Origin of the sequence: Nocardioides pini (assembly GCF_026712185.1) — a bacterium.
GTDB lineage: Bacteria > Actinomycetota > Actinomycetes > Propionibacteriales > Nocardioidaceae > Nocardioides > Nocardioides pini.
This window is the reverse complement of record NZ_JAPPUX010000005.1, coordinates 174,262-288,612: the sequence shown is the minus strand read 5'-3', so window position 1 is coordinate 288,612 and position 114,351 is coordinate 174,262. Positions and strand designations below refer to the sequence as shown.

The window sequence follows — 114,351 nt, the reverse complement described above, 5'->3', positions numbered from 1 at the left end:
CTCCCTCGACGCCCTGGCCGGACCGGAGCTCGACCCGCGTCAGGTCGACCCACTGGTGCGGGAGTTCTACGAGCACACCACCCGGTTCGCCCTCGACATCGTGCCGCAGTGGCGGCTGTGGGTCCGGCCCGGCTACCTGCTCTACCGCACCCTCGTGGCACGCCCGCTCGGACAGGCCAGCCTCCCGATGAACCAACGAGAGGCCCAACGCGGGATCCACAGTCGGATCGACACCGTCACGGGCGTCGACGGCGTGGTGTCCGTGCGCGGCTGGGTTCGGTCGTTCGCCGACAACGACGAGCCGATCATGCTCGGGATCTACACCACCTACACCCACGACGACACCGGTTACGTCAGCGTCGGCTTCCCCGTCCCCGAGGGCAGCTTCACCGCCACTCTGCGTCCGAAGGCACGACCCGACCGTGGTCTGTCGCTGACCAGCCGGGCGCACGACGGCCAGGCCGGGCACTACCTGACCTACATCGACACGGCGGCAGACGAGCTGACCGCGCTCGCCATGCACGGCTTCGAGGAGCAGCTCGACGTCCACGTCGACGACGGGACGCTGCGCGCTGAGCACGCGTTCTGGATCTTCGGCTTCCCGTTCCTGACCCTGCATTACCGGATCACGCGCAAGCCCACCGCCTGAGCACGCCTGCCGCTCTAGGCGAGGAGTGAACCTGTGAGCGTGTTGGCAACACCATCAGGTCTCTCCTGTCCGTGGCGGGGGGATCCTGTCCCGGATCGACCCCGATGAGCGGTCGGTGAGGACGTCTTGCGACTCTCCGCCAATGAGCCCGGGACTGCATCGAGGTACCGCGCGGGATGTCTAGACATGAACGGCTGACCTGCCCACCGAGGCATACGCTCGAGGTGCTTGGAGGTGGTTGCCGTGGATCCGTTCGTGATCGGTATCGCGTTGATCGTCCTGTTCCTCGCCTGGGCGGGATGGAAGTTGCGCGGCAGGGACAACCCCAAGGGTCCTGAACTCAGGGGTGAGAGTGACCGCCGCACGACGAGGGCTGGGTGGGGCTGAGTGCGGCCATTCCTCGGACGTCGCAGATGACCAACAACTGTCCGCTGGAGGCTCCGCTGGCCCGTGGTCGATCGCACCGCCAAGATCCCGATGTCCAGGTGCGGCGCCAACAGGCGGCGATCTGTGGCCCGCGCATCACCCGAACCCCACGTCCTGATCGGTCTCGGAAGGCGCAGGATCCGGCAACCGCGTCATCCGGAACCCGACCACGACCCCGGCGAGCGCAGCGAGGAGCGCGACGAGCAGGGCGACCTGGAGGGCGAGGTCCCGGGCATCGTCGTTGATGCCGAGGACCTCGTCCTGAACGTCCTCGGGCTGGCCGGCGAGGAGCTCCCCGAGCTGCGCGTCGCTCATCACCTGCGCGTCCTCCTCGAGGACCGTGGCGACCCGCTCCTGGTCGTCCGGTGGCAGCACACTGCTCGACTCGGCCATGTTCGTGAAGGAGACGGACAGGGTGGCGAGCATGATCGCGCCGGCGAAGGCGAGGCCGAACGACAGCCCGAACGATCCGGTCGCCGACGTGACACCCGCGCCCTCGCCGACCCGCTCCTCGGAGAGGGGCGACAGGGCGTAGTTGTTCAGCTGGGAGGCGAGCAGGCCCAGCCCGGCGCCCGCGAGCATGAGCGGGACGACCAGGTGCCACCCGTTGTCCGCCCGGGGCACGAGGAGGATGAGGCCGATGACCGACGCGGCGAGCAGGACGAACCCTGCGAGGACGATGCTGCTCGCCCTCCGCCGGCCGGCTCGCTTCCCGGCGAGCAGCGCGACGGCGAACATCGTGAGCGACAGCGGAGCGAGCGTGATGCCCGCCTGGAGCGCGTTGTAGCCCCAGACGAGCTGCAGGAAGATCGGCAGCGCGATGAGCATCCCGCCCAGCGCGACCTGCTGGAGGAAGATCTGGGTCACCCCGGTGCTGAACAGCCTGGACGAGAAGAGGCCGGGATCCAGCAGCGCGGCCCGGCCCTCGCGCTTGCGGCGGCGCAGCCAGGCCACCAGGCCAGCCATCGCCGCGGCGCCGATCGCGAGGAGCGCGACGACGTACTCGCCGCCCTCCTGCCACGCGAGGACGCCGAGGACGAGTCCGCCCATGCCGACCACCGAGAGGAACGCACCGGTGAGGTCGACCGACCGGTCCCCGGTGTACGGCACGTCGCGGATGCCGCGGCTCCCCAGGAGCACGACCCCGATGATGAGCCCTTCCAGGAGGAACCCGACGCGCCACGAGAGCAGGGTGGTGACGAAGCCGCCGATCAGGGGACCGATCGCGGCGGCGATCGCGCCTGACGCGCCGACGAGGGCGAACACCTTGGCGCGGGTCTTGCCCTCGAAGTTGCCGTGGATCAGCGACTGCATCGCCGGGAGGTAGAGGGACGCACCGAGCCCGCCGAGCACCGCCCAGAAGACGATGATCGCTGCCAGGCCCTGCGCGACGACCATCGCGAGCGCCCCCACGGCGTAGAACACCATGCCGAGCACGAACGCCCGCTTGCGCCCGAACAGGTCGCCGATCTTGCTGCTGATCAGGATGAAGGCGGCGGAGACGAGGGCCTCGATCGCCACCGCCGACTGGACGCCGCTCACGGTGGTGTCGAGGTCCTCGACGACGGCCGAGATCGACACGTTCATGAAGGACGTGTCGATGACGAAGACGAACATGGCCGCCGCCAGCAGGATGCCCTGGACAGGGGTGCCGTCGGTGGCGTCGGAGTCGTCCGCAGGAGCCATGGGTCACCACGCCGTCGGTGCCGTGGCGACGTCCGAGCATCGCCGGGGGGAGGTCAGTCGCACCCATCGTGGATCGGACACGCACCTCCCGGCATCACCCGTGGCGAAGGACCACGGGCTAGGTCTAGAACAGCTAGGCGCTCTCGGGCGGCAGGTGCTTCTTCATCAGTCGCCGGACGCGCTTCTGCTTGCGGTCGGGGATCATCGACCGCATCTCCTCGAGCTTGCCGAAGCAGAGCAGCCGGTCCTCCCCCTCGAGCACGGTCTTGTTGCGCGGGTTGGGGATGACGTGCGGCCCGCGGTGGAGGGTGAGAACCGTGATGTCGCGCTCGTCGAGGCCGGAGTCGCCGAGCTTCTTGCCGACCATGTCGGAGCCGCCGTGGACCACGATCTCGGCGACGCCGTAGCCGGTCGAGACGGTCAGCCGCTGGCGTACGTCGATGTCGGGGAAGGCGACCTGGTTGTCGATGTAGTCGATGATCGCGCCGGCGACGTCGAGCTTGGTCGCGCTCTCGATGCCCTCGAGGCCGGGCGAGGAGTTCACCTCCATGACCTGCGGGCCACGACGGCCCTCGAGCATGTCGACGCCGGCCACCCGCAGACCCATGATCTGCGCCGACCGGACGGCCACCCGCTCGAACTCCTCGTCCAGCTCGACCGCCTCGACGCTGCCGCCGCGGTGCACGTTGGAGCGGAACTCGTCGCCCTGCGCGACCCGTCGCATCGCTGCCACGACGCGGTCGCCGACGACGAGGGCGCGGATGTCGCGGCCCTTGCTCTCCTTGACGAAGCGCTGGATCAGCACGTTCTGCCGGGTGCTCTGGAGCGTCTCGATGATCGCCTCGGCGACCTTGATCGTCGGGGCGAGGATCACTCCGATCCCCTGGGTGCCCTCGAGCAGCTTGATCACGACCGGCGCCCCGCCGACGCGCTCGATCGCGGGGATCACGTCGGCGCGGTCGCGCACGAAGGTCGTCGCCGGCATCGGGATCTCGTGGCGCGACAGGATCTGCGTCGCGCGCAGCTTGTCGCGGCTGTTGGCGATGCCATAGCTGGTGTTGGGCGTGTAGACGTCCATCTGCTCGAACTGCCGCACGACCGCGGTGCCGAAGTAGGTGATCGAGTTGCCGATGCGCGGCAGCACGGCGTCGTACGTCGACAGCTGCTTGCCGCGGAAGAGCAGGTCGGGCTCGTCGCCCGAGAGGTCGATGCCGAAGCGGAGCGTGTTGAGCACCTTCACGTCGTGGCCACGGTCCAGGGCGGCGGTCCGGAGCCGCTGCGTGCTGTAGGACCGCGGGGCCCGGGACAGGATGGCGAGCTTCATGGGACGTCATCCAACCACCTGCGCGACGCGCGCCACCTGCCAAGATGGCCCCGTGGACCCCGCCCCCGAGCCGACCGATCCCGAGAAGGTCGTCGTCGGCTGGCGCGAGTGGGTGGCGCTGCCCCAAGCCGACGTTCCGTGGGTGAAGGCCAAGATCGACACGGGCGCGCGGTCGTCGTCGATCCACGCCTTCGACCTCGAGGTGGTCGAGCGCGACGGCCACGAGTGGGTGCGCTTCTCGATCCACCCGTGGCAGCGCTCCGACGAGGACCACGTCGAGCTCAGCCTGCCGGTGCTCGACATGCGCGAGGTGCGCTCCAGCAACGGCCAGGTCGAGAAGAGGTACGCCGTCGCGCTCGACGTGACGCTCGCCGGCCGCACGATCACGACCGTGATGACGCTGAGCAACCGGGACGAGATGGGCTTCCGGATGCTCATCGGGCGCGAGGCGCTCGAGCGGGGCTTCCTCGTCGACGCGTCGCTGTCGTACGCCGGCGGCAAGCCGCGCCGCGCCGTGCGCCGCAAGAACTGGGGCAAGTAGCGCCGTCAGCGCACGCGGACGTCGGGACCGGGCCGGGACATCTGTCCGATGCCGCCGGGACACCGGGCACCGGAGGCTCGTGCCATGACCTCACTCACCACGCCCCAGTCCCCGTCCACCGACGTCACGCCCCGCGCCACCGACGTACTCCGACCGAGCCGGAGGCGGCGTGCCGCCCTCGCGGTGGTCGGTGTCTTCAACTGCGCCCTCCCGGTGATGTTCACCCTCAACATCACCCGCATGCTCGCGACGGGTGAGCTGGCCGACCACCGGTTCCACCAGCTCACCGGCCAGGGCGAGATCCTCTTCGCCCTGTGGCTGTGGCCGATCCTGGCGATGCTGCGAGCGGGCTGGCACGGGCGACGTCCCGGCTCGTGGGCGGGCTACCTGCACCTCGCCCTCATGGCGAGCGGCGTCGTCTGTGCCGCCCTCGCCCCCGGTGGCGGTGCGCCCCTCCTGGTCGGTCTCATCACGATCACCGGCGCCCTGCTCTGGGTGACGCTCCCGCAGCGGCCGCTGGTGCGCAGCCGGGTCGGGATCGACCCGTTGCTGGCTCCGCTCGCCCTGGTCGGCAGCGCGCTGCTCCTGCCGTACGCCATCGACCAGGTCGCGCTCCAGAACGCCGCCACGACCGGCCACCACGCCCACAACCCGCACTTCTTCGACCAGGCCTGGATCGCCGTCACGATGTCGGTGGTGGCCGTGGCTGCCGCCGCGGTGCCGGCGGTCCGCGGGCTCGTGCGCTGGTTCGCCGGCTCGCTTGTGGTCCTCGGCGCCGCGGGACTCGCGCTGGGCGAGGCCGCACTGCTCTTCTCCGGCTTCCTGGCCCTCGGCGTCGTGGTCGCCCTCGCCGACGTGGTCACCCGACGCCGGCTCGCCGCGAACTGAACCCGCCCGGTGCTCGCCCGACCTACACTCCGGCACGTGCCGGAGAACTCGCGCCCCGAGGGTGGCATCCGCCGCCCCGGGGCGCGGCCCCGCCGCCCGGTCCGGCTCGGGCCCCTCCTGGCCGCGCTGGTCGGGGTGACCGCCGCCCTGGGAGCCGTCGTGGTCCTGCTGGCCGACGGCACGTGGGGACTGCCCGCGACCAGACAGCTCCCCGTGGACGCCACCGTCGGCGTCACCTTCTCGGTGATGGCGGCCGTGGTGCTGACCTCACGCAGCCTCCGCGCCGGGTCCCGCGCGCTGGCGTGGACCCTCATGACCGCCGGCGTCTGCTCGGGCGCGGCCGCCCTCTCCACCGCGCTGGCGGCCGGAGCCACCGGCGACTCGGCCCTCGCGGGCCTCGCCGTCCAGGTGCAGGGCTGCATCTGGGTGCCCGGCTTCGTGCCGCTCCTCACGCTCGTGCCGCTGTTCTACCCCGACGGCCTGCTCCCGGGTCGGACCTGGCGGCTGGCGTCGTACGCATCGGTGCTCGGCATCGCCCTCCTCACCGTCGGCGTCGGGCTCTACCCCGAGCCGTTCCACGGGCGCACCACGCTCGAGAAGCCGTGGACCGACCTCGCCGCGGCCCAGGTCCTCGTCCCGGTGGCCGCGGTCCTCCTGGTCCCGGCAACCCTGGTGGCCATGACCTCGCTGGTGCTGCGGCTGCGACGCTCGCGCGGGCTCGCCCGACGACAGCTCGTGGTCCTGCTCTGGGCCGCCGCCGTGCTCATCCTCACCACGGCGGCGCAGGGTGTGCTCCCGACGCCGGCCGACGTGGTCGCCCAGGCCTGCGCCGCCGGTCTGCTGGCCGTCGCGATCGGTGTCGCGGTCACCCGGCACGGGCTCTACGACCTCGACACGGCGGTGGCCCGCGCGCTGGTGGCCGCCAGCCTCGCGGTCTGCCTGGCCGGGGCCTACCTCACGCTCTTCACGCTGCTGGAGTCGCTGCTCCGCGACCGGTCGGCCCTGAGCGCGGCCCTGGCCGCCGGCCTCACCGGCGCCGTGATCCAGCCGCTGGCGCGACGCCTGCGGACCGGCGTGGACCGGATGTACTACGGCGACCGCGCCGAGCCGTTCACGGTGACCTCCTCGCTCGCCGCACGGCTGACCGCCACCGGGCTCGACGTGGCGGAGGTGCCGCAGGTCGTCTGCGACACGGTCGTCGAGGCGCTGCGCCTGCCCGGTGCGCGGGTGCGGCTCGCGCTCGACGGCGGGCCCGGCCCCGTGGCCTCCTCCGGGACCACCGACGCCAGCCCCGTCGCCACCTTCGCGATGGTCCACCGCGGCGAGGTCGTCGCCGAGCTCGACGTCTGGCCCCGCGCAGGCGAACGCGTGCTGCACGAGCGCGACGACGTGGTGCTCCGCGGCCTCGCCGACCAGGTCGCGCCGGCAGTCGCGGCGCTACGGCTCCATCAGCAGCTCCAGCGCGGCCGGGAGGACCTGGTCGCTGCGCGCGAGAGCCAGCGTCTGCAGCTCCGTCGCGACCTGCACGACGGGCTGGGCGCGACGCTGGCCGGGCTGCGGCTCCAGATCGAGACCGCGCGCGACCTCTCGGACGAGCCCGGCGTCACGCGGCTGCTCGGGTCAGCCGGCGACGGCGTGGCCCAGGCCGTCGCCGAGGTGCGGGCGATCACCGACGGCCTCCGTCCGTCTGCGCTCGACGACCTCGGCCTGGCCGGTGCGCTGGCCGCGCTCGCCGAGCGGGTGCGTGCGCCCGGGCTCGAGGTCGAGGTCGACCTCGCACCGGACGTCACCGCCGACCCCGCAGTCGAGGTGGCGCTGCACCGCATCGCCGCCGAGGCCCTCGCCAACGTCGTACGACATGCCGGGGCGAGCCGCGTCAGCCTGCAGGTGCGCGACGGACAGCGCCTCGTCGAGCTCGTCGTCGCCGACGACGGTGCCGGCCTTGCCGGTGCCGACGCGCGATCGGCCGGGTCGGGGCTGGGGCTCGCCTCGATGCGGCAGCGCGCCGAGGAGGTCGGCGGGAACCTGGAGGTGTCCTCGACCCCGGCCGGCACGACCGTCCACGCCCTGCTCCCCCACGCCGTCGGAGGACTGCGATGACCACCGTCCTGCTCGTCGACGACCACCCCCTCTTCCTCGACGGCGTCCGCGCCGCGCTGTCCGGCAGACCTGACATCGAGGTCGTGGGGGAGGCGCACGACCGGCGCGGCGCCGTCGAGCAGGCCGCGAGCCTGCGGCCCGACGTGGTGCTGATGGACCTCAACCTGCCCGACGGGTCCGGCATCGACGCGACGCGGGAGATCCTCGCCGCCGCGCCCGGGACCGGCGTCCTGGTGATCACCATGTCGGCCGACGACGACGCGGTGGTCGCGGCGATGCGGGCGGGCGCACGGGGCTACGTCGTCAAGGGAGCCGGCCGCGCCGACCTCCTCCAGGCCGTGACGACCGTGGCCGCAGGCGGGGCCGTCTTCAGTCCGACGGTCGCGGCCCGGCTCGGCACCTACTTCGACGGTCTCGCGGCGCAGCCCGGCCGGGAGATGTTCCCCCAGCTCAGCCAGCGCGAGCGCGAGGTGCTTGACCTCGTCGCCCGCGGTTACGACAACCGGCGGGTCGCGCGCGAGCTGTTCCTCTCCGAGAAGACGGTGCGCAACCACGTCTCCGCCCTGCTCGGCAAGCTCGGCGTCGCCGACCGCTCGGAGGCGATCACCCGCGCGCGCCGAGCAGGGCTGGGACAGGAGCCCGGCTGAGGAGGTCGCCCCCGGCGCGGGCCCGCCCTGCGTTCACAGGGGACGCACAAGGTCAGCCCACGGCCCCGACAGGTGGGGCGTCGAGCATCGACGCCACGAGCCGCTGAGCGCGGCACCACCGACCGAAAGGCCGCACCTCCATGCGACTGCTCCCCGTCCGCCAGGCCGTCGCCGGGACCCTGGCCGCCGTCCTCCTCGCGGGGTGCGGCGCGTCCGTGGCCGGCACGTCCGGCTCGTCGACCTCGGGCAGCACGCCCGCCTCGACCGCGTCCACCGTCTGGGGCACGACCGTCGAGGACGTGCTCGACGAGGACGTCACGGTCGAGACCGGCGACACCGACTACGACGAGGCCGACGCGACTGCCGTCACCCTGTCCGGCACGACCGCCGGCTCCGACAGTGACGCCGTCACCGTCGCGGACGGCACCGTCACCGTCTCGGCCGCGGGCACGTACGTCCTGAGCGGTGAGCTCACCGGGCAGGTGGTCGTCGACAGCGCCGGCGAGGGCGTCGTACGCCTCGTGCTCGACGACGCGACGATCACCTCCGAGACCACCGCGGCGATCGACGTCGTCGACGCGGAGTCGGTCGTGGTCGTCCTCGCCGACGGCAGCACCAACGCCCTCACCGACGCGGCGACGTACGACGACACGTCGGAGGACGCGCCCACCGGGACCCTCTACTCCACGGCCGACCTGACCATCGGCGGCACCGGGTCGCTGACGGTCACCGGCAACAGCAACAACGGCATCGTCGGCAAGGACGGCGTGGTCATCAGCGGCGGCACCATCGACGTCACGTCGGTCGACGACGGCATCGTCGGCAAGGACTACCTCGTCCTCACCGACGGCACCGTCACCGTCGACGCCACCGGCGACACCTTCAGGTCCGACAACACCGAGGACGCCGGCGCCGGCTTCGTGCTCATCGAGGGCGGCGATCTCACCGTCACCTCGCAGGACGACGGCATCAAGGGCGTGCAGGTGCTCATCAGCGGCGGCACGGTCGACGTGGCCGGCTCCGAGGAGGCGCTCGAGGGATCCCTCGTCGTCATCGACGACGGCGACGTCGAGCTCCACTCCGCCGACGACGGCGTCAACGCCGCCTCCTCCGACGACAGCGCCTCGACCGACGGCCAGCCCGGGCAGACGGGCGGCGACATGGCGGCGGACGACTCGGTCGCCCTGTACGTCAACGGGGGCACGCTCGAGGTGTGGGCCAGCGGCGACGGCCTCGACTCCAACGGCAACGCCACCATCACCGGCGGCGAGATCACCGTCTACGGCCCGACCACCGACGGCAACGGCGCGCTCGACGTCAACGGCACCTTCGACGTCAGCGGCGGCACCCTGCTCGCCACCGGCAGCGCCGGGATGATGGTCGCCCCGTCGACCGACTCCGCCCAGGGCTGGATCGCCACCGCCCTCGACACCACCGCCGCGGCCGGGTCGGAGGTCGTCGTGACCGACGCCGACGGCGCCGAGGTGGCGACCTGCACGCCCCGGAAGGACTTCGCCTCCGTCGTCCTCTCCTCCGCCGACATCAGCCAGGGCGAGACCTACACCGTCACCGTCGACGGCACCGCGACCACCGTCACCGCGGGCGATGCGCCCGCTGGAGGCCAGATGGGCGCGCCCGGCGGACCCATGGGCTGACGCCCGCCTCCCGACCCTCCAACCCCCTCACGAAGGACACGCACATGACCGAGAGCTCCCTGCCCACCCCGCCCGCCACCGGCGACGCGACCGCACCGGCGTACGACGCCACGACCCCCGCCCGGCGCACCTGGCGCGACCGCCTCCCCCGCCGACTCCCCTCGGGCCGCCGCGCGGTCGCCGCGGGCGCGGTCGTGGCGGGCCTCGCGGTCGGCGGCGCCGGCTTCGGGGTGGGCTACGCCGTCGGCGACGACGGCGCGACCGACACCGCCACGACCCGGACCGGCCCCGGCTGGGGCGAGCGCGGTGACGGCCGCGGCCCGATGGGCGACCTGGACGGCGACGGCCAGGTGCCCGGCGGCGAGATGGGCGGCGAGATGGGCGGCCAGCCGGGAGGCCCTCCCGGTGACCTGACGCAGGGCCAGGGCGGCACGACCGACCAGGCTCCGGACTTCGACGGCGACGGCCAGCCCGACACCGACAGCGGCACCGACGGGTCCGACAGCGACACCACCTCGCTGAGCAGCTGACGACCCGATCCGCTCGCCCCGGCCCCTCCTCCCCCCGTGAGGCGGCCGGGGCGAGCCTGCGTCGTCCGGCATCCGCACTACCCTGACGGTCGTGACCCCACGTGCCGCGACACCCGTGAGCGAGGCCTAGTGCCCCGCGAGTCGTTCGCCATCGGCGGCGTGCGGATCCGCTCCGGCTCGGTGCGGGCCCTCGAGCTGCCGATCACCCGTCTGGTCACCGGCGCCGACGTGACGCTGCCGGTGCGGGTGGTCCACGGGCGCGAGGACGGCCCGCGGATCTGGATCGACGCCGCGATCCACGGCGACGAGGTGGCCGGTGTCGAGGTGGTGCGCCAGGTGATGGCCGGCCTCGACCCCAAGACGTTCCGCGGCACCCTCGTCGCGGTGCCGATCGTCAACGTCCTCGGCTTCATGAACGGCGACCGCTACCTCCCCGACCGCCGCGACCTCAACCGTTCCTTCCCGGGCTCGGCGCGCGGGTCGCTCGCCAGCCGGATCGCCCACCTCTTCATGCGCGAGATCGTCGCCGGCTGCGAGGTCGGCATCGACCTGCACACCGGATCCGACCGCCGCAGCAACCTGCCGCAGGTGCGCGCCGACCTCGACGACCCCCGCACGCGCGAGCTGGCCGCGGCCTTCGGCGCGCCGGTGATGCTGCACGCCCGCATCCGCGACGGGTCGCTGCGCCACGCCGCCGGCGAGCACGGCGCGAAGGTGCTGCTCTACGAGGCGGGCGAGCCGCTGCGCTTCGACACGTACGCCGTCGAGGCTGGCGTGGTCGGCGTACGCCGCGTGCTGGCGGCGCTCGGCATGACCGATCCCGTCGACGAGGCCCCGGTCGAGCCGAGCCTGGAGTGCCGCTCCAGCGGATGGGTCCGCGCCCGCCGGACGGGCATCCTGCACCTCGACGCCCACCTCGGCCAGAAGGTCAGCGACGGCGAGCGGCTCGGCACCCTCTTCGACTCGTTCGGCAAGACGCTGCGCGCCGTCTACTCCAACCGCGACGGCATCGTGATCGGCCGCACCGAGGCCCCGCTGGTCAACTCCGGTGACGCCGTGGTGCACATCGCGAGCTGAGCGTCTGGTTGAGTGCGGGGGTGTCCGCCTTCGACGTCACCGCCTTCCGTGCCGGGTTCCCCTCGCTCGACTCCGGCATCGCCCACTTCGACAACCCGGGCGGGACCCAGACCCCGCGCGTCGTCGGTGACGCGATCGCCCGGACGCTGACGGGTCCGCTGTCCCAGCGCGGCTCCGCCCTGGTCAGCCAGCGCAACGCCGAGGACGCGGTCGCCGGCTACCGCTCCGCCGTCGCCGACCTCGTGGGCGGCGACCCGGGCGGCGTGGTCCACGGCCGCAGCGCCACCGCACTGACGTACGACGTCTCCCGCACGCTGGCGCGCAGGTGGGCGCCCGGCGACGAGATCGTCCTCTGCGAGCTCGACCACGACTCCAACGTGCGCCCCTGGATCCAGGCCGCCGAGCGCGCCGGCGTCACCGTGCGGTGGCTGCGGCTCGACCCGGCGACCGGTGAGCTCGACCTGTCCTCGCTCGGGGAGATCACCTCGCGGACCCGCCTCGTGGCGCTCACCGCCGCCTCCAACCTGCTCGGCACGCGGCCCCCGGTCGCGACCGTCGCGGCGCGGGCGCACGAGGTCGGCGCGCTCGTCCACGTCGACGCGGTCCACCACACCGCGCACGCCGCGCCCGACCTCACGGCCATGGGTGCCGACTTCCTGGTGCTCTCGGCCTACAAGTTCTTCGGCCCCCACTGCGGCTCGCTGGTCGCCGACCCCGCCCTGCTCGAGACCCTGCGGCCCGACAAGCTGCTGCCGTCGACCGACGTGGTGCCGGAGCGCTTCGAGCTCGGCACGCTGCCGTACGAGCTGATGGCCGGCGTCACCGCGGCCATCGACCTGATCGCGTCCCTCGGGTCGGGCACCACGAGGCGCGAGCGGCTGGTCTCGGCGGCTGCGCGGATCGCCGAGCACGAGCTGCGGCTCCGGACGCGCATCGAGGAGGGGCTCGCGGCGCTCGGCGACCGCGTCACGCTCCACTCGCGTGCGGCCGACCGGACCTCGACGCTCTTCCTGACCCTGCGCGACCGCTCGCCGGTGGACGTCTTCGAGCACCTCGCCAAGCGCGACGTGCTCGTGCCGGCCGGGACGTTCTACGCGCACGAGACCTTCCGCGCGCTCGGTCTCTCCGTCGACTCGGGCTTGAGAATCGGGCTGGCCGCCTACAACGACGACGCCGACGTGGACCGGCTGCTCGACGGGTTGGCGGAGGCCCTCGGCTGACCGTGCGTCAGTCGACCCGGTGACCGCCGTCGACCTGCTCGGAGAACTCCTCCGCCCCGGCGCCCGACTCGTGGGCGCGTGAGTCGAGGTCGTCGGTGTCCACCGTGTCGCCGACCGTGGCGTTGCCCTCGGGCTCGGCGTCCAGCGCGCGCTGCCGGTCGGCGTCGCTGACCCGTTCGCCCGCCCCGGGGAACACCGACTCCTCGGGGTGCTCGGCGTAGGGGTCGGGCTCCGCGTGCTCGTCGCTCGTCATGCCCTCGACCGTACGCCGCGGGCGTACGTCGTGGTCCGCCCGCAGGGGTGGCGACCCCTGCGGGCGGCGGGCGTCAGTCCTCGCGCGCGGGCGGGCGCCCGGGCTGCACCAGCTCGACCCGCGAGCCGGGCGGCAGCGCCTGGACCAGCCGCAGCTGCGCGAGCGACGGGTGCTCGTCGAGGAGCTTGGCGCCGTTGGCCAGCGAACGGAGCGCCGCGGTCTCGGCGCGCGCCGCCTCGAGCTGCGCCTGCGCGCGGTGACGGCCCACGACGAGCTCGGCGTACGCCGCCCGCAGGTCGGCCGGCAGCACGACGTCCTTGACGACGACGTCGACGAGCCGGATGCCGACCTCGGCCGCGGCGGACGCCGCCCGGTCGCGGACGCCGTCGGCGAGCCGGGTCCGGGGCGCCCGGACGAGGGCCTCGGCCTCCTGCTCGGCCAGCACGTCGCGCAGGCCGAGCTGGACGGCGAGGTAGACCGCGCCGACGGGGTCGCGGACGAGCTCGGTGAACGCGACCGGGTCGGCCACCGTCCAGCGGAAGACGGCCGACACCTTGGCGGTCACGCCGTCCGCGGTGAGCACCTCCTGCACCGGGACCAGGTCGATCCGCTCGCGCAGGTCGACGACCTGGTGCTCGGCGCGCCGGCGTACGACGTGCCGGCCGGGGCCGAGGACGACGGTGGCCTCGCCGTCGCGGCGCTCGAGGAGGGCCTCCCAGGGCTGCACCGTGCAGGTGGGCAGGAGCAGGAGCTTGAGGGTCATGAGATCAAGGGACATGGGCGAAACCTCCTTCGCGGAGCGCGGTGGTGGATGGATGGGATGTCGGCTCGGGGATGTCGGCTCGGTGATGTCGGCTCGGTGATGTCCTGGGGTGGTGGCCGGTGACCACGTCGACGGGCGGGGACCGGAGCCGTCGTGCTGACCGGCTCCGCCTCAGGGCCCGACGGCGCGACCCGTCACCGGCCACCACCCGTGAGAGGAAGTGAGAGTCGAACTCACTGGAGTGGACAGCTCCGATGCCAGTGCCGTGGAGGGCAGTGCGGCGAGGTACGACGCGCGGTACGGGACCCGGAACTCCGGCCCCGCCGCTGATCTCGCCGTGGACGAGGTTAGGCGCCGGGCACCCCGCACCGCACCCGCTTTTCCGTCGGTCCCGCCGCGCCGTCGGTGCCTGCGGCCAGAATGGGCGGATGCCGCACTGGGTGCTCCACGTCGACATGGACCAGTTCCTCGTCGCCGTCGAGCTGCTGCGCCGCCCGGAGCTGGTCGGGCTGCCCGTGGTGGTCGGCGGGCGGGGTGACCCGACCGAGCGGGCGGTCGTGTCGACGGCGTCCTACGAGGCCCGCGCGCACGGCGTCCGCAGCGGGCTGGCGCTCAAGCTGGCCAAGCGACGCTCGCCCGACGCGGTGTTCCTGCCGGTCGACTTCCCGGTCTACGAGGAGGCGTCCGCGCGGGTGATGGAGACGCTGCGGGCGACCCCGGGCGCGGTCGTCGAGGTGCTCGGGTGGGACGAGGCGTTCGTCGGCGTCGAGACCGACGACCCGGTCGCCACGGCCCGGCAGGTGCAGGCGGCGGTGCTCGAGGCGACCGCGCTCCACTGCTCGGTCGGGATCGGCGACACGCTGGTCCGGGCCAAGATCGCCACCGACTTCGGCAAGCCGCAGGGCGTCTTCCGGCTCACGCGCGACAACTGGATGGAGGTCATGGGCGAGCGGCCGACGACCGCCCTGTGGGGCGTCGGCACGAAGATCTCCCGGCGGCTCGACACCATCGGCATCCGCACCGTGGCCGACCTCGCGGCTGCCGAGGAGGAGGCGCTCGTCGACGCCTTCGGGCCGACCAACGGCCCGCACCTGGGGCGGCTCGGCCGCGGCGGCGGACGCGCACGGCCCGACGACACCCCCTGGGTGGCGCGCGCCCACGGCCGCGAGACGACCTACCAGGCCGACCTGCTGACCCACGACGAGGTGCGCGCCGCGCTCCGCGAGCTGGCCGAGCGGGTCGTCGACGACGTCCGCAAGGAGGGCCGCGCGGTGCAGCGGGTGCACCTCAAGATCCGCTTCGCGCCGTTCTTCACCTTCACCCGGGTCCGCAAGCTGCCCGAGGCGACGTACGACGTGGACGTGATCGCGGGGACGGCCCACGACCTCTACCTCGCGCTCGACGACGACCGGCCGGTGCGGCTGCTCGGGGTGCGCGGCGAGATGGTCCCGCCCGAGGGCGGCTACTGACCCCTGCCCGGACTCGCGGGGTCACCGGACAGCGGCCGACTCCGCTTTCAGCCGCCGAGCAGCGAGAGCCCCGCGGCGAGGGCGAAGCCGGCGACGGTCGCCAGGCCGGCCCAGTCCCTCGCCTTGTCCTTCGCCTCGGGCACCATCGAGTCGATCAGCATCGTGAGCAGCGCGCCCGCGGCGAACCCGTCGACGAACGCCTGCGCGTCGCTGGTCACCGTGTCGGCGAGCGCCGTGCCGCCGAGGGTCGCCAGGGTGCAGCACACGGCGACGACGGTCCACAGGAGGACGACCGCGCGCCGGGACCGGCCCGCGGACCGCATGTCGGCGGCCGAGCCGATCGCCTCGGGCAGGTTGGAGGCGAAGATCGCGACGACCAGCGCGGCGCTGACGCCCTCCCCCGACGCGATCCCGATGCCGAGCACGGCCTGCTCGGGGATGCCGTCGAGGAACGCCCCGACGGCCAGGGGTGCCCCCGCCGACGACCCGCCCCCGCGTCCGCCCCACCTCTCCACGAGCCGGTCGGCGACGAAGTAGGTCAGCCCGCCGAGCGCCAGGCCGGCGGCGACGGCGTACCCGCTGCCGATCCGCAGGCCCTCCTCGGCCAGCTCGAACGAGACGCTCGCGATCAGCGCGCCGGCACCGAAGCCGAGCACCAGCCCGACGACCGTGCGCGGCCACGGGCGCACGAGCGCGAGGACCGCGCCGACCACCAGGGAGCTGGCGGCCAGCGCGCCCCACCCGAGCGCCTCGACCACGTCAGTCCACGCCGGCCATGAGTCGGTGGATCGGCTTCGACGCGAGCATCACCACGGCGCCGGTGACGACCGACGCGAGGCCGATCCAGATGAAGAACGGCGCCTCGTCGCTCGGGTCGTAGTAGCCGGCCAAGGTGCCGGCCAGTGCCGTGCCGAGCGCGATCGAGAGGAAGTAGAGCGCGACCATCTGCGTCAGGTACTTCCTCGGCCCCAGCTTGGTCGTGGCGCTCAGGCCGACCGGGGAGATGAGCAGCTCGGCCACGGTGAAGAGGAGCAGGATGCCGACCAGCCCGATCAGCGGGGCGGCGTCCGCGCCGGGCGGCATCAGCAGGAAGGCGAAGAACGCCACGCCCATGAGCACCGTGCCGGCCCCGAACTTGATCGGGGTGATCGGCTGGCGGTCGCCGAGCTTGGTCCACAGCGCGGCGAAGGCACCGGCCAGGACGATGATGAACACGGGGTTGATGCTGTTGACCCACGGGATCGGCATCTCCCAGCCGAACAGGTCGCGGTCGAGCCGCTTGTCGGCGTAGAGCGTCACGACGGTGAACTGCTGCTGGTAGAGCGACCAGAACACGACGTTGCAGACGAACAGCGGGATGAAGGCGAAGATGCGGCTGCGCTCCGCGCCGTGGACGTCCTTGTCGGTCAGGATCCGCGCGAAGTAGGCGATCGCCGCGAGCAGGCTGATGCCGATGACGATGTTGGCCAGCCGGTCGGCGGTGATCACCTCGAGCCACACCAGCACGCCGACCAGGGCGAGCGCGACGACGGCCCCGACGACGTACGCCACGCGCCGGTCCGCCGGCAGCGGGTTGGCGACGTGGTGGGTCTCCTCCGGCAGGTTCTTCCGGCCGATGGCGTACTGCGTGAGGCCGATCGCCATGCCGACCGCGGCCGCGGCGAAGCCCCAGTGGAAGCCGGCCTCCTTCTGCAGCAGGCCGGTCAGGAGCGGGCCGAGCAGCGCGCCGATGTTGATGCCCATGTAGAACAGCGAGAAGCCCGCGTCGCGGCGCGGGTCGTGCTCGTCGTAGAGCGACCCGACCAGCGAGGTCGCGTTGGCCTTCACGCCACCGGAGCCGAGGGCGATCAGGACCAGGCCGAGCCCGACGCCGGCGAGGTCCGGCACCACCGCCAGGGCGACGTGGCCCGCCATCACGCAGATGGCGGCGTAGAAGAGGGTCCGCTCGGGACCGATCATCCGGTCGGCGAGCCACGCACCCAGGATCGTCGAGAGGTAGACCGCACCGCCGTAGGCCCCGACGATGCCGGTCGCCACGGCCTCGTCGATGCCGAGGCCGCCGTCTGCGGCGGAGTAGTAGAGGTAGAGCAGCAGGATGCCCTGCATGCCGTAGAAGCTGAACCGCTCCCACAGCTCCACCCCGAACAGGTTGGCCAGCACCCGGGGCTGGCCGAAGAACCCCGTGTCGGAGCGGCTGGGTGCGCCGCTGCCCTGCGTGTCCTGTCGTGTGTCACTCACCTCTCCACGGTGCCACCGTCCCCCGGGTGTGTCAGCACCCGGGGTCCGGAGGGGTGAGCCGGCTCACCACGAGCGGCTACTCCGTGGCGATCGCGTCGAGCACCTTCATCCGCGAGGCGCGTACCGCCGGGACGATGGCGGCCAGGACGCCGAAGACGACGGCGATGACGAGGAACACCACCAGCGAGCCGAGGGGTAGCGACAGCACGGTGAGGTCCTCCGACAACGACTGGCGCAGCGCGATCCCGATGAGGAGTCCGACGGCCAGTCCGAGGACCGCGCCCAGCACCGCGATGGCGATCGACTCCAGCATGATCATCCGGCGCAGGCGTCGCCGCGAGAGCCCGACCGCCCGCAGCAGGCCCACCTCGCGGGTCCGCTCGATCACGCTGAGGCCGAGGGTGTTGACGATGCCGATGACCGCGATGATCACCGCCAGCGCCAGCAGGCCGTAGATCAGGAACAGCAGCTGGTTGACCTGCTGCTTGATCAGCTCGGAGAAGCCCTCCTTGTCCTGCACGGTCACGATCGGCAGGTCCTCGACCACCTCGTCGAGCGCGTCGTGCACCTCGTCGACGTCGGCGCCCTCGGCGACGTTGATGCTCAGCGTGCTGTCGTTGCGGCGTAGGCCGGCGTCCTCCAGCACGCTGATCGGCAGCGTGACGCCGCTGGTGATCGGGGTGTCCTCGAAGATGCCGACGACCTCCAGGTCGACGGTCTGCCCGCCGGGGAACGCCACCGGCAGCGTCGTGCCGACGTCGGCGTCGAGGTCACCGGCCGTCGACTCGCTGAGGATGGCCTGGTCGCCCGTCATCTGCTGCGTGCCGCGTCGCATGTCGAGCTCGTAGATGTCGGCGAACGCGTCGTCGACGCCCGCCACGAAGGTCTGGTCCTGCTTGACCAGCGCCACGGAGCCCTGCATCCGCGAGACCGTGCCGACGCCGTCGACCTCGGCCATCTCGTCGCCCACCTTGGTCGGGAAGCCCTGGAAGCTCGGCGACTGCACGAGGAAGTCGCTGCGGAACTCGCGGTCGACGAGCTCGTCGTTCGTCGCGCTCAGCGAGGACGCGAGCACGCCGACCGCCGAGACCACGGCCAGGCCGATCATCAGCGCCGAGGCCGTGGCGCCCGTGCGCCGCGGGTTGCGGAGCGCGTTCTCGCCGGCGAGCTTGCCGGTGGTGCCGAAGAGCTTGGCGAACACGGCCCGCGACGCCACCAGGACCGGACGCCCGAGCACCGGCGCCATGACGGCGACGGTGATGACCCAGATGACCGCGCCGGCACCGATCCACGCCGGGTCCGCCCCGGGCGCGCCGACCAGGCCGGCGCCCATCAGTGCCGCACCGACCAGCAGCGCGATCGTGCCGAGTACGAGCCGGCGACGGCCGAGCGCCTTCTCCTGCACCGTCAGGTCGTCACGCAGGGCGGCGACCGGCGGCACCTTGGCGGCGCGTCGGGCCGGCACGAAGGCCGCAACCATCGTGACGGAGATGCCGACGACGTAGGCGGCGATGATCGTGGTGGGCGTCAGCACCAGGACGTCGCCGGCGATGTCGAGCCCCTGCGAGCGGAACACGGCGGCGAGGCCGCGCGACAGGCCGAGCCCGACGAGGAGCCCGAGGGTCGAGCCCAGCAGCGCCATCAGGAACGCCTCGATGAGGACGGAGCGGGTCACCTGGCGACGGCTCGCTCCGAGGGCGCGCAGCAGCGCCGACTCGCGCACGCGCTGCGAGACGAGGATCGAGAAGGTGTTGAAGATGATGAAGGCGCCCACGACGATCGCGATCACCGCGAAGGCGATCAGGAAGTAGCCGATGACGTCGAGGAACTGGCCGATCTGCTCGTCGGACTCGTCGATGACCTCCTGGCCCGTGACGGCGGTGAAGCCGTCGGGCAGGACGGTCTTGGCGGCGTCGGCGAGCTCGGTCTGGCTGACTCCCTCGGCGGCCGTGAGGGACACGGTCGTGTAGGCGTCCTGTCCGTCGAGGAAGACGTCCTGCGCCTGGCTGGTCTCGAGCAGCGCGAGCGTGGCGCCCGCGGTGCCGCCGCCGTTGAAGTTGGACGTGCCGACGAGCTCGAACGTCTGCCGCAGCTCGCCGACCGGCAGCAGGAGGGTGACCTCGTCGCCCAGCTCGTAGCCGCCGCGCTCGGCGGACGAGACGTCGAGGTTGATCTGGCCCGGCTCGTCGGGCCACTCGCCCGACTCCAGGAGCAGGATCGGGTCACCGGCGACGTTGACGCTGTCGTAGTAGTTGAACACCAGCGTGGGGGCGCCCGTGCCGCCGACGAGCTTGCCGTCCTCGCCGAGGAGGTAGGCGCCCACGCCGTCGACCGAGCCGTCGGCCGCGGCCACCTCGGGGAGCTCGGCGAGCCGCTCGACGACCGCCGGCTTCACCAGCTTGGTCGTGCCGGCGCCGGAGGCCTGGAACGACACCTCGCCCTCGGTGCGCACGAGGGCGTCGGACGTGGACCCCTCGATGATGTTGTCGAAGGTCGACCCGAGGCCGTGGCTGAAGGTCAGGACGCCGGCGAGGAAGCCGATGCCGAGCACGATGGCGAGCGTGCTCATCACCAGGCGGACCTTGCGGGCCACCAGGTTGCGCCAGGTGAGTCGGAGCACCGCTCAGCCCGCCTTGCGCGCAGCGGCGTCGGACAGGGCGCCCATCCGCTCGAGGATCGCGTCACGGTCGGGACGGCGCAGCTCGTCGACGACCTTTCCGTCGGCGAGGAAGAGGACCCGGTCGCTGTAGGAGGCCGCGACGGGGTCGTGGGTGACCATGACGACCGTCTGGCCGAACTCGTCGACGCTGCGGCGCAGGAAGCCCAGCACCTCCGCGGAGCTGGTGGAGTCGAGGTTGCCGGTGGGCTCGTCGGCGAAGACGATCGACGGCCGGCTGACGAGGGCGCGCGCACAGGCGACCCGCTGCTGCTGGCCGCCCGACATCTCGCTCGGGCGGTGGCCCAGTCGGGGCCGGAGGCCGACGGCGTCGATGACCTGGTCGAACCACCCCTGGTCGGCCTTCTTCCCGGCCAGGTCGAGCGGCAGGAGGATGTTCTCCTTCGCCGTCAGGGTGGGCACCAGGTTGAAGGCCTGGAAGACGAAGCCGATGCGGTCGCGGCGCAGGTTGGTCAGCGCCTTGTCCTTGAGCTTGCCGAGCGACGTGCCGTCGACGACGGCCTCGCCCGAGGTGGGGGTGTCGAGCGCCGCCAGGCAGTGCATCAACGTGGACTTGCCGGAACCCGACGGACCCATGATGGCGGTGAACTCGCCCTTCATCAGGTCGACGGTCACCCCGTCGAGGGCCCGGACCTCGGCCTCCTCGGTGCCGTAGACCTTCACCAGGTCGTGTGCGCTTGCCGCGACGCCCTGCGGCGCCCCTCCCGTGGGCTGCTCAGTCATGAGGAGGAGTCTGGCAGGGGCCTCCGACGGACTGCCATGGGATAACACCCGCAGCCGACCCTGACATCTGTCAGGGGTGGACCCGGGGTCGGGACCGGGGGCCTAGGTTGTCCCGCGTGGGAGACGTCGTCGCGGGGCTGCTCACCGGCCTCTCCCTGATCGTGGCGATCGGCGCCCAGAACGCGTTCGTGCTCAGGCAGGGCCTGCGGCGCAGCCACGTCGGGCTGGTCGTCGCGATCTGTGCGCTGTCCGACGTCGTGCTGATCCTGGCCGGCGTCGCCGGCATCGGCGTCCTCGTCGACCGCGCGCCCTGGGCGGTCGAGGTCGTCCGCTGGCTCGGCGTCGCGTTCCTGACGGTCTACGGAGTGCTGTCGCTGCTGCGCGCCCGACGCCCGCAGGCGCTCGACGCTGAGGGCGGAGCGGTCGAGGCGCGGCGCGGGGTGGCCGCTCGCGCGGTCGCCCTGACCTGGCTCAACCCGCACGTCTACCTCGACACCGTGCTCCTGCTCGGGTCGATCGCCGGGACCCACGGGACGCCGGGGCGGTGGTGGTTCGCGCTCGGTGCGTGCGTGGCGAGCATCGCGTGGTTCGCCGGCCTCGGGTACGGCGCCCGGCTGGTCGCCCCGCGCCTGGCCAGCCCCCGTGCGTGGCAGGTGCTCGACGTGCTCGTCGGCCTGGTGATGCTGGCGATCGCCGGACGCCTCGCGCTCGGCGCCTGAGCCCGCCGGCGTACGCACGACGCGAGGCGAGCGCGCGTCAGGAGTCCTGGGGCGCCCGGGTCATCTCAGCGGCCTCGCGGGCGACGGCCTCGTCGTGCCGGGCGTGGAGGCGGTCGCGGACCTCCGACGGCTCGTAGTGGCGGCGCACCCGCTCGTCGCGGGCGACGGCGGCGCCGGTGGCCACGCCGGCCAGGATCCCGGCGAGTCCGATCCACTTCCACACGCGCATGGCCCGAGCCTAGCCGGGCGGGCGGATCGTGCAGACTGCGCGCATGACCCTGAGCCTCGACCAGGCGGTGGACCTCACTCGCAGCGGCGACATCTGGTTGTTCCGCGGTCGCCGGGCGCCGGACCGGGCGATCCGCGCGGTCACCAACTCGCCCGTCAACCACGTCGGGATGGCGGTCGTCGTCGACGACCTGCCGCCGCTGATCTTCCACGCCGAGCTCGGCAAGAAGCAGGTGGACATGTGGACCGGCGCCCACCACCGCGGCGTGCAGCTGCACGACCTGCGCGAGGCCGTCGGGCGGTGGCAGGGCGAGTACGACCAGGACGCCTGGGTCCGCCAGCTCGACCCGCAGATCGGCCAGGCCGAGGAGGACGGGATGCTGCGCACGGTCGCGCGGCTCGACGGGGTCTCGTTCCCGAGCCTGACCCGGCTGGGCGCCCGCTGGCTGCGGGGGCGCGACGCCTACGTCCCGCGGCGCAAGCGTGGTCAGCGCGTCACGCCCGAGGCGGCGTTCTGCGCCGAGATCGTGGCCAGCTGCTACATCGAGATGGGCATCCTGCGCGACGACCGGCGGGCGACCTGGTACGACCCGGGCAAGTTCTGGAGCGGCGACTACCTGCCGATCTCGCCGGGCTGGACGCTCGGCAAGGAGGTCGCGGTCAGTCGCTGAGGTCGAGTGCGCACGCGGTAGTGGTCGCCGCGGGGTCGCGCACTCGACTCACCTGACCGACCGCGCCAGCCGCTCGGCCACCACCGCCACCGCCGCCCGGAGCTCCGGGCCGCCCACCACCGTGAACGGGAGCGGCACGTGCGCGAGCCACTCACCGGCGTACGCCTCGGGGTTGCTCGTGCTGCCCACCAGCTCGCACCGGCCGTCGGGGAGCTCGCGCAGGTCGCCCAGCGTGGGCCGGATCCACGGGCGCGCCTCGGCCAGCGGGACGTCGAAGACGAGGTGGGTCTCGTGCTCCCATCCCTTGCCGAGGTTGGCCTCGAGCGCGGCGGCGGGGTCGAGGTCGGCCGGCACGTCGAAGGTGCCCGCGAGCTGCTCCACCCCGGTGATCCGGTCGATGCGGAAGGTGCGCAGGGCGTCCGCGTGGTGCGAGTGGCACAGCAGGTACCACCGGCCGTAGCGCACCACCACCGACCACGGGTCGACCTCGAACGTGCGCGCGTTGCCGGCTGCCGTGCGGTAGCCGATGCGCACCTGCTGCTGGGCCGCGACCGCGGCGACCAGGCCGCTCGTGACCTCCGGGTCGGGCCGCACGGACGAGCGCTCGGGCACGGTGCGCGCCGTCTCCCGCACCGCCGCCGCCTGCCGCGCGACGTTGGTCGGCAGCACCCGGAGGATCTTGCCGAGCGCGGAGCCCACCGGGTCGTCGGGGTCGGCGACGGCGTGGTGGGAGTCGAGCGCCGCCATCACCAGGCCGAGCGCCTCGGTCGCCGAGAAGACGAGCGGCGGCAGGCGGAGGCCGCGCCCGAGCGTGTAGCCGCCGTACGGCCCGCGGGTGGACTCGACCGGGATGTCGGCCTCCCGCAGGATCGCGACGTAGCGCCGCGCGGCGCGCTCGGTGACGCCGAGGCGCTCGGCCAGCTCCGCGGCGGTGACGCCCGGCCGGGCCTGGATGACGTCCAGGGCCCGCAGGGCCCGCGCGGTCGGACTGATCTCGCTCACCACGCCATCGTCGCACCGGTTCCGGTCGTGGAGCGTCCGGAATGGCACCTAACGTGGGCCGCGAGGGTCGAACGACACCGAGATCGAGGAGAACTCATGGACATCGTGCTCATCGCCGGACTCTGGCTCGACGGCTCGGCCTGGGACGACGTGGTGCCCGAGCTCGAGCGGCTCGGCCACCGGGGCATCCCGGTGACGCTGCCCGGCCAGGGCGACGGCGCCGCCTCCGCGTCGTACGACGACCAGGCGGACGCAGTCGTCGCCGCGGTCGACGCGGCCGACGGGTCGCCGCTCGTCGTGGGCCACTCCGCCGCCTCGACGCTCGCGTGGGTCGCGGCCGACCGGCGCCCGGACGCCGTGACCGGGGTGGTGCTGATCGGCGGCTTCCCGACCACCGGCGGCAACGCCTACGCCGACTTCTTCGAGGCCGACGGCGAGGCCGTGCCCTTCCCGGGCTGGGAGCCGTTCGCCGGGCCGGACTCCGACGACATGTCGCCCGAGCTCAAGGCGGAGGTGGCCGCGTCCACCCACCCGGTGCCCGTCGGCGTCACCAAGGGCACCGTCACGTGGACCGACGACCGCCGCCACGGCGTGCCGCTCACGCTGGTGTGCCCGGAGTTCAGCCCCGCCCAGGCGCAGGATTGGATCGACTCCGGCGACGTGCCCGAGCTGGCCGACGCCACGGCGCTGCAGCTCGTCGACATCGAGTCCGGGCACTGGCCGATGTTCACCCAGCCGGCTGCCCTGGCCGGGCTGCTCGACGCGGCGACGAGGCGCTGACCCGAGCACTCACCTCGGCCACCCAGACGAGAGCCCCCGGGGGGTCCTCAGTCGAGGAGCTCCTCGGGCGCGGCCGCCATGGTCGGGATGTCGGCCGGCGCGCGGTCGGGCGGCTTGACGGCCTCCAGCGGCGTCGAGGGCGTCAGGGGCGTGACCGGCAGGACGACGTAGCCGCTGGGCACGCCGGAGGCGAGGTCGACGTCGAGGTCGGCGAGCTCGGCCGGGGCGACGCCCAGCATCACGGCGACGGACAGGGCGTTCTCGGGTCGGGCCTCGGGGTCCTTCTCGAGCAGGCTCGCGACGACCTCGCGCAGGTCCTCGGGCACGTCGTCGCCCAGCGGCGGCGGGGGCTCGTTGACGTGGCACATCGCCGTCGCGATCGGGGTGCCGCGGTCGAAGGGCCGCTTGCCGGTGAGCATCTCGTGGGCGACGACGCCGAGGGCGTAGAGGTCGCTGGCACCGGTGGCGGGCTGCCCGATGGCCTGCTCCGGGCTGATGTAGTTGGGGGTGCCGAGCATCTCGCCGACCCGGGTGTGGCCGATGGTGTCGATCGCGCGGGCGATGCCGAAGTCGGTCAGCTTCACCAGCCCGTCCTCGCGGACGAGGATGTTGGCGGGCTTCACGTCACGGTGGACGACGCCGGCCTCGTGGGCGGTGCCGAGGGCGAGCGCGGCCTGTCCGAGGATCGAGCGGACGGGCTCGGGCTGCATCGCGCCCTGCTCGCGGATGATCGCCGACAGGGGCAGGCCCTGGACGAGCTCCATCACGAGGTAGGTGAGGTGGTCGTCCTCGCCGTAGTCGAAGACGGTGGTGATGTTGGCGTGCAGGAGCGCCGCCGAGTGGAGCGCCTCGTCGCGGAACCGCTCCGCGAAGATCTGCTCGTTGTCGGGGTCGGCACGCATGACCTTGACCGCGACCTCGCGCTTGAGCACGTCGTCGAGGCCCCGCCACACGTCGGCCATGCCGCCGGAGGCGATGCGGTCCTGCAGGACGTAGCGGTCTCCGAGGCGGAGTCCTTCCACGAGCCTGTGCATCGGGCGTTGCCCCACTTCTCTCGAAACCGGTGCGCAGGAGCGCACCAGCGACAGAGATTACTCCGACTTCCACGCGATCCGGTCTTTTCCGGGGCGAGGCCCACCCGGGTGGGTGAACCCCTTGACAACGTACAACCAAACGGTTGTATATTGATCCCGTGAACGAGACGGACGAGGACCGGGCGGACGCCTGGTTCCACGCGCTCTCCGACCGCACCCGCCGCGACATCCTCCGGCGCGTGCTGGCCGGCGAGCACTCGGTCTCGTCGCTGGCGCGCAGCTATGACATGAGCTTCGCCGCCGTCCAGAAGCACGTCGCGGTGCTGGAGCGGGCGGGCCTGCTGACCAAGCGTCGGCAGGGTCGCGAGGCCCTGGCCAGCGGCGACGTGGAGGCCGTGCGCGCGGTGGGCGCGATGCTCAGCGAGCTCGAGGGACTCTGGCGCGGCCGGATCTCCCGGATGGACGAGCTGTTCGCCCGCGACCAGCAGCAGCACGACCGCCCCGAACCGACCCCGAGAAGGGACTGAAGCCATGCCTGTCACCGATGTCCAGCACGACCTCGACGCCCTCACGCTGACCATCACCGCCGACTTCGCCGCGCCCGTCGAGCGCGTGTGGGAGGTGTACGCCGACCCGCGCCAGCTGGAGCGTGTGTGGGGGCCGCCGACCCACCCCGCCACCTTCGTCGACCACGACCTCGTGCCCGGTGGTCGGATGACCTACTACATGACCAGCCCCGAGGGCGAGAAGTACTACGCCTACTGGGACGTCGCCGCCGTCGACCGGCCGACGAGCTTCACCTTCACGGACGGGTTCGCCGTCGACGAGACCTTCGCCGCCGACACCGAGATGCCGGAGTCGTCGAACGTCTACTCGTTCACCCCCACCGACGACGGGACCCGCGCGACGTTCGTGGCGACGTACGCCTCGGCCGAGGCACTCGAGAGGGTGCTCGCGATGGGCGTCGTCGAGGGCGCCACCGCCTCCATCAACCAGATCGACGACCTGCTCGCCGCGCCCGCGGCCTGAGCGACCACCACCCACCCCGGAAGCCAGGAGACCACCATGCGACCCATCGTCATCACCACCTTCCTGTCCGTCGACGGCGTCATGGAGGCGCCCGGCGGCGGGGACCACCCCCACGCCGGCTGGACGTTCAAGGACGTCGACTTCGTCGAGGAGGCCTACGACATCAAGGGTCGAGAGACGGCCGACGCCACCGCCCTCCTGTTCGGCCGGCAGTCCTACGACGAGTTCGCGCCGGTGTGGCCGTCGATGGAGGAGTTCGCGACCTACAACGCGATGCCCAAGTACGTCGTCTCGACGACACTGCCCGACGACACCGCCCCCTGGGGCGAGGGCACCGTGCAGGTCCTGCGGTCGCTCGACGACGTGGCCGCGCTCAAGGAGACCGACGGCGGCGAGATCCACGTCCACGGCAGCGCTCGCCTCGCCCAGGGGCTCGCGCAGGCCGGTCTCGTCGACCGCTACCACCTGCTCGTCTTCCCGCTCCTGCTCGGCAGCGGCAAGCGGCTCTTCGCCGAGGGCGACAAGACCAAGCTGCAGCTCGTCGAGCACGCCGCCTACGCCAACGGCATCACCCTCCAGCGCTACGACGTCGTGCGCTGACGCCGGCTCGCTGGTCGAGGACGTCGCCGGTCGCCACGGTGGACGCCCTCGACCGGCCGGGGCGGCAGCGGCAAGAATCACCCGGTGGAACTCGCCCTGCTGCTCGTCTCCATGGCAGCCGTCGTGCTGGCCGCCACCGCCGTCAGCGAGCGGCTGCGCGTCCCGGCACCGCTCCTGCTGGTCGTCGTCGGCGCCGCGGCGTCGTACGTCCCCGGCGTCCCGACGATCCACCTCGAGTCCGAGGTCGTGCTGCTGGGGCTGCTGCCACCGCTGCTCTACGCGGCGGCGATCCAGACCTCGCTGGTCGACTTCAACGCCAACCGGGGCACGATCCTCCGCCTCTCGATCCTGCTCGTCGTCGTCACGGCGCTGGCCGTCGCGGCGGTCGTCGAGTGGCTGGTGCCGGACCTGGGCTGGGCGGCCGCGATCGCGATCGGCGCGGTCGTCGCGCCACCGGACGCCGTCGCCGCCACGGCCGTGGCCCGGCGGATCGGGCTGCCCAGGCGGGTCGTGACGATCCTCGAGGGCGAGTCGCTGCTCAACGACGCCACCGCACTCGTCGTCCTCCGGACCGCCACGGCGGCGCTCGCGGGCGGGGTGGCGGTCTCCCACATCGGGCTCGACTTCCTGGTCGCGGCGGGCGGCGGCGTGCTCATCGGCGTCGGCTTCTTCCTCCTCGTCGCCAAGCTGCGGCGCCGGATCAGCGACCCGCTGATGGACACCGCGATCTCGTTCCTGACGCCGTTCGCGGCGTTCGTGGCGGCCGAGGAGATCCACGCCTCCGGCGTCATCTCCGTCGTCGTCGCCGGCCTGCTGCTCGGCCACAAGGCGCCGATCATCCAGACCGCGCAGTCCCGCATCACCGAGCGCATCACCTGGCGGACGGTCGCCTTCGTGCTGGAGAACACCGTCTTCCTCCTCATCGGCCTCCAGCTCGACTGGATCCTCCAGGACGTCCAGGAGTCGAGCCTGCCCCACAGCCGCATCGCCCTCGTCTGCCTCGCGACCCTGCTCACCGTCGTCGTCGTGCGCCTCGTCTACATGCAGGCCACCGGCTTCCTCCGCCGCCGCGACCCCATCCCTGCCTCGTGGAGCTTCCTGATCGGCTGGGCCGGCATGCGCGGCGTCGTCACCCTCGCCGCCGCCTTCGTCATCCCCGAGGACGCGCCCCACCGCGAGGTGCTGCTCCTCGTGGCGTTCACCGTCGTGGCCGGCACGCTGCTCGTGCAGGGGCTGACGCTGCCGCTCATGACCCGGCTCCTCGACGTGCCCGCCCCCGATCCGGCCGAGGACGCCCTCGCCCGCGCCGCCCTGCTGCAGCAGGCGGCGGACGCCGGCTTCAAGCGCCTCGACGAGCTGGACTACGACGACCAGCACGGCGTGGTCGACCAGGTGCGGGCCCGGGTCGACCAGCGGACCTTCGCGGCGTGGGAGCAGCTCGCCACCACCGACGGCGACGAGACGCCCTCCGAGCTCTACGCCCGCATCCGCGGCGAGATGATCGAGGCCGAGCGCTCCAAGGTGCTGCTCGTCCGGGGCAAGGGCAAGGTGCCGTCGGAGGTGGTGAGCCAGGTGCTCGGCATGCTCGACATCGAGGAGTCGATGCTCGACGCCGGCTCGGACGCGCGCGCCGGCGTACGCTCCGGCAGCCTCTCCTTCGCCGGCGGCCGCACCTGCGACGACCTCGACGAGCACCCCGCCGTCGACACGGTCGCCGACCCGGCCTGCGCCACCTGCCTGCGCGACGGCACCCGCTGGGTGTCGCTGCGGCAGTGCCTGACGTGCGGCCACGTGGGCTGCTGCGACTCCTCCGTCGGCAAGCACGCCACCGCCCACTTCCACGACAGCCTCCACCCCGTCGTGGAGTCCGCCGAGCCGGACGAGTCGTGGCGCTGGTGCTACGTGCACAACCTCACCGGCTGACCCAGCCCTCCATGCGCCACTACGCTCGATGCATGGGAGCGCCCGCGATCGTCATCGCCTCGATCCACCACGCGGCCGAGCTGGGCGAGGCGTTCGCCCGCTACGAGCGGGAGTACGACGTCCGCCTGGCGTCCGACGAGGCCTCGGCCAAGGCCTGCGCCAAGGAGCTGCTGACGACCGGGCACCAGGTGGCGCTCTTCGTCGTCGACAGCGACCAGGACCAGGACCGGCTCTACCAGCTGATCGGCGGCACGCGGCAGGCCGTCCCGACCGCGCGCCGGCTGATCGTCACCCACGTCAGTCGCTTCCGCGAGGACAACCAGACCTTCCGCCACGCCGTCGCCGCCGGCAAGGTCGACGCGCTGCTGCTCATGCCGCAGGGCCCGCGCGACGAGGAGTTCCACCTCGCCGTCGGCGAGCTGCTCAACGAGTGGAACGCGACCGTCGCCACCCCGGTTGTCGAGAACGTCCGGATCATCTCCCCGGAGAAGGACGGGCTGACCCGCGACCTGCTCGACTACCTCGCCCGGGTCGGCATGCCCGCCGGCGTGCACCACCCCGACAGCGAGGTGGGCCGCGAGGTGATGGCGACCTGTCCCGACGCCGAGGGCCGCTGGCCGATCGTCTCCTCGCTCGCCGGGTGGTGCGGCCACTGCCCCGACGTGCGCTCGCTGGCCAACCAGCTCTACGGCCGACCCGACGACATCGACGTCGACGAGGTGGTCGACCTCGTCGTGGTCGGCGCCGGACCGGCCGGGCTGGCGGCCAGCGTGTACGCCTCGAGCGAGGGCCTCTCGACCGTCTGCCTCGAGGCCGAGGCGATCGGCGGGCAGGCCGGCACCAGCTCGATGATCCGCAACTACCTCGGCTTCCCACGCGGCATCTCCGGCATGCGCCTGGCGCAGCGGGCCCGCGGGCAGGCCCTCCGGTTCGGCACGCGCTTCTTCACCGGCTGGCCGGCGACCGGCATCTCGCGGTGCGCGGACGGCGACCACCACGTCGTGCACACCGACGGCGGCGACGTGCACGCCCGGTCCATCCTCGTCGCGACCGGTGTCGACTACCGCCGGCTCGGCGTCGACTCGCTCGAGGAGCTGGTGGGGCGCGGGGTCTACTACGGCGCGGCCATGGCGGCCGCCCGCGAGCTCGCGGGTGACCACGTCGTGGTCGTGGGCGGCGGCAACTCCGCCGGGCAGGCGGCGATCCACGCCGCCCGCTTCGCCTCCTCGGTCACGATCGCGGTCCGCCGGCCCGACCTCACCGCCACCATGTCGTCGTACCTCATCAACGAGATCGAGTGGAACCCGCGCATCACCGTGCGCCCCTGCACCCGCGTGGTCGACGGCGGTCCGGACGACGTCGGCCAGCTGGCCTGGCTCGACATGGAGGACGTCGACACCGGTGCGCACGAGCGGGTCGAGGCCCGCGGGCTGTTCCTGCTGCTGGGCGCCGTCGCCGAGTGCGGCTGGCTGCCCGACGCCGTGCTCCGCGACGAGCGCGGCTTCGTGCTCACCGGACGCGACGTGCCGACCGAGCACTGGCTCGACGGCGTGCCGCCCGAGGACCTGGCGACCACGGTCCCGGGCATCTTCGCCGGCGGCGACATCCGCGCGGGATCGATGAAGCGCGTGGCCTCCGCCACCGGCGAGGGCGCCTCGGTGGTGTCCTCGGTGCACACGTGGCTCGGCCAGTAGGCCGGGCCCCTCGCTAGACCGACAGCATCAGGAAGAGCACGGCCAGCGCGGGCAGCGTGCCCTGGGTGGTCGCGGCCCGCACCATCGAGCGGTCGTGGGTCACCAGCACCAGCGCGGCACCGAGCATCGACCCGGTGCCGGCGAGCGCGAGGGCCCGGCCGATGTCTTCCTGCTGCCCGAGCAGGGCGACGCCGACGAGCGTGATGATGGCGAGGAAGAGGTTGTAGAAACCCTGGTTGTAGGCCATCGGCGCGAGGACCGGGGCGTCGGCCTCGGACACGCCGAAGGTCTTGCGGGTCGACGGCTGGGTCCACCGGAAGGCCTCGAGCACCCAGATGTAGACGTGCAGCAACGCGGCCGCGACCGCGAACACCACAGCGAGGACGGTCATGGCGCCACCCTAGGGCCGCCTACCCCTGGGAGGGTGGCAGGGCGCACGCCGATCTGCGCACACTCGCGACGACACGGCTACCTTGTCGTGAGGATCGAGGGAGGTTCCCGTGGGACGACTGATCGGCATCCTGCTCGTCATCTGGCTCGTCATCGGCGCGTTCGCGGCCTTCCAGCGCGACTACTTCGAGGACGCGAAGACCAACTGCTCCGAGGCGGGTGACATCGCGCTCACCATCGTCGCCGGACCGCTCAACTACGTCGGCGTGAACCCCAAGGTCGACTGCGCCGAGGTCGACGTCGACGTCCCGGAGCCCAGCAAGTAGCCGGCGTCCCGGTGCCCGGCTAGGCGAGCCACGGGGGCGTCCAGCCCTCGGGCGGGTCCTCGCCGACGCGGCCGTCGACGGCCTCGCGGAGGAGGTCGGCGTGGCCGGTGTGCCGGGCGTACTCCTCGAGCAGGTCGACGAGGAGGCGGCGCAGGCGCGGGTGGTTGCCGTTGCCGTCGTCGACGTGGGCGACGAGGTCGAGACCGCCCTCGGCCAGCGCGGCCTCGATCCGGGCGGTGTTGCGGACGACCGCCTCGTCGAAGACGGCGTACGTCTGCGCGGCGGTGAAGTGGTCGGCCTCGAACTCCCACTCGTCGGTGCCGTCGTGGCCGAGCGAGCGCCAGGGCTCGACGAGCTCCTCGCCGCGCAGCTTGGTCGTCAGGTAGTAGTCCTCGCCCATCGCGAGGTGGCGCAGCAGCCCGCCGAGCGAGAGCGACGACGACGGCAGGCGCTGCCGGAGGCCCTCCTCGTCGAGGCCGTCGGCCTTCCACCGCAGGGTGGCGCGCATCCGGCCGAGCGCACCGGTGAGGTACTCGGCCTCGGTGCCGTCGATCGGCGGCTCCCACGGCGGCGGGACCCAGACGTCGTGGACGGTCTCGTGGTCGGTGCTCATGGGCCCGACGGTAGACCCGGTTCCGGACGGCCGGCTTCCGGAACGACCCACCTCAGGGGTCTGGACAGGACCTGCGCCGCGCGCCATGGTGGCCCGATGCGACGACTCGGAGTCCCTGCCCTCATCCCTGCCCTCCTGGCGATCCCCGCCCTGGCGCTCTCGGTCCCCGCCGGCTCGGCGGCCCAGCCGGAGGCCGCCGGACCGAACCCGTTCCGCGACGGCTGGAGCGAGACGGTGGTCGACGCCGACCAGAACCTCCGCGGCCTCGAGGCCGTGAGCAAGCGCGAGGCGTGGGTCACGGGCGAGAGCCTGACCGACGACGGCCCGGCCCGCGTCTTCCGCACGACCGACCGCGGGAAGACCTGGACCGACGTCGGCCCGGACGACACCGAGGGCCTGTCGTTCCGCGACGTCGAGGTGCACGACGGCGTCGCGCACGTCCTCGCGATCGGCCCCGGGGAGGCGTCGCGCATCTACCGGTCGACCGACGGCGGCGCGAGCTGGACCGAGGCGTTCCGCAACACCGACGAGGACGCCTTCTACGACTGCATGGCGTTCTACGGCGCGGGCAAGCGCGGCCTCGCGGTGAGCGACCCGGTGGACGGCAAGCTGCGCATCCTCTCGACGAAGGACCACGGCCGCTCGTGGTCGGTGCTGCCCGACGCGGGCATGCCCCGGTCGAAGGACGAGTTCGGCTTCGCCGCCAGCGGCGACTGCCTCGTCACCTCCGGCCGGTCGGCCTTCCTCGTCACCGGCGGCAAGAAGTCGCGCGTGCTCCGCTCCGACGACCACGGTCGCACCTGGACCGCCACCGCGTCGGGGATCCCGGCCGGTGAGGCAGCCGGCGGCTTCGCGGGCGCCTTCGCCTCGCCCAGCGCGGGCATCGCGGTCGGCGGCGACTTCGCGAAGGCCGACGACACCGAGGACACGACGGCCTACTCCCGCGACGGCCGCACCTGGACCCTCGGCGGCGACCTCTCGCACATCGGCGAGGACGTCACCTTCCTGCGCGGCAGCAGGTACGCCGTCGCGACCGGCGACTACGACGGCTCGGTCGGGTCGAGCATCACCACCGACGGCGGCCGCACGTGGAAGCGCGCGAGCAGGAAGGGCTACCACGTCATCGACTGCGTCGGCACGGTTTGCTACGCGGCCGGCAGCAAGGGTCGCGTCGGCCACAACTGAGTGCTGGCTAGGCTCGTCACGTGCCCGACCTCGCCCGCGTCCCCACCGCTCCCCTGCTCGCCGGCGGCCTCGTCGGCGGTTTCGCCCTCGCCCAGCGCACCGGCGTACGCCCTCTCGGCGGAGCCGCGATGCTCGGCGCCAACCTCGTCGCCGCGCGGCAGTGGTACGCCGTCGGTGGGGTGCCGCTGACCGCCGGCCTGACCGCGGCCTACTGGGCGGCGATGGGGGTCTCCCACCCGCTCGCGAAGAAGGTCGGCACCTGGCCGTCGGTCCTCGGCGTCACCGCCGCGGCCGCCGGCGCCGCCTGGGTGCTGGCCGACCGCCGCCGCTGACCGTTCAGTCCTCGGGGAGCGCGGCGAAGTCGGCCTGCATCTGGCGGTACCACCCGAGCGACTTCTTCGGGTGGCGCCAGCGCCCCTTCATCTCCTTACGCGCGGGCAGGTGGGCGGTGTCGCCCTCCTTCTCGGCCTGCTTGAGGTGCTGGTCCTGCGCGTTGATGACGTCGTCGTGGGTCTCTCCGCGGTGGGCGAGGTCGCACGGGCCGCCGAGCTGGCGGCAGGTCATGGTCTTCATGGGATCTCCTCAGTCGGGGTTCTGGTGGTACGACGATCGGGCCACCGGGGATGTGACACGGGGGGCGCCGGCTCCACAGCCGTGGTGTGGTCGGTTGTGGTCCGAGGTGTGGCGGATCCGTGACGGCCCCTGTCCCGGTGCCGTCACGCGGTGTGTCACCACCGACTGATCCCGCCCTCAGGTTGCGGCACGCGGTGGGTCATCTCGCCGTCGGCCCATCGCGGCGCACGACCTGCCCAAGGACGTCCGGATCGGCACGGAAGGTGATCGCCCGGACCTTGCCGTCGGCGACCTCGAAGTCGAAGACGACCGCCGCCGCACCACGGTGGAACCACGCCGAGGCCGGGCGGTCTCCCACGAAGACGGCCATGGCCGCCTGCGCGCTGCCGTTGAAGAAGGCGGCGACCTCGTCGCGGCCCTCGATGGAGGCCGGCGTGCCGGCGAGAACCGCGGCCTCGTCGGCGCCGACCACGGCGTCGGGCGCGAGCAGCTGGAGGAGCCGCTCGAAGTCGCCACCCCGGGCGGCCGCCATGAACGCGTCGACGACCTCCCAGTCGGCCAGCGCGTCCTCGGGTGCGGGCTGGGCGACCTTGGCCCGGGCCCGCGACGCGAGCTTGCGCGCCGCGACGGGTGAGGTGTCGAGCACCGCGCCGATGGTCGCGAAGTCGAAGCCGAAGCTGTCGTGCAGCACGAAGGCCACCCGCTCGCGCGGGGAGAGCCGGTCGATGACCGCCTGCAGCGCGATGCCGACCGTGTCGGCCAGCGCGACGTCGTCCGCCGGGTCGGTGACCGGGTCCGACCACGGCTCGAGCGCGGCGTCCTCGAGGTGCGGGTCCTCCACCGGCACGGGCGTGCGGGCGCGCAGCCGGTCGAGGCAGAGCCGGGTCGTGACGGTGGTCAGCCAGGCCGGCAGGTTGTCGATCTCGGTGCCGTCGCGGGTGACCGCGCGGTCGAGCCGCAGCCACGCCTGCTGCACCACGTCCTCCGCCTCGGCGTGGTCTCCCAGCACGCGGGTCGCGATGCCGAGCAGTCGGGGCCGCTCGGCCTCGAAGGTCTCCGTCCGGTCCATGGGTCCACCCTTCCGTCTGCACGTCGTCTCGACCAGTCGACGTCCCGCGGGTCGCAGACGTGACCGGACGTCACCAGCGGTGCCGCACACTGGTCGACATGCCCGCCCTCCGGCCCCGTGCCGCCGGCCCGGTCGCGACCGTCGTCGCGGTCCTCGTGCTGCTCGCCGGCTGCTCGAGCGGGAGCGACGAGCCCGGCTCGGCCGACCCGCAGGACACCCCGAGCGCCTCCCCCACCAGCCAGCCCACCAGCGATCCGACGGAGGAGCCGACGGAGGAGCCCACCGAGGAGCCCACCGAGGAGCCCGAGCCGGCCCACCCCATCTCGATGGCAGCCCTGGCGCAGGCCGACCTGACCGGCGGCGACCTGCGGCTCGGCGCCGTCCGCGAGCGGACCCCCGCCTACACGTCGTACGACGTCACCTTTGCCTCCACCACGATGGGCCGCGGCACCGAGCCGTTGCGGATCAGCGGCGTGCTCAACGTGCCGACCGGGCGCGGCCCCTTCCCCGCCGTGGTGCTGGCCCACGGCTACATCAACCCGGCCTACTACGTCCGCGGCCAGGGCATGACGCGCGAGCGCGGCTTCCTCGCCCAGCGCGGCTACGTCGCGCTGCACGTCGACTACCGCAACCACGCCGAGTCGACCGACGACCCGCGCGTCGAGCAGGCGGTCCGGCTCGGCTACGCCGCCGACGCGATCGCCGGGCTCCACGCGCTCCGGACCTCCGACGACGTTCGGGTCGACCCCGACCGGATCGCGCTGTTCGGTCGCTCGATGGGCGGCGGCGTGATGATGAAGGCGCTCGCCGCCGAGCCGGGCCTCTTCGCCGCCGGCGTCGGCTGGGCGTCCGTCTCGAGCCTCGAGGCCGAGAACTTCGCCCAGTTCCAGCGCCCCGACGCGCCGCTCGCGGAGCTGAAGGCCGGCTTCCGCGGACGGCACGGGCTCCCGGCGGAGGACCCGGAGTTCTGGCGGGGCGTGTCGCCACGACCCCTCTTCGGCGACATCACCGACCCGGTGCTGATGGTGCACGGCCGCATCGACGACACCTGCCCGCCCCCGTGGGCGCGGGCCACGCAGCGTGCGATGACGAAGGCGGGCGTGGACGCCACCCTCGAGTGGTACGACGACGGGCACGCGTTCGGGCCGGCCTTCGTCGCGGCGATGGACCGGACCGTCCGCTTCCTCGACGCCCGGATGCCCGCCTGAGCCACGCGACGGCGGCTCAGTCGGTCGGCGTCCCCTCGAGCTGCTGGGGCGGCGCGTCGGCGTAGGCCGCGGAGAGCCGGCGGTAGGAGGCGGACACCAGCGCGAGGAGCACGGTGACGACCATGATCGCGCCGGCGATCATGAAGACCAGCGCGATGCCGCGGGCGTCACCGTCACCGAGCAGCCACCGCCAGCTGTCGCGGCCCTCCTCGGACTCCATGTAGGGGATCAGCGCGAACTCCGCGATCGGCCCGATGAGGAAGGCCGAGATCGGGCTGGCCGCCAGCTCGACGCTCTGCGCGAAGCCGAAGACCCGGCCCTGCGTGCGGAACGGGACGACCCGCTGCAGGATCGTCTGCTCGGCCGCCTCGGCCGCCGGGATCACCGCCATGAAGGCGAAGATGCCGAGGACGTAGAGCCAGGCCCACTCGCGCACCGTGAACGTCATCCCGATCACGGCGATGCCGAGGTTGACGAGCAAGAGGGTGCGCACCGGGTTGGCGCCGAGGCCGAACCTCGCGACGAGCCCGCCGCCCACGACGAACCCGAGGCCGGTCACGCCGAGGACGATGCCCCAGGCCTCGACGCTGAACAGCGTCAGGCCGTAGGGGTCCATGAGGGCGATGTAGACGCCCGAGACGAGGTTGTTGAACGTCGTGAACAGGATCAGGGCGACCAGCCCGGGAACGGCCGTGATCGCGGAGATCGCCCCGCGGAAGTCGAAGTGGGGACCGCCCTCCTCGGGCTGGGGATCGACCTCGGGGACGGTGATCGGGACGAGGTGCAGCAGGGCGACGCCGGTGAGGCCGATCGCGATCGCCAGGGTCCACCCCATCCCGAGCAGCCCGACGCTCAGGCCGCTGAAGACGCTGGTGATCATGAACGAGATGCCCTGGACGGTGCCGACCAGGCCGTTGGCCTTGTCGCGGCCGTCCTCGGGGACGAGCAGGGTCACCGTCGTGGAGAGCGCGATGTTGCGCAGGCTCTCGACGACGCCGCCGACCAGGATCACGCCGGTGAACAGCCAGAACCAGGCGCTGCCCCAGTCGGCCAGCCGCTCCTCGCCGAGCAGCAGCCACAGCCCGGCGGAGGCGGCGTAGCCGACCAGCGTGACGGTCGAGGAGATGACCATCACCTGCTTCTTGCGGTGGCGGTCGACGAGCGTGCCGAAGAAGGTGCCGAACACGGCCGTGAAGAGCATGTAGCCGCCGCCGATGATCGCGGTGGCCATCACCGAGCGCGTCTCGAGGTAGGCCCAGAAGGTGAGGGCGAACCACAAGTAGCTCGCGGTCACGTTGGCGACGAGCGTGTTGCCGAGGACCTGGCGGAAGGCGCGCACGGTCTCCGGGCCGCGGGTCACCCCCGGTGGCAGGTGGGCCTCGACGTGCGGCGCGGTGGCGTCGGCGGGTGCCGGGTCGAGCTCGTCCATGGGCACCCGACGACCCTAGGCGCAGGCACCGACAGACAGTCCGCCTCCGAATTGTGGCCTCACGCCGCCAAGCAGGGGCCACGGGTGCACAGTACGGTCGCACCCGTGACCTCGCGCGTGCACGCCATCCACGTCGCCCCCGGGCGGAAGATCCCCACGAAGTCGGTCGCCTCCGTCGAGGCGGAGGCCGGCGTGGGCCTGGTCGGCGACCGCTACCACGGCGCGAAGCACCGCCACGTGACGGTGCAGGCGCTCGACGACCTCGAGGCGGCGGCCGAGGTGCTGGGGCGTCCGGTCGACCCGGGGCTCACGCGCCGCAACATCACCCTGACGAGCGGGCCGATCCCGACGCGGCCGGGCGAGCGGATGCGCATCGGCGACGTCGAGCTCGAGGTGGTGCGCATCGCCGCTCCCTGCCGGCTCCTCGACGACTGGCTCGGGCCGGGCGCGATGCAGGCGCTCCGCTCCCCGCGCGGCGGCACGGTGTTCCGCCTGCTGGGCTCGGGGACGATCCGGGTCGGCGACGAGGCGACGGCCGCGCCGGTCCCGGACTAGGGGTTCTGCACGAGCCGCAGCAGGTTGCCGTCGGCGTCGACCAGGTAGCCGATCCTCATCCCCGACTCCTCGACCCGCGGCGGGTGCAGCCGCGGCCACCCGACGTGGGTCTCGGGCAGACCGGCCGCGACGCAGACGTCGTACCACGCATCGAGGTCGTCGACCCGCACGCAGCAGCCCGCCGAGGTCGAGGCGGGGTCCGTGGCGGGGTCGTGGAAGAACTCCAGCACCACCGTCCCGCGCTCGAGGATCAGCCAGCCCGGGTCGTGGTACGCCGTCGCGAACCCGAGCGCGGCGTAGAAGCCGGCCGGGGCGTCGAGGTCGCGCGACGGGAGGTTGGGCGTGGCGCGGTCGACCATGCGCCCACGCTAGACCCGACGACCGGGCGGGAGGGCGGGAGCGAGCCGAGCACGTCGGCCACCTCGGCGTGCGGGGCGGAGCCGGTCGTAGACGACGGGCAGCGGCCCGGGTCCCCCGCGAGGGGAGCCCGGGCCGCCGGTCGAGCAGGGTCAGCGCAGGTCGAACCGGTCGTTGTCCATGACCTTCACCCAGGCATCGACGAAGTCGTGGACGAACTTCTCGTGGGCGTCCTCGCTGGCGTAGACCTCGGCGAGCGCCCGCAGCTGCGAGTTCGAGCCGAAGATCAGGTCGACCGCGGTGGCCGTCCACCTCACGTCACCGGTGGCGGCGTCGCGGATGTCGTAGACGTTTTCCTCCGACTCCGAGGCCTTCCACTGCGTGCCCGGGGCCAGCAGGTTGGCGAAGAAGTCGTTGGTCAGCACGCCCGGACGGTCGGTGAGGACGCCGTGCTGCGCGCCGCCGACGTTGCCGCCGAGCGCCCGCAGGCCGCCCACGAGGACGGTCATCTGCGGCGCGGTCAGGCCGAGCATGTAGGACCGCTCGACCAGGAGGGTCTCCGGCTGGAGCTTCTCGCCGGGCCGCAGGTAGTTGCGGAACCCGTCGGCGCGGGGCTCGAGGACCCGGAAGGAGTCGACGTCGGTCTGCTCCTGGGTGGCGTCGGTGCGACCGGCGCGGAACGGCACCGTGACCTCGACGCCGGCGTCCTTCGCGGCCTTCTCGACCGCCGCGGAGCCGGCGAGGACGATGAGGTCCGCGAGCGACACCTGCGCGCCGCCCTTGGCGTTGAAGTCGCTCCGGACCGACTCGAGCCGGTCGAGGACGGTCGCGAGCTGCTCCGGCTGGTTGACCGCCCAGCTGCGCTGCGGCTCGAGCCGGATGCGGGCACCGTTGGCGCCGCCGCGCTTGTCGGTCGAGCGGAACGACGCCGCGGAGGCCCACGCCGTCGAGACCAGCTCGGCGGTGCTCAGACCGGACTCGAGCACGGCGGTCTTGAGCGCGGCGACGTCGGCGTCCCCGATGAGCTCGCCCTCGTGCGCCGGCACGGGGTCCTGCCAGATCTGGGCCTCCGGGACCCACGGGCCGAGGTAGCGCTCGACCGGACCCATGTCACGGTGCAGCAGCTTGTACCAGGCCTTCGCGAAGGCCTTGGCGAACTCGTTGGGGTTCTCCAGGAAGCGGCGCGAGATCTTCTCGTAGGCCGGGTCGAAACGCAGCGCGAGGTCGGAGGTGAGCATCGTGGGGCGACGCGGCGGCGAGTCCGGCGTCGGGCCGGGCACGATCGCCTCGGCGTCCTTGGCGACCCACTGGTGGGCGCCCGCCGGGCTCTTTTCCAGCTCCCACTCGTAGGCGAAGAGGAACTTGAAGTAGTCGTTGCTCCACCGCGTCGGCGTGGAGGTCCAGGTGACCTCCAGGCCGGACGTGATGGTGTCCTTGCCCTTGCCGGAGCCGAACGAGCTCTTCCAGCCCAGGCCCTGCTCCTCCAGCGGGGCGGCCTCCGGCTCGGGGCCGACCAGGTCGGCGTCACCGGCGCCGTGGGTCTTGCCGAAGGTGTGGCCACCGGCGATGAGGGCGACGGTCTCCTCGTCGTTCATCGCCATCCGGGCGAAGGTGTCGCGAATGTCGCGCGCCGAGGCGACCGGGTCCGGGTTGCCGTTGGGCCCCTCGGGGTTGACGTAGATGAGGCCCATCTGCACCGCGCCGAGGCGCTCCTCGAGCTCGCGGTCGCCGGAGTAGCGCTCGTCACCGAGCCAGGTGTCCTCCGGACCCCAAATGATCTCCTCGGGCTCCCAGATGTCCTCGCGGCCGAAGCCGAAGCCGAAGGTCTGGAAGCCCATGTCCTCCATGGCCACGGTGCCGGCGTAGACCAGCAGGTCGGCCCACGAGATCTTCTGGCCGTGCTTCTGCTTGACGGGCCAGAGCAGGCGGCGGGCCTTGTCGAGGTTGGCGTTGTCGGGCCAGCTGTTGAGCGGGGCGAAGCGCTGCGAGCCCTCGCCGGCGCCGCCGCGGCCGTCGAAGATGCGGTAGGTGCCGGCCGCGTGCCAGCTCATCCGGATGAACAGGCCGCCGTAGTGGCCGAAGTCGGCGGGCCACCAGTCCTGCGAGGTGTTGAGCACCTCGACGACGTCACGGCGAAGCTCGCCGAGGTCGAGCTTCTTGAACTCCTCGGAGTAGTCGAAGTCCGGCCCGAGCGGGTTGCTCTTGTTGCTGTGGGTGCGCAGCGGGGACAGGTCGAGGCTGTTGGGCCACCAGTCCTGGTTGGTGTGCGGACGGCGGTTGGTCGCCGGCTCCGGCGAGTCGATGACCGGGTTCTCGCTCTCGCTGCCCTGCGCGGTGGCAGAGCCGTGCATGACCGGGCAGCCGGCCTCGGCCTTGCGGTCGACCCCCTGGGGGCTCTCTGGGGTGGTGTCCTGGCTGTCGGTCATGGCGAACCTTTCATCGGTGCGGGTCGGTCTCACGAGATGTCGGACGGAGGTGTCACGTGGTGACGGCTCTGGTCGAGCAGGCGGGGCACAGGCCCCAGTAGGTGACCTCGGCCTCGTCGATGACGAAGCCGTGGGTGTCGGATGCGTCGAGGCAGGGGCGTACGCCGACCGCGCAGTCGACGTCGGCGACGACGCCGCACGAGCGACAGACCGCGTGGTGGTGGTTGTCGCCGACGCGGAGCTCGTAGCGCGCGACCGAGCCGGCGGGCTGGATCCGGCGGACCAGTCCCGAGTCGGTGAGCGCCCCCAGGACGTCGTAGACCGCCTGGTGGGAGACGGTCGGCTCCTCGGTGCGCACCGCGGCGAGGACGCTGCCGGTGTCGGCGTGCGGCTGGCGGCGCACGGCCCGGAGCACGGCGAGGCGAGGCCGGGTGACCCTCAGGTCGGCGCTGCGCAGCAGGTGCTCGAAGTCGTGGTCCTCCATCACCCACCACCCTGCCCCCTTTACTTGAACCAGTCAAGTTTTTCCTTGGTCAGGGCGAGGCGCGGGGTCAGGACTGCTGCGGCACGCCGTTCCACTCGCGGGCCAGCAGCGACCAGACCTCGAGGTCCTGGCGCTCGTCCCGCACCGGGAACACCTCGCGCAGCGTGCCCTCGTGGGTGAAGCCGAGCCGCTCGGCGACGCGCCGGCTGGCGTGGTTGCCCGGGGCGCACCGCCACTCGACGCGGTGCAGCCCCCGTTCGACGAAGGCCCAGTCGAGCATGGCGGCCACGGCGCGGGTGACGATGCCGCGACCGCGGGCGGAGGCAGCGAGGAACACGCCCGCCTCGGCGACCCGGGAGCGGGCGTTGATGCTCGGGAAGAGCGTGCCGCCGACGAGCTCGTCGTCGACCCAGATGCCGTAGAGCCGTCGGGTGCCCTCGCCGCGTCCCTTGACGAAGGAGTCGAGGAAGCCGCGGGCGGCCTCGACGTCCTCGAATGCCTCCCACGGCAGCCAGTCGTAGAAGTCCGCGCCGTGGGCCCGGAACAGGCCGGCGAGCTGGCCGGCGTGCCAGGGCTCGAGGTCGGACAGGCGGGCGTCGTCGATCTGCAGGCTCAGCACCCGCGACACCCTAGGGCGCGGCGGCCTCGTCCAGCCCGGCCGCGTCCCGCAGCCAGGCCCAGGCGCGTGCCACGTCGCGGTCGCTGCCGCGGGTCGTCGGCAGCAGGTGGGTCGGGCGCTCGACCCGGTCGTGCCAGAAGCGGCCGGTGGGCGGCGCCGGCTCGACCGCCGTCAGCCAGACGCTGGTGTCGGCGCCCTGCGCGTCGTCGCGCAGCACCGGGCGGGTCAGCCGGCGGAACGTCGGGAGCGACTCGCGCACGCCGGGGGTGTCGGCCCAGCCGGGGTGCATCGTCGCGACGGTCGTGCCGTCGGCCCCCCACCGCTCCACGAGCAGCGGGGCCAGCTCGACCTGCCAGCGCTTGGAGCGGGCGTACGCCGTCGTCGGCGAGTAGTCACCGGTCAGGTAGCCCGGGTCGTCGGCGTGAAGCGGCTGCGAGTACATGCCGCCGCTGCTGACCAGCACCACGCGACCGCCGGCGAGCGGGCCGCGCAGCGCCTCGGTCATCACCACGGGCCCGACGAGGTGCACCGCCATGCTCAGCTCGAGGCCCTGGGGCGACTCGGTGCGCTCGGGCGGCATCACGCCCGCGTTGTGCACGACCGCGTGGAGGTCGGGGACCTCGGCCGCGAAGCCCCCCGCGAAGCGTCGTACGTCGTCGAGGTCGGCGACGTCGCACCGCCACAGCCGCAGCTCCGCGCCGGGGTTCGTGGCGCGGAGCCGGTCGAGGACCCCGGTCCCCTTGGCCTCGTCGCGCACGAGCATGTGCACGACCGCGCCGAGCCCGGCGAGCCCGGACGCCGTCGCGGCACCGAGGCCGGAGCTCGCGCCGGTGACGAGCACGTGCCGGCCCGCGAGCGCGCGCGGCGGCGGGTCGGCCGGCCAGCCCGGCATCATCCGCCGGACGGCGAGGCCGATCGTCGTGTAGCCGAGGACCAGCGAGCGGTCCATGGCCGTGTCGACCGCGCGGACGAGGAGCGGGCGGGACATCGCGGAGGACCCGGGTCAGCTCGCGTCGAGGCGCGCCAGCTCGTCGGCGGTGAGCTCGATCTCCGCGGCGGCGGCCGAGTCGGTGATCGAGCTGGGCCGCTTGGCGCCCGGGATCGGGATGACGACCGGGGACTGGGCGAGCTCCCACGCCAGTGCCACCTGCTGGGCGCTGACGCCGCGCTCCTGCGCGATCTCCGCGAACGCGGGGTGCTTGTCGGCGAGCTCCTTGGCGTCGGAGAGGCCGCCGAGCGGGCTCCACGGCAGGAAGGCCAGGCCGAGCTCCTCGCACACGTCGATCTCGGGACGGCTCGAGCGGAACTTGGGGCTGAACTGGTTCTGCACGCTGGCGAGCGCGTCGCCGAGGACCGCGTGGGCGTCACGGATCTGCTGCGGGTCGGCGTTGGACAGCCCGACGTGGGCGACCTTGCCGCTGTCGGCGATCTCCTTCAGCGTGCCGATGACCTCGTCGTAGGGCACCTTCGGGTCGGGCCGGTGGTGCTGCCACAGCGCGATCTGCTCGACGCCGAGGCGCTGGAGGCTGGCGTCGACGGCCTCGCGGAGGTGGGCCGCGGAGCTGTCGGTGTCCCAGCCACCGCCCTCGGTGCGGACGTGGCCGCCCTTGGTGGCCAGCACGACGCGGTCGCGGGCGCCGAGCTCGTCGAGGATCGAGGCGATGAGCCGCTCGTTCTCCCCCTGGGCGCCGGCCCCCTTCTCGTCACCCGGCCCGTAGGCGTCGGCGGTGTCGAAGAGCGTGACGCCCGCGTCGAGGGCGGCCGAGACGGTGTCGATGAGCTGCTGCCGGGGCTGGGTGCCGGTCTGGTCGAAGGTCATGAGGCCGAGCCCGATGGCGCCGACCTTGTGCTGTCCGAGGGTGCGCGTCTGCATGTCCTCGACACTACGACCCGCAGGGTCAGGCGTTCAGCCCCCGAAGGGCGAGAACGTCGTCGGGACTTCCGAGGTCGGGGGTGGCGATGAAGATCGTCGACACGCCGAGCCCCGCCAGCCGGGCCCACCGGTCCCGGTGGCCGTCGACCGTCGCGGCGTGGGTGCGGGCGGCGTACGTCGCTGCCGGTGTGCGGCCGCGGAGCCTCTCGACGCGCGCCCACACGTCGTCGCGGTCGGCGCCCACGACGGGCAGGTCGAGCACGGTCACGGCCACCTCGGAGCGGTCGCGGCCGACGTCCTCGCAGTGCGCGTGCAGGACCCCGACCAGCCGGGCGAGCTCGGTCTCGTCGGTCGTGCGGAGGTTGCAGGCGTCGCCGTGCCGCGCCGCGATGCGCAGGGTGCGGCGCTCGCCCGAGCCGCCGACGACCACCGGGATCGGCCCCGCGGGACGGGGGTAGGAGGTCGTCTCGGGGAGGGCGACGCCGTGGTCGTCGTACGCCTTGGTGCCCGCCGCCCACAGGGCCTTCATCGTGACGACCGCCCGCTCGAGCTCGTCGAGGCGCTCGCGGGCCGGCGGGAAGGGGATGCCGTACGCCGCGTGCTCCCGCTCGAACCACCCGGCTCCGATGCCGACGAACGCGCGACCACCGTTCAGCGCCGACAGCGTGGCAGCGGCCTTCGCGGTGACGCCCGCGGGACGGAAGGTCACGGGCGTGCAGAGGGTGCCGAGCTCGAGCCCGGTGCCGGCGGCGGCGATCGCGCCGAGGGCCACCCACGGCTCGGGGATCGGGTCCCACGCCCGCCCGACCTGCGGCACCTGGATGAGGTGGTCCATCAGCGCCAGCCCGGCGAAGCCCGCCTCGTCCGCGGCGCGCGCGACGTCGGTGAGCCACGCCAGCGGGTCCTCGTCCCAGGGGAAGCGCGACACCTGCAGCACCGACCGCAGGCCGAGGCTCGACGTCCGGTCCTCGCGCGGCTCGGCCGCAGCCGCGGCGGCGGGCGGCGTCGCGGCTGTGTCCTCGGCACCCACGCGGACCACGAGGTCCCACCCCTCGGCGTCCAGCACGGCACGTACGTCGCGCACCGAGCGCAGCTGGCCCGCGAGCACCGGCGCCGGGACCGGACGGTCACGGGCGCCGTTGCGTCGGCGGCACTCGGCGTCCGGGGTGTCGAGGAGGACGGCGACGGCCGGCAGGCCGCCCGCGCGTGCGGCGTCGAGCCAGGCGATGCGCCGGGTCGCGTCGAGACCGAGCGTGTCCACGACGGTGGTCAGGCCGCGGCGGAGCCGCGCGGCGACGACGGTCTCGAGCACGGCGAAGGCGTCGCCCGAGGCGTCGAGGTCGTGCGGACCGCTGCCCAGCACCCCGCGGAGGGCGTCGGAGGAGACGACCTCCTCGGCGCGGTAGCGGGCCGCTGCCCAGGTGGACTTCCCGGCCCCCGAGGCGCCGACGAGCACCACGAGGGCCGGGTCGGGAAGTCGCACCCGGCCATTCTCGCGCCGCCGCGGGACACGTGTCCTCCCGTGGCGCGGGTCAGAGGTCGGTCCAGCCCTGCCAGATGAGCAGCAGGCCGAAGACCACGAACGCCGCGGCCGCGCCGTACGTGATCACCTTCTCGGGGAGCTGGCGCCCCAGGAGCCCACCGGCCGCGATCGCGAGGGCGTCGGCGGCGACCATGCCGATGGTCGACCCGATCCACGTGCCGAACCAGCCCTCGTGGGTGGCGAGGGTGATCGTGGCGAGCATGGTCTTGTCGCCGAGCTCGGCGAGGAAGAAGGCGACGCCGACGGCGAGGATCGCCGCACCCTGGCTGGTGCGGGCCTTGTCGGCCTCCTCGTCGGTCAGCTCGTCGCCGCGCAGCGTCCAGGCCGCGAAGAACAGGAACGCGAGGCCGGCCGCGATGTTGATCGACGGCTGGTAGTCGCCGAACGCCTCGCCGATCGCGGCGCCGATGCCGACGGAGGCGAGGTGGACGATCGCGGTGGCGACGGTGATGCCGATGATCACGTCGCGGGCGCGGTAGCGGGTGGCGAACGTCATCGCCATGAGCTGGGACTTGTCGCCGAGCTCGGCGACGAAGATGACGGCGGTGCTGATGAGCAGCGCTTCCATGGAGGGATCCTCTCCGGCCCGGCCGGAGGTGACCCCGGGAGCCGGGACGCGCCTTCGACCAGGCACGTCCGGGTGGGGTCGTGTGAATCTGGTCGAAAGTCTCGTCCGCCACCGCGACGGTGGCCCTGCGCGCCGGACCGGAGAGGTCAGTGTGTCGACGCGCCTGTTGGGGACTACTCCCTTTCGTGGACCAGCCTAGGCGACCGCCGCCGCTCGTGCCGCACCGGCGCCTCGAGGTGGACGCTCAGGCGGTGCTTAGGCGGAAGGTCCCGAGCAGCTCGAAGGCCGACGCGGCGTGGTCGACGAGGTCGTGGCCCACCGACTCCCGGGCGAACTCGTTGAAGTCCTGCAGGTCCGCGACCTCGCGCGCCGAGACGTTGCGGAAGCCCATCGACCAGGTGCCGAACGACCGGGCGCGCACGTAGCGCCGGTCGACGATGCGTACGTCGCCGTGGCGCGTGTCGGCGCGGATCGCGTCGAACACGGCGTAGACGGCGTACGACGTCCCCTCGAGCGTCTGGATCACGTTGCCGCCGCTGTAGAGCAGCAGGCCGGTGAGCCCGAGGCGCTCGTTCTTGGGGCGGATCTGCTCGATCAGCTCGACGAGCTGGGCGACCGACATGAGGTCGGTGGCCGAGCTCGTGTAGGTCAGCCGGAGGATCTGGGGATCGCCGCTGGGGTCGGCGCTGTGGTGGTCGCTGCGCATGGTCGCTCGAGACGGTAGCCATCGCGAGAGGGTGGTCGGCTCACCCCCAGGGGTCGGTGTGACGCACCACTCGCGGCCCGGGCGACGCTGGGCAGGTCGCCGTCTCGCCGCCTCACCCCGCCGGGTCAGTGCGCGACCGGCGCTGACGCCGGTCGTCCGGGTCAGGCCGGGGCGCGGAGGGTCCGCGCCACCGCCGGCACGACGACCGCCGCGGCCAGCAGGTGCAGCACGACGAGGGTCACCGCCGTGGCCGCGTCGGCGGCCGCGAGGAAGGGCGGCACCAGCGACACCGCGGTCAGCACGACCGTGGTGCGCAGCCACCACTGCACGGGGCTGTGGCTCCACCGCGACAGCGCCGCGGCGACGAGCACGCCGAGCACCGAGAGCACGACGGTGACGAAGGCGATGCCCGACACCGGGATCGCCCCGCCTCCCGAGACCTCGAGGTCGACGCCGGCGGCCCGGGCGAGGGCCGCGACGACGGCGTTGAGGGCGGCGGCCGCCAGCGCGGCGCCCAGCCCGGTGACGGCGAGCCGCCTCCCGCGGCTCATCGGTCAACCCCCTCGGACGGGAGTCGCTCGGGCAGCCCCAGCGAGCCGAACCGGTCGGCGCCGAAGATGGTGACCTCGGTGACCTCCTCGCCCGAGATCCGCAGCACGTCGATCGTGAGCGGCAGGTGTGCGCCCTGCTCCTCGTCCCAGCGGTAGTAGGCGACCGCGGGCTGGCGGTTGACCGCCGTCGGCACCGCCCGGAGGCCGGTCATCTCCGGGAAGCCGTTGGCCGTCCAGTCCGCGACGACCGCGTCCCGGCCGACGAGCAGGCCCTCCCACGGCGGCATCGAGTAGCGGACGTCGTGGCGCAGCATGGTGGCGACCGTGTCGATGTCGGCGGCCACGCTGGCGTCGGTGAAGCGGCGTACGAGGTCGCGGTTCTCGACGTCGGCGTCGTCGCCGGTCCACTCCTGCCGCTCGCTGGGCAGGTGCTCGCGCATCCCCGCCCGGGCTCGCTGGAGCGCGCTGTTGACCGAGTTCACCGAGTCGCCGAGCAGGGCGGCGACGTCCTTGGCCGGCCACCCCATGACGTCGCGCAGGATCAGCGCGGCACGGGGTCGCGGGGCGAGGTGCTGCACCGCGACGACGTACGCCAGCTCGATGGTCTCCCGCGCGAGGGCCCTGCTCTCCGGGCCGTCGGCACCGTCGGCGGGCAGCTCGTCGAGGAGGCTGTCGGGGTAGGGCTGCAGCCACATCGCCTCACCGCCGCTGGCCGGCTCGGGTCGGCGTCGCGCGAGCAGGTCGAGGCAGGTGTTGGTGGCGATGCGGTAGAGCCAGGCCCGCACCGACGAGCGCCCCTCGTACGTCTCCCGGGCGCGCCACGCCTTGAGGAACGTCTCCTGCACCGCGTCCTCGGCGTCCTGGAACGACGCCAGCATCCGGTAGCAGTGGACGTGGAGCTCGCGGCGGTGCCGTTCGGCGAGGTCGGCGAACCCGCCCTCGTCCATGTCCGCGAGCGAGCCCATGACGACCTCCTCCCCCGTTCGCTCCGTGCACGTGTCGATGGTCATCGCTCATCCTTCCGTCCGTCGTGTCCTGTCGCCATGTGTGACGGAGGTAGGCGCCCGAACTCATCACTCGGGCTGGAGCTGTCCAGGATCCGGCGCGGTGACACCGGCGGCCCCTCGTGCGTCCATCGGCGTCGTGTCGCCCGCTTCGGGTGATCCTCTCGGGGCCGCGCGGCCGGGACGATCGCTCGATGGAGGCACTGGTGCTGGTCCTCGTCGGCGTGCTGCTCGCGGTCGGGGGCATCTGGTCGATCCGCCTCGTGCTGGTCTGCGCCGGGGCCGGTGCCGCCTGGCTGGTCGCCGACGCCTTCGGGGCGGGACTCGGCACCGCGGCGCTGATCGCGGGGGCCAGCGGCCTGCTCGCCCTGCTCGTCGGCGTACTCGCAGCGCGCGTGCTCTTCTTCGTCGTGGGGCTGGTGGTGGGTGCCGTCGTCGGGGCGCGCCTCTTCACCATCCTCGACACCGGTGATGCGAGCGTCCTGCTGGCCGTCGTCTTCGTGCCCGCCGTCGCCGTCGTCGGCGGGGTGGCCCTCGAGCGCTGGCGGGAGCGGCTGGTCGGGTGGGTGACCGCCATCGGCGGCTCCGCCCTCGTCCTCGCCGGCCTGGGTCGCGTCGACTCCGACGTCCGGGTCGTCAGCGACCCGGCGGGCTACGGCGAGCAGGCGATCTCCGTCGCCGCCTGGGTCGGGCTCGCGGTCCTGGCGCGCATCGTCCAGAAGAGGCTGGGCGGGTCACGCCGCGGCAGCTCGTCGTGACCCCGGACGGGTCCATGACCCACGGCCCGACCCCCGCGACACCCGCCGAGCCGGCCGGGCGCCGTCGCCCCCCGTGGCTCCGGCCGGTGGTCGTCGTGGTCATCGTCCTGGTCTGCGGCTGGCTGGCCTCCACGTTCCTGGGTGCCATCGACTGGTCGTCGGTGGCAGAGGCGCTCGGCAGGCTGACGGCCTGGGAGGTGCTCGCGCTCGTGGCGGTGCTGCTCGTGCGCCAGACGCTCAACGCCCTCCCGCTCGCGCTGTTCATCGACGGCCTCGGCGCTGCACGCGCGCTGCTCAGCGACCTCGTCGCGTCGGTCACGGCCGTCGTGGCGCCGCCGCCGGGCGACATGGTCGTGCGCGTGGCCATGTTCCGCGGCTGGGGGATCGAGGCCTCGCGGGGACTCGCCCGGGGCCACGATGAACATGGTCGTCTTCTACGTGAACAGGTTCGCCGCTCCTCTCATCGGCCTTGTGGTCCTGACGGTCCTGGGCAGTGGCACGTCGCAGGTGGCCGGCGCCCTGGTGAGCGTGGCGATCGCGGTCGCGCTCGCCGTGCTCGTCTCGCTCGCCGTGCGTCGTGAGCAGTTCGCCGCCCGCCTGGGGAGGAGGGCCGCGACCATCGTGCGGCGCATGCGCTCCTCGGTCGACCCCGAGTCGTGGGTCCGCTCCTCGACCGGGTTCCAGCAGCACATCGTGGCCGACTACCACCGTGCCTTCCCGCGGTCCCTGGTCGCCCTGAGCGCGATGGTGCTCTCGGACGCCTGCGTCCTGCTGCTGGCCATGCGATTCGTCGGCGTCCCCGCGGAGGCGGTGCCGGCGTACGAGGTCATCGGCGTCTTCTTCCTGGCCTACCCCCTCACGCTGCCGCCGATGATGGGACTGGGCATCTACGACGTGGTCCTGCTCGGGGCGTTCATGGAGGTCGGCGGAGACGCGCTCGAGCCCGAGCTGGTCGCGGCGCTCACCGTGTGGCGCGCCGTGACCATCCTGGGCCCGGTCGTGCTCGGTGGGATCGTGGCCCTCGTGTGGCGACGCCGCCTGGGCGGGGGGACCGGGGACACGCCGTGACCCAGGTCAGCGGACCTCGAAGAAGAGTCCCTCGCCACCCTGGGTGACGACCAGGAGGTGGTCGTGGAGCTCGGCGGAGTCACTGGGGCCGTCGAGCAGCGCCAGGACGGCCCGCTCGGTCCGACGGGCCGGGCCCGTGCAGCGTCCGCGCTGGAGCGTGACGTTCGAGAAGACCAGTGCCGCCCCCTCGACCTGGACGGTGACGCGTCCGCTCCGGCAGCCGGTGAACAGCCGGGCGAGGCCGTCCGCCCCGACGTCCAGCCGCGGGCGCCGGGTGTCCACCGGCAGCCGGGACACGGCGCCGTCGGACACCGTGCCGATGGCGGTCCAGGTGCGCCCGAGCAGGCTCTCGAGGTCGTCGGGCGCCTCCGTCGCGAGCTCGATCGTGACACCGCCGCCCTGCAGCGTCAGGTCGTTTCCCTCGACCGTGGCGTCGACCCCGGCGCCGAACAGCTCGGTGAGCCACCGGTCCTGCTCCACGAGGTCCGACTCGCACATCATCATCGTCGCGGCCGGCTCGGACGCCCACGCGATGGTCGTGCCGTCGACCTCGAAGGGCCCGAACAGGGTGTTGCACCCGGCCCAGACCGACATGGTGTCGTCCTCGAACCCGACCTGGACGGTCGTCCCCTCCACCAGCTCGGCGCCCTCGACGGAGGTCGAGGCGTACGTCGCCCCGTCGAGCGCGGCGGCGTCGATCGTCGTGGCAGCCGGCGTCGAGGACGTCGAGGGCGAGTCGCCGTCATCGGAGTCCGCACACGCGCCCAGCGCGCAAACGAACAGCAGCACCGCGCCACCGCGTACGACCGAGGCCCAGCCCTGGTGACGCACGTCCCCCGGCTCCTCTCCGCAGGTCGGTCCGGTCCGGTGCCGAGTCTGCGCACGACACGGCGGCGGTGGCCTCCCCCGCAGCGGGGGACCCGCTCGGCGGGGGTTGCGTCGGAGGATCAGGCCCATGCGCGTCTCGGCGAACACGTCCGGCCGGTCGGCCGCAGCTGCCGGGGGGACGACATGAGCACACCCGAGCCGGCACCGGCCGCTGCCACGGAGAGCAGCCCCGTCCAGAAGATGACGCTGCCGACCCTCACCGCCATGGTGATCGGCGGCATGGTCGGAGCGGGCGTGTTCTCCCTGCCGGCACGCTTCGGTGTCGCCACCGGCATCCTCGGGTCGCTGATCGCGTGGGCGATCGCCGGCACCGGCATGCTGATGCTGGCCTTCGTCTTCCAGAACCTCGCGCTCCGCAAGCCCCAGCTGGACTCGGGTGTCTTCATCTACGCCAAGGCCGGGTTCGGCGACTACGCCGGCTTCAACTCCGCCATCGGCTTCTGGGCCAGCACCGTCGCGGGCAATGCCTTCTACTGGGTGTTCATCACCGCGACGCTGGGGGCGTTCTTCGACAGCTTCGGCGACGGCGACACCGTGGTGGCGCTCGCGCTGTCGACGGCGGGCGTCTGGTTGTTCCACGTGCTGATCGCCCGCGGCGTGCGAGACGCTGCGGTGATCAACCGCATCGTCACGATCTTCAAGATCCTGCCGATCCTGGTGTTCATCGTGGTGCTCCTGGTGAACCTCGATGCCGGCGTCTTCGCCGACAACTGGACCGCCTACGGCTACGGCGACCTGGGATCCCTGGACGAGCAGGTGCGCAACACGATGATCATCACGACGTTCGTGTTCATCGGCATCGAGGGGGCGAGCGTCTACTCGCGCTACGCGCAGAAGCGCGAGGACGTGGGCCGGGCGACCGTCATGGGCTTCCTCAGCGTGCTGTCGATCTTCTCGCTCGTCACGCTCTCGAGCTACGCCGTCCTGCCCCAGCCGGAGATCGCCGACACCCGACAGCCGTCGATGGTCGGCCTGTTCGCCCACGTCGTCGGGGACTGGGGCGAGACGTTCATCAGCATCGGGGTGATCGTGTCGGTCCTGGGCGCCTACCTCGCGTGGACGTTGATGGCGGCCGAGGTGATGTACATCCCCGCGCGCAACGACGACCTCCCCGCCTTCCTGGGTCGCGAGAACGACAGCGGCACGCCGATCACGGCGCTCGTGGTCACCTCGATCGCGGTCCAGTCCGTCCTGCTCCTGACGCTCGTGGTGACCGACGCGCTGAACTTCCTCCTCGACCTGGCCACGAGCCTGGCCCTGCTGCCCTACTTCCTGGCTGCGGCGTACTCGTTGAAGCTGGCCCTGACCGGGGAGTCCTACGAGGGCGAGGAGCCGCGAATCAAGCGCCGGGAGGGGGTCGTCGCGGGGGCGGCCACGGTCTACACGCTCTTCCTCTTCGACGCCGCCGGCCTCGAGTTCCTGCTGCTGTCCGCGGTGCTCCTCGCACCGGCGTCGCTGCTCTACGTCAAGGCGCGCAGCGAGCGCGGCCGGCGCATCTTCACCCCGGCCGAGATCGGCCTCTTCGTCGTCATCGTGGTCGCCGGCGTCGCCGGCGTCGTCGGCCTGTGGACCGGTCGCATCACCCTTTGAACACCCCATGGAAGGAACCGCGCAATGACCACACCGCAGACGCCGGGGTCCGGCGGCGAGGCAGCCGCCGGGCAGCACGGCGTGCACTCCGAGGTCGGCCGGCTGCGCAAGGTCCTCGTGTGCTCACCGGGCCTCGCGCACCGCCGGCTCACGCCGACCAACTCCGACTCGCTCCTCTTCGACGACGTCATGTGGGTCGACAACGCGGAGAAGGACCACGCGGACTTCGTGTCGGCGCTGGAGGAGCGCGGCGTGGAGGTGGTCGAGCTGCACGACCTCCTGGCGCAGACGATGGCGGTGCCGGGCGCGAAGGACTGGCTGCTCGAGCGGAAGATCACCCAGAACCAGGTGGGCTACGGCCTCGTCGACGAGACGCGCGCCTACCTGTCCACCCTGGACGAGGCCCGGCTCGCGGAGCTGCTGGTCGGGGGACTCGCCACCACCGACCTCCCCGACGACTTCCGGTCCGGCTTCGTCGCCCTGGCGCGGGAGTCGACGGGCGCCAGGGACTACCTGATGCAGCCGCTGCCCAACACGCTCTACACCCGCGACACCACGTGCTGGCTCTACGGCGGCCTGACCATGAACCCGCTCTACTGGCCGGCCCGGCACGACGAGACGCTGCTCTACAAGGCGATCTACGAGTTCCACCCCGACTACGCCGGATCGACCGTGTGGTGGGGCGACCCTGAGCTCGACTGGGGGCTGGCGACCATCGAGGGCGGCGACGTCATGCCGATCGGCAACGCGACCGTCCTGGTCGGGATGAGCGAGCGGACCTCACGCCAGGCCATCACCCAGGTCGCGCGGGCGCTGTTCGAGCAGGGAGCCGCCGAGCGGGTGGTCGTCGCCGGGATGCCGAAGCTGCGCGCCGCGATGCACCTCGACACCGTCTTCACCTTCGCCGACCGCGACGTCGTCACGTACTTCCCGGGCATCGTGGACGGCATCCACTCCTTCTCCCTCCGCCCGGGGGACAACGCGCACGGGATCGAGGTCACCGACGAGGGCGACCGCGCGTTCGTCGACGTCGTCGCCGAGGCGTTGGGGCTCAGCGAGCTCCGAGCCCTCGAGACCGGTGGCGACGTCTACGCCTCCGAGCGGCAGCAGTGGGACAGCGGCAACAACGCCGTCGCCGTGGAGCCGGGCGTGGTGTTCACCTATGACCGCAACACCTACACCAACGCACTGCTGCGCGACGCGGGTGTCGAGGTGATCCCGATCGTCGGTGCGGAGCTGGGCCGCGGTCGAGGCGGCGGCCACTGCATGACCTGCCCCATCGCACGCGACCCGGTCGACTACTGAACGCCGGCGAGGTGGGCGCCGTACCCGGGTGGGCCGAGCGGCTGGTGGGGCCGGTCCGCCGCTCCCGCCTGCTCCCGGCGGGGCTGGCGTTCGCGATCGTGCTCGCCTGCCTCTCCCTGACCCCGTCCCTGCTCCCGCGGTCCCCGCTGGCGCAGGGCGCGGTCACCGGCACGGCCGCGGCCTCGGGCTACGGCTTCGGGGTCTTCGTCGCCTGGTGCTGGCGGGGGCTGCGCGACCGCCCCCGCGAGCCGTGGCCGGACCTGGCTCGCTCGGTCCTCCTCGTGGGAGGGGTCGCGGCCCTGGCCACGAGCCTCGCCGTGGGTGTCCGGTGGCAGGACGAGGCGCACGAGCTCGCCGGGACGGAGTCGACGCCCGTCGCGTTCGTGCTCCTGGTCCCACCGGTGGCGCTGGTCGTGGCCGCGCTCCTCCTCGCCCTGGCGCGCGGCGCCCGAGCCCTCGCCCGACGGGTGGCCCGGTTGCTCGAGCGGCGCCTCAGGCCCTCGGTCGCCCGGGTGCTGGGGGTCGTGTCGGTGGGCTTCCTGGCGTGGGCGCTGCTCAGCGGCGTGGCCGCCGACGCGGGCCTGCGCGCCCTCGACGCGTCGTTCGCCCTCGGGGACCTCGAGACGCCGGACGGCGTCGACCGCCCGTCGACGCCGCTGCGGTCGGGGAGCCCGGAGTCGCTGGTCGACTGGGACGAGCTCGGCCGGGAGGGGCGGACCTTCGTGGCAAGGGGCCCGTCGAGCGAGGACATCACCGAGCTGACGGACCGCCCGTCGATGGAGCCGATCCGCATCTTCACGGGGCTCGCCAACGCCGACGACACCGAGCAGCAGGCCGCGCTCGCGGTGGCCGACCTCGAGCGGGCCGGCGGCTTCGAGCGGCAGCACCTCCTCGTGGTCACCACCACCGGGACCGGCTGGGTCGAGCCGAGTGCGGCCAGCGGCTTCGAGTACGTCACCGGTGGGGACTCCGCGATCGTCGGCATGCAGTACTCCCACCTGCCCTCCTGGCTGTCCTTCGTCGTCGACTCGGCCCGCGCCCGCGACGCCGGGAGGGCGTTGTTCGACGCCGTCTACGCGCGCTGGTCCAGCCTGCCGTTCGACGAGCGGCCGGAGCTCTACGTGTTCGGCGAGAGCCTCGGGTCGTTCGGCGCCGAGGCCGCCTTCAGCGGCGAGTTCGACCTCGACAACCGGACCTCGGGCGCGCTCCTGGTGGGTCCCCCCAACTTCAACCCGCTCTACCGCAGCTTCATCGAGGACCGCGACGCCGGCTCGCGCGAGGTCGAGCCCGTCTACCGCGAGGGACGGATCATCCGCTTCACCACCAAGGCCGAGCGTCCGCCACCGGAGGGCGAGCCGTGGCCGGGGAGCCGCGTGCTCTACCTGCAGCACGCGTCCGACCCGGTCACCTGGTGGAGCCCCGACCTGTTGCTGACCCGGCCCGACTGGCTCGAGGAGCCGCACGGCGACGACGTGCCCGGCGCGATGCGCTGGATCCCGTACGTCACCTTCCTGCAGGTGTCGGCCGACCTCGCCGCCGCCTTCTCGACCCAGCCCGCGCACGGGCACAACTTCTCCGGCGAGCACGCCGCCGGCTGGGTCAACTTGCTCCAGCCGGAGGGATGGACGCCGGACATCACCGAGCGGCTGCGACAGGAGCTCGCGCGCTACCCGTGACGACCGCGTCGGTGCCGGTGCGCCACACGCGGGCCCGGGCGAGGAGCAGCGCGCCCACCACGGCCACCGCCGCGAAGGTGGCGATGCCGCTCTCGTCGGCGACGTACGCCAGCCCCGCCTCGGACCTCGCCACGACCGCGGCCGCGCCGAGGGTGAACGCGGTGTTCACCGCACCGTGCGCCATCGCGACGGGCCAGACGCTGTGGGTGCGGTCCCACACGTAGGCGTAGAAGACCCCGCCCATGGTGATCGTGGCGACCACGACCGGTGCCACCAGCCACCGGCTGCCGTGCTGGTCGTAGGTCGTGGCGACCAGGATCAGCGGCAGGTGGAAGCAGCCGTGGATGAAGCCGGTGACGAGGGCGGCCCGACGACGGCTGGTGAGCTGCTGGATCCTCGGCAGCAGGTAGGCGCGCCAGCCGAGCTCCTCGGCCAGGAAGAGGACGGTCATCGAGGCCAGCATCGTCGCGAGGTTCGCGCTCCAGAGCGCGACACCCGACGACGTCAGGTCGATCTCCCGCAGGTCCGCGACGTCCAGCACCAGCGCCGCGGCGTACGCGCTGCCGGCGAGGAGCATGGGGACCACCAGCGCGAACGGCCAGAGCCGCTTGCCCGAGCGGTTCAGCCCGAACTCGCTCCACAGGGCCCGTCGCCTGCCGCGGGGGGTGACGGTGAAGGTGATGATGACCAGGGCCGTGACGGGCGCGAACGCGCTGAGGAGCACGTTGATGCCGGCGTGGGGCATCGCGACGGCGATGCCGATGGCGAGGGTGAAGGCGAGCACGAGGTAGGTCGTGGCCTCGCGAAGTGGTCGTGACATGGGATCCTCCGATGGCTGTCCGGCCTGTCTGGCCGTTCCACCAACCTCGCCGCCGCGGAGGGTGCCGCACATCTGTCCGAGGACCTCGCGGGTCGGGACCCGGGGCAGAGGTCATCGGCTCCCGGGGACGGTCAGCCCCGACTCGTAGGCATGCATCACCAGCTGCGCGCGGTCCCGGCACCCGAGCTTGGTGAGCAGGTGGCTCACGTGGGTCTTCACGGTGCCGTAGCCCATGTGCAGCGAGTCGGCGATCTCCTGGTTCGACAGGCCGGACGACACGGCGACGAGCACCTCGCGCTCACGATCGGTCAGGCCGTCGTCGGTCGAGGCGACCGGCCGGCTCGGCAGCGTCGCGAACTGCTCGATCAATCGACGCGTGACCGATGGCGCGAGCAGCGCGTCACCCGCCGCCACGACGGAGACGGCATCCAGCAGCCGGGACGGCCTGGTGTCCTTGAGCAGGAAGCCGCTCGCACCGGCACGCAGCGCCTCGTGGACGAGCGCATCCTCGTCGAACGTCGTCAGCACCAGCACGTGCGTGCCGGCACATCGCGGGTCGGCCATGATCCGGCGAGTCGCCTCCAGGCCGTCCATCCTCGGCATGCGGACGTCCATCAGGACCACGTCGGGAGTCGTGCGGCGACACAGCTCCCATGCCCCGGCCCCGTCACCCGCCTCACCGACGACCTCGATGTCGGGGCTGGAGCCCAGGAGCACGACGAAACCGGAACGGACCAGCTCCTGGTCGTCGACGACCGCCACCCGGATCACGACGCCACCACCATCGACGAGGGCAGGTGCGCCGCCACCCGGAACCCGACCCCGCCGGGGGCGCCGTACTCGAGGGTGCCGCCCAGCAGCCGGACCCGCTCACGCAGGCCCGTGAGGCCGTGCCCGCTCGAGACATCGGTGCCGGCCCGAGCCGGCGATCCCCCACGACCTCCGTCCGTGACCTCGACGTCGACCCCGTCGTCGACATACGCCACCGTGACCCGCGCCAACTGCGCGCCGGAGTGCTTGAGCACGTTGGTCAGGGACTCCTGAACGATGCGGTAGGCGGTCAGCTCGATGGCGGTGTCGAGCGTGCGCACCGGACCGGTGACGGTCAGGACGACGTCGACGCCGGCCGCGCGCACGCCGCGCACGAGGTCCTCGAGCTCATCGATGCTCTGCAGCGGGGCGGCTGCCGGGTCGGCGTCGTCGGCCCGGAGCAGGCCCAGCATCGAGCGGGTCTGGGTCAGCGCGTCGCGGCTGGTCTCGGCGATGATCTCGAGCGCACGCTCGGCAGCGGCGACGTCACTGCGGATCACATGACCGCCGACGCCCGCCTGCACGGCGATCAGGGACATGCTGTGCGCGACGATGTCGTGCAGCTCGCGGGCGATCCGCAGCCGCTCCTCGACGACGGCGCGCGCCGCCAGCTCGCGGGCGGTGGCCGCCTCCTGCTCGGCGATCCGCAGCCGCTCCGACTGCTGGGTCCGGCGCGAGCGGATCGCGTCGCCGAGGGCCCACGCCGTGAGCAGCAGCGCGCACGCCTGGAGGAGGTCCGACGTGCCCAGGTCGGGGACGTCCAGGAGGGCGAGGCCGATGAAGACGAGCAGGCAGAGCACGAGGCCGGTCACGCCGTTCCTGCGTCGACTGTGTGCGGCGAGCGAGTAGAGGCTGAACAGCAGCAGCACCGAGAGCAGGCCGATGTAGTGGCCGGTGAGGGTCACGAGGAGGCAGCACGTGACGAACACGACGAACGCGGCCACCGGGCGCCGCCGACGCCAAGCGAGGGACAGTCCTGCCACGAGCGTGGCGGCCACCGAGAACGGGTCGGCGGGCTCGAGCCGCGCGTCGACGCTGCCCACGTCGGTGCCGAGCAACGACGCCACGGACAGTGCTGCCGCGGTCAGCCCGATCGCCAGGTCCAGGCAGGGCGACAGCCGACGGCCCAGCATGGCCCACGCTCCGTGGTCGTGCGCCTGCTCGGCCTCGCGACCCGTCATTCCCGCAGGCTACGCCTGTGCGACGGTCCGGACCTCTGCCTGCAGACGCACCCCTCTCTGTCCCGAGGCAGAGGAGGTGCGGCACGCAGCGACGGCAGCGAGAGCCGCTCAGCCCTGCGCCATGTCGACGAAACGGGAGTAGTGGCCCTGGAAGGCGACGGTGAGGTCGCGGGTGGGGCCGTTGCGGTGCTTGGCAACGATGAGGTCGGCCTCGCCGGGGCGGGTCGACTCCTTCTCGTAGACGTCGTCGCGGTGGAGCAGGATGACCATGTCGGCGTCCTGCTCGAGCGAGCCGGACTCACGCAGGTCGCTCATCATCGGGCGCTTGTCGCCACGCTGCTCGGGACCACGGTTGAGCTGCGACAGCGCGATGATGGGGCACTCGAGCTCCTTGGCGAGGAGCTTGATGTTGCGGGAGAACTCCGAGACCTCGAGCTGGCGGGACTCGACCTTCTTGCCCGAGCTCATCAGCTGCATGTAGTCGATGACGATGAGCTTGAGGTCGTGTCGCTGCTTGAGCCGGCGGGCCTTGGCGCGGATCTCCATCATCGTCATGTTGGGGCTGTCGTCGATGAACATCGGGGCGCCGGAGACCTGGCCCATCTTGCGGGCGAGCTTCTCCCAGTCGTCGTCGCGCATGGTGCCGTTGCGGATGTGGTTGAGCGGCACCTTCGCCTCCGCGGAGAGCAGGCGCATCATGATCTCCGAGCGCGTCATCTCGAGGCTGAAGAAGACGCTGGTGAGGTTGTTGTGGATCGACGCCGCCCGGCAGAAGTCGAGGGCGAGCGTACTTTTGCCCATGGCGGGACGCGCGGCCACGATGATCATCTGGCCGGAGTGGAGGCCGTTGGTGAGGTCGTCGAGGTCGGCGAAGCCGGTGGGCACGCCGTAGAGGCCGGCCTCGCGGTTGCCGATCGCCTCGATCTCGTCGAGGACGCCGCTCATGATGTCGCTCAGCGGGGCGTAGTCGACGGCCGCGCGGCGGTCGGTGACCTTGTAGACCTCGGCCTGCGCGTGGTCGACGACGTCGTCGATCTCGCCCTCGCCGGCGTAGCCGAGGGCGGCGATGCGGGTGCCCGCCTCGACCAAGCGGCGCAGGATCGCCTTGTCGCGCACGATCTCGGCGTAGTAGCCGGCGTTGGCCGCGATCGGGACGTTGGCCGACAGCGTGTGGAGGTAGGGGGCGCCGCCGATGCGCACCAGCTCGCCGCGCTTCTGCAGCTCGGCGGCCACCGTGATCGGGTCGGCCGGCTCGCCGCGGCCGTAGAGGTCGATGATCGCGTCGTGGATGACCTCGTGGGCGGGGCGGTAATAGTCGACGCCCTTGATGACGTCGACCACGTCGGCGATCGCGTCCTTCGACAGCAGCATCGAGCCGAGGACGCTCTGCTCCGCCGCGTTGTCCTGCGGAGGCGTCCGGTCACCCGCGGAGCGCGGCGAGTCACCCGGCTCGTAGGCCGCCGGTCCGTCGCCCCAGGCCTCGTCGGTGTCCCCCTCGAAGGTGACGCTCACCGGTGCTCCCTCCATCTCGCTCGGGTCCACTGACCACGACGTTAGGGACGACCACTGACATCGAGCCGACATCGCTGCCGGCTCCGCTCGCACCCGAGTCCACAGCAGTTCGGACTGCTGGTCCGCGCAGGACCGTACGTGCTCGCCACCCCTCGTGGGAAGCCGACGCCCCCAAGTTATCCACAGGCACTGTGGACAAGCTGGGCACACACGTGGACGACACGCTGGTGCAGGTGCACACACCGTGGAAGACCCTGTGGAGGAAGTCCGGGACTTCCCCTCCCCCACGCCTCTGACCTGCGCAAACGCATCCCACACCCTGTGGAGGCGAAATTGTTCGCTCATCCGCCCGTTCACCTGTCCGCCATCTGGAGGATGCCTGTTCCCCGGTGCCGCCCGCGCCTCGACCAGCATTGGACACGCGTCATCCACACGGCCATACACAGGTAGTCCCAACGAGCTATGTACGTCGGGCACACCCGTCGCTATGACGCCCCGGAATCGAGGAGATCTGCGGGGTTCCTAGGGTGAACCTGTGAAGGCCGACCACCGGGAGACAGACCGCGAGATCCTGCGACTGGCCGTCCCGGCATTCCTCGCCCTCGTCGCCGAGCCCCTCTTCCTGCTGTCCGACGCTGCCATCGTCGGCCACCTCGGCACCCCGGAGCTCGCCGGCCTCGGCGTCGCCGCGGTCGTGCTGCAGACGGTGGTCGGATTGTGCGTCTTCCTCGCCTACGGCACCACCGCCAGCGTCGCCCGCCACCTCGGTGCGGGCGACCTCCGGGCCGCCCTCGCCCAGGGCGTCGACGGCGTGTGGCTCGCCGTCATCATCGGCGTGGTCGCGACCGTCGGCGGCATCGCCCTCACCCCGACGCTCGTCGGGGTGTTCGACACCGGGGCCGAGGTGGCCGACCAGGCCGAGACCTACCTCTCCATCGCCTTCCTCGGGACCACCCCGCTGCTGGTCATGCTCGCCGCGACGGGCGTGCTGCGCGGCCTGCAGGACACGCGGACGCCGCTGCTGGTCGCGGTCGTCGGCAACGGGCTCAACATCCTCTTCAACGTCGTCCTCGTCTACGGCCTCGACCTCGGGATCGCCGGGTCGGCCATCGGGTCGGTCCTCGCCCAGGTGATCAGCGCGCTGTGGTTCCTCGTCGTCGTGGTCCGCGCCGCCCGCGAGCACGACGCCCCCCTGAGCCCGGACCGCGCGGGCATCGCCGCCGCCGCGCACGCCGCCGTCGCCCTCGTCGTCCGCACGCTCGCCCTGCGCGCCTGCCTGCTGGTCGGGACGTACGCCGTGACCCGGGTGGGGACCGGGGCCACGGACGTCAACGTCGCCACCCACCAGGTCGCGATCACCCTGTGGAGCTTCCTCGCCTTCGCGCTCGACGCCATCGCGATCGCCGCCCAGGCCCTCACCGGCCGCGCGCTGGGCGGCGGCGACGTCGACGGAACCCGCCGCCTCACCCGCCGGATGGTGCAGTGGGGCTGGGGCAGCGGCGTGGTCGCCGGGCTCGCGCTCGCCGCGGTGTCCCCGTTCATCGGCGCGCTCTTCACCACCGACCCCGCGGTGCGTGACCTCCTCGTGCCGGTGCTGCTCGTCGCCGCGGTCGGGCAGCCGGTCGCCGGCCTGGTGTTCGTCCTCGACGGGGTGCTCATCGGCGCCGGCGACGGCGCCTACCTCGCCTGGGCGGGCATCGTCGTGCTGGTGGCGTACGCGCCGGCCGCGCTCTGGGCGGCGACCCTCCCGAACGGGTTGGTCGCGGTCTGGGTCGCGATGACCGTCGTGTTCATGGGTGCCCGCGGCGTGCTGCTCTCGTGGCGCGCACGCAGCGACCGGTGGCTCGTGACCGGAGCGGCGTCCGCTCGTTGACCCCGTGAGGGCGCACGGGAGCGCGCCGGACACGAGGGAGGACCCATGCTTCGACACCGCACCGCGAGCCGGGTGGCCGTGCTCGGACTGCTCGGCGGCGCGCTGGTGCCGCTGGCCGCGGCGCCGGCGGGCGCGACCCCGGGCTGCGTCGACGAGACCGCGCCGAGCGTCCTGCAGAACGGCTGCGACGACAGCACCTCGCCCGAGACCACGCTGACGGCCTCGACCGCACCCAACGGCGCCGGGCTGGTGACCGTGTCCTCGATGACCTTCACCCTCGGCTGGCAGGTCTCCGACGGCGACCAGGGTCCCTTCGGTCTCGAGTGCCGGCTGACCGGCGGGCCGCAGGCCCACGACTGGCGCGCCTGCACCAGCCCGGTGACGTACGCCGACCTGCCGGACGCCGCGGCCGGCACCTACGTCCTCGAGGCCCGCGCCGTCGACCTCGGCGACCGCGCCCGTACCCCCGACACGGCTCCGCTGCTCCCGCCCACGGTGGAGGACACCCCCGACGAGGACCCCACCCCGGCCACGTTCACCTGGGGCCAGGACACCCGAGCCCCCTTCGTCTTCGTCACCGGGACGTCGTACGACGAGATCACCCCGACGCAGCCGGTCGTCACCGGGGCGGGCGTGCCGATCCGGCTCAACAGCAGCGAGGCCGGTTCGCGGTTCGAGTGCACTGACAACGACCGACCCGTCCCCTGCACCGGCGGCCGCTGGGAGCTCCCCGACCCTGCCGCCGGGCGGCACCGCTTCTCCGCACGCACCCTCGACGCCGCCGGCAACGCCAGCGCCTGGTCGGAGCCCATCGAGTTCTTCGTGCCGCGCAACCTCACCCGCCAGCGGGGCTGGGCCAGGGTGACCGGTCCCGGCTACGTCCGCGGCGACGCGATCAGGGCCTCGCGCCGCGGCGCGCGGCTCGTGCTGCCGCGCACCACGGTCGGCGAGCTCCGGCTGCTCGCCGCCACCGGCCGCGGCCACGGCAAGGTGCGGGTGCGGGTGGGCAAGCGAGACTGGCACGTCGTCGACCTCGCCGGCCCGAAGGCACCGATGACGCAGCACGTCGTCATCGACCGCTACTCCGGCATCCGCACCGGGCGCATCGTCATCGAGACGCTCAGTGCCAGGCCGGTCGTCCTCGACGCGGTCGTCGCACGCCCGAACCGGTTCCCCGCCGCGACCCGTGGAAGCGGGCGCTGACCACCGCCGCTGCGAGGGGACGACCCAGCGGATGCAGCACGGCCCGCCACCCCTGAGGGGCGGCGGGCCGTGGTGTCGTACGTCGGTCGCGTCAGGCGGGGACGACGTTGAGGGCCACCGTGGCGGACACCTCGTCGTGCAGCTTGACGGCCACCTCGTGGGCGCCGAGCGACTTGATCGGGTTGACCACCACGATGGTGCGGCGGTCGACCTTCTCGCCGGAGACGGCGGTGATCGCGTCGGCGATCTCGGTGGTGGTGACGGCGCCGAACAGACGGCCGCCCTCACCGGCGCGGACCTTCACGTTGACCGCGCTGGCCTCGAGCTTGGCCTTGACGTCCTTGGCGTGGTCCTCGTCGCGCACCGCGCGGGCGGTGCGGGCGGCCTTGATCGACTCGATGGTCTTCTCGCCGCCACGGGTCCAGCGGATGCCGAGGCCACGGGGGACGAGGTAGTTGCGGCCGTAGCCGTCCTTGACCTCGACCACGTCACCGGGGGCGCCGAGGCCGTCGACCTCCTGGGTCAGGATGAGCTTCATGTCCCGTGCTCCTCTCAGCGACCGGTGGACGTGTAGGGCAGCAGGGCCAGCTCGCGCGCGTTCTTGACGGCGATGGCCACGTCACGCTGGTGCTGGACGCAGTTGCCGGTCACGCGGCGGGCGCGGATCTTGCCGCGGTCGGAGATGAACTTGCGGAGCAGGGTGGTGTCCTTGTAGTCGACACCGGTCGCCTTCTCCTTGCAGAACTGGCAAACCTTCTTCTTGGGCTTGCGCAGAATTGCCTTGGCCATTGTGGTGCTCCCTTTCAGTGAGCCCGGCCCTGAAGGCAATCAGGGACGGAATGGAATTTCGGAATGTCTTGCTTGAGCTGCCGGATCGTGGTCGAGGGGTCTCGACACGCCCTGGTCACGGCTTCGCGAGCTCAGCCGTGGGGCTGCTCGACCTGGCGACCTGTCACTGCCTCGCTCCGCTCGGCAGTGGGTCGCTCATCAGAACGGGGGCTCGTCGTTGCCGCCGTTGACCCCGGGCGTGGCCCACGGGTCGTTGGGCGCAGCGGACTGACCGCCACCCTGCTGGCCCTGGGACTGTCCGCCCCAGGCGCCGCCACCCTGCTGCGAGGGCGCCGGGCTGGCCCACGGGTCGTCGGCCGGAGCGGACTGCTGCCCGCCACCGCCACCACCCGAGTAGCCGCCACCGGCACCGCCGCCGGAGTAGCCGCCACCGCCGCCCTGTCGCGTCGTCTTGGTGACCTTGGCCGATGCGCTGCGCAACGACGGGCCGACCTCCTCGACGTCGATCTCGAAGACGGTGCGCTTCTCACCCTCGCGGGTCTCGTACTGGCGGGACTTCAGGCGACCCTGGACGATCACGCGCATGCCCCGCTGGAGGGACTCGGCGACGTTCTCCGCGGCCTGGCGCCAGACAGCGCAGGAGAGGAACAGCGTGTCGCCGTCCTTCCACTCGTTGCTCTGGCGGTCGAAGGTGCGCGGCGTCGACGCGATCCGGAAGTTGGCGACGGGGGCCCCCGAGGGGGTGAACCGCAGCTCCGGGTCGTCGACGAGGTTGCCGATGACGGTGATCGTGGTCTCGCCTGCCATGTCAGGTCTCCTCAGAATGTCCTGCTGATCCGGGTGCTCCCGGTGATGCGCCCATCAAACAGGCACTCACCGACAGCGGGAAGGGTGTTTCCACAGACGCCCGGAAGGGCGATCAGTGGGCGTCGGGACGCATGACCTTCGTGCGCAGGATCGACTCGTTCAGCGTGAGCTGGCGGTCGAACTCCTTGACCGTCGCGGGCTCGGCCGTCAGCGTGACGACGGCGTAGATGCCCTCGGCGTTCTTCTTGATCTCGTACGCCATCCGGCGACGACCCCACACGTCGACGGACTCGACCGAGCCGCCGTCCTTGCGGATCACGTTGAGGTACTTGTCGAGCGACGGCTCGATGGTGCGCTCGTCGAGACTCGGGTCGAGGATGACCATCACTTCATAGGCACGCATAGCGGTCTCCACCTCCTCTGGGCTAGAGCGGCCACGGGCTCTCCGTGGCAGGAGGACTGTGCGTTCGCGGCGGGGGTACGACGTGGGTCGTGCGCCGCGGTCGCCCGAAGGCAACCGCAGAAGATTATCAGCGGCGGCCCCGGCGGCTGGAATCGTCGTGGTCCACCTGTGGAGGAGCGTCCCGCGACCGCTCGCCCGGTCTAGCGTCGAGGGGTGCCGGCGACCCCTCCCTCGCGCACCACGCGCCCCGCGCCCCGGACCGCCACGGTGGTGGCGGGTCGCTACCGGCTGCTCGACCAGGTGGGGTCCGGAGGGATGGGCTCGGTGTGGCGCGCGCACGACCTGCGCACCGGGCAGGACGTCGCGCTGAAGGTGCTCGGTCGCCACGGCTCGGCGCTGCTGGCCCGGTTCGTGCGCGAGCAGGCCGTCCGGGTGCGGCACCCGCACGTGGTGGCGCCGCACGGCTGGGCCGCCGAGGACGACCTGGTCGTGCTCGCCATGGAGCTCGTCGCCGGCGGCTCGGTGGCCGACCTGCTCCGCGAGCACGGTCCGCTCGACCCCGGCACGTGCGCCCTGCTCGTCGAGCAGCTGCTGCTCGGCCTGGCGGCCGTCCACGGGGCCGGGCTCGTGCACCGCGACGTCAAGCCGGCCAACCTGCTCCTCGAGGCGACCGGCGACGGCCCGCCACACCTCCGGCTCGGCGACTTCGGCGTCGCCGCCCCGGTCGCCGACCGCCGCTTCACCACGGTGCCCGGCGCGATCGGCACCGACGGCTACATGGCTCCCGAGCAGGCGCGTGGTGCGCCGCCGGAGCCGACCCAGGACCTCTACGCGGTCGGTCGCGTCGCGCTCGAGCTCGTCACCGGTGAGCCACCCGCGCGGCAGGGCGCCGTCCCGTCCCACCCGCTGCGGCCGCTCGTCGAGCGGCTGCTCGTCGACGACCCCGAGCAGCGCATCGCGACCGCCGAGGCGGCGCTGCGCCTGCTCCGACGACTGCCGGTGCCGCCCCCGGCTGGGCCACCGGTGCCCGACCGGATCGGACCACGACCACGTGGGCGCCGTACGTCGGTGGGTGTCGGCACGGCCGTCGACTGGCTCGGCTGGGCCGCGGTCGCCGGGCTGGTCGGCGTGGTCGCCGGGTGTCTGTGGGTGCTCCTAGGCTGGTCGGCATGAGCACCTCCCCCGCCACGTCCCTCTCGATCGGCGCCCACGTCGAGCAGACCGACCCGATCGCCGAGGCGCTCGCGCGTGGGACCACGCTCGTGCAGTTCTTCCTCGGTGACCCGCAGGGCTACAAGGGGCCGGAGGTCCGCTTCGCCGGTGGCGCGGAGGCTCTGCGCGCGGCGGCCGATGAGGCCGGCGTCGACCTCTACGTCCACGCCCCCTACGTGGTCAACGTCGCCACGACCAACAACCGCATCCGGATCCCGAGCCGCAAGCTGCTCCAGCAGCACATGGACGCGGCCGCCGAGATCGGCGCGAAGGGCCTGATCGTGCACGGCGGTCACGTCAACAAGAGCGACGACCCGGCTGTCGGGTTCGACAACTGGCGCAAGGCCGTCGAGGCCACCGACATCAAGGTCCCGCTGCTCATCGAGAACACCGCCGGCGGCGACAACGCGATGGCCCGCCACCTCGACCGCATCGCCGGCGTCTGGGACGCGATCTCCACGGCCGAGGGATCCGATGACGTCGGCTTCTGCCTCGACACGTGCCACGCCTGGGCGGGTGGCATCGAGCTCGGCGACGCGGTGGAGAAGGTGCGCGGCATCACCGGCCGCATCAACCTCGTCCACGCCAACGACTCGCGCGACACCTTCGGCTCGGGCGCCGACCGGCACACCAACTTCGGGCAGGGCCACCTGCCGCCCGACGAGTTCGCCGGCGTCGTGCGCGAGGCGGGAGCGCCCGTCATCTGCGAGACTCCGGGTGGTGCGAGCGAGCACCGGGCCGACTTCGCCTGGCTGCGCGAGCACCTCTGATCAGTCGACCGGCTGCGCCGTGACCACCACGTTGCTCTGGTAGGCGGTGCCGTCCCAGTCCTCGCACGTGACGAGGACCAGGCGCGGCGCCCCGGCCCGGCCGAAGACGTCGACCCTCCGCCGTGCCAGCTCGTCGCGGCTCAGCACCTCGACCGACCCGACCCGGTAGGCGAGCTCGTCGCCTCCCGAGCGCACCCGCACCCGGTCGCCGGGGGCCAGGGTCTCGAGGTCGTCGAAGGCCCCGCCGCCGGTGTGCACGGTGTGCCCCGTGACGACGGCGGCACCCTGCGACGCGCCGGGTCGGGCGCCCCCGGACCACCAGCCGACCTGCTGCGGGTCCGACGGTGGCGTCAGCGCGCCGTCCTCGGTGCTGATCGGCACCACCGGCGCCTCCACCCCGAGCGCGGGCACGACGAGCACCTCGGGTCGTACGCCGGGCGCGCGCGACGCCGCCGCGGTCGAGCTGGGCGATGGTGTGGGCGACGACGTCGCGGACGGTCCGGCCACCCGGATCGCCGGTGGGGGCACGGCCTGTGCCCCCGGGTCCGGCGACGGTGCCGACGCCTGGAGCCCGCCGCCCGCCAGGAACAGCCCACTCACGACCAGCGCGGGTGCGGCTGCTCCCAGCAGGAGCGTCGTCAGGCGACGACGGCGGGGATCACGCACGGATGCGGTGCCACCCCAGTCGGGCAGCCGCCCCGCCGATCAGCACCATCAGCAGGCCGAGCATGACCTGCACCGGGCTGGGGCCGACCGGGGTCGACCCGTCGGCTCCCGCGTTGACCGCGGTCGGAAGCTGCTGCTGCGGAGCCGAGGACGTCGGGCCGGTCCCGCCCTGGCTGGCGCCGGGGCCCGAACCGTTGGGACCGTTGGAGGCCTGGACCCCCAGCACCTCGGGCGACTCGGAGTCCTCGCCCTGCTGCGGCTGCGTCGTCTGCCCGGTGGTCGGAGCGGTCGTCGGCGGGCTCGTCGGCGGGCTCGTCGGCGGGCTCGTCGGCGGGCTCGTGGGCGGGCTCGTGGGCGGGCTCGTGGGCGGGCTCGTGGGCGGGCTCGTGGGCGGGCTCGTGGGCGGGCTCGTGGGCGGGCTCGTGGGCGGGCTCGTCGGCGGGCTCGTCGGCGGAGTCGTCGGCGGAGTCGTCGGCGGAGTCGTGGTGGGCGGCGGCGGGGTGCATCCCTCGACCCAGAAGACCTTGTGCTTCACGGTCGCGCCGTTGGACTCCGGGGTGTTGATGGTGAGCTTCACGTGGTAGCCCTGCTGCGGGTGCGGCGCACCCGTGAAGGACAGGGTGTAGGCCTGCGACCCGTCGAAGCCGTCGTTGCCCGCCCCGGCCCCGGGGTCGTTGTCGAGCTGGACGGTGGTGTCCCCCGCGACGGTCATGCCGACACCGGTGGTCGGTGCCTGCTCCTCGAAGAGGACCGTCGAGATCACGTTGGCGTCGAAGCCGTACCACTCCAGCTGGAAGGTGCAGCCGACGTGGGGGTTGTTCTCGGGGATGGTGTCGATGTCGCCGTACGGGGCGACCTTCACGGTGCCGTTGTTGCCCTGCGGCCCGGCCTGGGCGGCGAGCGGCGAGCCGGCGACGGCTCCGAGGCAGACGAGGGCAGCAAGCCCCAGTCGTGGTGCGAGGCGGTGGTGTTCGGTCGAGAGCATGCGGTGTCCCCCAAAAAAGGATCAGGTCGCGGCGCAGGTGCGCCGTCGTTGACGGGGAGCGGCGACACCGGTCTCCCACGGACCGCGCCGCCCCCCTACTCCTTCAACGCCGCCCGCGGCTCGGGTGGTACGGGCCGCTAGCACAATCAGGCCAACCTTGTCCCGGTCTTGACCGTCTCCTGACGGTCTTCGGGATACCTCCCCGAACCGCACACCCGGTCGGGTGGGAGGGAGACACGCACCGACATCTGCCGGTGGATCCAGGGAGCGGCGCAACCAATTGCGCCCCTCCCGCGTCTCTACCTGCGGAGGGACCAGACACGTACGGGGGTCGTGTCTGGTCCCTTGTAGCCTTGCCGGGGTGACGACCCCCCTGACGCTGCGACCGATCTCCGTCCAGCAGCACCGCGACCTGATCGCGAGCCGGTCGTCCGCGAGCTTCCTGCAGACCCCCGGCTGGGCGAGCGTGAAGGCCGAGTGGCGTGCGGAGTCCATCGGCTGGTTCCGCGGCACCGACCTCGTCGGAGCGGCCCTCGTCCTCTACCGCCAGCTGCCCAGGGTCCGGCGCTACCTCGCCTACCTGCCCGAGGGTCCCGTCATCGACTGGTCGGGCGACGACCTCGACGCGTGGCTGGCGCCGATGGTCGCGCACCTCAAGGAGCAGGGCGCCTTCGCCGTGCGGATGGGCCCGCCCGTGGTCACCCGCCGCTGGTCCGCCGAGCAGGTCAAGGCCGGCATCGCCGACGAGTCCGTGCGCCGGCTGGGCGACGTACCCCCGCTCGAGCGGACCCAGGACGGTGCCCGGGTGATCGCGCAGCTCCACGAGCTGGGGTGGCAGCAGCAGTCGGCCGAGGGCGGCTTCAGCGCGGGGCAGCCGCAGTTCAACTTCCAGGTCCCGCTCGTCGACGACGACGGACAGCCGCGCTCGGAGGCCGACGTCCTCGCCGGGATGAACCAGCTCTGGCGCCGCAACATCAAGAAGGCCGACAAGGCCGGCGTGGAGGTCACGCTCGGCGAGCGCACCGACCTCAAGGCCTTCCACGACCTCTACGTCCACACCGCCGAGCGCGACCACTTCACCCCGCGCGCGCTGTCCTACTTCGAGACGATGTACGACGCGCTCGCCGCCGAGGACCCCGGCCGCATCCAGGTGTGGCTCGCCCGCCACGAGGGCGACCTCGTCGCCGCGACCATCGGGATCCGCGTCGGCACCCACGCCTGGTACTCCTACGGCGCGTCCTCCACCGAGAAGCGCGAGGTCCGCGGCTCCAACGCCGTCCAGTGGGCGATGATGCGCCACGCCCTCGACGCCGGGGCCCACGTCTACGACCTGCGCGGCATCACCGAGACCCTCGACGCCGACGACTCCCACGTCGGGCTGATCCAGTTCAAGGTCGGCACGGGCGGCCAGGCCGTCGAGTACGCCGGTGAGTGGGACCTGCCGGTCAACCGGGCCATCTACAAGGCGTTCCAGCTCTACCTCTCGAGGCGGGCATGAGCGAGCACAGCGCCCCTCGTGCCTCGTGCGCGCACGGAGCGAAGCGAGTTCGCGCATGAGCCTGACCCTGAACGTGGACGGGGAGCGGTGGCGCTCGCACCTGCTCCGGACGGTCCGGGCGCACCCCGGGATCGTCCCGGTCGCCAAGGGCAACGGCTACGGCCTCTCGGTCGCGCGGCTCGCCCGGCGGGCGCAGTGGCTGGCCGACCACGCCGACGACACCGGCGCGGCGCTCGACACGATCGCGGTCGGCACCTACGACGAGGTGGGCGACGCCGCCAGCCGCTACGCGGGCGACCTCCTCGTGCTGACCCCGTGGCGCCCGTTCGGGGCGGCGCTCGACCTCGACGCCCGGCTCGCGTCGCGGGTGGTGCACACCGTCAGCCGCCCGGAGGACCTCGTCGACCTGCGGGAGCGCCACCCCGAGGCTCGGTTCGTGCTCGAGCAGCTGACCTCGATGCTCCGGCACGGGATGACGCGACGCGACCTCGCCGCGGCGGCAGCGACGCTCGGGTCCGGTCGCAGCGGCCTGCGCGGCGTGGCGATGCACCTCCCGCTCAACACCACCTCGCACCTCGGCGAGGTGAGCCGGCTGATCAACGACGTCGTGGCCTCGGGCCTGCCGACGCGCACCGTCTTCGTCTCCCACCTCACCGAGGCCGAGCTGGCCAGGCTCGCGACCACCTACCCCGACTTCACCGTCCGGCCCCGCATCGGCACCGACCTGTGGCTCGGGGACCGTGGCGCCCTGTCGGTGACCGCGACGGTCCTCGACGTGCACGAGGTCGAGCGCGGCGACACCTTCGGCTACCGCGGCCGGAGCGCCCCCAAGCACGGCCACATCGTCGTGGTCAGCGGCGGCACCGCCCACGGCATCGGCCTCGAGGCACCGACCGGGGACCAGTCGCTCAAGGCGCGCGCAGCGACCCTGGCCCGTGGTGGCCTCGACGCGGTCGGCTTCGTGCGCTCGCCGTTCTCGATCGACGGCAAGCAGCGGCTGTTCGCCGAGCCGCCCCACATGCAGGCGTCGATGCTCTTCGTCCCGTCAGGGGCGCGGGTCCCGTGCGTCGGCGAGGACATCGAGGTCCGGGTCCGTTTCACCGCGACCGACTTCGACCGGGTCTTCATCGCCTGAGGCGTCGGCGTCCCGCAGCACGGCGACAACTAGCCAGAGCAGCCCGACGACCCGCAGCGCGACCGCCAGCCAGTAGGCACGCGAGTCGTCGGCCACGGTCGGCACGAGGGCCTGCCCGACGTACCAGCCGGTGAGCACCCAGCTGACCAGGTGGAGCGCCTGCCACACCAGCAGGTCGCGCCAGCGGCGTACGGCGATCGCCGCGAGCGGCAGCACCAGCAGCGCGGTCTCGGGCGGGGCGGACGGCGCGACGACGAGCGCCGCGACCACGAGGATCAGGCCCGCGCGGGCGGCGGTGAGCGGCGTCGGCCGCCCGGCCCGTCGGACCAGCCACCACGCGGCACCCGCCGCCAGCGCGACGACGAGGACCTGGACGGTCGTGCGCGTGGCGGCCGATGCGCCGGCGCCCGTCCGGCCCAGCAGGAACCAGACCGACCCGATGTCCGGGGTCTCGGCGGTCGCGCGGCCGGGGAGCGTCACCACGACGTAGGCAGCGGCTGCGGCGAGCAACGCGTCGACGCGGTTCCGCCACCGACCGCCCACGGCGACCACGCCCAGGAAGGCGACGGCGACCGGAAGCGCGAACGCCGCTCCCACCCCGGCTCCGACGCCGGCGAGCCACGCGCGGCCCGAGGTCCAGCCCCACAGCAGCACCGCGACCCCCACGGCGGCCACCAGCTCCCACGACAGCCAGTGGACGAGGAGGACCGGCCCGAGTGCCCACCCGGCCGCCGCCCACGGCCGGCGCGCGTCGACGCGGACGAGCAGCGCCGTGGCCAGCAGGGCCAGGGCGGCGAGGACGACGGCCAGGACGGCCGTCGTCGCCACCGTGCCGGCGCCGGGCAGCCACTCGGCGACGCGCTGCGCCCACGTGGCGACCCGCGGGGGCGTCCCGGCGTCGACCGACGTCCCGGCCAGGTCGGTCCAGCACAGCTCGGTGAAGGGCTGGTCCCGATTGCCCCAGCCGGTCGGCACGCAGGCCGTCTTGCTGAGCATGCCGGCGGCGAGGGTCAGCGCGGTCGCACCGGCGAGGACGCGGGCGGGACCCCACCACGGGTGCCCGCCGGCGTGGTCGCCCAGCGGCCCGCCGACGACCTCCGACATCGCCGCGGCGACCGGGTCGGTGCGCGTGGGAGCCTCGCGGTGGCCGGGCACGACCGCGGGTGTGGGGTCGTCGGCGCGCGCGAGGCTGTCCACGGTGCTGCTCAGGGTCGGACGTCGGCCAGTGACGAGGGCAGCTGGGAGCGCCCGCTGGGCGGCGGGGTGGTCGGCGTCTCCGTCGGCGGGGGCGGCGGGGGCGGGGGCGGGGGCGTCGGCACGGGCGTCTCGGTCGGCACCGGCGTCTCGGTCGGCACCGGCGTCTCCGTCGGGGTCGGCGTCTCGGTCGGCGTCTCGGTGGGCGTCTCGGTCGGCGGACCGGCCGTCTCGGTGGGGGTGTTGGACGGCTGCGGCGCCTGCGAGGTCTGGGACGGGGACGGCGGCGGCGGGGGCGGCGTGTAGTCGTGGCCCTCCTCCGGCGCGTCGCCGTCGACGTAGACCGGCTCCGGGAAGTCCTCGACCTCCTTGCCCTCCATCACGCGGCCCATGATCGAGGTCCAGGTCTTGGCGGGGTAGTTGCCGCCGAAGTACCCGGACTTGCCGTCGGAGCTGGTGGGCAGCCAGAGGTCGGCCCCGTCGGGCCGCGGCTCGTCGAGCGACTCACGTCCCTTGCCGCGGACGTACATCACGGCCGTCGAGACCTGCGGGGTGTAGCCGACGAACCAGGACGACGACACGCCGCCGTCGTCGTTGGTGGCGGTGCCGGTCTTGCCGGCCGCCGGACGCTCGATGGCCAGGGCCTCGGTCCCGGAGCCGCTCGAGACCACCTGCTGCAGGGCGTAGCTGACGTCGGAGGTGATGTCGGTGTCGACCGTCTGCTTGCTGCGGTCCTTGGACTCGTAGAGGACCTCGCCGTCCTTGTCGACGACCTTCTGCACGACGTGGACCTCGTTGCGGGTGCCGCCGTTGGCCAGCGTGGCGTAGGCGTTGGCCATGTTGATCGGGCTCACCTGGGCGGTGCCGAGGGTCACGCCGACGTTCTCCTGCATGTCGCCGGACTTCCGCGGGATGCCCCACTTCGCACCGCCGCTGCCCGGGATGCCCATGTCCTCCGCGGCCTGGATGACCTTCTGCGGACCGTCGTCCATCGAGTCGACCATGTCCACGAACGCGGTGTTGATGGAGTTCTCGGTGGCGGTGATCATCGAGACGGCCGACCCGTAGTCGGTGTCGCCCTGGTTCTCGAACTCGGTGCCGGCGATGTCGATGGGGCTGTTGCCCTCGAAGGTGTCGTTGAGCGAGAAGCCGTCGCGGATCGCGGCGACGTCGGTGGCCGCCTTCATCGTCGAGCCCGCCATGCCGCCGGCGACGGCCCAGTTGATCTGCGACTCGAGGTAGTCCTGGCCGCCGTAGAAGCCGAGCAGGTCGCCCGTCTTCGTGTCGACCGTCGCGGCGCCGATGTGGAGGTCCTTGTTGCCGGCCGGACCGGGCATGCCGGCGTCGGGGCGCTGCTCCTCGACGGCCTCCTCGACGTCGCTCATCACCTGCGGGTCGAAGGTGGTGGTGATGCGCAGGCCACCGCCGTCGATCTCCTCCTCCGAGGCGATGCCCTTGGCGAGCAGCTCCTGCTTGACGAGCGCGAGCATGTGGCCGCGCTGGCCGCCGAACTGGCTCTGCGCCGCGATCTTGGGGAACTTCGGTAGCTTCTTCAGCGCCTTGTCGCGCTGCTCGGGGGTGATGGTCTCCATCTCGGCCATGCTGTCGAGCACGTAGGCGTAGCGACCCTTCAGGTCGTCCTTGGCGTCCTTGCCGTTGGCCGGGTCGTACTTCGAGGGGTTGTTGAGCACGGTGGCGAGCACCGCGGACTCGCGCAGGTTGAGGTCCTTGGCCGGGTGGTCGAAGTAGGCCTCGGAGGCAGCCTCGATGCCGTACGCGCCGCGACCGAAGTAGATGGTGTTGAGGTAGCCCTCGAGCACCTCTTCCTTGCTCAGCTCCTGCTGGATCTTCAGCGACACGACCGCCTCGCGGATCTTGCGCTTGTAGCTCTGCTCGCTGGTCAGGTAGAGGATCTTGACGTACTGCTGGGTGATCGTCGACGCACCTTGGCGCGCGTTGCCGCGGGCGTTGGAGAAGAGGGCGCGGAGGATGCCCTTGGGGTCGAGGCCCTTGTCGGTCCAGAAGGTCTGGTTCTCCGCGGCGACCACCGCGTCCTGCATGGTCTCGGGCATCTGGGCCAGCGGGATGGAGACCCGGTTCTGGTCCTCGTAGTAGGTGCCGAGCTGCTGCTCGCCGTCGCGGTAGTAGACGAAGGTGGTCTGTGCCTCGAAGTCCTCGTTGGGCTCCGGGATGCTGATCGCCTGGTAGAGGACGACGACGACCCCGCCGAGCACCAGCGCACCCACGACGGCGACGACCGCCAGGATCTTGGCGATGCTGGCCGCCCGCTGCTTGCCCGTGCGCCGCTTCACCGGCCGCCGGGTCTGGGCCTTGCCGTCGGCCCGCCGCTTCTTAGCACTCACGGGGGAACAGGTTACGGGGAGGGGTGCGACAACCCCGATTCGTCGTGGACGGATATATCAGTACGATAGGTCACATGGCACGCCGTGGAGACACCATCGAGCTCGCAGTCCTCGGGCTGCTGCACGAGGGACCCATGCACGGCTACGAGCTGCGCAAGCGGCTCAACCTGATGCTCGGATGGGGTCGGGTGCTGTCCTACGGCTCGCTCTACCCCGCCCTGAAGAAGATGCTGCGCGCCAACCTCATCACCGAGGTCAGCGCCACCACCACGCCGACGAGCCGCCGGCCGCGCATCGTCTACGAGGTCACGCCGGCCGGCAACGAGCAGTTCCAGCGCCTGATGTCGGAGGTCGGCCCCACCGCGTGGGAGGACGACAACTTCGACATCCGGTTCGCGTTCTTCTCCTCCACCGACATGGAGATCCGCCTGCGGGTCCTGGAGGGGCGCCGCTCGCGCCTCCAGGAGCGGCTGGCCCGGGTCCAGGCCGAGCTGGCCCGCACCCAGGCCGAGGTCGACCGCTACGCCGGGGAGCTCCAGCGCCACGGCGTCGAGTCGGTGGAGCGCGAGGTCCGCTGGCTCTCCGACCTCATCCGGGCCGAACGTGGCGACGAGCATGCCGGCGCTGCCGACCGGCCCGCCGACCGCACCGGCACCGAGCACCCGATCTGACCAGCACCACCGTCCAGCAGCGAGAAGACCCAGCACAGATAAGGAGAGCCCCATGGGTTCGGTACGAGTAGGGATCGTGGGAGTGGGCAACTGCGCCACGTCCCTCATCCAGGGCGTCGAGTACTACAAGGACGCGGACCCCGCAGGGACCGTCCCGGGGCTCATGCACGTCGTGTTCGGTGACTACCACGTCAAGGACGTGGAGTTCGTGGTCGCCTTCGACGTCGACGACAAGAAGGTCGGCAAGGACCTGTCGGAGGCCATCAACGCATCCGAGAACAACACCATCAAGATCACCGACGTCCCGACCCTGGGCGTCGAGGTCAAGCGGGGCCCGACGCTCGACGGCCTCGGCAAGTACTACCGCCAGACGATCGAGGAGTCGGCGGCCGAGCCGGTCGACGTCGTCCAGGCGCTCAAGGACGCCGAGGTCGACGTCCTCGTGTCCTACCTCCCGGTGGGCTCGGAGGAGGCCGACAAGTTCTACGCCCAGTGCGCGATCGACGCCGGCGTGGCCTTCGTCAACGCCCTCCCCGTCTTCATCGCCTCCGACCCCGAGTGGGCCAAGAAGTTCGAGGACGCCGGCGTCCCGATCGTCGGTGACGACATCAAGAGCCAGGTCGGCGCCACCATCACCCACCGCGTGATGGCCAAGCTGTTCGAGGACCGCGGCGTCGCGCTGGACCGCACCTACCAGCTCAACGTCGGCGGCAACATGGACTTCAAGAACATGCTCGAGCGTGAGCGCCTGGAGTCCAAGAAGGTCTCCAAGACCCAGGCCGTGACGTCCAACCTCACGGGCGAGCTCGCCGACAAGATCGACAGCAAGAATGTCCACATCGGTCCCTCCGACTACGTGGCGTGGCTCGACGACCGCAAGTGGGCCTACGTCCGCCTCGAGGGTCGTGCCTTCGGCGACGCCCCGCTCAACCTGGAGTACAAGCTCGAGGTCTGGGACTCCCCCAACTCGGCCGGCATCATCATCGACGCGGTCCGCGCGGCGAAGATCGCCAAGGACCGAGGCATCGGCGGCCCGATCCTCCCGGCCTCGGCCTACCTGATGAAGTCCCCGCCGGTGCAGATGGCCGACGAGATCGGTCGCGCCGAGCTCGAGAAGTTCATCAAGGGCGAGTGACGTAAGGCGGCGCCCGCCCGCCGAGCGCCGACACCGCACGCACGACCACGAACGGCCCCCGTCCACGACCGGACGGGGGCCGTTCGGCGTCAGGCCACCCACTGCCTGCACCGTGCCGGTCGCACCCGACGGGTCAGTCTCCGGAGCGGGCAGCCCACCATGCTCGGAGGGCGGCCTCGGCCTGCTCGGGGGTCTGCGGACCCTCGTCCATCCGGAGCTCGAGGAGGAAGGCGTAGGCCTGGCCGACCTCGCGGCCGGGGCCGATGTCGAGGACCTGCATGATCTGGTTGCCGTCGAGGTCGGGCCGGATGGCGGCCAGCTCCTCCTCCTCCGAGAGCCGGGCGATCCGCTCCTCGAGCGAGTCGTACGTCCGGCGCAGGCGGTCGGCCTTGCGCTGGTTGCGGGTGGTGCAGTCCGCGCGCGTGAGGATGTGCAGCCGCTCGAGCTGGTCGCCGGCGTCGCGGACGTAGCGGCGTACGGCGCTGTCGGTCCACTCCCCCGACCCGTAGCCGTGGAAGCGCAGGTGCAGCTCGACGAGCCGCGAGACGGCCTCGATGTCGTGGTTGGAGAACCGCAGCGCCTTCATCCGCTTGCGGGTCAGCTTGGCGCCGACGACGTCGTGGTGGTGGAAGGTCACGACGCCGCCGCTCTCGAAGCGCCGGGTCCTCGGCTTGCCGACGTCGTGCATGAGCGCCGCGAAGCGCGCGACGAAGTCGGGGCCGCCGCCCAGCCGGTGCTCGAGGTCGATCGACTGCTCGAGGACGGTGAGCGTGTGCTCGTAGACGTCCTTGTGGCGGTGGTGCTCGTCGCGCTCGAGGGCGAGGGCGGGCAGCTCGGGCAGGACGTACGACGCCAGGCCGGTCTCGACGAGCAGGGTGAGCCCCAGGCGCGGGTGGGGCGCGCACACCAGCTTGACGAGCTCGTCGCGGACCCGCTCGGCCGAGATGATCTCGATCCGCGCGGCCATCGCGGTCATCGCCGCGACGACCTCGGGGGCGACGGTGAACCCGAGCTGGGCGGAGAATCGGGCGGCGCGCATCATCCGCAGCGGGTCGTCGGAGAAGGAGTCCTCTGGGGCGCCGGGGGTGCGCAGCACCCGCTCGGCCAGGTCGATGATCCCGCCGAACGGGTCGACGAACTCACGGCCCGGCACCCGCACCGCCATCGAGTTCACGCTGAAGTCCCGGCGGCCCAGGTCGCCCTCGAGCGAGTCGCCGAAGTCGACGTCGGGCTTGCGCGAGGAGGGGTCGTAGCTCTCCGAGCGGTAGGTCGTGATCTCGACCTGCCACGGTCCCTTGCGGCAGCCGATCGTGCCGAAGTCGCGACCCATGTCCCACACGGCGTCCGCCCAGTCGGAGACCAGGCGCTCGGTGACGTCGGGGTGGGCGGACGTGGTGAAGTCGAGGTCGTTCTGCAGCCGGCCGATCATCGCGTCGCGGACCGGGCCGCCGACCAGCGCCAGCTCCTCGCCGGCGGCCGTGAACAGGGCGCCGAGCTCGTCGATGACCGACCCGATGCGGTCCAGCTCCTCGCCGACCCGGCGCTGGATCTCGACGATCGTGAGAGGTTGCAGTGCGGCGTCGGACACGACGAGCCAGTCTACGTGCCGGTCCGTTGGCGCCGAACAACTAGCATCGGTCCGTGCCCCGCCCGTCGTCGTTCCGTGCTGCCCTGGCGGGGCTCCTGACGGCTGGCGTCGCCTGCGCGGGCCTCGCGGCGCCCGGTGCGGCCGCCCCGACGCCGGCCCCCGCCAAGGAGGACGACCCGCTCCTCGTCCACATCGACACGATCAGCCCCGTCCTGCCGGAGACCGGTGAGGTGGAGATCGGCGGCACGGTCACCAACGTCAGCGACGAGACGTTCACGCGGGTCAACCTGCACGCCTTCTCCTCCGAGACACCCATCCGCGACCCGCTCACGCTCTCGCAGGCCGCCACGGTCGACCCCACCACCTTCGTCGGCGAGCGGGTGACCGTGCCGGGCACCTTCGACACGATCGACGAGCTGGCGCCGGGTGCGTCCGCCACGTTCGACGACTCCGTGCCCGTCGAGCTCCTGGCCACCTCGGGGGAGCCGGGCGTGTACTGGATCGGCATCCACGCGCTCGGCGACAGCTCGGTGCCGCGCGACCTGGTCGCCGACGGCCGCGCGCGCACCTTCATCCCGCGGGTGGCGTCCGGGGGCGCGCAGCCACGGGAGGCGTCGGTCATCCTCCCCATCCGCAGCCGCGTGTGGTTCGCCGACGACGGCTCCGTGGCCGGGACCGAGCGCTGGGCGCGCCGGCTCGCCGAGGGGGGCAGCCTCGACGGCGTGCTCGACATGGCCGACTCGGCCGGCTCGGCGCCGTACAGCTGGCTGGTCGACCCTGCCGTGCTCCACGCGTTGATCCGCCTCTCGCAGGGCAACCCCCCGCGCAACCTCAGCCCCGACCCCAACGTCCCCGGCCAGGAGCCCGCGCCGGTCGAGCCACCCGAGGGCGGCGAGGACGCGGAGGAGACGCCCACGCCGGCCGAGACGCTGACCCCGACGCAGCCGGCTGCCACGGACGCGCCGACGGAGGAGGAGGCCCAGCTGGCCGCCGCCGCGTCCGCGTGGCTGGAGCGCTTCAAGCTCCTCGTGGGCGCGACCCCGGTCCTGACGCTGCCCTACGGCGACATCGACGTCTCCGCGGCGATCCGCAACGACCGCCCCCGCTTCGACCAGGCGGTCGCGCGCGGCGCCGAGGTGATGGCCGCCCTGACGCTGCCCTCCCAGCCCACCGTCGCGCCCGAGAACGACGTGCTCAGCCCCGAGGCCATCACCGCGGTGCCGCAGGGCACGACGATCCTGCTGGGGGACACCGCCGCCTTCGCCATCCCGCCGACCAGCCCGACGTCGGTCGTCAAGCTGCTGGGGCACGAGATCGTCGTCACGAGCACCGGCGCGGAGTCGGGCGGGCCCGGCCCCACCGCCTCGAACGACCCGCTCGCCCTGCGGCAGCGGTTGCTCAGCGAGGCGGCCCTGCGCCTCGAGGCGGACGACACCGCGCCGCTGGTCGTCACGCTCCCCACGGTCTGGCGCGGCGAGGACGCGGCGTCGTTCTTCACCGACCTCGAGCAGTCCTGGCTCGACCTGGTCCCCTTCGGCGAGGTCGCGTCCCGCACCCCCAAGGGCGTCCCGGCCGCGAACCTGACCTACACCGAGGACGACATCGCTGAGGAGCTCGGTCCCGAGGCCTTCTCGGCCGTCAACCGGGCCGCCGAGGCCGCCACGCTGCTGGAGCAGGTGCTCATCCCGGTGACGACCATCGAGGCGCAGACGCGCGACGAGCTGCTGGTCACCCTCTCGGAGCAGCACCGCGAGCGACCCCGGCTGGGCGTCGCCGCGGCCGAACGGGTCGAGACGGCCCTGCGCGCCGACCTCGGCAGGATCGAGATCGAGGCGCCGCCCGCGGTCACCCTGTCCAGTGACTCCGGCCCGCTCGGCGTGACCCTCGTCAACGGCCTCGACCAGCCGGTGGAGGTGCGGGTGCAGGTGCGCACCGACGGCGAGCTGACGCTCAGCGGCGGCGGCGTACGCCGTCTCGGTCCCGGCGCGCGCAGCGTCGTGCGCTTCGAGGCCACCACCAGCCGGGCGGGCGTGCACAACGTCCGCCTCGCGGTGACCAGCCTCGACGGCGTGCCGCTCGGCTCCGCGGACTCGCTGCCGATCCGCGCCGCCCGGGTGAGTGCGCTCATCTGGATCGTCATGGTGCTGGGTGCGCTCGTGCTGTTCGGGATGATCGGCTACCGCTTGCCGGGCCAGATCAGGGCGCGGCGCGCCGAGCTCGCCGCCGCCGACCGCGAGCCCGAACCCGAGCCCGAACCCTCGCCCGAGCAGGACGGCGCCACGCCAGCCGTCCCCGAGCCCGCTCCCGGCACCCCGGTGGTGGACCGATCGTGACCGACCAGAAGGTCCTGGCCTCGTCGGCGGTGATGGCGGCGGGCACCGTCCTGTCGCGGGCGTCGGGCTACGTGCGCGCCGCGCTGCTGGTGGTCGCGCTCGGCTCCGGCCTGCGCGGCGACCTCTTCGCGATCGCGAACACGCTGCCCAACATGGTCTACATCCTGCTGGCCGGCGGCATCTTCAACGCGGTGCTGGTGCCGCAGCTGGTGCGGCGGATCAAGGAGGACCCCGACGGCGGCGACGCCTACGCCAGCCGGGTGATCACCCTGTCGGCGCTCTTCCTGGGCGCGGTGACGATCCTGCTCGTCGTCGCCGCACCGCTGCTGCTGCGCCTCTACCTCGACCAGCGCTACCTCGACCCCGACCGGGTCACCCAGCTCGAGTCGATCGTCACCCTGACCCGCTGGTGCTTGCCGCAGGTCTTCTTCTACGGCATGTACGTCCTGGTCGGGCAGGTGCTCAACGCCCGCGGCCGCTTCGGCCCGATGATGTGGGCGCCGATCGCCAACAACCTGCTGTCGATCCTGATGCTGGGCACCTACCTCGTCCTCTTCGGCCCGACCGGTGACGGCGCGGCCCGGTCGGAGGCGCTGAGCACCGGCCAGGAGGCGCTCCTCGGCCTCGGCTCGACGCTGGGGATCGTGGCGCAGTTCGTGGTGCTGCTGCCCTACCTGCGCGCCTCGGGCTTCGTCTACCGGCCCCGTTTCGACTTCCGCGACCCCGAGCTGCGCAAGACGCTGTCGCTGGGGATCTGGACCGTGCTCTTCGTCGTCGTCACGCAGGCGGCGTACCTCGTCGTGGTCAAGCTCGCCTCGGGCGGCACGGTCGACGGCGGCGACGGCACCGGCTACCTCGTCTACGCCAACAGCCTGCTGATCATGATGGTGCCGCACGCCATCGTCACCGTCTCCCTGGCGACCGCGATCCTGCCGCAGCTCTCGCTGTACGCCCACGAGGACCGCCTGCCCGAGCTGGGCCGCACCGTCGCCTCCACGCTCCGCACGGCGCTCGCCCTGGTGCTGCCGTTCGCGGTGCTGCTGCCGATCACGGCGGGAGACGTGGCCGGCTTCGCCTTCGGCTGGGACAACCCGGAGGAGGCGGCCGCCTTCGCCCCGACGCTGGCGGTCTTCGGACCCGCGCTGGTGTTCTTCACCGTCCACTACTTCATGCTCCGCGGCTTCTACGCCATGGAGATGACGCGTCTCGTCTTCTTCATCCAGGTCGTGGTGTCGGCCACCAACGTCGTCGTCGCGACCCTGCTGGTCCCGTCCCGGCCTCCGCAGGACACGGCCCCGATGCTCGTCGTGGCCTACTTGGCGTCGTACGCCGTGGGCGCGGTGGTGAGCTACGTCCTCCTGCGGCGCACGGTCGGCGGGCTCGAGACCCGGCAGCTGGTCCGGTTCCTCGTCCGGATGGCGATCGTGCTCGCCATGACCGCCGCCGTCGCCTGGGGGGTAGAGCGCGCGCTCGCCGGCCTGGGCGAGTACCCCGGCCCGTTCCCGTCGCTGCTGCGCGGCGGCCTGAGCGCGGCGGCCGGCATGCTCGTCGTCGTCGCCGGCGCCCGCCTCCTGCGGGTGCGGGAGGTCACGAGCCTGGTCGACACCGTCGCGGCGCGGCTGCGGCGCGGGTGAGACTCCTTAGAGTGGGCCCAGCAGCGGGACGCGAGAGGGAGGTGGGGTGAGTGGTGCCGATGTCGATGCAGGCCGGTGACGTGCTCGCCGGGCGCTACCGCCTCGACGACCTGCTCGCCGAGTCCGGGGCCGGCCGGTTCTGGCGCGCGCACGACCTCGTCCTCCACCGGCCCGTGGCCGTGCACGTCCTCGCCGAGGACGACGCGCGCGCCCAGCCGCTCCTCGAGGCGGCGCGCCGCACGGGTCCGGTCATCGACCGCCGGCTGCTGCGCGTGCTCGACGCCGAGGCCTCAGACGGCCGCTGCTTCGTGGTCAACGAGTGGGGCCAGGGCGACTCCCTCGACATCCTGCTCACCCGCGAGGGGCCGATCGCTCCCCGCCGCGCGGCCTGGCTCGTGGCGGAGGTCGCCGACAGCCTCGTCGGCGCCCACGACGCCGGCCTCGCCCACGGCTGCCTGACGCCCGAGCACGTGCTCATCGACCAGCACGGCCAGGTGCGGATCATCGGCTTCGGGGTCGAGGCGGCCCTCCGCGGCCTGCCCGCCGGGCGGGTCAACGTCGACGAGATCGACCTGGCCGGCCTCCTCTACTGCGCGCTCACCGGCAAGTGGGCCGGGGTCTCGCCGTCGTCGCTCCCGCCCGCGCCCGAGGTGCACGGCGAGGTGCTGCGCCCGCGCCGCGTGCGGGCCGGCATCCCGCGCGTGCTCGACGCGCTGTGCGACCAGGTGCTCAACCCGCAGCGGGAGTCCGACCGGCCGCACCCGACCGCGCGCAGCATCCGCGACCTCCTCCTCGAGCACGTCGGCGAGATGACCGGCACCCACGTGGCGGTGCCCGGCGGGCGGTCCACCCCACCGCCCCCCTCGTCGCTCTCCACCCCGCCGCCGACGTCGGCCGCCGCCCCGACCACGGTCGTGCCGGTCGCGCCGGCCGCAGACCTCGCACCCCACGCCGAGCCCGTGCCCGAGCCGGCCGGGGAGCCTGAGCCGGACCCCGCTCTGCAGCCGGATGTCACGACCCAGGTCGCCGCCGAGGAGCCCCCGCCCGCTGCCGACCCGCCCCCGTCGAGCACCGACCTGCCCACGCAGGCCGGGATGCCGGTCTTCCACGACGACGACGAGGTCGACTGGCTCCGCAAGCGCGCCGACAAGCCCGCACCGCCGCCGCCGCTCGCCGCCCCCGCGCCCAAGCCGCTGTTCGCGCCCGACCCGCCGGAGGGCGAGCCCGTACGCCGTCCCCGCCCGGGCAGCCGCGCCACCAACCCGGCGTACTGGCCCTGGGACTCCAGCCAGGACTCCGGGGTCGACCCCCACCGCGACTCGGGCGTGCGCCCCGGGGGTCGCGACACCGGGTCGTGGTCCTCCGGCTCCTGGTCCGCGGACCGGTGGGACACCGGCGACGGGTTCGACGACACCGGCGACCAGGTGCCCGGACGCAGCTGGATCCGGCTGGCGATGATCGTGGGGATCTGCCTGCTCGTCGGCGTGGCGGCGGTCGCGGCCTACCAGCTCGGCCTGAAGCCGCCGACGCCCGGCTCCAGCGACGAGCCCACCACCACGACCACGCCGAGCGTCGCCGCACCCACCCCGTTCACCGACCTGGCCGCCGACGACTTCGACCCCCAGGGAGCGCCTCCGCAGGAGGAGAACCCGGACTCGGTGCCCAACGTCCTCGACGGCGACCCCGCGACCTCGTGGTCCACCTCGACCTACCAGCAGAACTTCGGGCCCGCCGGGCTCAAGACCGGCGTCGGTCTCGTCATCGACCTCGGCTCGACCAGGGCCGTGCGGCAGGTGCGCGTCACCACCTCGGGTGGACAGACCTCCCTGGCGGCGTACGTCACCTCCGAGCGCCCGACGGGCGTGGCCGGGCTGACCCCCGTCGGGACCGCGTCGGGCGACGGTGAGCTGACGATCGACCTCACCGAGCCGGTGTCGGGGCAGTACGTCACCGTCTGGCTGACCCTGCTGCCGCAGGTGAGCGACGGCTACCGCGGCACGATCACCGACGTGCAGGTGCTGGGATGACCACCCCACGACGTTCTTCGTCTCCTCCGCTGCGCTCCTGCGTCGGACAACGCCTCGGGGACCCCGGGTGAGCTCCGGCCCGACAGGCGACGAACGGTCTGACAAGGTCCTCCTCCAGGCCCACGTCGACGGCGACACCGACGCCTTCGGTGTGCTCTTCGCCCGGCACCGCGACCGGCTGTGGGCGGTCGCGCTCCGCACGATGGGCAACCCCGAGGACGCCGCCGACGGCCTCCAGGACGGCATGATCGCCGCCTTCCGACGGGCGGGATCCTTCCGCGGTGACGCCGCCGTCACGACCTGGCTGCACCGGGTCGTGGTGAACGCCTGCCTCGACCGGCTCCGGGCGGCGAAGATCCGCCGCCTCGAGCCCATGCCCGACGACGTCGAGGACCGCGGCACCGTGGTCGCGACCGCCGTGCACGACGACCAGCCGGAGGCGGTCGCGGAGGATGCCGAGCGACGCCGACGGGTGCTCGACGCCCTCGCCACGCTGCCCGCCGAGCAGCGGGCGGCGCTCGTGCTCGTCGACATGGAGGGCTACCCCGTCGCCGAGGTGGCCGAGATGCTGGGCTGCGCCGAGGGCACCGTGAAGTCGCGCTGCTCGCGCGGTCGCACCAGGCTCGCCGCGCTGCTCGCCGACCTCCACCACCCCGCCGGTGACCCGCCTCACGGGAACCCGCCCCCCGAGGGCCCCGTCCAACCCACCGGACGTCCGCGGGGTCCGCCCGCGCCCTGAGCGACCCGCCACCCCGTCCCCCGCCCGCCACCGAGGAGGTGACCACCGATGACCGAGTCCTCCGGGATGCCGCCCGAGCAGGAGGCCGTACGCCGCCTGCTCGCGGACGCCCGCCACGACGGGCCGCCGCCCCCCGAGGTCGTCGCCCGCCTCGACGACACCCTCGCCTCCCTCGTGGCCGAGCGAGCGTCCGCCGGCGTCGGCGAGCCCGCGGCCGCGCACGACGACCGCTCGCCGGGACGCGTCGTCGACCTCGGCTCCCGACGTCGCCGCATCGCGAGCATGGGCCTGCTGGCCGCCGCCTCCGTCGTGGTCGCCGGGGTCGCGATCGGCCAGGTCCTCCCCCGCGACGGCGGCGACGACTCCAGCAGCTCGAGCGCCGGGTCCGCGTCCGACTCCTCCCTCGCCGAGCCACCCGAGGCGGGCGGCGCCGGCGCCGACTCGAGCACGGAGGAGGGAGGTGACTCCGGTACTGCGTCCGAGCCGGCGCCGGAGTCGCTGAAGAGCTCTCCCAGCACCCCGTTCGCGGGCGTTCCGGCCCTGTCCACCGTGGACGCCGACCTCGACGACCAGGTCCTCGCCCTGCGCGCGGACGGCTCCAGCCGGCGCGAGCAGCTCGCCTCGCTCGACGCGCTCGGTCGCTGCGACCTCCCTCGCGCGGCCCGGACCGCCGAGCTGGTGGCCGCGGAGCTGGACGGCCAGCCTGGCCTGGTGGTGTTCCGGCGACCGGTCGGGGAGCTCCAGCGCGTCGAGCTCTACGTCTGCGGCCAGGCCGACCCTGTGCGTACGATCACGCTGCCCGCGCCCTGACCGCGCGGGAACGGTGCGGAACAACGGTCGCCTACGATCGGTTGAGGACGACGTACCGCACCAGCCCGTTTCTGAGCCAGCAGGAGTCACTGACCACACATGAGCACCAGCACCGAGACCCGCAACGTCATCATCATCGGCTCGGGGCCCACGGGCTACACGGCCGCCGTCTACGCGGCTCGTGCCTCGCTCAACCCGCTCGTCTTCGAGGGCTCGGTCACCGCCGGCGGTGCGCTGATGAACACCACCGAGGTGGAGAACTTCCCCGGCTTCCGCGACGGCATCATGGGCCCCGCCCTGATGGACGAGATGCGCGCCCAGGCCGAGCGCTTCGGCGCCGAGCTGGTCGCCGACGACGTCGTCGAGGTGGACCTCACCGGTGACGTGAAGGTCGTCAAGACCGCCACCGACACCTACACCGCGCGCTCGGTGATCCTCGCCACCGGCTCGGGCTACCGCAAGCTCGGCCTCCCGCGCGAGGACGAGCTCTCCGGCCGCGGCGTCTCCTGGTGTGCCACGTGTGACGGCTTCTTCTTCCGCGAGCAGGCCATCGCGGTCGTCGGTGGCGGGGACTCCGCCGTCGAGGAGGCCACCTTCCTCACCCGCTTCGCCTCCAAGGTCTACCTGATCCACCGCCGCGACGAGCTGCGCGCCTCCAAGATCATGCAGGAGCGTGCCTTCGCCGACCCGAAGCTCGAGATGGTGTGGAACTCCGAGGTCGCCGAGATCAACGGCGCCGACAAGCTCGAGTCGATCACGCTGCGCGACACCCGGACCGGCGAGCAGCGCGACCTCCCCGTCACCGGCCTCTTCATCGCCATCGGGCACGACCCCCGCTCCGAGCTGCTGACCGGTCAGGTCGACCTCGACGACGACGGCTACGTGCTCGTCGACCACCCCTCGACGAAGACCAACCTGCCCGGCGTCTTCGCGGCGGGCGACCTCGTCGACCACCACTACCGCCAGGCCATCACGGCCGCCGGCACCGGCTGCGCCGCCGCGCTCGACGCGGAGCGCTTCATCGCCGCCCTCGACCACGAGGCCTCCACCGCCGGGGACGCCGCGGCGACCGTCGAGGCCATCGAGGAGCAGGTCCAGACCGCGGGCGCCTGACCCCCGCCACCCGCCGCGCCGCCGGGAACATCTGTCGGTGGCGTGGTGTTCAGTAGACATCGCCGCACGACAACACAGACCTCCTGAAAGGGGCACTTCCGTGGCCAACATCGCCGCCGTGACCGACGCCGAGTTCGAGGCGCAGGTCCTCAAGTCCGACAAGCCCGTCCTGGTGGACTTCTGGGCGGAGTGGTGCGGTCCGTGCCGCCAGGTCGCCCCGATCCTCGACGAGCTCAACGCCGAGCACGGCGACAAGCTCACGTTCCTCAAGATGAACGTCGACGAGAACCCCGTGACCCCCTCGTCCTACCGCGTCACCGGCATCCCGACGATCAACGTCTACCAGGGTGGCGAGGTCGTGAAGTCCATCGTCGGGGCCAAGCCGAAGGCCGCGCTCCTCAAGGAGCTCGACGGCATCATCTGACGTGACCAGCTAGTCGCGCGAGGCGACCCGCACCGATCCGATCGGGCGGGTCGCCTTCTTCGTGGGGCGCACGGCTCCCCACACCTTCTCCAGGGCGAGCTCGACCTCGTCCTTCCAGCTCAGCGCGGTGCGCAGCTCCATCCGCATGCGCGGGGTCGTGGGGTGCGCCCGCTGGGTCTTGAAGCCCACGCTGCCGAGGAACTCCGCCGGCAGCACGCACCCGACCGTCGTGCCGCGCGTGTCGCCGTACGCCTCGATCGCGGTGTGCCCGCGCTCGACCAGGTCCGCGGCCATCGCCTGCACCAGCAGCCGGCCGAGGCCACCTCGGCGCAGGCCGGGCTCGACCCACGCGGTCGCGGCGATGATCGCGTCGGGCGAGCCCGGTGCCGTCGGCAGGGTCGCCGCACCCGGCAGCCGCGCCGCCGGGGCGTAGACGATGTGGCCGACGGTGCGGCCGTCGAGGCGCACGACCCGGCCGCACGAGCCCCAGTCGCGCAGGACCGTCGAGAGCCAGCGCTCCTTCTCCGCGATCCGCTCGTCGTGGTCGAGCCGGGCCCGGTCGACGGGCGAGAGCTCCCAGAACAGGCACGATCGCACCGGGTCGGCCAGCTCCGCGAGGTGGTCGACCGTCAGGCGCGCGGTCTTGCGGGACACGCTCCCGATGCTAGCGCCGGACGGCTCCTGAGAGGATGGAGCGTGCGCCAGATCCGACAGAGCAAGAAGCTGCAAGGTGTCCGCTACGACGTCCGCGGACCGATCCTGGTCGAGGCGCAGCGGCTCGAGGCCGAGGGCCACCGGATCCTCAAGCTCAACATCGGCAACACCGCGCCGTTCGGGTTCGAGGCCCCCGAGCAGATCCTCGCCGACATGATCCACCACCTGCCGCAGTCGCAGGGGTACGCCGACAGCCAGGGCATCTGGTCCGCGCGCACCGCGGTCATGCACTACTACCAGTCGCGGGGCCTGCGCGACGTCGGCGTCGAGGACGTCTTCATCGGCAACGGCGTCTCCGAGCTGATCTCCATGGTGCTGCAGGCCTTCGTCGACGACGGCAACGAGATCCTGGTCCCCGCGCCCGACTACCCGCTCTGGACGGGTGCGGTGACGCTCGCGGGCGGGATCCCGGTGCACTACCGGTGCGACGAGGAGTCGGACTGGAACCCCGACCTCGCCGACATCGAGTCGAAGATCACCGAGAACACGCACGCCATCGTCATCATCAACCCCAACAACCCCACGGGTGCCGTCTACAGCAAGGAGACCGTGAAGGCGCTGGTCGACATCGCCCGGCGCCACCACCTCGTCGTCATGGCGGACGAGATCTACGAGAAGATCCTGTTCGAGGACGCCCAGCACCACCACGCGGCGACGTACGCCGGCAACGACGTGCTGTGCCTGACCTTCTCCGGGTTGTCGAAGGCCTACCGCGTGTGCGGCTACCGCGCCGGCTGGGTGATGATCTCCGGCCCCAAGGAGATCGCGACCGACTTCCTCGAGGGCCTGACGCTGATCGCCAACATGCGGATGTGCGCCAACGTGCCGGCGCAGCACGCCATCCAGACCGCCCTGGGCGGCTACCAGTCCATCGAGGAGCTCATCGGCCCCGGTGGTCGCTTCTACGAGCAGTCGATGCTCGCCCACCGCCTCCTGAACGAGATCCCCGGCGTCAGCAACGTCAAGCCGCGCGGCGCCCTCTACTGCTTCCCGCGGCTCGATCCCGCGGTCTACCCCGTTGACGACGACCAGGAGCTCGTCCTCGACCTCCTGCGGGCCAAGAAGATCCTGGTCACGCACGGCACCGGCTTCAACTGGCCCCACACCGACCACTTCCGGCTCGTCACGCTGCCCGAGGCATCGGTCCTCGAGGAGGCCATCGGGCGCATCGCCGACTTCCTCGCCACGCGACGCTGATCACGAAGGGTCGCGGCCACCAGTCCGGTGACCCTAGGCTCCTCGCCATGCGCGATGTGACCTACCCACCGATCATCGTCACCGCCAAGGCGGCCTTCAGGGTCCTCGGGCAGCGCTTCCGGATGACCGGCACCGAGCACGTCCCGCGGGAGGGCGGCGTGCTCCTGGCCTACAACCACATCGGCTACGTCGACTTCATCTACGGCGGCCTGGCGGCGAACCCCTCGGGCCGGCTCGTGCGCTTCATGGCGAAGCGTGAGCTGTTCGACCACCGGTGGGTCGGTCCGCTGATGCGCTCGCTGCACCACATCGAGGTGGACCGGGGCGAGGGCATCGCGAGCTTCCACACGGCCGTCGACTTCCTGCGCCAGGGCGAGGCGGTGGGCATCTTCCCCGAGGCGACGATCTCGCGCGCCATGGAGCTCAAGGAGTTCAAGACCGGTGCCGTACGCCTCGCGGCGGAGGCCGGCGTACCCCTCGTGCCCGTGATCCTGTGGGGCACGCAGCGGATGATGACCAAGGACCACCCGCGCGACTTCTCGCGCGGGAAGACCATCGCCATCACCGTCGGCGAGCCGATGCACCCGACCGGTGACGACCCGGTCGGCGACACCGCCCGCCTGCACGCCCAGATGTCGCAGATGCTCCGCGACACCGTCGCCTCCTACCCCGCGGACGAGCAGCCGCCGGGGGCGTGGTGGGTGCCGGCCTCGATGGGCGGCACCGCCCCCACGCTCGAGGAGGCGGCCCGCCTCGACGCCGAGGAGAAGCGCGAGCGGGCGCGCAAGCGCGCCGAGAAGCGGGCGCGGAAGACAAAACGCTAGATCGACAGATGGACTCGTCGACAGGTCGATCTGTTGCTTTGTCGACATTCATCCTCTCGACGCTGCGTCATACGAACCCGCGCCTATAAGTGCCGATCCGTATGACGCACACCGCCACCTTCACGCTGCGTCATCCGAACCCGCACCCATAGGTGCCGATCCGTATGACGCACACCGCCACCTTCACGCTGCGTCATACGAAACCGCACCCATAGGTGCCGATCCGTATGACGTAGCCCCGGGACGTCAGATGGGTCGGTCGTCGCGGTTGCGGGGGTCCATGATGTCGACGATCCGGCGCAGGTCGTCGAGGCTGGCGAACTCCACGGTGATCTTGCCCTTGGCCTTGCCGAGGTCGACCTTGACGCGGGTCTCGAGCCGGTCGGAGAGACGATCGGCCAACTCGGTGAGCCCGGGCGCGACCGGCTTGCGGCGCTGGACGCGCGGGGCGGACTCCTCCTCGGCACCCACGGAGACGATCTCCTCGAGTCCGCGCACGGAGATGCCCTCGGCGGTCACCCTGGCGGCAAGCTTGTCCTGCAGCCCGGCGTCCTCGACGGAGAGCAGGGCCCGGGCGTGGCCGGCCGACAGCACGCCGGCGGCGACACGACGCTGGACCGCGGGGGACAGCTTGAGCAGCCGCAGCGTGTTGGAGATCTGTGGGCGCGAGCGGCCGATGCGCTGGGCGAGCTCCTCGTGCGTACAGCCGAAGTCCTCGAGCAGCTGACCGTAGGCCGCCGCCTCCTCGAGCGGGTTGAGCTGCGAGCGGTGGAGGTTCTCCAGGAGCGCGTCGCGGAGCATGTCGTCGTCGTCGGTCTCGCGCACGATCGCCGGGATCGTGTCCCGGCCGGCCTGCTGGGAGGCGCGCCAGCGGCGCTCGCCCATGATGAGCTCGTAGGAGTCCGCACCCGTGCGACGTACGACGACGGGCTGCAGGAGGCCGACCTCCTGGATGGAGTGCACGAGCTCGGCGAGCGCCTCCTCCTCGAAGACCTGGCGCGGCTGCCGGGCGTTGGGGCGGACCTGCGCGATGGGCAGCTCCGCGAAGTAGGCGCCCGCCACGGTGCCACCCGGGACGGGCGACTCCACCGCGGGCTCGGGCTCGGCCGTGCCGCCGCTCTGCGGACCCTGGCCGTTGGGCCCGGGAGCCCGGGCCGGGTGAGCGGTGACGGGCGGGGCGGGAGGCTGACTGGGAGTGGTCGGGATGAGGGATCCGAGGCCTCGCCCCAGTCCGCGGCGGGGTGCGTTGCTGCTCATGCGCTGACCTCGTTCATGCCGGTGCTCCCTTGCTGGCGATCTCGCGGGCGGCCTCCAGGTAGGAGAGCGCTCCCGCCGACGCCGGATCGTAGGTCATCACGGTCTGTCCGTAGGACGGCGCCTCCGAGACGCGGACCGACCGCGGCACCGCGGTCTTGAGCACCTGGTCGCCGAAGTGCCCACGCACCTCGTCGGCCACGCCTGCGGCGAGGCGGGTGCGCGCGTCGTACATCGTGAGCAGGATGGTGGAGATCGTCAGCCGCGGGTTGAGGTGCTGGCGGACCATCTCGACCGTCTCGAGCAGCATGCCGAGCCCTTCCAGCGCGTAGTACTCGGCCTGGATGGGGATGAACATCTCGCGACCAGCGACGAGCGCGTTGAGGGTGAGGAGCCCCAGCGACGGCGGGCAGTCGACCAGGACGTAGTCGAAGCGGTCGTCGCCCACGTCGGTCGCGCTGCCGACCAGGGGATGGCCGGTGATCGCACGGTCGAGGCGCTGCTCGCGGGCCACCACGCTGACGAGCTCGATCTCGGCGCCGGCAAGGTCGATCGTCGCCGGCACGACCCACAGTCCCGGGAGGTCGGTGCACTCGGTCATCACGTCCGCGAGGGGTGCGCCCTCGACGAGCATGTCGTACGTCGACGGCACGCCGCGGTGGTGCTCGATCCCGAGGGCCGTCGAGGCGTTGCCCTGCGGGTCGAGGTCGATGACGAGCACCTTCTGACCCAGCTGGGCCAGCCCGGCCGCCACGTTGACCGTCGACGTGGTCTTGCCGACGCCGCCCTTCTGGTTCGCGACCACGAGGACGCGGGTGGCGTCCGGACGCGGCACGCCCTGGCGCCGCAGGCCTCCGGTGCGCGCCAGCACCGAGTGCTGGGCAGCCTGCGCCAGCGGCGTTCCCGGGTCGGCGAAGTCGTTGTCGTGGCCGGCGAGCTCGCCCGCGGTCCGGACCTGCCACGCGGGTCGTGTTTCACGTGAAACCTCGGCGACGGTCGTTTCACGTGAAACACCGCCGTTGTCCCCGACCTGTGGAGAAACAGTCGATTCCTGTGGATGGTCCCGCTCAGGGGACCGGTCTGGAGCAGTGGAAAACGGGTACGGATCGTCACCCGCGCCGCGCCAACCCATGTCGTCGCTGGGGCCCTGGCTCAACTCAGCTCACCTCTCGCTTGGCCGTACGCCGACGCCCGGGGCGTCGCTTGGGGTCACGGGCAAGGGGCCAACCTATCCGGGCGGGGTCCGCCCAGGGGACCCGCACCACGGTGGTGGGGGGATCCACCAGACCGGCGCCCACCTCGAACACCTCGGGCTCACCGCAGCGCCACCTGGCCAGGAAGGACCGCGACTCCTCGATCTCGTCGTGGATCGACCGGCCCTTCATCGCCACGGTGGCACCGGACGGCGCGACGAGCGGCATCGACCAGCCGAGCAACCGCTCCAGCGGTGCGACGGCGCGAGCCGTCACGACGTCGAAGGTGGCCGCGCCGTGCAGGTCCTCGGCACGACCCCGGACCACGGTCACGTTGCCCAGCCCGAGCTCGGCGACGACCTCGTCGAGGAACGTCGTACGCCGCAGCAGCGGCTCGACGAGCGTCACCGCCAGGTCTGGGCGCGCGATGGCCAGCACCAGTCCGGGGAGCCCGGCGCCCGTGCCGATGTCGCACACCGACACCGAGTCGGGCACGGCCTCGCCCAGCACCGCGGAGTTCAGGACATGGCGCTCCCACAGTCGCGGCGCCTCGCGTGGACCGATCAGGCCGCGCACGACTCCCTCGGTGGCGAGCAGCTCGGTGTAGCGCACCACCAGCGGCAGCCGCTCGGACGCGAACACCCTCCGCGCCGCCGAGGGCACGGAGGGTGTTTCACGTGAAACGTCGTCGCTCACGCGGGGAGGATCACCACGTGACGCTTGGGCTCGGCGCCCTCGGACTCCGACGTCAGGCCAGCGGCCGCCACGGCGTCGTGGACGACCTTGCGCTCGAACGCGCTCATGGGCTCCAGGGACACGGGCTCGCCGGACTCCTTCACCTCGGCGATCGAGGTCTCGGCGAGGGCGACCAGACGCTCACGCTGCTGCGCGCGGTGTCCGTCGATGTCGAGCATCAGCCGCGACCGCTCACCGGTCTCGCGGTAGACCGCCAGGCGGGTGAGCTCCTGGAGCGCCTCCAGCACCTCACCGTTGCGCCCCACGAGCTGGCTGAGGTCTGCCCCGCCGATCTGCACGCTGGCCCGGTCACCCTCGACGTCCATGTCCAGGTCGCCGTCGAGGTCCGCGATGTCGAGGAGCTCCTCGAGGTAGTCGGCGGCGATGTCGCCCTCGTGCTCGAGGCGCTGCACCTTGGAGGGACGGCTGGTGCCGGTGGACTCGCTGGTCGGCTCGTCCACCTCGGTCGTCTCGGCGGCGGCCTCGCCGTCGGTCAACTGCTCACTCACGTGTGTCTCCTGCTTCTCGGTCAGGTACGACGACACCCTCGCGAGCGTCGTCTGGGGAGTTCGGGTCAGCGCTTCTTCTTGGTGCGCTGGGACTTGCTCTGGCGCTGCGGCTGCTGGCGGCTCTGCGACTTCTCCGCACGGCGGGCCTCCGCCTCGGCGGCGAGGCGCTCCTCCTCGAGCTGCGCAGGCGTCTTCAGACCCTTGCGGGCGGCCTTCGCCCGGTCCCGCTCCTCCTTGGCCGTGGCCGCAGGGGTGCCGGGGGCGGGGTTGTTCCGGATGACGTAGAACTGCTGGCCCATCGTCCAGAGGTTGGAGGTGGTCCAGTAGAAGAGCACGCCGATCGGGAAGGCGATGCCGCCGACGGCGAACACGACCGGGAGGATGTAGAGCAGCATCTTCTGCTGCTGGGCGTAGGGGCCGGAGAGGGCGTCGGCCGGCATGTTCTTGCTCATCAGCTGGCGCTGCGTGAGGAAGGTGGTCGCCGTCATGGCGAGCACCAGGATCGCAGCCAGCACCCGAACGCCGATGTCGTCGGTGTTGAGGAAGGTGTCGGAGATCTTCGCGCCGAGGAACGTCGCGTCACGGAACTGCTCGTTGAGCGTGACGGTCATCAGACCCTTGGGGTCGTCCGGGTTCTTCACCGCCTGGTCGATGAGGCGGAACAGCGCCAGGAAGATCGGCATCTGCAGCAGGATCGGCAGGCACGACGCGAACGGGTTCGTCCCCGAGTCCTTGTAGAGCTTCATCGTCTCCTGGGCGAGACGCTCCCGGTCGTGGCCGTACTTCTTCTGCAGCTCGCGGACCTTGGGCTGGATGAGCTGCATGTTGCGGCTGGACTTGATCTGCTTCACGAAGAGCGGGATCAGCGCCATGCGGATCACGAGCGTCAGCCCGATGATCGACAACACCCAGGCGATGCCGGTCGCGGGACCGAAGATGCTCCCGAACAGCTTGTGCCAGCCCACCAGCACCGCGGAGATGACGTAGTAGAGCGGCGCCATGATCGCGCTGCCGATGGTGCCGAAGAAGTCGAGCACTCAAGCTCCTCGAGTTGCGGTGGACGTGGTGGAAGACGGGGTGCCCGACCCGGTGCGGGGCGGGACGGGGTCGTACCCGCCGGCCGCCCACGGGTGGCAGCGGGCGAGACGGCGTACGGCCAACCAGGTGCCGCGGACCGACCCGTGCACGGTGACGGCCTCGAGGGCGTACGCCGAGCAGCTGGGGTGGTAGCGGCAGACCTGGCCGTAGAGCGGGCTGATCGCGAAGCGCCAGGCGCGGATGAAGCCGATGAGGAGGTGCTTCATGACGGGCTCACCCTGCTCAGCGTACGGGCGAGATCGGCGCCGAGGGAGGCGTACGACGCCTTGGACGCGGCCGGCAGGGCACGGACCACGAGCGCAGCACGACCCGGGAGCTCCTCCAGTGCAGCGAGGTGCTCCCGGGTCAGGTGCCTGAGTCGTCTCTTCACACGGTTGCGCGTGGCGGCGTTGCCGACGGCCTTGCCGACCGTGAACCCGACCTGCACAGGTGCCGGCGTGGCGTCCGGATCCACCCACAGGTGGACCACGACGGTCGCTGAACCAGCGCGTCGCCCCTGGCGCACCGTGCGGCGGAAGCCGTCACTGGTGGTGAGGCGGTGGACGGCGGAGAGCACGGCCCGTGCCGTGGGCTCTGGCCGTCAGACGGCCAGGCTCTTGCGGCCCTTGCGGCGACGGCTCGACAGGATGGCGCGACCGGCACGGGTCCGCATGCGCAGGCGGAAGCCGTGCACCTTGTGACGGCGACGGTTGTTCGGCTGGTACGTACGCTTGCTCACGGCTATTTCTCCGAAGGTTTCGAGGGATGTCCACTCCACACGGCGTCGGTGCTGGTCGTTCGGCCGGCACCGCCCGTCCGCGCGGCCGCCATGTGGCGGATCGTGGACATGCGGCACCCGTCGACAGGGAGCGACCGGCCAACGGTACGCGGCGGGCGAAGTGGGGGTCAAACCCACGAGGCCCCCCCGGCGGCTGCCCTGTGGATGACGTCTTGCTCCACGCGTCGACCCGTTGTTACGTTCGGGGTCTCCGCGGTCCGTCCCGACCTCGGTCCGACCAGGGTCCAGCACGCCATGTGATCCGGGTCACAGACCAGCAGAACCGGTCTCTGACCTGCGGAAACGCTGGGAGGATCACCAGCCTGAGCGGCCGGGGAGCTCCGATCCGACGGATCGGGCCCGGCAGTTCACAGCTTGTGGACAACTCTGTGGAAGCCTCACCGGTCACATCGGTGGCGTGGTCCGTGCGAGGCCGGTTCCAGAGCAGCACACGCGCACGACGACATGGTGGAAGCGAAGGCGGTCCGGGTGGACGACCAGCAGGTAGATCTCGGGACGGCGTGGCAGCAGATCGTCGAGGACCTCCAGCCCAACCAGCGCGCCTGGCTGCGCCCGAGCGTGCCGATGACGCTCCACGAGAACACGGCGATCATCGCCGTGCCCAACGACTTCACCCGCAACCAGCTCGAGGGCCGGCTGCGCAACCACATCGAGGACGCGCTGACCGAGGGCTTCGGTCGCGAGATCCGGATGCTGGTGACCGTCAACCCGGCGCTCGAGTCCGAGGCACCGCCGCAGATCGACGAATCGACAGATGGATCTGTCTCTTTGTCGACAAACTTGCAGGCGCCCTACGAGCCGCCCGCGGCGGCGGTCGCGGTGGAGGCGCACGAGCCGGTCGGGGGCGGCGGCGAGCGCCGGCCGTCCGCGCTGGAGACGCGGCTCAACCCCAAGTACACCTTCGAGACCTTCGTCATCGGCTCGTCGAACCGCTTCCCCCACGCCGCCGCGGTCGCGGTCGCGGAGGCACCGGGCAAGGCGTACAACCCGCTCCTCGTCTACGGGGAGTCCGGCCTCGGCAAGACCCACCTCCTGCACGCGATCGGCCACTACGTCCGCAGCCTCTACAGCAACGCGAAGGTGCGCTACGTCTCCAGCGAGGAGTTCACGAACGAGTTCATCAACGCGATCCGCGACGACCGGCAGGACCGGTTCAAGCGGCGCTACCGCGATGTCGACGTCCTGCTGATCGACGACATCCAGTTCCTCGAGGGCAAGACGCAGACCCAGGAGGAGTTCTTCCACACGTTCAACACCCTCCACAACGCCAACAAGCAGATCGTGCTGACCTCCGACCGCGCGCCGAAGCGGCTCGAGGCGCTGGAGGACCGGCTGCGCAACCGGTTCGAGTGGGGGCTCATCACCGACGTGCAGCCGCCGGACCTCGAGACCCGCATCGCGATCCTGCGCAAGAAGGCCGCGATGGACCGGCTCACGGCGCCGCCGGACGTCCTCGAGTTCATCGCCTCCAAGATCCAGACCAACATCCGCGAGCTCGAGGGCGCGCTGATCCGGGTCACGGCGTTCGCGAACCTCAACCGCCAGGAGGTCGACATGACCCTGGCCGAGATCGTGCTGAAGGACCTGATCCCCGAGGGCGGTGAGCCCGAGATCACGCACGCGTTGATCATCGCCCAGACCGCCGCCTACTTCGGCGTCTCGCTCGAGGACCTCACCGGTCCCTCCCGCGGGCGGCACCTGGTGATGGCCCGCCAGATCGGCATGTACCTGTGCCGCGAGCTCACGTCGATGTCGCTGCCCCAGATCGGTCGCGAGTTCGGCGGCCGCGACCACACGACCGTGATGTACGCCGACCGCAAGATCCGCCAGCTCCTCGCCGAGCGCCGCGCGGTCTTCAACCAGGTCAGCGAGCTCACCAACCGCGTGAAGATGCAGGCCCGCCAGGCCTGACCCGCCGACTGGCACTGTCCGACGTCGGCGGCCGACCTTCTGGTCGTGCGGTCGTGCGTCCGGTGGTGCCTCCGGTGGTGCCTCCGGTCGGACGTCTCGTGTGGAGAACTTGTGGTTCGGTCCGCCGCGTCGTCCCCAGCCCCTGTGGACTCCTCGGGACGAACGACACGGAACCCGGCGCCGTCCACACCCACCGGCGGTGGCCCCCGAGGCCGTCCACACCCGTCATCCACAGGGTTTCAGACCGCTGACCTGCACAAACGCTCGCCGTCCACACTTTCCACGGACCCTATGACGACTATGAACCTCAAGACTGGTCCGATCTCCCACCAACATGTCACCGCCCTCGCTCTGGGGAGAACCCTGCCGCCGGCTCGACCGCGCGTGGCAGGATGCACTTCCCACGTGCACGCGTGTGGTTCCCGCCTGCGTGCAGCCGCTCGTTGCCCGCACCACCTCTCGTCGAGGAGACCCTTGTGAAGTTCCGCGTCGAACGCGACGTCTTCGCCGATGCCGTTGCCTGGGCTGCGCGCAGCCTGCCGGTCCGCCCCAGCTCGCCGGTCCTGGCCGGTCTGCTCATCGAGGCGAGCGACTCCGGGCTGGTGCTCTCGACGTTCGACTACGAGACCTCGGCCCGCGCCACCCTCTCCGCCGAGGTGAACGACGAGGGCAAGGCGCTGGTGAGCGGCCGCCTCCTCGCCGACATCTGCCGCAGCCTGCCCGCCAAGCCGGTCGAGCTCACCCTTGACGGCCCCCGCGTCTCGCTGACCTGCGGCTCCGCCCGCTTCAGCCTGCAGACGATGCCCGTCTCCGACTACCCCACGCTGCCCGAGATGCCGTCGGCCACCGGCACCGTCTCCAGCGCCGACTTCGCCCACGCCGTCGCGCAGGCCGTCACCGCGGCGGGTCGCGACGACATGCTGCCGGTGCTCACCGGCGTACGGATCGAGATCGACGGCTCCACGATGGCGCTGCTCGCCACCGACCGCTTCCGGCTCTCGCACCGCGAGCTGACCTGGAACCCGCAGTCCCCCGACGAGTCGGTGGCCGCGCTCGTGCCGGCAAAGGTGCTCGGCGACACCGCCAAGTCGCTCACCTCCGGTGCGGAGGTCACGATCGCCCTCAGCTCCAGCGGGACCGGCGAGGGCCTGATCGGCTTCGAGGGCACCGGCCTGGGTGGCGTACGCCGCACCACCACCCGGCTGCTCGACGGCGAGTTCCCCAAGGTCCGCTCGCTCTTCCCGGCCGAGCACCTCACGGTCGCCAAGGTCAGCAAGGCCGAGCTCATCGAGACCGTCAAGCGCGTGGCGCTCGTGGCCGAGCGCAACACCGCCGTGCAGATGAAGTTCGGCGACAACCAGATCGTGCTCGACGCCGGCTCCGGTGACGAGGCGATGGCCACCGAGGCCGTCGACGCCGACATCACCGGCGACGACCTGACCACCGGCTTCAACCCGCAGTTCCTCCTCGACGGCCTCACCGCCATCGACGGGGAGATGGTCGACCTGGCCTTCACCCAGGCGACGAAGCCCGTCGTGATCTCCGGCACCGACGCCGACGACACCACCGGTTCGTTCCGCTACCTGCTGATGCCGCGTCGGCTGCTGAGCTGAGGCCCTGACCACTGTGACGGCGGTTTCGACGCGCCTGTCGCGACCTCGTTCCTCGGTCGCGGGCTTGCTCAACCTGGCGACCCACGACGTTCACTCGTTCCTCGTGCACGGCTAGGGTCGCTCACATGGACATCGGACTCGTCGGACTCGGCAAGATGGGCGGCAACATGCGCGAGCGCATGCGTCGCGCGGGACTCACGGTGGTGGGCTTCGACCGCAACCCCGACGTGAGCGACGTCGACTCGCTCGAGGCGCTCGTCGAGGCGCTGCCGAGCCCGAAGGTCGTGTGGGTCATGGTGCCGGCCGGCGAGGCGACCCGCGCGACCATCCAGGAGCTCGGCGCCCTGCTGGGCGAGGGTGACGTGGTCGTCGACGGCGGCAACTCCCGCTGGACCGACGACATCGCCAACGCCGAGATGCTCGCCGAGAAGCAGGTCGGCTACGTCGACTGCGGCGTCTCGGGCGGCGTGTGGGGCCTCGAGAACGGCTACGCCCTGATGTACGGCGGCGACCCCGACGACATCGCGAAGGTGCAGCCGGCCTTCGACGCGCTCAAGCCCGAGGGTGACTTCGGGTCGGTCCACGCCGGCTCGGTCGGCGCCGGCCACTTCTCCAAGATGGTCCACAACGGCATCGAGTACGCGATCATGCAGGCGTACGCCGAGGGGTGGGAGCTGCTCGAGGCGGCCGACCTCACCGACAACGTGACCGAGGTCTTCCGCTCCTGGCGCGAGGGCACGGTCATCCGCTCGTGGCTGCTCGACCTCATGGTCGCCGCGCTCGACGACGACCCCGGCCTGTCGAAGGTCGCCGGCTACGCCGAGGACTCCGGCGAGGGCCGCTGGACCGTCGAGGCCGGCATCGAGCACGCCGTGGCCACCCCGGCCATCACCGCCGCGCTCTACGCCCGCTTCGTCTCCCGCCAGGACGACTCGCCGACGATGAAGGCCGTCGCCGCGATGCGCAACCAGTTCGGGGGCCACGCCGTCCGCTCCGCCGCGCCCAAGGGTGGCGACGCCGAGGGCACCGCGGGGGCCGAGCAGTCCGAGACGTCGAAGAAGGCCGGTGCCGGCAGCGGCCAGGAGCCCGGCGAGAGCTGATGTCCCAGTGCACGTCGCGCACCTGACCCTGCACGACTTCCGCTCCTACGCCGACATCGACGTGGCGCTGGAGCCGGGGGCGACGGCGTTCATCGGGCGCAACGGCCAGGGCAAGACCAACCTGGTCGAGGCCATCGACTACCTCTCGCGGCTCTCGTCGCACCGCGTCGCGACGGACGCTCCGCTGGTCCGGGCCGGCGCCGACCAGGCGATCGTCCGGGCGTCGGTGGTCAAGGAGGGGCGACCGGCGCTGCTCGAGGTCGAGCTCAACCCCGGTCGCGCCAACCGCGCCCGGATCAACCGCTCTCCCCTGCCGCGACCCCGCGAGATCGTCGGGCTGGTGCGCACCGTGGTCTTCTCCCCCGACGACCTGACGCTCGTGAAGGGCGACCCCTCGGACCGCCGCAAGTTCCTCGACGACCTGCTGATCCTGCGCTCGCCGCGGCTGGCCGGCGTGCGCGCCGACTACGACCGGGTGCTCAAGCAGCGCAACAGCCTGCTCAAGACCGCCGGTGTCGCCCGCGGCTCCTCGCGCGACGCGGCGATGTCGACGCTCGAGATCTGGGACGACAACCTCGCCCGCGTCGGTGCGGAGATCCTGGGCGCGCGGCTGCGGCTGGTCGAGGACCTGCGCCCCTACCTCGGCAAGGCCTACGAGGCCGTGGCCCGCGGTGCCAGCCGCGACGAGGCCGACCTCGAGTACAAGGCCAGCGTCGAGCCGGGCGACGACCTCCAGCAGGCGTTGCTCGACGCCATCGCGGCCCGGCGCAAGGAGGAGCTCGACCGGGGCATCTCCCTCGTCGGCCCGCACCGCGACGAGCTCCTGCTCTCCCTCGGCGACCCGCAGCTGCGCCTGCCGGTGAAGGGCTACGCCTCCCACGGGGAGTCGTGGTCGTTCGCGCTGGCGCTGCGGCTGGCGTCGTACGACCTGCTGCGCGCCGACGGCGACGACCCGATCCTGGTGCTCGACGACGTCTTCGCCGAGCTCGACGCCGAGCGTCGCCAGCAGCTCGCGGAGCTCGTCGCCGGTGCCGAGCAGGTGCTCGTCACCGCGGCGGTCGCCGCCGACGTGCCCGAGTCCCTCCAGGGCGTCCGCTTCCTCGTCGCCGACGGGACCGTGACCCGTGACGAGTGACGACCAGCCCGCGGAGCAGCCCGCGGAGCAGCCCGCGGAGCAGGCGGCCGACGAGCCCACGCCGGTCGACGCCGCGGCGGAGCACCGGCCCGACGGGCTCGACCTCGCGCGCTCGGCCGCCCGGGCGGCGGCGGCCACACCGGGTGGCCGGCCGCGGAAGAAGTCGTCGAGCCACCGACGGCGGACGTTCACGAAGTCCTCCGGCGCCCGGCCCGACGACCGCGACCCGCAGCTGCTCGAGCAGGCGATGGGGCGGCTGATCGCGAACCACGGGTGGGAGCTCGACCTCAAGGTCCAGGGGGTCTTCGGGCGCTGGGCCGAGCTCGTCGGCGACGAGGTCGCCGCCCACTGCACCCCCGAGTCGTTCGACGACGGTCGGCTGGTGGTGCGCACCGACTCCACGGCCTGGGCGACCCAGCTCAAGCTGCTCGCGCCCACCGTCGTACGACGCCTCAACGAGGAGCTCGGGCACGGCACGGTCACCCTGATCGAGGTGCTGGGGCCGCACCTGCCGACCTGGACCAAGGGACGGCTGTCGAGCCGCGACGGCCGCGGCCCGCGCGACACGTACGGCTGAGCCGGACAGCGCCGCGCACCCCACGTCGGTCCACGTCGCCAGAGCCGCGTTCTGCCGATCTGGGAGCCCGCGGACCACATGGGGACCCATCAGTCCCCCTGTTCGACCGGCTGACAGGCCTCCGCGGGCCCGCTGGAGGCACTTTTTCCTGCGGATCCATCCCCAACCGGGGGCTGATGCTTCGGTTCAGGCGCTCTGACGGGTATTGTGAGTCTCACGAGTCGCACGTCGTGTTGCCACCGCAACCGCCGCGACTCGACTCATGTCGAGCGCCCCCGGACCGGGTCCGGGGCGATGATCAGAAGGCTGTGCCTTGAGCGAACAGAATCACGAGTCCGTCCCCGCTCCGACCACCGATTCTGCTCCCGACCCACAGCCCTCCGAGGTCGACCGCGCCGAGGAGATCGCCGAGGCGGTCACCACCACCGGCGAGAAGCGGTCCAACACGGCCGTCGCCGAGGGCACCGAGTACGACGCGTCCGCGATCCAGGTGCTGGAGGGCCTCGAGGCGGTGCGCAAGCGCCCCGGCATGTACATCGGCTCCACCGGCGAGCGCGGGCTGCACCACCTGATCTGGGAGATCGTGGACAACGGCGTCGACGAGGCGCTGGCCGGCTACGCGACCCGCATCGTGCTCACCCTCCAGGCCGACGGCGGCGTGCGCGTGGAGGACAACGGTCGCGGCATCCCGACCGACACCGCGCCCGGGCAGGAGATGCCGGCGCTCACGATGGCGCTGACCATGCTCCACGCCGGCGGCAAGTTCGGCGGGGGCGGCTACAAGGTCTCCGGCGGCCTGCACGGCGTGGGCGTCTCGGTCGTCAACGCACTGTCGAGCCGCCTCGTGGCCGAGGTGAAGAACCGCGGCCACCTCTGGCGCCAGACCTTCCAGCTCGGCGTCCCCGACGCCGACCTCGAGCAGGTCCGGCCGATGGAGGCCGGCGAGCAGACCGGCACCACCGTCACCTGGTACGCCTCGGAGGACATCTTCGAGCACACCCACTACAGCCTCGAGACCATCACCTCACGGCTGCGCGAGATGGCCTTCCTCAACAAGGGCGTCGAGTTCGTGGTGCGCGACGAGCGCCCCGACGCCGAGTCGCGTGTCGACGCCGTCCAGGACGACACCATCGACAACGAGGTGGACAACGCCGGCCACGACGCGATCAAGCGCGCCGAGAGCGGCGGCCTCGAGCAGGTCTTCAAGTACGACCGCGGCCTCGTCGACTACGTCGAGCACCTCAATCGCCGCAAGACCGCGGCCAACCCGACGGTCATCTCCTTCGAGGCCGAGACCGCCGAGGGCGCCTCCGGTCAGCACATGAGCCTCGAGGTCGCGATGCAGTGGAACACCTCCTACACCGAGTCGGTCCACACCTTCGCCAACAACATCAACACCCACGAGGGCGGCACCCACGAGGAGGGCTTCCGCGCCGCGCTCACCTCCCTGGTCAACAACTGGGGCGAGGAGTGGGGGCTGATCAAGAAGAAGGAGGACCGGGTCTCCGGCGACGACATCCGTGAGGGCCTCACCGCCATCATCTCGATCAAGCTCAGCGAGCCGCAGTTCGAGGGCCAGACCAAGACCAAGCTCGGCAACACCGAGGCCAAGGGTTTCACGCAGCGGATCATGAACGACCAGCTCGGCGCCTGGCTCGAGCAGAACCCCGCCGAGGGCAGGGAGATCGTCCGCAAGTCCCAGGCCGCGGCGAGCGCGCGCATCGCAGCACGCAAGGCCCGCGAGCTCGCCCGCAACCGCAAGGGCCTGCTCGGTGGCGGTGGCCTCCCCGGCAAGCTCAGCGACTGCCAGTCGACCAACCCCGCCGAGTGCGAGGTCTTCATCGTCGAGGGTGACTCGGCCGGCGGCTCGGCGCGTCAGGGCCGCGATCCGCGCATCCAGGCGATCCTCCCGATCCGCGGCAAGATCCTCAACGTCGAGAAGGCGCGCATCGACAAGGTCCTCGCCAACACCGAGGTCCAGGCCATCATCTCGGCCCTCGGCACCGGCATCCACGAGGAGTTCAGCCTCGAGAAGCTGCGCTACCACAAGGTCGTGATGATGGCCGACGCCGACGTCGACGGCCACCACATCAACACCCTGCTGCTGACGCTGCTGTTCCGCTTCATGAAGCCGCTGATCGAGCACGGCTACGTCTACATGGCCCAGCCCCCTCTCTACCGGCTGCGCTGGAACAAGCCGGCCGAGCACGAGTTCGTCTACTCCGACGCCGAGCGCGACGCGCTGCTCGCCGACGGCCAGGCCCAGGGCAAGAAGCTGCCCAAGGAGAACCCGGTCCAGCGCTACAAGGGTCTCGGCGAGATGAACGCCGACGAGCTGTGGGAGACCACGATGGACCCCGACGCCCGCCTGATGAAGCAGGTCACGCTCGAGGACGCGGCCCAGGCCGACGAGGTGTTCTCGATCCTGATGGGCGAGGACGTCGAGCAGCGTCGTTCCTTCATCCAGCGCAACGCCAAGGACGTCCGATTCCTCGATATCTAGGTCGCTAACGCCATCTACGACCAGCCCTAGACATCGATAGAACGCAGGAGAGAACACGAGATGACCGAGACTCCCACCGGCACCGGCGGCGACGGCCTGGGCTTCGGCGACGAGCGCATCCAGCCGATCGAGCTGCAGACGCTGATGCAGCAGTCCTACATCGACTACGCGATGACGGTCATCGTCGGTCGGGCGCTGCCCGACGTACGCGACGGCCTCAAGCCGGTGCACCGACGCATCCTCTACGCGATGTACGACGGTGGCTACCGCCCCGACCGCGGCTTCTCGAAGTGCTCGCGCGTCGTCGGCGACGTCATGGGTCAGTACCACCCCCACGGCGACTCCGCGATCTACGACACCATGGTCCGCCTCGCCCAGCCGTGGGTGCTGCGCGCGCCGCTCATCAACGGCCAGGGCAACTTCGGTTCGCCGGGCAACGACTCGGCCGCCGCCATGCGGTACACCGAGTGCCGGATGGCGCCGCTGGCGATGGAGATGGTGCGCGACATCGACGAGGACACCGTCGACTTCCAGCCCAACTACGACGGCCGCTCGCAGGAGCCGACCATCCTGCCGTCGCGTTTCCCCAACCTGCTGGTCAACGGCTCGGCCGGCATCGCGGTCGGCATGGCGACCAACATCCCGCCGCACAACCTCCGCGAGGTGGCCGAGGGCGCGGTCTGGGCGCTCGAGCACCCCGACGCCACCAAGGAGGAGCTGCAGGACGCGCTCCTCCAGCGGATCAAGGGCCCCGACTTCCCCAACGGTGCGCTGATCGTGGGCCGGCAGGGCATCGAGCAGGCCTACCGCACGGGTCGCGGCTCGATCACCCAGCGCGCGGTGGTGGAGATCGACGAGGACGCCAAGGGCCGCGTGATGCTGGTCATCAGCGAGCTCCCCTACATGGTCAACCCCGACAACCTCGCGCTCAAGATCGCCGAGCTCGCCGACTCCGGCAAGATCCAGGGCATCTCCGACGTCCGCGACGACACCAGCTCGCGCACGGGCCAGCGGCTCGTCATCGTCCTGAAGCGCGACGCGGTCGCCCGGGTCGTGCTCAACAACCTCTTCAAGCACACCGAGCTGCAGTCCAACTTCTCGGCCAACATGCTCGCGCTGGTCGACGGGGTGCCGCGCACCCTGCCGATCGACCAGTTCATCTCGCAGTGGGTGACCCACCAGATCGAGGTCATCCAGCGACGCACCCGCTTCCGCCTCGCCGAGGCCGAGCGCCAGGCCCACATCTACCGCGGCCTCGCCAAGGCCCTCGACGCGCTCGACGAGGTCATCGCGCTGATCCGGCGCAGCCCGGACGTGGAGGAGGCCCGCACCGGCCTGATCCAGCTGCTCGACATCGACGAGGTCCAGGCCAACGCCATCCTCGAGATGCAGCTGCGCCGGCTCGCCGCCCTCGAGCGCCAGAAGATCATGGACCGCCTCGCCGAGCTCGAGCGCGTGATCGCCGACCTCGAGGACATCCTCGCCAACGAGGCGCGCCAGCGGCAGATCGTCTCCGACGAGCTCACCGAGATCGTCGACAAGTACGGCGACGACCGCCGCACGCAGATCATCGCCGCCGACGGCGACCTCTCGATGGAGGACCTGATCCCCGACGAGGACCTGGTCGTCTCCATCACGCGCGGCGGCTACGCCAAGCGCACCCGGGCCGACCAGTACCGCCTGCAGAAGCGCGGCGGCAAGGGCGTGCGCGGTGCGACCCTGCGCGGCGACGACGTGGTCCAGCACTTCATCGCGACCACCAACCACCACTGGCTGCTGTTCTTCACCACGGCCGGGCGCGTCTACCGCACGAAGGCCTACAACCTCCCCGAGGCGGCCCGTGACGCGAAGGGCGGCCACGTCGCCGGCCTGCTGAGCTTCCAGCCCGACGAGGACATCGCCCAGGTGCTGGCGATCCGCGACTACGAGCAGGCTCCCTACCTCGTGCTCGCCACCCGCACCGGCCTGGTCAAGAAGACCAAGCTCGGCGACTACAACAGCCCGCGCCAGGCCGGCGTCATCGCGATCAACTTCCGCGAGGAGGACGACGAGCTCATCGGTGCCGAGCTGGTCAACGCCGACGACGAGATCCTGCTCGTCTCCCGCAAGGGCCAGGCGATCCGCTTCACCGCCGACGACGACCAGCTGCGCCCGATGGGCCGCGCGACGGGCGGCGTGCGGGGCATGAAGTTCAAGCACGACGACGACTCGGTGCTCTCCCTCTCGGTCATCCGCGCCGCGCAGGTCGCGGCGGAGGAGGCGGCCGAGGAGGCCGGCGAGTCCGTGGAGGACAGCGAGGTGAAGGAGCAGTACGTCTTCACCATCACCGACGGCGGTTACGCCAAGCGCTCCCGCATCACCGACTACCGCACCACCAACCGCGGTGGTGTCGGCATTCGCGCGGTCAAGCTCACCAACGAGGACCGCGGCGGCCTGGTCGGCGCGTTCATCGTGGAGGAGGGCGACGAGGTGCTCTCGATCACGAGCGGCGGGCAGGTCGTGCGGAGCCCGATCGACGCCAACTTCCGTCCGACCGGCCGCGACAGCCAGGGCGTGAAGTTCGTGACGCCCAAGAAGGGTGACACGGTCGCCGTCGTGGCCCGTTCGGTCGAGGCGCGCGAGGACGAGGAGATCGACGAGCAGGCCGCCGAGGCCGCCGCCGAGGTCGAGGCCGGCGCCCGCGAGGCAGCCGCCGAATCGCCCGACGTGGTCGACGATGCAACAATCGATGGTCAGGATGCTGTGGAAGCACCTGCCGATGCCCCCGCAGACGACACCGAGGAGTGAGTGACCCATGTCGGAGCGCACCGCGACTCCCCGCCGTACCTCCGGGGGCGAGCCCGCCAAGCGGTCCCTGACCGAGCGGCTCCAGGACACGCTCTCCAGCGCCGCTGAGGAGCACCGCGCCAACGCCGGACCGGCCTCCGAGCGCGGCAGCCGCGTGCGGCGTGCGTCCGGCCGCCAGCCGCGGCGGGCCCGACTGAGGCTGACCCGGGTCGACCCGTGGTCGGTCATGAAGACCTCGTTCCTGCTGTCCGTCGCCTTCGGTGTCGTCACCTTCGTCGCCATCTTCATGGTGTGGTCGGTGCTCGGCGCCGCCGGTGTGTGGGACTCGATCAACTCGGCCGTGGCGAGCATCGTCGAGGGCGACAGCGGCAACTCCACCTTCGATGTCACGGACTACGTCGGCATGTCGCGGGTGCTCGGCTTCACGCTCCTCGTCTCGGTGGTCGACGTCATCCTCATCACCGCGATCGCCACCCTGACGGCGTTCCTCTACAACCTCGCGGCCGCCCTGCTCGGCGGCATCGAGGTCACCCTCGCCGAGGACGAGAAGTGATCGCGGGGGCCACCGGCTCCCCGATTGGCACGGCCTGACCGCGGTCGGGTAATCTTCGGCGTCGCCGCTTGCGGCGTGCACGGGCCTATAGCTCAGACGGTTAGAGCGCTTCCCTGATAAGGAAGAGGTCACAGGTTCAAGTCCTGTTAGGCCCACTCCATCCCTTCGCACCACCCCTTCGCTCCGCTCCGAGGAGAGTCCATGAAGAAGCTCCTGCTGGTCGCCCTCGCCGCCGCCGGTGCGGTCGTGGCGAAGAAGAAGATGGACGAGGGCAAGAACGAGCAGGCCCTCTGGGCCGAGGCTACCGACACCGTCGAGAAGGCCTGACGCTCCACCTCCGGGCGCACCGCGCCCAACGGGGCCTTGGCGCAATTGGTAGCGCACCTGCTTTGCAAGCAGGGGGTTAGGGGTTCGAGTCCCCTAGGCTCCACCACCCACCGAGATCGTGGAACATCCGGGTCACCAGGTGACGCGAAACCTCCACGATCACGTGTGACGTCCGGCCCATCCCTCGGAATCGGTGACCCGCGTGCCGCGGGCGACCCCACACTGGACGCGTGCTGGGCATCACCGACCTCCCGACCTACCTCGTCGGCCTCGTCCTGATCATCCTGCTGCCGGGACCGAACTCGCTCTACGTCCTCTCCGTCGCCGCGCGGCGCGGGGTGCGGAGCGGGTACGCCGGCGCGGCGGGCGTATGGACCGGCGACGCCGTGCTGATGACGCTGTCCGCGGCCGGCGTCGCGTCGCTGCTGCAGGCCAACCCGGCCGCGTTCGCCGTCGTGAAGTGGGCGGGCGCGTCGTACCTGCTCTGGCTCGCCGTCGGCATGCTCCGCGCCGCGTGGGGCATGTGGCGCTCGCGGCTCCCGGTCGCCGAGCAGATCGCCGACGCCGCCGCCGAGGCCGGGGTCGAGCCGCAGGCCCGTGGCGAGCGGCCCTACCGTCGCGCGCTGGTGATCAGCCTGCTGAACCCGAAGGCGATCCTCTTCTTCGTCGCGTTCTTCGTGCAGTTCGTCGACCCGGCCTACGCCCACCCGGTCGTCTCGTTCCTGGTGCTGGGCACGCTCGCGACCCTCGCCAGCGCGGCGTACCTCAGCGTGCTGATCTTCGGCGGCACGCACCTCGCGGCCGCCTTCCGCCGGCGCAAGGCGCTGTCCGCGGGCGCGACCTCGGCCGTGGGCGCGGTGTTCGTCGGCTTCGCGGTGAAGCTCGCGCTCGCCTCGGCCTGAGGCCACCGCCGCCGGACTCTCGAGAAAAGACGGTCGTCTCGCGCTGTCGTATCCGCGTGGTCCCGTTCGTGGTAGGGGTGAGAGGCCGCCCGACCGGGGCCGCCGCCGACCACTGGAGATGATCGACATGCACTACCTCCTCACCGTCATCGGAGACACCGACAACCCGGCCGACGACTCCGCGCCCGGCGCGATCGACGCGTTCAACGACCGGCTCAAGACCGAGGGCCGCTGGGTCTTCGGTGGCGGCCTGACCGATCCCCGGGACGCCACCGTCGCCGACAGCCGCGGCGGCGAGCCGGTGTTCACCGACGGCCCCTTCGTGGAGTCCAAGGAGTACCTCGCCGGCTTCTGGGTGGTCACCGCCGACGACCTCGACGTGGCGCTCGCGCTGTCGGCCGACGCGTCGCGCGCCTGCCACCGCAAGGTCGAGGTCCGCCCCTTCGGTGGCGTGGCCTGACCGTGGCTGACCCCGTGGCCGACCCCACCGCGGGGCTCGACGAGGTCCTGACCCGGGTCCACCGCGAGGAGTGGGCCCGGGTCGTGGCCACCCTCGCCCGGCGCTTCGGCGACCTCGGTGTCGCCGAGGACGCCGCTGCCGAGGCCTTCGCCACCGCCGTCGAGCGGTGGCGCGCCGACGGCGTACCCCCCAACCCGGGCGCCTGGCTGACCACCACGGCCGGCAACAAGGCGCTCGACCGCGTACGCCGTGAGAGCCGGCGCGACGCCAAGCAGAGGCAGGCCCACATGCTCACCGACCAGCTCTCCGGACCACCGGAGCCCACCGGTGCCGTCGAGGACGAACGGCTCCGGCTGCTGTTCACCTGCGCCCACCCGGCGCTCGCCGTGGAGGCGCGGGTCGCCCTCACGCTGCGCATGGTCGGCGGTCTCACCGTCGCTGAGATCGCCCACGCCTTCCTGGTGCAGGAGACGACGATGGCGCAGCGGATCACCCGCGCCAAGACGAAGATCAAGGCCGCCGGCATCCCGTGGCGCGTGCCCGCCGAGGAGGACCTCCCCGCCCGGATCGACGGCGTCCTGACCGTGCTCTACCTCGTCTTCAACGAGGGCTACCTCGCCAGCGGCGCCGACAGCGACCCGGTGCGAGCGGAGCTGACGGGCGAGGCGATCCGGCTGACGCGCCTAGTGCGCGAGCTGCTGCCGGACGACGGGGAGGCGGCCGGGCTGCTCGCCCTGATGTTGCTCATCGAGGCCCGGCGCACGGCACGGGTGTCGGCGGACGGCGCGCTGGTCCCGCTCGACCAGCAGGACCGCGGCGCGTGGGACCGCGCGCTCGTCGCCGAGGGCCACGCCCTCGTCCGTGAGCGGCTCGCCTCGGGCCGGCCGCCCGGGCGCTACCAGGTGCTCGCCGCGATCAACGCCGTCCACACCGACGCCGCCGACGCCCGGGACACCGACTGGTCGCAGGTCGCGGCGCTGTACGACCAGCTCGCCCGCCTCGACCCGTCACCCGTCGTTGCCCTCAACCGGGCGATCGCCGTGGCCGAGCTCGACGGTCCCCAGGTCGCCCTCGCCCAGGTGGACGCGCTGGCGGCGCCCCTCGACGGCTACCACGCCTTCCACGCCACCCGGGCCGACCTGCTCCGCCGGCTGGGCCGCAGCCCGGAGGCGCGGGAGGCCTACGACCGGGCGCTCGGGCTGGCCCGCAACGCCGCCGAGACGGCGTACCTCACCCGCCGGCGCGACGAGCTGGCCGGACCTCAGTAGCCGCGCAGCCACTCGCTGAGGGCGTCGTTCGCCTCGTCCGACAGCGGCACCCGGGTCGTCGACGTCCTTCGCGCGTCGGGATAGGTGATGCCGAACCGACGCCAGAGGTCGAGCACGACCCAGCCGTCCAGGAGGTGGTGCTCGTCCGAGTCGTGGGCCCGGGGCGGCCGCCTCCAGCGTGACCGGGCGCGCTCCACGGACACCTGCTGGAAGTACGGCTCCACGTCCGCGGGCGGCACGCCGACGCTCGCCGCCACCAGCTCCGGGTCGCCCTCGTGGTCGTGGACGTAGTCGGCCGGTCCGAAGTAGCCCGGCAGGTTCACGTACCGGTCGCGCACCTCGCCCCGGTCGAGGAGGTGGTGGGTCCAGAAGACGTCCTCGTAGATGCTGACGGCGGACGCCACGGTGCCCAGGCGACGGGTCAGCTCCGCCCCGAGCCTGTCCGCCGGGATGATGTAGTGCGGCGCCAGGGTCACCCAGCCGGACGAGGCGGTGCACAGCACGTCGTACCGGTTCGCGTCGTCGTGCGGACCCGGCACCGGCTGCACGCGGTGACCGACGCCCCGCAGCAGCGACAGGAACACGTCGACCACCTCGTCCGCGTCGTCGCTGCGCACCGCGACCGCGCTCAGGAGCACCCCCACGTGGCGCATCGTGGCACGCGTCACCCGCCCGCGCAGCCGATTCGTGACGCTTCGGGCCGGCTGGGACAATCGAGGCCGTGACCGCCCCCCGCCGACCCGGCCTGCTGACCGACCTCGGCGCGGCGGCCCTGGCGCTCGTGCTGGTGGGGATCGCCGGCATGCTCGGGAAGTGGCAGTACGACGCCTGGCAGGCGCACCGCGACGCCGAGGCGCTCGACCTGACCGGCGTCGCGGCGGTGCCGCTGGACGAGGTGATGGGCGACGACGACCCGTTCCCGGCCCCCGACCTGGGTCGACCCGTCGAGGTGTCGGGCGAGTGGCTCGACGGCGGCTTCTGGGTCGCCGACCGGGCGCGCGACGGCGAGCCCGGCTACTGGGCGGTGACGCCGCTGCAGACCGGTGACGCCGCGGTGCTCGTCGTGCGCGGCTGGGCTCCCGAGCCCGACCCCGACCTGCTCGACGTCTCGGGCGAGGCCGAGGTCACCGGCTGGCTGCAGCCGCCGGAGGGCACCCTGGTCGTCGACGACGACCCGTCCGACGACGTCTTCCCCGAGATCCGGGTCGCCGACGCCGTGCAGCGCGTCGACGTGGACCTCTGGTCCGCCTACGTGATCAGCCAAGAACCGGGCCCCGGCCTGGAGGAGGCCGAGCTCGCCTCGCTGCCCACGCCGAGCCGGACGACGGGCATCCGCAACCTGCTCTACGCGGTCGAGTGGTGGATCTTCGGGGCGTTCGCGGCCTTCATCTGGTGGCGCTGGCGCCGCGACGCCACCGCACCCGAGACGACGCCCGACCTGACCTCACCGAGCGCCGGATAGGTTGACCGCCGTGTCCCGCAACCTCACCGCCTACCGCGTCATGGCCACCATCGTCGGTGTCCTGCTCGTGGTGCTCTGCCTGATCGGCGTCCCGCTGGCCAACTTCGACGGATCACCGATGTGGGGCGTCTTCGACAGCACCCCGACCTGGGTCACCCCCGGCTCCGACGCCCAGCAGCTCGGTGAGGCGATCACGACCTACCTCGGCGTCGCGCACGGCTGGCTCTACATGATCTTCCTCTTCAGCGCCTTCCTGCTCTCGCGACGGGCCCGGTGGGACTTCCCCTTCACCCTGGTGACCCTCGTCTGCGGCACGATCCCGCTGGTCTCCTTCTGGGCCGAGCACCGCGCCACCCGACGCGTCCGCGCGGAGCACCCCGAGCTCGCCTGATCCTCACTAGGGTCGACCCATGGTGACCGCGTTCGTGCTCGGTGGAGGCGGCGTGCTGGGCGCCGTCGAGGTCGGCATGCTGCGGGCGCTGCTCGAGCGCGACATCGTCCCCGACCTCGTCCTCGGCACCAGCGTCGGCGCCCTCAACGGCGCCTTGGTCGCCCGGCAGCCCGAGCTCGCGGTGGTCGAGCGGCTCACCGACCTCTGGGCGGCCACGGCGCAGGGACGCGACGTGTACGGCGACCGCCCGCTGCGGACGGTCCGGCGCGCCGTGTCGACGGGCACCCACATCTACTCCTCCCAGCCGTTGCGCACCCGGCTCGAGGAGGAGCTCGGGAGCGCGCGCTTCGAGGACCTGCCCGTGCGGCTCGAGGTGTGCGCGGCGAGCATCGAGCGCGCGGCCGAGCACTGGTTCTCCGAGGGACCGATCGTCCCGGCCATCCTCGCGAGCGCCGCCGTCCCGGGGCTCCTCCCGCCGGCCGAGGTCGACGGCGAGCACTTCCTCGACGGCGGCCTGGTGAACTCCATCCCGGTGGGCCGGGCGGTCGAGCTCGGCGCGACCCGCATCTTCGTGCTGCAGGTCGGCCGGATCGACCGGCCGCTGCGGGTGCCGACCCGACCGTGGGAGGTCGCCCGGGTGAGCTTCGAGGTCGCCCGCCGCCACCGGTTCACGCGCGACATGGCCACGATCCCCGACGGCGTCGAGGCCCACGTCCTGCCCGCCGCCGGCACGTCGTCGCGCGACGACTCGCTGCTCGCCCACCGCGACTTCTCCGGGGTGCAGGGCCGCATCGACGCGACGTACGCCGCCTCGCGGGACTACCTCGACGCGCAGCTCGGCCGCCCATGAGGCGCCCGCTCGTGTGGGCCCTCCGTCGGCTGGTGGTGGCCCCGGCGGTGATCGCCCTCACGGTGCTGATGTGGGTGACCCTCCCCGGCTGGCTGCTGGTGGCCGCGGCGCTCGCGCCGGTGCTGCCGGGCCGGTGGCGCGCGCTGCGCGTGCTGTGGCTGGTGCTGCTGTACGCCACCTTCGAGACGCTGATGCTGGCGGTGCTGCTCGGCCTGTGGCTGGCCAGCGGCTTCGGCTGGCGGATCCGCTCGCCGTACTTCGCGGGCATCCACTACGACCTGGTGCAGGGCACGCTGATCGTCTTCTTCCGCGAGGCCCGGCGCGTGCTGGCGCTGCGGATCCGCACCGACGGGCCGCACCCGTCCCGGGTGCCCGACGGGCCGGTGCTGGTGATGTGCCGCCACGCGGGGCCCGGCGACTCGTTCGTGCTGATGTACGCCCTGCTGCACTGGTACCACCGCGAGCCGCGCGTCGTCCTGAAGAACACCCTGGCCTGGGACCCGGCGATCGACGTGATCCTCAACCGGGTCCCGGCCCGCTTCATCTCGCCCAACCCGGCGGCCGGGGAGGACCTGGAGTCCCAGATCGCGTCGCTGGCGACGGGCCTGGACCGCAACGACGCGTTCGTGATCTTCCCGGAGGGCGGCAACTTCACCGCGGCGCGTCGTGACCGGGCGATCGCCCGCCTGCGCCGGCTCGGCCTGGAGCGGATGGCGGTGCGTGCGGAGGAGATGGTCCACGTCCTCGCCCCGCGACCCGGCGGCGTGCTCGCCGCGCTCGACGCCGCACCCGACGCCGACGTGCTGATGGTCGCCCACACCGGGCTCGACCACCTGCTCACCGTCGGCGACCTGTGGCGCGAGCTGCCGATGGACAAGCAGATCACCATGCGCTGGTGGCGGGTGGCCCGCGAGGAGATCCCCGCCGACCGCGAGCAGCGCATCGAGTGGCTCTTCGGCTGGTGGGAGCGGATCGACGACTGGATCGAGGTCAACCGGCCGGCCGACACGCTGGGCTGACGACTCGGGCGGTGCCCCACCCACGTCCGCGAGCCGCGGAACCTGGGTGGGACACCGCCCGGTGCGGTGCTGCGGGTGCTACTACTTCTTCTTGGGCACGTCGTCGATGTCGATGACGTCGGCGGGCGTGTCCGGGTCGGTCGGCCGGTGGGCCTCCTCGACCGAGTCGCTGATCGCCTCGCCCGG

General features: G+C 72.2%; 112 protein-coding genes, 2 tRNA genes and 1 pseudogene (1 of these 115 only partly in view). 64 read left to right on the top strand and 51 right to left on the bottom strand.

Annotated features, from left to right (window positions below; translation table 11 throughout):
- Positions 1-649, top strand: partial view of a hypothetical protein gene (locus NYO98_RS18265; protein WP_268113192.1) — the 3' portion only. It extends 611 nt beyond the left edge of the window; the window shows 649 of its 1,260 coding nt (coding positions 612-1,260); its start codon lies beyond the left edge, outside the window; its stop codon occupies positions 647-649.
- Between the two features lie 522 nt (positions 650-1,171).
- Here the strand turns inward: NYO98_RS18265 and NYO98_RS18260 are convergent.
- Both NYO98_RS18260 and NYO98_RS18255 read right to left on the bottom strand, forming a co-directional pair.
- Positions 1,172-2,761, bottom strand: coding sequence for an MFS transporter (locus NYO98_RS18260; protein WP_268113190.1), 1,590 nt, complete (start codon positions 2,759-2,761; stop codon positions 1,172-1,174).
- Between the two features lie 133 nt (positions 2,762-2,894).
- Positions 2,895-4,085, bottom strand: coding sequence for a RimK family alpha-L-glutamate ligase (locus NYO98_RS18255; RefSeq protein WP_268113189.1), 1,191 nt, complete (start codon positions 4,083-4,085; stop codon positions 2,895-2,897).
- A 52-nt stretch (positions 4,086-4,137) separates the two neighbouring features.
- Between NYO98_RS18255 and NYO98_RS18250 the strand changes: the two genes are divergently transcribed.
- The 8 genes from NYO98_RS18250 (at position 4,138) to NYO98_RS18215 (ending at position 12,743) form a co-directional block, all read left to right on the top strand.
- Positions 4,138-4,626, top strand: a complete 489-nt coding sequence (locus tag NYO98_RS18250; protein WP_268113188.1) for an ATP-dependent zinc protease family protein — start codon at positions 4,138-4,140, stop codon at positions 4,624-4,626.
- An 84-nt stretch (positions 4,627-4,710) separates the two neighbouring features.
- Entirely contained in the window at positions 4,711-5,514 is an 804-nt protein-coding gene (locus NYO98_RS18245) for a hypothetical protein (protein WP_268113187.1), read from the top strand.
- 36 nt (positions 5,515-5,550) lie between these two features.
- Complete coding sequence (locus NYO98_RS18240) at positions 5,551-7,614, top strand: sensor histidine kinase (RefSeq protein ID WP_268113186.1); 2,064 nt, start codon at positions 5,551-5,553, stop codon at positions 7,612-7,614.
- Positions 7,611-8,261, top strand: a complete 651-nt coding sequence (locus tag NYO98_RS18235) for a response regulator (protein ID WP_268113184.1) — start codon at positions 7,611-7,613, stop codon at positions 8,259-8,261. The genes NYO98_RS18240 and NYO98_RS18235 overlap by 4 nt, the downstream gene beginning before the upstream one ends.
- A 140-nt stretch (positions 8,262-8,401) precedes the next feature.
- Positions 8,402-9,916: a carbohydrate-binding domain-containing protein gene (locus NYO98_RS18230; protein ID WP_268113183.1), complete on the top strand. Its 1,515-nt coding sequence runs from the start codon at positions 8,402-8,404 to the stop codon at positions 9,914-9,916.
- Between the two features lie 44 nt (positions 9,917-9,960).
- Positions 9,961-10,446, top strand: coding sequence for a hypothetical protein (locus NYO98_RS18225; protein WP_268113181.1), 486 nt, complete (start codon positions 9,961-9,963; stop codon positions 10,444-10,446).
- A 129-nt stretch (positions 10,447-10,575) separates the two neighbouring features.
- Positions 10,576-11,523, top strand: coding sequence for a succinylglutamate desuccinylase/aspartoacylase family protein (locus tag NYO98_RS18220; protein WP_268113180.1), 948 nt, complete (start codon positions 10,576-10,578; stop codon positions 11,521-11,523).
- A gap of 20 nt (positions 11,524-11,543) precedes the next feature.
- Entirely contained in the window at positions 11,544-12,743 is a 1,200-nt protein-coding gene (locus tag NYO98_RS18215; RefSeq protein ID WP_268113179.1) for a cysteine desulfurase-like protein, read from the top strand.
- 7 nt (positions 12,744-12,750) lie between these two features.
- Here the strand turns inward: NYO98_RS18215 and NYO98_RS18210 are convergent, their stop codons facing one another.
- Positions 12,751-12,996: a hypothetical protein gene (locus NYO98_RS18210; protein WP_268113178.1), complete on the bottom strand. Its 246-nt coding sequence runs from the start codon at positions 12,994-12,996 to the stop codon at positions 12,751-12,753.
- Positions 12,997-13,069: 73 nt separating this feature from the next.
- Complete coding sequence (locus NYO98_RS18205) at positions 13,070-13,774, bottom strand: SPFH domain-containing protein (protein WP_268113177.1); 705 nt, start codon at positions 13,772-13,774, stop codon at positions 13,070-13,072.
- Between the two features lie 413 nt (positions 13,775-14,187).
- On the opposite strand from NYO98_RS18205, the gene NYO98_RS18200 reads away from it, so the two are divergent.
- On the top strand, positions 14,188-15,228 hold the full coding sequence (locus NYO98_RS18200) for a DNA polymerase IV (protein ID WP_268113176.1): 1,041 nt from the start codon (positions 14,188-14,190) through the stop codon (positions 15,226-15,228).
- A 47-nt stretch (positions 15,229-15,275) separates the two neighbouring features.
- Here the strand turns inward: NYO98_RS18200 and NYO98_RS18195 are convergent, their stop codons facing one another.
- The 4 genes from NYO98_RS18195 to NYO98_RS18180 form a co-directional block, all read right to left on the bottom strand.
- Positions 15,276-15,986, bottom strand: coding sequence for a ZIP family metal transporter (locus NYO98_RS18195; RefSeq protein ID WP_268113175.1), 711 nt, complete (start codon positions 15,984-15,986; stop codon positions 15,276-15,278).
- Position 15,987: 1 nt separating this feature from the next.
- A complete protein-coding gene (locus tag NYO98_RS18190; RefSeq protein ID WP_268113174.1) occupies positions 15,988-17,466 on the bottom strand; it encodes a peptide MFS transporter in 1,479 nt (492 codons plus the stop codon).
- A gap of 76 nt (positions 17,467-17,542) precedes the next feature.
- Positions 17,543-20,086 (bottom strand): ABC transporter permease, encoded by a 2,544-nt coding sequence (locus NYO98_RS18185; RefSeq protein ID WP_268113173.1) that lies wholly within the window; start codon positions 20,084-20,086, stop codon positions 17,543-17,545.
- A gap of 3 nt (positions 20,087-20,089) precedes the next feature.
- Positions 20,090-20,866: an ABC transporter ATP-binding protein gene (locus NYO98_RS18180; protein ID WP_268113171.1), complete on the bottom strand. Its 777-nt coding sequence runs from the start codon at positions 20,864-20,866 to the stop codon at positions 20,090-20,092.
- Between the two features lie 116 nt (positions 20,867-20,982).
- Here NYO98_RS18180 and NYO98_RS18175 point away from each other — a divergent pair, with 116 nt between their 5' ends.
- Positions 20,983-21,585: a LysE/ArgO family amino acid transporter gene (locus NYO98_RS18175; RefSeq protein ID WP_268113170.1), complete on the top strand. Its 603-nt coding sequence runs from the start codon at positions 20,983-20,985 to the stop codon at positions 21,583-21,585.
- Between the two features lie 37 nt (positions 21,586-21,622).
- On the opposite strand, the gene NYO98_RS18170 is transcribed toward NYO98_RS18175, so the two are convergent.
- Positions 21,623-21,814 (bottom strand): hypothetical protein, encoded by a 192-nt coding sequence (locus tag NYO98_RS18170; RefSeq protein WP_268113169.1) that lies wholly within the window; start codon positions 21,812-21,814, stop codon positions 21,623-21,625.
- Between the two features lie 43 nt (positions 21,815-21,857).
- On the opposite strand from NYO98_RS18170, the gene NYO98_RS18165 reads away from it, so the two are divergent.
- Positions 21,858-22,484 carry a hypothetical protein gene (locus tag NYO98_RS18165; RefSeq protein WP_268113168.1) on the top strand — a complete coding sequence of 209 codons (627 nt, stop codon included), beginning with the start codon at positions 21,858-21,860 and terminating at the stop codon, positions 22,482-22,484.
- A 48-nt stretch (positions 22,485-22,532) separates the two neighbouring features.
- Here NYO98_RS18165 and NYO98_RS18160 read toward each other — a convergent pair whose 3' ends face one another.
- Positions 22,533-23,486, bottom strand: a complete 954-nt coding sequence (locus NYO98_RS18160; RefSeq protein WP_268113167.1) for a helix-turn-helix transcriptional regulator — start codon at positions 23,484-23,486, stop codon at positions 22,533-22,535.
- Positions 23,487-23,582: 96 nt separating this feature from the next.
- Between NYO98_RS18160 and NYO98_RS18155 the strand changes: the two genes are divergently transcribed.
- Entirely contained in the window at positions 23,583-24,266 is a 684-nt protein-coding gene (locus tag NYO98_RS18155) for an alpha/beta fold hydrolase (RefSeq protein WP_268113165.1), read from the top strand.
- Between the two features lie 47 nt (positions 24,267-24,313).
- Here the strand turns inward: NYO98_RS18155 and NYO98_RS18150 are convergent, their stop codons facing one another.
- A complete protein-coding gene (locus tag NYO98_RS18150; RefSeq protein ID WP_268113164.1) occupies positions 24,314-25,288 on the bottom strand; it encodes a serine/threonine-protein kinase in 975 nt (324 codons plus the stop codon).
- Positions 25,289-25,458: 170 nt separating this feature from the next.
- On the opposite strand from NYO98_RS18150, the gene NYO98_RS18145 reads away from it, so the two are divergent.
- The 5 genes from NYO98_RS18145 (at position 25,459) to NYO98_RS18125 (ending at position 30,546) form a co-directional block, all read left to right on the top strand.
- Complete coding sequence (locus NYO98_RS18145; RefSeq protein WP_268113163.1) at positions 25,459-25,827, top strand: ArsR/SmtB family transcription factor; 369 nt, start codon at positions 25,459-25,461, stop codon at positions 25,825-25,827.
- 4 nt (positions 25,828-25,831) lie between these two features.
- Positions 25,832-26,329: an SRPBCC family protein gene (locus tag NYO98_RS18140; protein WP_268113162.1), complete on the top strand. Its 498-nt coding sequence runs from the start codon at positions 25,832-25,834 to the stop codon at positions 26,327-26,329.
- Between the two features lie 36 nt (positions 26,330-26,365).
- Positions 26,366-26,929, top strand: coding sequence for a dihydrofolate reductase family protein (locus NYO98_RS18135; protein WP_268113161.1), 564 nt, complete (start codon positions 26,366-26,368; stop codon positions 26,927-26,929).
- 84 nt (positions 26,930-27,013) lie between these two features.
- Positions 27,014-28,852, top strand: coding sequence for a Na+/H+ antiporter (locus NYO98_RS18130; protein WP_268113160.1), 1,839 nt, complete (start codon positions 27,014-27,016; stop codon positions 28,850-28,852).
- 32 nt (positions 28,853-28,884) lie between these two features.
- On the top strand, positions 28,885-30,546 hold the full coding sequence (locus NYO98_RS18125; protein WP_268113159.1) for an FAD-dependent oxidoreductase: 1,662 nt from the start codon (positions 28,885-28,887) through the stop codon (positions 30,544-30,546).
- Positions 30,547-30,559: 13 nt separating this feature from the next.
- Here NYO98_RS18125 and NYO98_RS18120 read toward each other — a convergent pair whose 3' ends face one another.
- Positions 30,560-30,937, bottom strand: a complete 378-nt coding sequence (locus NYO98_RS18120) for a DUF1304 domain-containing protein (protein WP_268113158.1) — start codon at positions 30,935-30,937, stop codon at positions 30,560-30,562.
- 109 nt (positions 30,938-31,046) lie between these two features.
- Here NYO98_RS18120 and NYO98_RS18115 point away from each other — a divergent pair, with 109 nt between their 5' ends.
- Entirely contained in the window at positions 31,047-31,262 is a 216-nt protein-coding gene (locus NYO98_RS18115; RefSeq protein WP_268113157.1) for a hypothetical protein, read from the top strand.
- A gap of 19 nt (positions 31,263-31,281) precedes the next feature.
- Here NYO98_RS18115 and NYO98_RS18110 read toward each other — a convergent pair whose 3' ends face one another.
- Positions 31,282-31,875 (bottom strand): mycothiol transferase, encoded by a 594-nt coding sequence (locus NYO98_RS18110; RefSeq protein ID WP_268113156.1) that lies wholly within the window; start codon positions 31,873-31,875, stop codon positions 31,282-31,284.
- A 96-nt stretch (positions 31,876-31,971) separates the two neighbouring features.
- Between NYO98_RS18110 and NYO98_RS18105 the strand changes: the two genes are divergently transcribed.
- Together NYO98_RS18105 and NYO98_RS18100 are read left to right on the top strand one after the other, a co-directional pair.
- Positions 31,972-33,060, top strand: a complete 1,089-nt coding sequence (locus NYO98_RS18105; protein WP_268113154.1) for a beta propeller repeat protein — start codon at positions 31,972-31,974, stop codon at positions 33,058-33,060.
- A gap of 20 nt (positions 33,061-33,080) precedes the next feature.
- Entirely contained in the window at positions 33,081-33,392 is a 312-nt protein-coding gene (locus tag NYO98_RS18100) for a hypothetical protein (protein ID WP_268113153.1), read from the top strand.
- Positions 33,393-33,396: 4 nt separating this feature from the next.
- On the opposite strand, the gene NYO98_RS18095 is transcribed toward NYO98_RS18100, so the two are convergent.
- A complete protein-coding gene (locus NYO98_RS18095) occupies positions 33,397-33,633 on the bottom strand; it encodes a DUF1059 domain-containing protein (RefSeq protein ID WP_268113152.1) in 237 nt (78 codons plus the stop codon).
- 199 nt (positions 33,634-33,832) lie between these two features.
- Positions 33,833-34,702, bottom strand: a complete 870-nt coding sequence (locus NYO98_RS18090) for a sigma-70 family RNA polymerase sigma factor (protein WP_268113151.1) — start codon at positions 34,700-34,702, stop codon at positions 33,833-33,835.
- 98 nt (positions 34,703-34,800) lie between these two features.
- Between NYO98_RS18090 and NYO98_RS18085 the strand changes: the two genes are divergently transcribed.
- The gene (locus tag NYO98_RS18085; RefSeq protein WP_268113150.1) at positions 34,801-35,910 is read left to right on the top strand and encodes an alpha/beta hydrolase family protein; all 1,110 of its coding nucleotides are present in this window, start codon (positions 34,801-34,803) and stop codon (positions 35,908-35,910) included.
- A 16-nt stretch (positions 35,911-35,926) separates the two neighbouring features.
- Here NYO98_RS18085 and NYO98_RS18080 read toward each other — a convergent pair whose 3' ends face one another.
- Positions 35,927-37,339, bottom strand: coding sequence for an MFS transporter (locus NYO98_RS18080; protein ID WP_268113552.1), 1,413 nt, complete (start codon positions 37,337-37,339; stop codon positions 35,927-35,929).
- 105 nt (positions 37,340-37,444) lie between these two features.
- On the opposite strand from NYO98_RS18080, the gene NYO98_RS18075 reads away from it, so the two are divergent.
- On the top strand, positions 37,445-37,894 hold the full coding sequence (locus NYO98_RS18075; RefSeq protein WP_268113149.1) for an MOSC domain-containing protein: 450 nt from the start codon (positions 37,445-37,447) through the stop codon (positions 37,892-37,894).
- Here NYO98_RS18075 and NYO98_RS18070 read toward each other — a convergent pair.
- From NYO98_RS18070 to NYO98_RS18020, 11 genes are all read right to left on the bottom strand, one after another.
- On the bottom strand, positions 37,891-38,253 hold the full coding sequence (locus tag NYO98_RS18070; RefSeq protein ID WP_268113148.1) for a bleomycin resistance protein: 363 nt from the start codon (positions 38,251-38,253) through the stop codon (positions 37,891-37,893). The genes NYO98_RS18075 and NYO98_RS18070 overlap by 4 nt on opposite strands.
- 150 nt (positions 38,254-38,403) lie before the next feature.
- Positions 38,404-40,677, bottom strand: coding sequence for a catalase/peroxidase HPI (gene katG, locus NYO98_RS18065; protein WP_268113147.1), 2,274 nt, complete (start codon positions 40,675-40,677; stop codon positions 38,404-38,406).
- A gap of 52 nt (positions 40,678-40,729) precedes the next feature.
- A complete protein-coding gene (locus tag NYO98_RS18060) occupies positions 40,730-41,161 on the bottom strand; it encodes a Fur family transcriptional regulator (protein ID WP_268113145.1) in 432 nt (143 codons plus the stop codon).
- 67 nt (positions 41,162-41,228) lie between these two features.
- A complete protein-coding gene (locus tag NYO98_RS18055; RefSeq protein WP_268113144.1) occupies positions 41,229-41,780 on the bottom strand; it encodes a GNAT family N-acetyltransferase in 552 nt (183 codons plus the stop codon).
- A gap of 10 nt (positions 41,781-41,790) precedes the next feature.
- Positions 41,791-42,768, bottom strand: coding sequence for an SDR family NAD(P)-dependent oxidoreductase (locus NYO98_RS18050; RefSeq protein ID WP_268113142.1), 978 nt, complete (start codon positions 42,766-42,768; stop codon positions 41,791-41,793).
- A 15-nt stretch (positions 42,769-42,783) separates the two neighbouring features.
- Positions 42,784-43,653 carry an aldo/keto reductase gene (locus NYO98_RS18045; protein ID WP_268113141.1) on the bottom strand — a complete coding sequence of 290 codons (870 nt, stop codon included), beginning with the start codon at positions 43,651-43,653 and terminating at the stop codon, positions 42,784-42,786.
- 25 nt (positions 43,654-43,678) lie between these two features.
- Positions 43,679-45,136: an LLM class flavin-dependent oxidoreductase gene (locus tag NYO98_RS18040; RefSeq protein ID WP_268113140.1), complete on the bottom strand. Its 1,458-nt coding sequence runs from the start codon at positions 45,134-45,136 to the stop codon at positions 43,679-43,681.
- A gap of 49 nt (positions 45,137-45,185) precedes the next feature.
- Positions 45,186-45,764 (bottom strand): TMEM165/GDT1 family protein, encoded by a 579-nt coding sequence (locus NYO98_RS18035; RefSeq protein WP_268113139.1) that lies wholly within the window; start codon positions 45,762-45,764, stop codon positions 45,186-45,188.
- Between the two features lie 244 nt (positions 45,765-46,008).
- Complete coding sequence (locus tag NYO98_RS18030) at positions 46,009-46,470, bottom strand: BLUF domain-containing protein (protein ID WP_268113137.1); 462 nt, start codon at positions 46,468-46,470, stop codon at positions 46,009-46,011.
- Positions 46,471-46,631: 161 nt separating this feature from the next.
- Positions 46,632-47,021: a DUF6069 family protein gene (locus tag NYO98_RS18025; RefSeq protein ID WP_268113136.1), complete on the bottom strand. Its 390-nt coding sequence runs from the start codon at positions 47,019-47,021 to the stop codon at positions 46,632-46,634.
- Positions 47,018-48,031, bottom strand: coding sequence for an RNA polymerase subunit sigma-70 (locus NYO98_RS18020; RefSeq protein WP_268113135.1), 1,014 nt, complete (start codon positions 48,029-48,031; stop codon positions 47,018-47,020). The genes NYO98_RS18025 and NYO98_RS18020 overlap by 4 nt, the downstream gene beginning before the upstream one ends.
- 188 nt (positions 48,032-48,219) lie before the next feature.
- Between NYO98_RS18020 and NYO98_RS18015 the strand changes: the two genes are divergently transcribed.
- From NYO98_RS18015 to NYO98_RS18005, 3 genes are read left to right on the top strand one after another with little or no spacing between them, the layout of a single operon-like run.
- Complete coding sequence (locus NYO98_RS18015; RefSeq protein ID WP_268113134.1) at positions 48,220-48,783, top strand: hypothetical protein; 564 nt, start codon at positions 48,220-48,222, stop codon at positions 48,781-48,783.
- A gap of 14 nt (positions 48,784-48,797) precedes the next feature.
- Complete coding sequence (locus NYO98_RS18010) at positions 48,798-49,364, top strand: hypothetical protein (RefSeq protein WP_268113133.1); 567 nt, start codon at positions 48,798-48,800, stop codon at positions 49,362-49,364.
- Positions 49,255-49,851, top strand: a complete 597-nt coding sequence (locus NYO98_RS18005) for a hypothetical protein (protein WP_268113132.1) — start codon at positions 49,255-49,257, stop codon at positions 49,849-49,851. The genes NYO98_RS18010 and NYO98_RS18005 overlap by 110 nt, the downstream gene beginning before the upstream one ends.
- 6 nt (positions 49,852-49,857) lie before the next feature.
- Here the strand turns inward: NYO98_RS18005 and NYO98_RS18000 are convergent, their stop codons facing one another.
- Entirely contained in the window at positions 49,858-50,682 is an 825-nt protein-coding gene (locus tag NYO98_RS18000; RefSeq protein ID WP_268113131.1) for an META domain-containing protein, read from the bottom strand.
- A 180-nt stretch (positions 50,683-50,862) separates the two neighbouring features.
- Between NYO98_RS18000 and NYO98_RS17995 the strand changes: the two genes are divergently transcribed.
- The 3 genes from NYO98_RS17995 to NYO98_RS17985 are packed head-to-tail and all read left to right on the top strand — an operon-like array spanning position 50,863 to position 55,310.
- Positions 50,863-52,329, top strand: coding sequence for a basic amino acid/polyamine antiporter (locus tag NYO98_RS17995; protein ID WP_268113129.1), 1,467 nt, complete (start codon positions 50,863-50,865; stop codon positions 52,327-52,329).
- 24 nt (positions 52,330-52,353) lie between these two features.
- Positions 52,354-53,634, top strand: a complete 1,281-nt coding sequence (locus tag NYO98_RS17990) for an arginine deiminase (RefSeq protein ID WP_268113128.1) — start codon at positions 52,354-52,356, stop codon at positions 53,632-53,634.
- A gap of 11 nt (positions 53,635-53,645) precedes the next feature.
- Positions 53,646-55,310 (top strand): alpha/beta hydrolase, encoded by a 1,665-nt coding sequence (locus NYO98_RS17985; RefSeq protein WP_268113127.1) that lies wholly within the window; start codon positions 53,646-53,648, stop codon positions 55,308-55,310.
- Here the strand turns inward: NYO98_RS17985 and NYO98_RS17980 are convergent.
- The 4 genes from NYO98_RS17980 to dnaB all read right to left on the bottom strand — a co-directional run bounded on the left by NYO98_RS17980 (position 55,270) and on the right by dnaB (position 59,633).
- Entirely contained in the window at positions 55,270-56,130 is an 861-nt protein-coding gene (locus NYO98_RS17980) for a CPBP family intramembrane glutamic endopeptidase (protein ID WP_268113126.1), read from the bottom strand. The genes NYO98_RS17985 and NYO98_RS17980 overlap by 41 nt on opposite strands.
- A 111-nt stretch (positions 56,131-56,241) precedes the next feature.
- The gene (locus tag NYO98_RS17975; RefSeq protein ID WP_268113125.1) at positions 56,242-56,901 is read right to left on the bottom strand and encodes a response regulator transcription factor; all 660 of its coding nucleotides are present in this window, start codon (positions 56,899-56,901) and stop codon (positions 56,242-56,244) included.
- On the bottom strand, positions 56,898-58,121 hold the full coding sequence (locus NYO98_RS17970) for a sensor histidine kinase (RefSeq protein WP_268113123.1): 1,224 nt from the start codon (positions 58,119-58,121) through the stop codon (positions 56,898-56,900). The genes NYO98_RS17975 and NYO98_RS17970 overlap by 4 nt, the downstream gene beginning before the upstream one ends.
- A 108-nt stretch (positions 58,122-58,229) precedes the next feature.
- Entirely contained in the window at positions 58,230-59,633 is a 1,404-nt protein-coding gene (dnaB, locus tag NYO98_RS17965) for a replicative DNA helicase (protein ID WP_268113122.1), read from the bottom strand.
- A gap of 535 nt (positions 59,634-60,168) precedes the next feature.
- Between dnaB and NYO98_RS17960 the strand changes: the two genes are divergently transcribed.
- Together NYO98_RS17960 and NYO98_RS17955 are read left to right on the top strand one after the other, a co-directional pair.
- Entirely contained in the window at positions 60,169-61,506 is a 1,338-nt protein-coding gene (locus NYO98_RS17960) for an MATE family efflux transporter (protein ID WP_268113121.1), read from the top strand.
- A 45-nt stretch (positions 61,507-61,551) separates the two neighbouring features.
- On the top strand, positions 61,552-62,709 hold the full coding sequence (locus NYO98_RS17955; protein WP_268113120.1) for a hypothetical protein: 1,158 nt from the start codon (positions 61,552-61,554) through the stop codon (positions 62,707-62,709).
- 91 nt (positions 62,710-62,800) lie between these two features.
- On the opposite strand, the gene rplI is transcribed toward NYO98_RS17955, so the two are convergent.
- From rplI to rpsF, 4 genes are all read right to left on the bottom strand, one after another.
- On the bottom strand, positions 62,801-63,247 hold the full coding sequence (gene rplI / locus NYO98_RS17950) for a 50S ribosomal protein L9 (protein ID WP_268113119.1): 447 nt from the start codon (positions 63,245-63,247) through the stop codon (positions 62,801-62,803).
- Between the two features lie 14 nt (positions 63,248-63,261).
- Positions 63,262-63,498: a 30S ribosomal protein S18 gene (gene rpsR / locus NYO98_RS17945; protein ID WP_056603689.1), complete on the bottom strand. Its 237-nt coding sequence runs from the start codon at positions 63,496-63,498 to the stop codon at positions 63,262-63,264.
- Between the two features lie 198 nt (positions 63,499-63,696).
- Positions 63,697-64,305, bottom strand: coding sequence for a single-stranded DNA-binding protein (locus NYO98_RS17940; protein ID WP_268113117.1), 609 nt, complete (start codon positions 64,303-64,305; stop codon positions 63,697-63,699).
- 112 nt (positions 64,306-64,417) lie between these two features.
- Entirely contained in the window at positions 64,418-64,708 is a 291-nt protein-coding gene (rpsF, locus tag NYO98_RS17935; RefSeq protein WP_268113116.1) for a 30S ribosomal protein S6, read from the bottom strand.
- A gap of 213 nt (positions 64,709-64,921) precedes the next feature.
- Here rpsF and NYO98_RS17930 point away from each other — a divergent pair, with 213 nt between their 5' ends.
- Both NYO98_RS17930 and NYO98_RS17925 read left to right on the top strand, forming a co-directional pair.
- Positions 64,922-65,881 (top strand): serine/threonine-protein kinase, encoded by a 960-nt coding sequence (locus tag NYO98_RS17930; RefSeq protein WP_268113115.1) that lies wholly within the window; start codon positions 64,922-64,924, stop codon positions 65,879-65,881.
- On the top strand, positions 65,878-66,690 hold the full coding sequence (locus tag NYO98_RS17925; RefSeq protein ID WP_268113114.1) for a deoxyribonuclease IV: 813 nt from the start codon (positions 65,878-65,880) through the stop codon (positions 66,688-66,690). The genes NYO98_RS17930 and NYO98_RS17925 overlap by 4 nt, the downstream gene beginning before the upstream one ends.
- On the opposite strand, the gene NYO98_RS17920 is transcribed toward NYO98_RS17925, so the two are convergent.
- A complete protein-coding gene (locus tag NYO98_RS17920) occupies positions 66,691-67,356 on the bottom strand; it encodes a class F sortase (RefSeq protein WP_268113113.1) in 666 nt (221 codons plus the stop codon). It lies immediately after the preceding gene.
- Complete coding sequence (locus tag NYO98_RS17915; RefSeq protein ID WP_268113112.1) at positions 67,349-68,341, bottom strand: hypothetical protein; 993 nt, start codon at positions 68,339-68,341, stop codon at positions 67,349-67,351. The genes NYO98_RS17920 and NYO98_RS17915 overlap by 8 nt, the downstream gene beginning before the upstream one ends.
- Before the next feature lie 361 nt (positions 68,342-68,702).
- On the opposite strand from NYO98_RS17915, the gene NYO98_RS17910 reads away from it, so the two are divergent.
- Together NYO98_RS17910 and NYO98_RS17905 are read left to right on the top strand one after the other, a co-directional pair.
- Complete coding sequence (locus tag NYO98_RS17910) at positions 68,703-69,839, top strand: lipid II:glycine glycyltransferase FemX (protein WP_268113111.1); 1,137 nt, start codon at positions 68,703-68,705, stop codon at positions 69,837-69,839.
- A 55-nt stretch (positions 69,840-69,894) separates the two neighbouring features.
- Positions 69,895-70,974 (top strand): alanine racemase, encoded by a 1,080-nt coding sequence (locus tag NYO98_RS17905; RefSeq protein WP_268113110.1) that lies wholly within the window; start codon positions 69,895-69,897, stop codon positions 70,972-70,974.
- On the opposite strand, the gene NYO98_RS17900 is transcribed toward NYO98_RS17905, so the two are convergent.
- Positions 70,885-72,171, bottom strand: a complete 1,287-nt coding sequence (locus tag NYO98_RS17900) for a hypothetical protein (protein ID WP_268113109.1) — start codon at positions 72,169-72,171, stop codon at positions 70,885-70,887. The two genes, NYO98_RS17905 and NYO98_RS17900, sit on opposite strands and share 90 nt — an antisense overlap.
- 8 nt (positions 72,172-72,179) lie before the next feature.
- The gene (locus NYO98_RS17895) at positions 72,180-74,531 is read right to left on the bottom strand and encodes a transglycosylase domain-containing protein (RefSeq protein ID WP_268113108.1); all 2,352 of its coding nucleotides are present in this window, start codon (positions 74,529-74,531) and stop codon (positions 72,180-72,182) included.
- Between the two features lie 74 nt (positions 74,532-74,605).
- Between NYO98_RS17895 and NYO98_RS17890 the strand changes: the two genes are divergently transcribed.
- Both NYO98_RS17890 and NYO98_RS17885 read left to right on the top strand, forming a co-directional pair.
- Positions 74,606-75,202, top strand: a complete 597-nt coding sequence (locus NYO98_RS17890; RefSeq protein WP_268113107.1) for a PadR family transcriptional regulator — start codon at positions 74,606-74,608, stop codon at positions 75,200-75,202.
- 52 nt (positions 75,203-75,254) lie between these two features.
- Positions 75,255-76,337, top strand: coding sequence for an inositol-3-phosphate synthase (locus NYO98_RS17885; RefSeq protein WP_268113106.1), 1,083 nt, complete (start codon positions 75,255-75,257; stop codon positions 76,335-76,337).
- Between the two features lie 133 nt (positions 76,338-76,470).
- On the opposite strand, the gene NYO98_RS17880 is transcribed toward NYO98_RS17885, so the two are convergent.
- Entirely contained in the window at positions 76,471-77,925 is a 1,455-nt protein-coding gene (locus NYO98_RS17880; RefSeq protein ID WP_268113105.1) for a CCA tRNA nucleotidyltransferase, read from the bottom strand.
- Between the two features lie 53 nt (positions 77,926-77,978).
- On the opposite strand from NYO98_RS17880, the gene NYO98_RS17875 reads away from it, so the two are divergent.
- The 7 genes from NYO98_RS17875 to trxA all read left to right on the top strand — a co-directional run bounded on the left by NYO98_RS17875 (position 77,979) and on the right by trxA (position 87,005).
- Positions 77,979-80,258 (top strand): DUF6049 family protein, encoded by a 2,280-nt coding sequence (locus NYO98_RS17875; RefSeq protein WP_268113104.1) that lies wholly within the window; start codon positions 77,979-77,981, stop codon positions 80,256-80,258.
- Positions 80,255-81,892, top strand: coding sequence for a murein biosynthesis integral membrane protein MurJ (gene murJ, locus NYO98_RS17870; protein WP_268113103.1), 1,638 nt, complete (start codon positions 80,255-80,257; stop codon positions 81,890-81,892). Before NYO98_RS17875 ends, murJ begins: the two co-directional genes overlap by 4 nt.
- Before the next feature lie 50 nt (positions 81,893-81,942).
- The gene (locus NYO98_RS17865; protein WP_268113102.1) at positions 81,943-83,919 is read left to right on the top strand and encodes a protein kinase family protein; all 1,977 of its coding nucleotides are present in this window, start codon (positions 81,943-81,945) and stop codon (positions 83,917-83,919) included.
- Between the two features lie 67 nt (positions 83,920-83,986).
- Positions 83,987-84,658, top strand: coding sequence for an RNA polymerase sigma factor SigM (gene sigM, locus NYO98_RS17860; RefSeq protein WP_268113101.1), 672 nt, complete (start codon positions 83,987-83,989; stop codon positions 84,656-84,658).
- Positions 84,659-84,706: 48 nt separating this feature from the next.
- A complete protein-coding gene (locus tag NYO98_RS17855) occupies positions 84,707-85,468 on the top strand; it encodes a hypothetical protein (RefSeq protein WP_268113100.1) in 762 nt (253 codons plus the stop codon).
- 99 nt (positions 85,469-85,567) lie between these two features.
- Positions 85,568-86,581 carry a thioredoxin-disulfide reductase gene (trxB, locus tag NYO98_RS17850; RefSeq protein WP_268113099.1) on the top strand — a complete coding sequence of 338 codons (1,014 nt, stop codon included), beginning with the start codon at positions 85,568-85,570 and terminating at the stop codon, positions 86,579-86,581.
- Positions 86,582-86,681: 100 nt separating this feature from the next.
- The gene (gene trxA / locus NYO98_RS17845) at positions 86,682-87,005 is read left to right on the top strand and encodes a thioredoxin (protein WP_308213175.1); all 324 of its coding nucleotides are present in this window, start codon (positions 86,682-86,684) and stop codon (positions 87,003-87,005) included.
- Between the two features lie 9 nt (positions 87,006-87,014).
- Here trxA and NYO98_RS17840 read toward each other — a convergent pair whose 3' ends face one another.
- Positions 87,015-87,659: a GNAT family N-acetyltransferase gene (locus NYO98_RS17840; RefSeq protein ID WP_268113098.1), complete on the bottom strand. Its 645-nt coding sequence runs from the start codon at positions 87,657-87,659 to the stop codon at positions 87,015-87,017.
- A gap of 42 nt (positions 87,660-87,701) precedes the next feature.
- Here NYO98_RS17840 and NYO98_RS17835 point away from each other — a divergent pair, with 42 nt between their 5' ends.
- Together NYO98_RS17835 and NYO98_RS17830 are read left to right on the top strand one after the other, a co-directional pair.
- The gene (locus NYO98_RS17835; RefSeq protein WP_268113097.1) at positions 87,702-88,916 is read left to right on the top strand and encodes a pyridoxal phosphate-dependent aminotransferase; all 1,215 of its coding nucleotides are present in this window, start codon (positions 87,702-87,704) and stop codon (positions 88,914-88,916) included.
- Positions 88,917-88,963: 47 nt separating this feature from the next.
- Positions 88,964-89,740: a lysophospholipid acyltransferase family protein gene (locus NYO98_RS17830; RefSeq protein ID WP_268113096.1), complete on the top strand. Its 777-nt coding sequence runs from the start codon at positions 88,964-88,966 to the stop codon at positions 89,738-89,740.
- A 246-nt stretch (positions 89,741-89,986) separates the two neighbouring features.
- Here NYO98_RS17830 and NYO98_RS17825 read toward each other — a convergent pair whose 3' ends face one another.
- The 8 genes from NYO98_RS17825 to rpmH form a co-directional block, all read right to left on the bottom strand.
- Positions 89,987-90,997, bottom strand: coding sequence for a ParB/RepB/Spo0J family partition protein (locus tag NYO98_RS17825; protein WP_268113094.1), 1,011 nt, complete (start codon positions 90,995-90,997; stop codon positions 89,987-89,989).
- A 13-nt stretch (positions 90,998-91,010) separates the two neighbouring features.
- Entirely contained in the window at positions 91,011-91,865 is an 855-nt protein-coding gene (locus NYO98_RS17820) for a ParA family protein (protein ID WP_268113093.1), read from the bottom strand.
- Positions 91,866-92,151: 286 nt separating this feature from the next.
- Positions 92,152-92,829, bottom strand: coding sequence for a 16S rRNA (guanine(527)-N(7))-methyltransferase RsmG (rsmG, locus tag NYO98_RS17815; RefSeq protein WP_268113091.1), 678 nt, complete (start codon positions 92,827-92,829; stop codon positions 92,152-92,154).
- Between the two features lie 50 nt (positions 92,830-92,879).
- Positions 92,880-93,383, bottom strand: coding sequence for a Jag family protein (locus NYO98_RS17810; protein ID WP_268113551.1), 504 nt, complete (start codon positions 93,381-93,383; stop codon positions 92,880-92,882).
- Between the two features lie 113 nt (positions 93,384-93,496).
- Complete coding sequence (gene yidC / locus NYO98_RS17805) at positions 93,497-94,468, bottom strand: membrane protein insertase YidC (RefSeq protein WP_268113090.1); 972 nt, start codon at positions 94,466-94,468, stop codon at positions 93,497-93,499.
- Positions 94,469-94,735 carry a membrane protein insertion efficiency factor YidD gene (gene yidD, locus NYO98_RS17800; protein ID WP_268113089.1) on the bottom strand — a complete coding sequence of 89 codons (267 nt, stop codon included), beginning with the start codon at positions 94,733-94,735 and terminating at the stop codon, positions 94,469-94,471.
- Positions 94,732-95,085, bottom strand: a complete 354-nt coding sequence (rnpA, locus tag NYO98_RS17795) for a ribonuclease P protein component (protein ID WP_268113087.1) — start codon at positions 95,083-95,085, stop codon at positions 94,732-94,734. The genes yidD and rnpA overlap by 4 nt, the downstream gene beginning before the upstream one ends.
- A gap of 24 nt (positions 95,086-95,109) precedes the next feature.
- Positions 95,110-95,247: a 50S ribosomal protein L34 gene (rpmH, locus tag NYO98_RS17790; RefSeq protein ID WP_011758123.1), complete on the bottom strand. Its 138-nt coding sequence runs from the start codon at positions 95,245-95,247 to the stop codon at positions 95,110-95,112.
- Between the two features lie 504 nt (positions 95,248-95,751).
- Between rpmH and dnaA the strand changes: the two genes are divergently transcribed.
- The 14 genes and pseudogenes from dnaA to NYO98_RS17720 all read left to right on the top strand — a co-directional run bounded on the left by dnaA (position 95,752) and on the right by NYO98_RS17720 (position 110,443).
- Positions 95,752-97,218 carry a chromosomal replication initiator protein DnaA gene (gene dnaA, locus NYO98_RS17785; RefSeq protein WP_268113086.1) on the top strand — a complete coding sequence of 489 codons (1,467 nt, stop codon included), beginning with the start codon at positions 95,752-95,754 and terminating at the stop codon, positions 97,216-97,218.
- A 476-nt stretch (positions 97,219-97,694) separates the two neighbouring features.
- Positions 97,695-98,831, top strand: a complete 1,137-nt coding sequence (gene dnaN, locus NYO98_RS17780) for a DNA polymerase III subunit beta (protein WP_268113085.1) — start codon at positions 97,695-97,697, stop codon at positions 98,829-98,831.
- Between the two features lie 110 nt (positions 98,832-98,941).
- Positions 98,942-99,931, top strand: a pseudogene (gene gnd / locus NYO98_RS17775) (phosphogluconate dehydrogenase (NAD(+)-dependent, decarboxylating)); the annotation flags it as partial.
- Between the two features lie 7 nt (positions 99,932-99,938).
- The gene (gene recF / locus NYO98_RS17770) at positions 99,939-101,066 is read left to right on the top strand and encodes a DNA replication/repair protein RecF (protein WP_268113084.1); all 1,128 of its coding nucleotides are present in this window, start codon (positions 99,939-99,941) and stop codon (positions 101,064-101,066) included.
- Positions 101,056-101,643: a DUF721 domain-containing protein gene (locus tag NYO98_RS17765; RefSeq protein WP_268113083.1), complete on the top strand. Its 588-nt coding sequence runs from the start codon at positions 101,056-101,058 to the stop codon at positions 101,641-101,643. Before recF ends, NYO98_RS17765 begins: the two co-directional genes overlap by 11 nt.
- A gap of 403 nt (positions 101,644-102,046) precedes the next feature.
- Positions 102,047-104,146 carry a DNA topoisomerase (ATP-hydrolyzing) subunit B gene (gyrB, locus tag NYO98_RS17760; RefSeq protein WP_268113550.1) on the top strand — a complete coding sequence of 700 codons (2,100 nt, stop codon included), beginning with the start codon at positions 102,047-102,049 and terminating at the stop codon, positions 104,144-104,146.
- 60 nt (positions 104,147-104,206) lie between these two features.
- Positions 104,207-106,933, top strand: a complete 2,727-nt coding sequence (gene gyrA / locus NYO98_RS17755; protein WP_268113082.1) for a DNA gyrase subunit A — start codon at positions 104,207-104,209, stop codon at positions 106,931-106,933.
- A gap of 7 nt (positions 106,934-106,940) precedes the next feature.
- Positions 106,941-107,486, top strand: a complete 546-nt coding sequence (locus NYO98_RS17750; RefSeq protein WP_268113081.1) for a DUF3566 domain-containing protein — start codon at positions 106,941-106,943, stop codon at positions 107,484-107,486.
- Between the two features lie 81 nt (positions 107,487-107,567).
- Positions 107,568-107,641 (top strand) — tRNA-Ile (locus NYO98_RS17745).
- A 46-nt stretch (positions 107,642-107,687) separates the two neighbouring features.
- Entirely contained in the window at positions 107,688-107,813 is a 126-nt protein-coding gene (locus NYO98_RS17740; protein ID WP_224747136.1) for a DLW-39 family protein, read from the top strand.
- A 30-nt stretch (positions 107,814-107,843) separates the two neighbouring features.
- Positions 107,844-107,919 (top strand) — tRNA-Ala (locus NYO98_RS17735).
- 124 nt (positions 107,920-108,043) lie between these two features.
- On the top strand, positions 108,044-108,715 hold the full coding sequence (leuE, locus tag NYO98_RS17730; protein ID WP_268113080.1) for a leucine efflux protein LeuE: 672 nt from the start codon (positions 108,044-108,046) through the stop codon (positions 108,713-108,715).
- Between the two features lie 127 nt (positions 108,716-108,842).
- Positions 108,843-109,175 (top strand): YciI family protein, encoded by a 333-nt coding sequence (locus NYO98_RS17725; RefSeq protein ID WP_268113079.1) that lies wholly within the window; start codon positions 108,843-108,845, stop codon positions 109,173-109,175.
- A gap of 14 nt (positions 109,176-109,189) precedes the next feature.
- Positions 109,190-110,443, top strand: a complete 1,254-nt coding sequence (locus tag NYO98_RS17720) for an RNA polymerase sigma factor (RefSeq protein WP_268113078.1) — start codon at positions 109,190-109,192, stop codon at positions 110,441-110,443.
- On the opposite strand, the gene NYO98_RS17715 is transcribed toward NYO98_RS17720, so the two are convergent.
- Positions 110,437-111,087, bottom strand: coding sequence for a hypothetical protein (locus NYO98_RS17715; RefSeq protein ID WP_268113077.1), 651 nt, complete (start codon positions 111,085-111,087; stop codon positions 110,437-110,439). The genes NYO98_RS17720 and NYO98_RS17715 overlap by 7 nt on opposite strands.
- Positions 111,088-111,164: 77 nt before the next feature.
- Between NYO98_RS17715 and NYO98_RS17710 the strand changes: the two genes are divergently transcribed.
- From NYO98_RS17710 to NYO98_RS17695, 4 genes are read left to right on the top strand one after another with little or no spacing between them, the layout of a single operon-like run.
- Entirely contained in the window at positions 111,165-111,905 is a 741-nt protein-coding gene (locus NYO98_RS17710) for an SURF1 family protein (protein WP_268113076.1), read from the top strand.
- 10 nt (positions 111,906-111,915) lie between these two features.
- On the top strand, positions 111,916-112,296 hold the full coding sequence (locus NYO98_RS17705) for a DUF3817 domain-containing protein (protein WP_268113075.1): 381 nt from the start codon (positions 111,916-111,918) through the stop codon (positions 112,294-112,296).
- 19 nt (positions 112,297-112,315) lie between these two features.
- On the top strand, positions 112,316-113,146 hold the full coding sequence (locus NYO98_RS17700) for a patatin-like phospholipase family protein (protein ID WP_268113074.1): 831 nt from the start codon (positions 112,316-112,318) through the stop codon (positions 113,144-113,146).
- Positions 113,147-113,157: 11 nt separating this feature from the next.
- On the top strand, positions 113,158-114,165 hold the full coding sequence (locus NYO98_RS17695) for a 1-acyl-sn-glycerol-3-phosphate acyltransferase (RefSeq protein ID WP_268113072.1): 1,008 nt from the start codon (positions 113,158-113,160) through the stop codon (positions 114,163-114,165).
- The last annotated feature ends 186 nt before the right edge of the window (positions 114,166-114,351 follow it).

Bases quoted from the DNA above. Each gene is read 5' to 3' on its own strand.
- NYO98_RS18260 (WP_268113190.1), bottom strand. From the start codon at position 2,761: ATGGCTCCTGCGGACGACTCCGACGCCACCGACGGCACCCCTGTCCAG.
- NYO98_RS18255 (WP_268113189.1), bottom strand. From the start codon at position 4,085: ATGAAGCTCGCCATCCTGTCCCGGGCCCCGCGGTCCTACAGCACGCAG.
- NYO98_RS18245 (WP_268113187.1), top strand. From the start codon at position 4,711: ATGACCTCACTCACCACGCCCCAGTCCCCGTCCACCGACGTCACGCCC.
- NYO98_RS18235 (WP_268113184.1), top strand. From the start codon at position 7,611: ATGACCACCGTCCTGCTCGTCGACGACCACCCCCTCTTCCTCGACGGC.
- NYO98_RS18230 (WP_268113183.1), top strand. From the start codon at position 8,402: ATGCGACTGCTCCCCGTCCGCCAGGCCGTCGCCGGGACCCTGGCCGCC.
- NYO98_RS18225 (WP_268113181.1), top strand. From the start codon at position 9,961: ATGACCGAGAGCTCCCTGCCCACCCCGCCCGCCACCGGCGACGCGACC.
- NYO98_RS18210 (WP_268113178.1), bottom strand. From the start codon at position 12,996: ATGACGAGCGACGAGCACGCGGAGCCCGACCCCTACGCCGAGCACCCC.
- NYO98_RS18205 (WP_268113177.1), bottom strand. From the start codon at position 13,774: ATGTCCCTTGATCTCATGACCCTCAAGCTCCTGCTCCTGCCCACCTGC.
- NYO98_RS18200 (WP_268113176.1), top strand. From the start codon at position 14,188: ATGCCGCACTGGGTGCTCCACGTCGACATGGACCAGTTCCTCGTCGCC.
- NYO98_RS18180 (WP_268113171.1), bottom strand. From the start codon at position 20,866: ATGACTGAGCAGCCCACGGGAGGGGCGCCGCAGGGCGTCGCGGCAAGC.
- NYO98_RS18170 (WP_268113169.1), bottom strand. From the start codon at position 21,814: ATGCGCGTGTGGAAGTGGATCGGACTCGCCGGGATCCTGGCCGGCGTG.
- NYO98_RS18165 (WP_268113168.1), top strand. From the start codon at position 21,858: ATGACCCTGAGCCTCGACCAGGCGGTGGACCTCACTCGCAGCGGCGAC.
- NYO98_RS18155 (WP_268113165.1), top strand. From the start codon at position 23,583: ATGGACATCGTGCTCATCGCCGGACTCTGGCTCGACGGCTCGGCCTGG.
- NYO98_RS18140 (WP_268113162.1), top strand. From the start codon at position 25,832: ATGCCTGTCACCGATGTCCAGCACGACCTCGACGCCCTCACGCTGACC.
- NYO98_RS18135 (WP_268113161.1), top strand. From the start codon at position 26,366: ATGCGACCCATCGTCATCACCACCTTCCTGTCCGTCGACGGCGTCATG.
- NYO98_RS18125 (WP_268113159.1), top strand. From the start codon at position 28,885: ATGGGAGCGCCCGCGATCGTCATCGCCTCGATCCACCACGCGGCCGAG.
- NYO98_RS18120 (WP_268113158.1), bottom strand. From the start codon at position 30,937: ATGACCGTCCTCGCTGTGGTGTTCGCGGTCGCGGCCGCGTTGCTGCAC.
- NYO98_RS18110 (WP_268113156.1), bottom strand. From the start codon at position 31,875: ATGAGCACCGACCACGAGACCGTCCACGACGTCTGGGTCCCGCCGCCG.
- NYO98_RS18105 (WP_268113154.1), top strand. From the start codon at position 31,972: ATGCGACGACTCGGAGTCCCTGCCCTCATCCCTGCCCTCCTGGCGATC.
- NYO98_RS18095 (WP_268113152.1), bottom strand. From the start codon at position 33,633: ATGAAGACCATGACCTGCCGCCAGCTCGGCGGCCCGTGCGACCTCGCC.
- NYO98_RS18090 (WP_268113151.1), bottom strand. From the start codon at position 34,702: ATGGACCGGACGGAGACCTTCGAGGCCGAGCGGCCCCGACTGCTCGGC.
- NYO98_RS18085 (WP_268113150.1), top strand. From the start codon at position 34,801: ATGCCCGCCCTCCGGCCCCGTGCCGCCGGCCCGGTCGCGACCGTCGTC.
- NYO98_RS18080 (WP_268113552.1), bottom strand. From the start codon at position 37,339: ATGGACGAGCTCGACCCGGCACCCGCCGACGCCACCGCGCCGCACGTC.
- NYO98_RS18070 (WP_268113148.1), bottom strand. From the start codon at position 38,253: ATGGTCGACCGCGCCACGCCCAACCTCCCGTCGCGCGACCTCGACGCC.
- katG (WP_268113147.1), bottom strand. From the start codon at position 40,677: ATGACCGACAGCCAGGACACCACCCCAGAGAGCCCCCAGGGGGTCGAC.
- NYO98_RS18060 (WP_268113145.1), bottom strand. From the start codon at position 41,161: ATGGAGGACCACGACTTCGAGCACCTGCTGCGCAGCGCCGACCTGAGG.
- NYO98_RS18050 (WP_268113142.1), bottom strand. From the start codon at position 42,768: ATGTCCCGCCCGCTCCTCGTCCGCGCGGTCGACACGGCCATGGACCGC.
- NYO98_RS18045 (WP_268113141.1), bottom strand. From the start codon at position 43,653: ATGCAGACGCGCACCCTCGGACAGCACAAGGTCGGCGCCATCGGGCTC.
- NYO98_RS18035 (WP_268113139.1), bottom strand. From the start codon at position 45,764: ATGGAAGCGCTGCTCATCAGCACCGCCGTCATCTTCGTCGCCGAGCTC.
- NYO98_RS18030 (WP_268113137.1), bottom strand. From the start codon at position 46,470: ATGCGCAGCGACCACCACAGCGCCGACCCCAGCGGCGATCCCCAGATC.
- NYO98_RS18025 (WP_268113136.1), bottom strand. From the start codon at position 47,021: ATGAGCCGCGGGAGGCGGCTCGCCGTCACCGGGCTGGGCGCCGCGCTG.
- NYO98_RS18020 (WP_268113135.1), bottom strand. From the start codon at position 48,031: ATGACCATCGACACGTGCACGGAGCGAACGGGGGAGGAGGTCGTCATG.
- NYO98_RS18015 (WP_268113134.1), top strand. From the start codon at position 48,220: ATGGAGGCACTGGTGCTGGTCCTCGTCGGCGTGCTGCTCGCGGTCGGG.
- NYO98_RS18010 (WP_268113133.1), top strand. From the start codon at position 48,798: ATGACCCACGGCCCGACCCCCGCGACACCCGCCGAGCCGGCCGGGCGC.
- NYO98_RS17995 (WP_268113129.1), top strand. From the start codon at position 50,863: ATGAGCACACCCGAGCCGGCACCGGCCGCTGCCACGGAGAGCAGCCCC.
- NYO98_RS17990 (WP_268113128.1), top strand. From the start codon at position 52,354: ATGACCACACCGCAGACGCCGGGGTCCGGCGGCGAGGCAGCCGCCGGG.
- NYO98_RS17980 (WP_268113126.1), bottom strand. From the start codon at position 56,130: ATGTCACGACCACTTCGCGAGGCCACGACCTACCTCGTGCTCGCCTTC.
- NYO98_RS17970 (WP_268113123.1), bottom strand. From the start codon at position 58,121: ATGACGGGTCGCGAGGCCGAGCAGGCGCACGACCACGGAGCGTGGGCC.
- NYO98_RS17955 (WP_268113120.1), top strand. From the start codon at position 61,552: ATGCTTCGACACCGCACCGCGAGCCGGGTGGCCGTGCTCGGACTGCTC.
- rplI (WP_268113119.1), bottom strand. From the start codon at position 63,247: ATGAAGCTCATCCTGACCCAGGAGGTCGACGGCCTCGGCGCCCCCGGT.
- rpsR (WP_056603689.1), bottom strand. From the start codon at position 63,498: ATGGCCAAGGCAATTCTGCGCAAGCCCAAGAAGAAGGTTTGCCAGTTC.
- NYO98_RS17940 (WP_268113117.1), bottom strand. From the start codon at position 64,305: ATGGCAGGCGAGACCACGATCACCGTCATCGGCAACCTCGTCGACGAC.
- rpsF (WP_268113116.1), bottom strand. From the start codon at position 64,708: ATGCGTGCCTATGAAGTGATGGTCATCCTCGACCCGAGTCTCGACGAG.
- NYO98_RS17925 (WP_268113114.1), top strand. From the start codon at position 65,878: ATGAGCACCTCCCCCGCCACGTCCCTCTCGATCGGCGCCCACGTCGAG.
- NYO98_RS17915 (WP_268113112.1), bottom strand. From the start codon at position 68,341: ATGCTCTCGACCGAACACCACCGCCTCGCACCACGACTGGGGCTTGCT.
- NYO98_RS17905 (WP_268113110.1), top strand. From the start codon at position 69,895: ATGAGCCTGACCCTGAACGTGGACGGGGAGCGGTGGCGCTCGCACCTG.
- NYO98_RS17890 (WP_268113107.1), top strand. From the start codon at position 74,606: ATGGCACGCCGTGGAGACACCATCGAGCTCGCAGTCCTCGGGCTGCTG.
- NYO98_RS17885 (WP_268113106.1), top strand. From the start codon at position 75,255: ATGGGTTCGGTACGAGTAGGGATCGTGGGAGTGGGCAACTGCGCCACG.
- NYO98_RS17855 (WP_268113100.1), top strand. From the start codon at position 84,707: ATGACCGAGTCCTCCGGGATGCCGCCCGAGCAGGAGGCCGTACGCCGC.
- trxB (WP_268113099.1), top strand. From the start codon at position 85,568: ATGAGCACCAGCACCGAGACCCGCAACGTCATCATCATCGGCTCGGGG.
- NYO98_RS17830 (WP_268113096.1), top strand. From the start codon at position 88,964: ATGCGCGATGTGACCTACCCACCGATCATCGTCACCGCCAAGGCGGCC.
- NYO98_RS17825 (WP_268113094.1), bottom strand. From the start codon at position 90,997: ATGAGCAGCAACGCACCCCGCCGCGGACTGGGGCGAGGCCTCGGATCC.
- yidD (WP_268113089.1), bottom strand. From the start codon at position 94,735: ATGAAGCACCTCCTCATCGGCTTCATCCGCGCCTGGCGCTTCGCGATC.
- dnaA (WP_268113086.1), top strand. From the start codon at position 95,752: ATGGTGGAAGCGAAGGCGGTCCGGGTGGACGACCAGCAGGTAGATCTC.
- gyrA (WP_268113082.1), top strand. From the start codon at position 104,207: ATGACCGAGACTCCCACCGGCACCGGCGGCGACGGCCTGGGCTTCGGC.
- NYO98_RS17750 (WP_268113081.1), top strand. From the start codon at position 106,941: ATGTCGGAGCGCACCGCGACTCCCCGCCGTACCTCCGGGGGCGAGCCC.
- NYO98_RS17740 (WP_224747136.1), top strand. From the start codon at position 107,688: ATGAAGAAGCTCCTGCTGGTCGCCCTCGCCGCCGCCGGTGCGGTCGTG.
- NYO98_RS17725 (WP_268113079.1), top strand. From the start codon at position 108,843: ATGCACTACCTCCTCACCGTCATCGGAGACACCGACAACCCGGCCGAC.
- NYO98_RS17700 (WP_268113074.1), top strand. From the start codon at position 112,316: ATGGTGACCGCGTTCGTGCTCGGTGGAGGCGGCGTGCTGGGCGCCGTC.